108 protein-coding genes, 5 tRNA genes and 1 other RNA gene (1 of these 114 only partly in view) are annotated in these 111,186 nt (G+C 72.4%); 63 read left to right on the top strand and 51 right to left on the bottom strand.

What is annotated here, in order from left to right; genetic code table 11:
• Positions 1-628 (bottom strand): exodeoxyribonuclease V subunit gamma (locus ACE3QY_RS01865; RefSeq protein WP_374454305.1); only part of this gene is annotated, 628 nt, incomplete at its 3' end.
• A gap of 306 nt (positions 629-934) precedes the next feature.
• Between ACE3QY_RS01865 and ACE3QY_RS01870 the strand changes: the two genes are divergently transcribed.
• Positions 935-1,783: a DICT sensory domain-containing protein gene (locus ACE3QY_RS01870; RefSeq protein ID WP_374454306.1), complete on the top strand. Its 849-nt coding sequence runs from the start codon at positions 935-937 to the stop codon at positions 1,781-1,783.
• Between the two features lie 8 nt (positions 1,784-1,791).
• On the opposite strand, the gene ACE3QY_RS01875 is transcribed toward ACE3QY_RS01870, so the two are convergent.
• The 5 genes from ACE3QY_RS01875 to ACE3QY_RS01895 form a co-directional block, all read right to left on the bottom strand.
• The gene (locus ACE3QY_RS01875) at positions 1,792-2,478 is read right to left on the bottom strand and encodes a hypothetical protein (protein ID WP_374454307.1); all 687 of its coding nucleotides are present in this window, start codon (positions 2,476-2,478) and stop codon (positions 1,792-1,794) included.
• Complete coding sequence (locus ACE3QY_RS01880; RefSeq protein ID WP_374454308.1) at positions 2,475-3,704, bottom strand: NRAMP family divalent metal transporter; 1,230 nt, start codon at positions 3,702-3,704, stop codon at positions 2,475-2,477. Before ACE3QY_RS01880 ends, ACE3QY_RS01875 begins: the two co-directional genes overlap by 4 nt.
• Complete coding sequence (locus ACE3QY_RS01885) at positions 3,701-4,138, bottom strand: hypothetical protein (RefSeq protein WP_374454309.1); 438 nt, start codon at positions 4,136-4,138, stop codon at positions 3,701-3,703. The genes ACE3QY_RS01880 and ACE3QY_RS01885 overlap by 4 nt, the downstream gene beginning before the upstream one ends.
• Positions 4,139-4,234: 96 nt before the next feature.
• Positions 4,235-4,408 carry a CsbD family protein gene (locus ACE3QY_RS01890; RefSeq protein ID WP_374454310.1) on the bottom strand — a complete coding sequence of 58 codons (174 nt, stop codon included), beginning with the start codon at positions 4,406-4,408 and terminating at the stop codon, positions 4,235-4,237.
• A gap of 28 nt (positions 4,409-4,436) precedes the next feature.
• Entirely contained in the window at positions 4,437-4,712 is a 276-nt protein-coding gene (locus ACE3QY_RS01895; protein WP_374454311.1) for a Rho termination factor N-terminal domain-containing protein, read from the bottom strand.
• 86 nt (positions 4,713-4,798) lie between these two features.
• Between ACE3QY_RS01895 and ACE3QY_RS01900 the strand changes: the two genes are divergently transcribed.
• From ACE3QY_RS01900 to ACE3QY_RS01925, 6 genes are all read left to right on the top strand, one after another.
• Positions 4,799-5,272: a DUF6328 family protein gene (locus ACE3QY_RS01900; protein ID WP_374454312.1), complete on the top strand. Its 474-nt coding sequence runs from the start codon at positions 4,799-4,801 to the stop codon at positions 5,270-5,272.
• A gap of 26 nt (positions 5,273-5,298) precedes the next feature.
• Positions 5,299-6,495 (top strand): hypothetical protein, encoded by a 1,197-nt coding sequence (locus tag ACE3QY_RS01905; RefSeq protein ID WP_374454313.1) that lies wholly within the window; start codon positions 5,299-5,301, stop codon positions 6,493-6,495.
• Positions 6,496-6,698: 203 nt separating this feature from the next.
• Positions 6,699-7,796: a sugar ABC transporter substrate-binding protein gene (locus ACE3QY_RS01910; RefSeq protein ID WP_374454314.1), complete on the top strand. Its 1,098-nt coding sequence runs from the start codon at positions 6,699-6,701 to the stop codon at positions 7,794-7,796.
• Between the two features lie 115 nt (positions 7,797-7,911).
• Positions 7,912-8,688 (top strand): ATP-binding cassette domain-containing protein, encoded by a 777-nt coding sequence (locus tag ACE3QY_RS01915; protein ID WP_374454315.1) that lies wholly within the window; start codon positions 7,912-7,914, stop codon positions 8,686-8,688.
• 11 nt (positions 8,689-8,699) lie between these two features.
• A complete protein-coding gene (locus tag ACE3QY_RS01920) occupies positions 8,700-9,983 on the top strand; it encodes a sugar ABC transporter permease (RefSeq protein WP_374454316.1) in 1,284 nt (427 codons plus the stop codon).
• A gap of 10 nt (positions 9,984-9,993) precedes the next feature.
• Positions 9,994-11,223: an ROK family protein gene (locus ACE3QY_RS01925; RefSeq protein ID WP_374454317.1), complete on the top strand. Its 1,230-nt coding sequence runs from the start codon at positions 9,994-9,996 to the stop codon at positions 11,221-11,223.
• On the opposite strand, the gene ACE3QY_RS01930 is transcribed toward ACE3QY_RS01925, so the two are convergent.
• From ACE3QY_RS01930 to xylB, 3 genes are read right to left on the bottom strand one after another with little or no spacing between them, the layout of a single operon-like run.
• The gene (locus ACE3QY_RS01930; protein ID WP_374454318.1) at positions 11,206-12,402 is read right to left on the bottom strand and encodes an ROK family protein; all 1,197 of its coding nucleotides are present in this window, start codon (positions 12,400-12,402) and stop codon (positions 11,206-11,208) included. The two genes, ACE3QY_RS01925 and ACE3QY_RS01930, sit on opposite strands and share 18 nt — an antisense overlap.
• A gap of 20 nt (positions 12,403-12,422) precedes the next feature.
• Complete coding sequence (xylA, locus tag ACE3QY_RS01935; protein WP_374454319.1) at positions 12,423-13,589, bottom strand: xylose isomerase; 1,167 nt, start codon at positions 13,587-13,589, stop codon at positions 12,423-12,425.
• Positions 13,590-13,602: 13 nt separating this feature from the next.
• Entirely contained in the window at positions 13,603-14,991 is a 1,389-nt protein-coding gene (xylB, locus tag ACE3QY_RS01940) for a xylulokinase (RefSeq protein ID WP_374454320.1), read from the bottom strand.
• Positions 14,992-15,195: 204 nt separating this feature from the next.
• Here xylB and ACE3QY_RS01945 point away from each other — a divergent pair, with 204 nt between their 5' ends.
• Entirely contained in the window at positions 15,196-15,771 is a 576-nt protein-coding gene (locus tag ACE3QY_RS01945) for a TetR/AcrR family transcriptional regulator (RefSeq protein WP_374454321.1), read from the top strand.
• Positions 15,768-16,883 (top strand): SGNH/GDSL hydrolase family protein, encoded by a 1,116-nt coding sequence (locus ACE3QY_RS01950; protein WP_374454322.1) that lies wholly within the window; start codon positions 15,768-15,770, stop codon positions 16,881-16,883. Before ACE3QY_RS01945 ends, ACE3QY_RS01950 begins: the two co-directional genes overlap by 4 nt.
• A 12-nt stretch (positions 16,884-16,895) precedes the next feature.
• On the opposite strand, the gene ACE3QY_RS01955 is transcribed toward ACE3QY_RS01950, so the two are convergent.
• The 4 genes from ACE3QY_RS01955 to ACE3QY_RS01970 all read right to left on the bottom strand — a co-directional run bounded on the left by ACE3QY_RS01955 (position 16,896) and on the right by ACE3QY_RS01970 (position 21,908).
• Positions 16,896-17,864 (bottom strand): hypothetical protein, encoded by a 969-nt coding sequence (locus tag ACE3QY_RS01955; RefSeq protein WP_374454323.1) that lies wholly within the window; start codon positions 17,862-17,864, stop codon positions 16,896-16,898.
• Between the two features lie 5 nt (positions 17,865-17,869).
• A complete protein-coding gene (locus tag ACE3QY_RS01960) occupies positions 17,870-18,409 on the bottom strand; it encodes a hypothetical protein (protein WP_374454324.1) in 540 nt (179 codons plus the stop codon).
• A 696-nt stretch (positions 18,410-19,105) separates the two neighbouring features.
• Positions 19,106-20,407, bottom strand: coding sequence for an aspartate aminotransferase family protein (locus ACE3QY_RS01965; protein WP_374454325.1), 1,302 nt, complete (start codon positions 20,405-20,407; stop codon positions 19,106-19,108).
• Between the two features lie 91 nt (positions 20,408-20,498).
• Entirely contained in the window at positions 20,499-21,908 is a 1,410-nt protein-coding gene (locus ACE3QY_RS01970) for a wax ester/triacylglycerol synthase family O-acyltransferase (RefSeq protein ID WP_374454326.1), read from the bottom strand.
• A gap of 113 nt (positions 21,909-22,021) precedes the next feature.
• Between ACE3QY_RS01970 and speB the strand changes: the two genes are divergently transcribed.
• Positions 22,022-23,032, top strand: coding sequence for an agmatinase (speB, locus tag ACE3QY_RS01975; RefSeq protein WP_374454327.1), 1,011 nt, complete (start codon positions 22,022-22,024; stop codon positions 23,030-23,032).
• On the opposite strand, the gene ACE3QY_RS01980 is transcribed toward speB, so the two are convergent.
• Entirely contained in the window at positions 23,029-23,850 is an 822-nt protein-coding gene (locus tag ACE3QY_RS01980; RefSeq protein WP_374454912.1) for a nucleoside hydrolase, read from the bottom strand. The two genes, speB and ACE3QY_RS01980, sit on opposite strands and share 4 nt — an antisense overlap.
• Positions 23,851-23,941: 91 nt before the next feature.
• Between ACE3QY_RS01980 and ACE3QY_RS01985 the strand changes: the two genes are divergently transcribed.
• Positions 23,942-24,556: a ClpP family protease gene (locus ACE3QY_RS01985; protein ID WP_374454328.1), complete on the top strand. Its 615-nt coding sequence runs from the start codon at positions 23,942-23,944 to the stop codon at positions 24,554-24,556.
• Complete coding sequence (locus ACE3QY_RS01990) at positions 24,553-25,155, top strand: ClpP family protease (protein WP_374454329.1); 603 nt, start codon at positions 24,553-24,555, stop codon at positions 25,153-25,155. The genes ACE3QY_RS01985 and ACE3QY_RS01990 overlap by 4 nt, the downstream gene beginning before the upstream one ends.
• Before the next feature lies 1 nt (position 25,156).
• Here ACE3QY_RS01990 and ACE3QY_RS01995 read toward each other — a convergent pair whose 3' ends face one another.
• The gene (locus tag ACE3QY_RS01995; protein ID WP_374454330.1) at positions 25,157-25,456 is read right to left on the bottom strand and encodes a helix-turn-helix domain-containing protein; all 300 of its coding nucleotides are present in this window, start codon (positions 25,454-25,456) and stop codon (positions 25,157-25,159) included.
• Between the two features lie 61 nt (positions 25,457-25,517).
• Complete coding sequence (locus ACE3QY_RS02000; RefSeq protein ID WP_374454331.1) at positions 25,518-26,012, bottom strand: hemerythrin domain-containing protein; 495 nt, start codon at positions 26,010-26,012, stop codon at positions 25,518-25,520.
• 149 nt (positions 26,013-26,161) lie between these two features.
• Between ACE3QY_RS02000 and ACE3QY_RS02005 the strand changes: the two genes are divergently transcribed.
• From ACE3QY_RS02005 to ACE3QY_RS02015, 3 genes are read left to right on the top strand one after another with little or no spacing between them, the layout of a single operon-like run.
• Entirely contained in the window at positions 26,162-26,512 is a 351-nt protein-coding gene (locus tag ACE3QY_RS02005) for a hypothetical protein (RefSeq protein ID WP_310249315.1), read from the top strand.
• Positions 26,512-28,278 carry a M91 family zinc metallopeptidase gene (locus tag ACE3QY_RS02010; RefSeq protein ID WP_374454332.1) on the top strand — a complete coding sequence of 589 codons (1,767 nt, stop codon included), beginning with the start codon at positions 26,512-26,514 and terminating at the stop codon, positions 28,276-28,278. Before ACE3QY_RS02005 ends, ACE3QY_RS02010 begins: the two co-directional genes overlap by 1 nt.
• 21 nt (positions 28,279-28,299) lie before the next feature.
• Positions 28,300-28,938 (top strand): hypothetical protein, encoded by a 639-nt coding sequence (locus tag ACE3QY_RS02015; RefSeq protein WP_374454333.1) that lies wholly within the window; start codon positions 28,300-28,302, stop codon positions 28,936-28,938.
• 176 nt (positions 28,939-29,114) lie between these two features.
• Here ACE3QY_RS02015 and ACE3QY_RS02020 read toward each other — a convergent pair.
• A tRNA-Arg gene (locus ACE3QY_RS02020) sits at positions 29,115-29,187 on the bottom strand.
• Positions 29,188-29,389: 202 nt separating this feature from the next.
• Between ACE3QY_RS02020 and ACE3QY_RS02025 the strand changes: the two genes are divergently transcribed.
• From ACE3QY_RS02025 to ACE3QY_RS02050, 6 genes are all read left to right on the top strand, one after another.
• Positions 29,390-31,228, top strand: coding sequence for a phosphoenolpyruvate carboxykinase (GTP) (locus ACE3QY_RS02025; protein WP_374454334.1), 1,839 nt, complete (start codon positions 29,390-29,392; stop codon positions 31,226-31,228).
• Between the two features lie 38 nt (positions 31,229-31,266).
• Complete coding sequence (locus tag ACE3QY_RS02030) at positions 31,267-33,519, top strand: putative bifunctional diguanylate cyclase/phosphodiesterase (RefSeq protein WP_374454335.1); 2,253 nt, start codon at positions 31,267-31,269, stop codon at positions 33,517-33,519.
• Positions 33,520-33,567: 48 nt separating this feature from the next.
• On the top strand, positions 33,568-34,995 hold the full coding sequence (locus tag ACE3QY_RS02035) for a glycosyltransferase (RefSeq protein WP_374454336.1): 1,428 nt from the start codon (positions 33,568-33,570) through the stop codon (positions 34,993-34,995).
• Position 34,996: 1 nt separating this feature from the next.
• A complete protein-coding gene (locus ACE3QY_RS02040) occupies positions 34,997-35,284 on the top strand; it encodes a hypothetical protein (protein ID WP_374454337.1) in 288 nt (95 codons plus the stop codon).
• A gap of 127 nt (positions 35,285-35,411) precedes the next feature.
• On the top strand, positions 35,412-37,247 hold the full coding sequence (locus tag ACE3QY_RS02045) for a phosphoenolpyruvate carboxykinase (GTP) (RefSeq protein WP_374454338.1): 1,836 nt from the start codon (positions 35,412-35,414) through the stop codon (positions 37,245-37,247).
• A gap of 130 nt (positions 37,248-37,377) precedes the next feature.
• Entirely contained in the window at positions 37,378-38,388 is a 1,011-nt protein-coding gene (locus ACE3QY_RS02050; protein WP_374454339.1) for a TrmB family transcriptional regulator, read from the top strand.
• 161 nt (positions 38,389-38,549) lie between these two features.
• Here the strand turns inward: ACE3QY_RS02050 and ACE3QY_RS02055 are convergent, their stop codons facing one another.
• The 3 genes from ACE3QY_RS02055 to ACE3QY_RS02065 form a co-directional block, all read right to left on the bottom strand.
• On the bottom strand, positions 38,550-38,681 hold the full coding sequence (locus ACE3QY_RS02055; RefSeq protein ID WP_374454340.1) for a hypothetical protein: 132 nt from the start codon (positions 38,679-38,681) through the stop codon (positions 38,550-38,552).
• Between the two features lie 168 nt (positions 38,682-38,849).
• Positions 38,850-38,940 (bottom strand) — tRNA-Ser (locus ACE3QY_RS02060).
• Positions 38,941-39,003: 63 nt separating this feature from the next.
• Positions 39,004-39,465, bottom strand: a complete 462-nt coding sequence (locus ACE3QY_RS02065; RefSeq protein WP_374454341.1) for a hypothetical protein — start codon at positions 39,463-39,465, stop codon at positions 39,004-39,006.
• Between the two features lie 101 nt (positions 39,466-39,566).
• Here ACE3QY_RS02065 and ACE3QY_RS02070 point away from each other — a divergent pair.
• From ACE3QY_RS02070 to ACE3QY_RS02080, 3 genes are all read left to right on the top strand, one after another.
• Positions 39,567-39,651 (top strand) — tRNA-Ser (locus ACE3QY_RS02070).
• A gap of 28 nt (positions 39,652-39,679) precedes the next feature.
• A complete protein-coding gene (locus ACE3QY_RS02075) occupies positions 39,680-40,546 on the top strand; it encodes an AAA family ATPase (protein ID WP_374454342.1) in 867 nt (288 codons plus the stop codon).
• A 7-nt stretch (positions 40,547-40,553) separates the two neighbouring features.
• Positions 40,554-41,918 carry a VWA domain-containing protein gene (locus tag ACE3QY_RS02080; RefSeq protein ID WP_374454343.1) on the top strand — a complete coding sequence of 455 codons (1,365 nt, stop codon included), beginning with the start codon at positions 40,554-40,556 and terminating at the stop codon, positions 41,916-41,918.
• Here ACE3QY_RS02080 and ACE3QY_RS02085 read toward each other — a convergent pair.
• The 3 genes from ACE3QY_RS02085 to ACE3QY_RS02095 all read right to left on the bottom strand — a co-directional run bounded on the left by ACE3QY_RS02085 (position 41,915) and on the right by ACE3QY_RS02095 (position 44,670).
• Positions 41,915-43,243 (bottom strand): hypothetical protein, encoded by a 1,329-nt coding sequence (locus ACE3QY_RS02085; RefSeq protein WP_374454344.1) that lies wholly within the window; start codon positions 43,241-43,243, stop codon positions 41,915-41,917. The two genes, ACE3QY_RS02080 and ACE3QY_RS02085, sit on opposite strands and share 4 nt — an antisense overlap.
• 70 nt (positions 43,244-43,313) lie before the next feature.
• The gene (locus ACE3QY_RS02090; protein ID WP_374454345.1) at positions 43,314-44,249 is read right to left on the bottom strand and encodes a hypothetical protein; all 936 of its coding nucleotides are present in this window, start codon (positions 44,247-44,249) and stop codon (positions 43,314-43,316) included.
• A gap of 1 nt (position 44,250) precedes the next feature.
• Positions 44,251-44,670, bottom strand: coding sequence for a hypothetical protein (locus ACE3QY_RS02095; RefSeq protein ID WP_374454346.1), 420 nt, complete (start codon positions 44,668-44,670; stop codon positions 44,251-44,253).
• Positions 44,671-44,812: 142 nt separating this feature from the next.
• Between ACE3QY_RS02095 and ACE3QY_RS02100 the strand changes: the two genes are divergently transcribed.
• Positions 44,813-46,330 (top strand): potassium/proton antiporter, encoded by a 1,518-nt coding sequence (locus tag ACE3QY_RS02100; RefSeq protein ID WP_374454347.1) that lies wholly within the window; start codon positions 44,813-44,815, stop codon positions 46,328-46,330.
• 10 nt (positions 46,331-46,340) lie between these two features.
• Here the strand turns inward: ACE3QY_RS02100 and ACE3QY_RS02105 are convergent, their stop codons facing one another.
• Both ACE3QY_RS02105 and ACE3QY_RS02110 read right to left on the bottom strand, forming a co-directional pair.
• The gene (locus ACE3QY_RS02105) at positions 46,341-46,844 is read right to left on the bottom strand and encodes a LytR C-terminal domain-containing protein (RefSeq protein WP_374454348.1); all 504 of its coding nucleotides are present in this window, start codon (positions 46,842-46,844) and stop codon (positions 46,341-46,343) included.
• Positions 46,841-47,140, bottom strand: a complete 300-nt coding sequence (locus ACE3QY_RS02110; protein ID WP_374454349.1) for a type II toxin-antitoxin system VapB family antitoxin — start codon at positions 47,138-47,140, stop codon at positions 46,841-46,843. The genes ACE3QY_RS02105 and ACE3QY_RS02110 overlap by 4 nt, the downstream gene beginning before the upstream one ends.
• Before the next feature lie 57 nt (positions 47,141-47,197).
• On the opposite strand from ACE3QY_RS02110, the gene ACE3QY_RS02115 reads away from it, so the two are divergent.
• Positions 47,198-48,787 (top strand): helicase HerA-like domain-containing protein, encoded by a 1,590-nt coding sequence (locus tag ACE3QY_RS02115; protein WP_374454350.1) that lies wholly within the window; start codon positions 47,198-47,200, stop codon positions 48,785-48,787.
• Between the two features lie 70 nt (positions 48,788-48,857).
• Here the strand turns inward: ACE3QY_RS02115 and eccCa are convergent, their stop codons facing one another.
• Complete coding sequence (gene eccCa, locus ACE3QY_RS02120; RefSeq protein WP_374454351.1) at positions 48,858-52,859, bottom strand: type VII secretion protein EccCa; 4,002 nt, start codon at positions 52,857-52,859, stop codon at positions 48,858-48,860.
• 122 nt (positions 52,860-52,981) lie between these two features.
• On the opposite strand from eccCa, the gene ACE3QY_RS02125 reads away from it, so the two are divergent.
• The 8 genes from ACE3QY_RS02125 to ACE3QY_RS02160 all read left to right on the top strand — a co-directional run bounded on the left by ACE3QY_RS02125 (position 52,982) and on the right by ACE3QY_RS02160 (position 61,772).
• On the top strand, positions 52,982-54,361 hold the full coding sequence (locus ACE3QY_RS02125; protein WP_374454352.1) for a hypothetical protein: 1,380 nt from the start codon (positions 52,982-52,984) through the stop codon (positions 54,359-54,361).
• A 137-nt stretch (positions 54,362-54,498) separates the two neighbouring features.
• Entirely contained in the window at positions 54,499-54,810 is a 312-nt protein-coding gene (locus ACE3QY_RS02130; protein WP_374454353.1) for a WXG100 family type VII secretion target, read from the top strand.
• Positions 54,811-54,846: 36 nt separating this feature from the next.
• Positions 54,847-55,137, top strand: a complete 291-nt coding sequence (locus ACE3QY_RS02135) for a WXG100 family type VII secretion target (RefSeq protein WP_374454354.1) — start codon at positions 54,847-54,849, stop codon at positions 55,135-55,137.
• Positions 55,138-55,263: 126 nt separating this feature from the next.
• Entirely contained in the window at positions 55,264-56,646 is a 1,383-nt protein-coding gene (gene eccD / locus ACE3QY_RS02140; protein WP_374454355.1) for a type VII secretion integral membrane protein EccD, read from the top strand.
• 3 nt (positions 56,647-56,649) lie between these two features.
• Positions 56,650-58,065 carry a type VII secretion protein EccB gene (locus tag ACE3QY_RS02145; RefSeq protein ID WP_374454356.1) on the top strand — a complete coding sequence of 472 codons (1,416 nt, stop codon included), beginning with the start codon at positions 56,650-56,652 and terminating at the stop codon, positions 58,063-58,065.
• Positions 58,065-59,306 carry a S8 family serine peptidase gene (locus ACE3QY_RS02150; RefSeq protein ID WP_374454357.1) on the top strand — a complete coding sequence of 414 codons (1,242 nt, stop codon included), beginning with the start codon at positions 58,065-58,067 and terminating at the stop codon, positions 59,304-59,306. Before ACE3QY_RS02145 ends, ACE3QY_RS02150 begins: the two co-directional genes overlap by 1 nt.
• 64 nt (positions 59,307-59,370) lie before the next feature.
• Positions 59,371-60,438, top strand: coding sequence for a sugar phosphate nucleotidyltransferase (locus ACE3QY_RS02155; protein WP_374454358.1), 1,068 nt, complete (start codon positions 59,371-59,373; stop codon positions 60,436-60,438).
• 32 nt (positions 60,439-60,470) lie between these two features.
• Positions 60,471-61,772, top strand: coding sequence for a UDP-N-acetyl glucosamine 2-epimerase (locus tag ACE3QY_RS02160; RefSeq protein WP_374454359.1), 1,302 nt, complete (start codon positions 60,471-60,473; stop codon positions 61,770-61,772).
• A gap of 60 nt (positions 61,773-61,832) precedes the next feature.
• Here ACE3QY_RS02160 and ACE3QY_RS02165 read toward each other — a convergent pair.
• Positions 61,833-61,921, bottom strand: a tRNA-Ser gene (locus ACE3QY_RS02165).
• A gap of 107 nt (positions 61,922-62,028) precedes the next feature.
• On the opposite strand from ACE3QY_RS02165, the gene ffs reads away from it, so the two are divergent.
• From ffs to ACE3QY_RS02200, 7 genes are all read left to right on the top strand, one after another.
• An RNA gene (gene ffs, locus ACE3QY_RS02170) (signal recognition particle sRNA small type) lies at positions 62,029-62,118 on the top strand.
• 67 nt (positions 62,119-62,185) lie between these two features.
• The gene (locus ACE3QY_RS02175; protein WP_374454360.1) at positions 62,186-64,315 is read left to right on the top strand and encodes a DNA polymerase III subunit gamma and tau; all 2,130 of its coding nucleotides are present in this window, start codon (positions 62,186-62,188) and stop codon (positions 64,313-64,315) included.
• A gap of 54 nt (positions 64,316-64,369) precedes the next feature.
• Positions 64,370-64,753 (top strand): YbaB/EbfC family nucleoid-associated protein, encoded by a 384-nt coding sequence (locus tag ACE3QY_RS02180; protein WP_374454361.1) that lies wholly within the window; start codon positions 64,370-64,372, stop codon positions 64,751-64,753.
• Positions 64,754-64,762: 9 nt separating this feature from the next.
• Positions 64,763-65,359, top strand: coding sequence for a recombination mediator RecR (gene recR / locus ACE3QY_RS02185; RefSeq protein WP_374454362.1), 597 nt, complete (start codon positions 64,763-64,765; stop codon positions 65,357-65,359).
• The gene (locus ACE3QY_RS02190) at positions 65,356-65,937 is read left to right on the top strand and encodes a DUF5063 domain-containing protein (RefSeq protein WP_374454363.1); all 582 of its coding nucleotides are present in this window, start codon (positions 65,356-65,358) and stop codon (positions 65,935-65,937) included. The genes recR and ACE3QY_RS02190 overlap by 4 nt, the downstream gene beginning before the upstream one ends.
• A 71-nt stretch (positions 65,938-66,008) precedes the next feature.
• The gene (locus ACE3QY_RS02195; RefSeq protein WP_374454364.1) at positions 66,009-67,292 is read left to right on the top strand and encodes an aspartate kinase; all 1,284 of its coding nucleotides are present in this window, start codon (positions 66,009-66,011) and stop codon (positions 67,290-67,292) included.
• Entirely contained in the window at positions 67,289-68,347 is a 1,059-nt protein-coding gene (locus ACE3QY_RS02200) for an aspartate-semialdehyde dehydrogenase (protein ID WP_374454365.1), read from the top strand. Before ACE3QY_RS02195 ends, ACE3QY_RS02200 begins: the two co-directional genes overlap by 4 nt.
• A 35-nt stretch (positions 68,348-68,382) precedes the next feature.
• On the opposite strand, the gene ACE3QY_RS02205 is transcribed toward ACE3QY_RS02200, so the two are convergent.
• From ACE3QY_RS02205 to ACE3QY_RS02220, 4 genes are all read right to left on the bottom strand, one after another.
• The gene (locus ACE3QY_RS02205; RefSeq protein WP_374454366.1) at positions 68,383-69,069 is read right to left on the bottom strand and encodes a hypothetical protein; all 687 of its coding nucleotides are present in this window, start codon (positions 69,067-69,069) and stop codon (positions 68,383-68,385) included.
• An 85-nt stretch (positions 69,070-69,154) separates the two neighbouring features.
• Positions 69,155-69,228: transfer RNA gene (locus ACE3QY_RS02210), tRNA-Pro, on the bottom strand.
• 88 nt (positions 69,229-69,316) lie between these two features.
• A complete protein-coding gene (locus tag ACE3QY_RS02215) occupies positions 69,317-69,946 on the bottom strand; it encodes a dihydrofolate reductase family protein (RefSeq protein WP_374454367.1) in 630 nt (209 codons plus the stop codon).
• Positions 69,947-69,969: 23 nt separating this feature from the next.
• Positions 69,970-70,893: a metallophosphoesterase gene (locus tag ACE3QY_RS02220; RefSeq protein WP_374454368.1), complete on the bottom strand. Its 924-nt coding sequence runs from the start codon at positions 70,891-70,893 to the stop codon at positions 69,970-69,972.
• A gap of 26 nt (positions 70,894-70,919) precedes the next feature.
• Between ACE3QY_RS02220 and ACE3QY_RS02225 the strand changes: the two genes are divergently transcribed.
• On the top strand, positions 70,920-71,378 hold the full coding sequence (locus tag ACE3QY_RS02225) for a GatB/YqeY domain-containing protein (RefSeq protein ID WP_374454369.1): 459 nt from the start codon (positions 70,920-70,922) through the stop codon (positions 71,376-71,378).
• Positions 71,379-71,390: 12 nt separating this feature from the next.
• On the opposite strand, the gene ACE3QY_RS02230 is transcribed toward ACE3QY_RS02225, so the two are convergent.
• Positions 71,391-73,736: a transglycosylase domain-containing protein gene (locus ACE3QY_RS02230; RefSeq protein ID WP_374454370.1), complete on the bottom strand. Its 2,346-nt coding sequence runs from the start codon at positions 73,734-73,736 to the stop codon at positions 71,391-71,393.
• A 195-nt stretch (positions 73,737-73,931) separates the two neighbouring features.
• Here ACE3QY_RS02230 and ACE3QY_RS02235 point away from each other — a divergent pair, with 195 nt between their 5' ends.
• Positions 73,932-74,219 carry a WhiB family transcriptional regulator gene (locus tag ACE3QY_RS02235; protein WP_374454913.1) on the top strand — a complete coding sequence of 96 codons (288 nt, stop codon included), beginning with the start codon at positions 73,932-73,934 and terminating at the stop codon, positions 74,217-74,219.
• A 32-nt stretch (positions 74,220-74,251) separates the two neighbouring features.
• Here ACE3QY_RS02235 and ACE3QY_RS02240 read toward each other — a convergent pair whose 3' ends face one another.
• Together ACE3QY_RS02240 and ACE3QY_RS02245 are read right to left on the bottom strand one after the other, a co-directional pair.
• Positions 74,252-75,388, bottom strand: coding sequence for an ArsA family ATPase (locus ACE3QY_RS02240; RefSeq protein WP_374454371.1), 1,137 nt, complete (start codon positions 75,386-75,388; stop codon positions 74,252-74,254).
• Entirely contained in the window at positions 75,385-76,410 is a 1,026-nt protein-coding gene (locus ACE3QY_RS02245) for an ArsA family ATPase (RefSeq protein WP_374454372.1), read from the bottom strand. Before ACE3QY_RS02245 ends, ACE3QY_RS02240 begins: the two co-directional genes overlap by 4 nt.
• A 100-nt stretch (positions 76,411-76,510) precedes the next feature.
• Here ACE3QY_RS02245 and ACE3QY_RS02250 point away from each other — a divergent pair, with 100 nt between their 5' ends.
• Together ACE3QY_RS02250 and ACE3QY_RS02255 are read left to right on the top strand one after the other, a co-directional pair.
• On the top strand, positions 76,511-77,332 hold the full coding sequence (locus tag ACE3QY_RS02250) for a CoA transferase subunit A (protein ID WP_374454373.1): 822 nt from the start codon (positions 76,511-76,513) through the stop codon (positions 77,330-77,332).
• A 1-nt stretch (position 77,333) separates the two neighbouring features.
• Entirely contained in the window at positions 77,334-78,002 is a 669-nt protein-coding gene (locus ACE3QY_RS02255; protein ID WP_374454374.1) for a 3-oxoacid CoA-transferase subunit B, read from the top strand.
• Here the strand turns inward: ACE3QY_RS02255 and ACE3QY_RS02260 are convergent.
• Positions 77,956-78,864 (bottom strand): hypothetical protein, encoded by a 909-nt coding sequence (locus ACE3QY_RS02260; RefSeq protein ID WP_374454375.1) that lies wholly within the window; start codon positions 78,862-78,864, stop codon positions 77,956-77,958. The two genes, ACE3QY_RS02255 and ACE3QY_RS02260, sit on opposite strands and share 47 nt — an antisense overlap.
• A gap of 195 nt (positions 78,865-79,059) precedes the next feature.
• On the bottom strand, positions 79,060-79,443 hold the full coding sequence (locus ACE3QY_RS02265; protein WP_374454376.1) for a VOC family protein: 384 nt from the start codon (positions 79,441-79,443) through the stop codon (positions 79,060-79,062).
• Positions 79,444-79,635: 192 nt separating this feature from the next.
• Here ACE3QY_RS02265 and ACE3QY_RS02270 point away from each other — a divergent pair, with 192 nt between their 5' ends.
• From ACE3QY_RS02270 to ACE3QY_RS02295, 6 genes are all read left to right on the top strand, one after another.
• Positions 79,636-80,697 (top strand): LLM class flavin-dependent oxidoreductase, encoded by a 1,062-nt coding sequence (locus ACE3QY_RS02270; protein ID WP_374454377.1) that lies wholly within the window; start codon positions 79,636-79,638, stop codon positions 80,695-80,697.
• Between the two features lie 105 nt (positions 80,698-80,802).
• A complete protein-coding gene (locus tag ACE3QY_RS02275) occupies positions 80,803-81,870 on the top strand; it encodes an ABC transporter substrate-binding protein (RefSeq protein ID WP_374454378.1) in 1,068 nt (355 codons plus the stop codon).
• Entirely contained in the window at positions 81,867-82,703 is an 837-nt protein-coding gene (locus ACE3QY_RS02280; protein WP_374454379.1) for an ABC transporter permease, read from the top strand. Before ACE3QY_RS02275 ends, ACE3QY_RS02280 begins: the two co-directional genes overlap by 4 nt.
• Positions 82,679-83,464: an ABC transporter ATP-binding protein gene (locus tag ACE3QY_RS02285; protein ID WP_374454380.1), complete on the top strand. Its 786-nt coding sequence runs from the start codon at positions 82,679-82,681 to the stop codon at positions 83,462-83,464. The genes ACE3QY_RS02280 and ACE3QY_RS02285 overlap by 25 nt, the downstream gene beginning before the upstream one ends.
• Positions 83,461-84,813, top strand: coding sequence for an LLM class flavin-dependent oxidoreductase (locus ACE3QY_RS02290; RefSeq protein ID WP_374454381.1), 1,353 nt, complete (start codon positions 83,461-83,463; stop codon positions 84,811-84,813). Before ACE3QY_RS02285 ends, ACE3QY_RS02290 begins: the two co-directional genes overlap by 4 nt.
• Positions 84,810-85,859 carry an aldo/keto reductase gene (locus ACE3QY_RS02295; protein ID WP_374454382.1) on the top strand — a complete coding sequence of 350 codons (1,050 nt, stop codon included), beginning with the start codon at positions 84,810-84,812 and terminating at the stop codon, positions 85,857-85,859. The genes ACE3QY_RS02290 and ACE3QY_RS02295 overlap by 4 nt, the downstream gene beginning before the upstream one ends.
• On the opposite strand, the gene ACE3QY_RS02300 is transcribed toward ACE3QY_RS02295, so the two are convergent.
• Positions 85,845-87,215: an MFS transporter gene (locus ACE3QY_RS02300; RefSeq protein WP_374454383.1), complete on the bottom strand. Its 1,371-nt coding sequence runs from the start codon at positions 87,213-87,215 to the stop codon at positions 85,845-85,847. The genes ACE3QY_RS02295 and ACE3QY_RS02300 overlap by 15 nt on opposite strands.
• An 86-nt stretch (positions 87,216-87,301) precedes the next feature.
• Between ACE3QY_RS02300 and ACE3QY_RS02305 the strand changes: the two genes are divergently transcribed.
• A complete protein-coding gene (locus tag ACE3QY_RS02305) occupies positions 87,302-88,336 on the top strand; it encodes an LLM class flavin-dependent oxidoreductase (protein ID WP_374454384.1) in 1,035 nt (344 codons plus the stop codon).
• Here ACE3QY_RS02305 and ACE3QY_RS02310 read toward each other — a convergent pair.
• Genes ACE3QY_RS02310 through ACE3QY_RS02320 form a run of 3 tightly spaced genes read right to left on the bottom strand, consistent with a single transcriptional unit; the run spans position 88,333 to position 91,438 of the window.
• Complete coding sequence (locus tag ACE3QY_RS02310; RefSeq protein WP_374454385.1) at positions 88,333-88,728, bottom strand: low affinity iron permease family protein; 396 nt, start codon at positions 88,726-88,728, stop codon at positions 88,333-88,335. The genes ACE3QY_RS02305 and ACE3QY_RS02310 overlap by 4 nt on opposite strands.
• Before the next feature lie 26 nt (positions 88,729-88,754).
• Positions 88,755-89,405 (bottom strand): response regulator, encoded by a 651-nt coding sequence (locus ACE3QY_RS02315; RefSeq protein WP_374454386.1) that lies wholly within the window; start codon positions 89,403-89,405, stop codon positions 88,755-88,757.
• Positions 89,402-91,438, bottom strand: a complete 2,037-nt coding sequence (locus ACE3QY_RS02320; RefSeq protein ID WP_374454387.1) for a sensor histidine kinase — start codon at positions 91,436-91,438, stop codon at positions 89,402-89,404. The genes ACE3QY_RS02315 and ACE3QY_RS02320 overlap by 4 nt, the downstream gene beginning before the upstream one ends.
• A 182-nt stretch (positions 91,439-91,620) precedes the next feature.
• Between ACE3QY_RS02320 and ACE3QY_RS02325 the strand changes: the two genes are divergently transcribed.
• On the top strand, positions 91,621-92,241 hold the full coding sequence (locus ACE3QY_RS02325) for a hypothetical protein (RefSeq protein WP_374454388.1): 621 nt from the start codon (positions 91,621-91,623) through the stop codon (positions 92,239-92,241).
• Positions 92,242-92,308: 67 nt separating this feature from the next.
• On the opposite strand, the gene ACE3QY_RS02330 is transcribed toward ACE3QY_RS02325, so the two are convergent.
• From ACE3QY_RS02330 to ACE3QY_RS02345, 4 genes are all read right to left on the bottom strand, one after another.
• Entirely contained in the window at positions 92,309-94,723 is a 2,415-nt protein-coding gene (locus ACE3QY_RS02330; protein ID WP_374454389.1) for an ABC transporter permease, read from the bottom strand.
• Positions 94,723-95,469, bottom strand: a complete 747-nt coding sequence (locus tag ACE3QY_RS02335) for an ABC transporter ATP-binding protein (RefSeq protein WP_374454390.1) — start codon at positions 95,467-95,469, stop codon at positions 94,723-94,725. The genes ACE3QY_RS02330 and ACE3QY_RS02335 overlap by 1 nt, the downstream gene beginning before the upstream one ends.
• A 107-nt stretch (positions 95,470-95,576) precedes the next feature.
• Entirely contained in the window at positions 95,577-96,239 is a 663-nt protein-coding gene (locus ACE3QY_RS02340) for a response regulator (RefSeq protein WP_374454391.1), read from the bottom strand.
• The gene (locus tag ACE3QY_RS02345) at positions 96,236-97,384 is read right to left on the bottom strand and encodes a sensor histidine kinase (protein WP_374454392.1); all 1,149 of its coding nucleotides are present in this window, start codon (positions 97,382-97,384) and stop codon (positions 96,236-96,238) included. Before ACE3QY_RS02345 ends, ACE3QY_RS02340 begins: the two co-directional genes overlap by 4 nt.
• Before the next feature lie 81 nt (positions 97,385-97,465).
• On the opposite strand from ACE3QY_RS02345, the gene ACE3QY_RS02350 reads away from it, so the two are divergent.
• The 4 genes from ACE3QY_RS02350 to ACE3QY_RS02365 are packed head-to-tail and all read left to right on the top strand — an operon-like array spanning position 97,466 to position 99,750.
• Positions 97,466-97,624 (top strand): hypothetical protein, encoded by a 159-nt coding sequence (locus ACE3QY_RS02350; RefSeq protein WP_374454393.1) that lies wholly within the window; start codon positions 97,466-97,468, stop codon positions 97,622-97,624.
• Position 97,625: 1 nt separating this feature from the next.
• Positions 97,626-98,081: a RidA family protein gene (locus ACE3QY_RS02355; protein ID WP_374454394.1), complete on the top strand. Its 456-nt coding sequence runs from the start codon at positions 97,626-97,628 to the stop codon at positions 98,079-98,081.
• 2 nt (positions 98,082-98,083) lie between these two features.
• Positions 98,084-98,944, top strand: coding sequence for an NUDIX hydrolase (locus ACE3QY_RS02360; RefSeq protein WP_374454395.1), 861 nt, complete (start codon positions 98,084-98,086; stop codon positions 98,942-98,944).
• A complete protein-coding gene (locus ACE3QY_RS02365; protein WP_374454396.1) occupies positions 98,941-99,750 on the top strand; it encodes an MBL fold metallo-hydrolase in 810 nt (269 codons plus the stop codon). The genes ACE3QY_RS02360 and ACE3QY_RS02365 overlap by 4 nt, the downstream gene beginning before the upstream one ends.
• On the opposite strand, the gene ACE3QY_RS02370 is transcribed toward ACE3QY_RS02365, so the two are convergent.
• A complete protein-coding gene (locus ACE3QY_RS02370; RefSeq protein ID WP_374454397.1) occupies positions 99,737-102,250 on the bottom strand; it encodes a multicopper oxidase domain-containing protein in 2,514 nt (837 codons plus the stop codon). The genes ACE3QY_RS02365 and ACE3QY_RS02370 overlap by 14 nt on opposite strands.
• Positions 102,251-102,312: 62 nt before the next feature.
• Positions 102,313-102,603: a DUF2249 domain-containing protein gene (locus ACE3QY_RS02375; RefSeq protein ID WP_374454398.1), complete on the bottom strand. Its 291-nt coding sequence runs from the start codon at positions 102,601-102,603 to the stop codon at positions 102,313-102,315.
• A 108-nt stretch (positions 102,604-102,711) separates the two neighbouring features.
• Here ACE3QY_RS02375 and ACE3QY_RS02380 point away from each other — a divergent pair, with 108 nt between their 5' ends.
• On the top strand, positions 102,712-103,245 hold the full coding sequence (locus ACE3QY_RS02380) for a TIGR03086 family metal-binding protein (protein WP_374454399.1): 534 nt from the start codon (positions 102,712-102,714) through the stop codon (positions 103,243-103,245).
• A gap of 99 nt (positions 103,246-103,344) precedes the next feature.
• Here ACE3QY_RS02380 and ACE3QY_RS02385 read toward each other — a convergent pair whose 3' ends face one another.
• The 3 genes from ACE3QY_RS02385 to ACE3QY_RS02395 form a co-directional block, all read right to left on the bottom strand.
• Positions 103,345-104,508, bottom strand: a complete 1,164-nt coding sequence (locus tag ACE3QY_RS02385; protein ID WP_374454400.1) for a hypothetical protein — start codon at positions 104,506-104,508, stop codon at positions 103,345-103,347.
• The gene (locus ACE3QY_RS02390; protein ID WP_374454401.1) at positions 104,505-104,996 is read right to left on the bottom strand and encodes a SigE family RNA polymerase sigma factor; all 492 of its coding nucleotides are present in this window, start codon (positions 104,994-104,996) and stop codon (positions 104,505-104,507) included. Before ACE3QY_RS02390 ends, ACE3QY_RS02385 begins: the two co-directional genes overlap by 4 nt.
• An 82-nt stretch (positions 104,997-105,078) precedes the next feature.
• On the bottom strand, positions 105,079-105,756 hold the full coding sequence (locus ACE3QY_RS02395; protein WP_056909367.1) for a Crp/Fnr family transcriptional regulator: 678 nt from the start codon (positions 105,754-105,756) through the stop codon (positions 105,079-105,081).
• A 189-nt stretch (positions 105,757-105,945) separates the two neighbouring features.
• Between ACE3QY_RS02395 and nth the strand changes: the two genes are divergently transcribed.
• From nth to ACE3QY_RS02415, 4 genes are read left to right on the top strand one after another with little or no spacing between them, the layout of a single operon-like run.
• Positions 105,946-106,602, top strand: a complete 657-nt coding sequence (gene nth / locus ACE3QY_RS02400; protein WP_374454914.1) for an endonuclease III — start codon at positions 105,946-105,948, stop codon at positions 106,600-106,602.
• Positions 106,599-107,210: a TlpA family protein disulfide reductase gene (locus ACE3QY_RS02405; protein WP_374454402.1), complete on the top strand. Its 612-nt coding sequence runs from the start codon at positions 106,599-106,601 to the stop codon at positions 107,208-107,210. Before nth ends, ACE3QY_RS02405 begins: the two co-directional genes overlap by 4 nt.
• On the top strand, positions 107,207-107,932 hold the full coding sequence (locus ACE3QY_RS02410) for a CoA pyrophosphatase (protein ID WP_374454403.1): 726 nt from the start codon (positions 107,207-107,209) through the stop codon (positions 107,930-107,932). Before ACE3QY_RS02405 ends, ACE3QY_RS02410 begins: the two co-directional genes overlap by 4 nt.
• Before the next feature lie 4 nt (positions 107,933-107,936).
• Positions 107,937-109,112: a MarP family serine protease gene (locus tag ACE3QY_RS02415; RefSeq protein WP_374454404.1), complete on the top strand. Its 1,176-nt coding sequence runs from the start codon at positions 107,937-107,939 to the stop codon at positions 109,110-109,112.
• Here the strand turns inward: ACE3QY_RS02415 and ACE3QY_RS02420 are convergent.
• Complete coding sequence (locus tag ACE3QY_RS02420; protein ID WP_374454405.1) at positions 109,109-109,507, bottom strand: phage holin family protein; 399 nt, start codon at positions 109,505-109,507, stop codon at positions 109,109-109,111. The two genes, ACE3QY_RS02415 and ACE3QY_RS02420, sit on opposite strands and share 4 nt — an antisense overlap.
• Before the next feature lie 160 nt (positions 109,508-109,667).
• On the opposite strand from ACE3QY_RS02420, the gene nhaA reads away from it, so the two are divergent.
• Positions 109,668-111,062 (top strand): Na+/H+ antiporter NhaA, encoded by a 1,395-nt coding sequence (gene nhaA, locus ACE3QY_RS02425; RefSeq protein ID WP_374454406.1) that lies wholly within the window; start codon positions 109,668-109,670, stop codon positions 111,060-111,062.
• On the opposite strand, the gene acs is transcribed toward nhaA, so the two are convergent.
• Positions 111,025-111,186 carry the 3' portion of an acetate--CoA ligase gene (gene acs, locus ACE3QY_RS02430; RefSeq protein ID WP_374454915.1) on the bottom strand. Its footprint extends 1,767 nt past the window's final position, so 162 of the gene's 1,929 nt are visible here — the last part of the coding sequence; its start codon lies beyond the right edge, outside the window — the gene reads right to left on this strand; it ends in the stop codon at positions 111,025-111,027. The two genes, nhaA and acs, sit on opposite strands and share 38 nt — an antisense overlap.

Raw genomic sequence — 111,186 nt, forward strand, 5'->3', positions numbered from 1 at the left:
GCCCGACCCCGCCCTGCCGGCCCCGGAGGGGGGCGGGGGGGGGCCGCGCGGGGGGCCGTGTGCGGTCCCCCTCTTGGAGCGTCCGACGCCACTGCTCGGCCTGCCAGCGCAGGTCGGGGTCGAGCGGCTGCCCGGCGCCGTCGGTGTCCGCGCCCGACCGCCAGTCGCGGACGAGCTGCGGGCGCTGGACGGCGTACGAGGCGAACAGCCCGGCGAGGCGCCGGGCGACGGCGTAGCGGCGGGCGCTCCGCTCGTCGGTCGGGTCGCCGTGGCCGAGGTGGCGGCTGAGGTCCTCGAAGCCGGGCTCGTCGAGGCACTCGTCGACGACGGCCAGGAGGGGCCACGCCAGCCGGTCGGGGCTCCACGGGTCCTCCGCGTCGCGGTCGAGCAGCAGGGACACGAGCGAGTGGGGCGTCACGAAGTCGACGCCGGCGCACACGCCGTCACCACCGCGCGGACCGACGCCGAGGCGGTGCGAGAGCCGCTGGGTCAGCCAGCGCTCGACGCCGCGTGCCGGGACGACCACGACCTCGCGGGCGAAGGGGTCGGCGAGCGGGGTGACCAGCAGCTCGGACAGGCCGTCGGCGAGCGCGTCGGTCCGCTCGGCGGTGTGGAGGTGCAGGGTCACGGGCGCCACCCTATGAGCGGCCACCGACGATGCCGGCGAACCCCGATCACCGAAGGGCGGAAGGAGGCACCCTCCGGTGACCAGCAGGGGTCAGGAGCGGTGCTCGATCTCCTCGGCGCGGGCGGCGTCCATCCGCCAGATCACGATGCACCCGACGATGGCGACCACGATCGCCACGGAGCTGATGAGGATCACGCTGACCATGGGATCTCCTGGGGTGGTGGACCAATAGTTCTACAACCCTGTATAAGTTACTTCGACACAAATGGCAAGGGCTGTACGCGGCCAACCAGGAGGAGCAACCACGTGGGGGCAGGGGTGAGCGAGGGGTTCAGCATCGGCGTGCTCGCGTCCCGGACCGGGCTGACGCCCGCCGTGCTGCGGACGTGGGAGCACCGGTTCGGCTTCCCCGCGGGCGAGCGCTCGCCTGCGGGCCACCGCCGCTTCACCGAGGCCGACGTGCGCCGGGTCCGCGAGGTGCTGGAGGTCCGCGACACCGGCGTCCCGCTCCAGCTCGCCATCGACTCCGTCGCCCGCCGCGGCGACGGGGGGCCTGCCGAGTCGGTGCACGCCGTCCTCGTGCGCGAGTTCCCCGGGCTCCGGCCGCAGCGCCTTGGCCGGCCCGCCCTCGTCGCGGCGTCGTACGCCGTCGAGGACGAGTCGCTCGCGCGGGCCGACCGCCCGGTGGTCCTCGGCGCCTTCCAGAGCGGCTACCACTTCGGCCATGCCCGTCACCGGTGGGACGAGCTGGCCCGGACCGCGTCGTGGTGCGCCGTGGTCGCCGAGTTCGACGACGACCTGCCGGCCGACCCGGCCGGGCGGCCGGCGCGCTGTCAGCTCCCGGACGGCTCGCCCCTGCGGCGGGAGTGGGTCGTGGTGAGCATCAGCGCCGGCTTCGCCGCGGTGGTGTCCGCGTGGGAGGTGCCGAGCCGTCCCGGGGAGGAGCCCGCCTTCGAGGCGGTCATCAGCACCGACCGCCCCGTCGCGCTCGCCGCAGCCCGGGTCATCACGGCGACCGCCCGGTCGGCGGGAGCCCGCCCGCCGGCACACGTCCGGGAGCTGCTCGACGAGGTCACGCCCCGCGCAGCCTCCGCTGCCGGCGACGCCGACCGGGTGTGGTTACGGGCGCTGGCTCACCTCGACCTGCCGCGCTGAGGCGCAGCTCAGCCGTCCTCGCGGTCGCGGGACAGCGGCCGGCGCGGACCGTGCGCAGCCACCGCGCTCCCGGTCCAGTCGATCGCGCACTGGCCGGCGTCCACGACCCAGGACCCGCGGTGCAGGCGGCGTACGAGCGCGGCGATCGCCCACGGTCCCATGTCGCGCTTGCGGTCGTAGCCGAGCATCGATCCCGGTCCGCCGCGACCGACGACGAGCTCGGTGACGACGAGGCCGCGGTCGCCCTCCGGCCGTGCTCGTACGTCGATGACGCGTCCGTCGCGAGCGCCCTCGTAGGTCACCGGCGCCCCGAGCAGCCCCGTCAGCCTGGCCCGCCCGGGGTCGAGGGCCGGAGCGGGCGGGGCAGCACCGGCGCGGCGGGTGCGCAGCCGCACGCCGCTGTCGAGCCGGTCGACGAGGGCGAGGTCGATCCGGTCCGGGACGTGCTGACCGGGCCGCTGCGGGGCGGAGGCGACCCACAGCTCGTGGGCCCGCCGCGAGATCCGGGGGAGGAGCGCGTTGGCGCCGAGCAGCAGGCCCGAGACCACGAGGGCGCCGTCGTCGAAGCGGCTGAGCTCGACGTCGTCGACCTTGCCCACCAGGGCGCCCTCGGCGTCCGCCACCTGGCGGTCGAGGAGGTGCAGGGCGAGGTCGAGCTCGCCGCCGAGCCGCCCGCCGGGCATGGCCGTGCTCACTGTCCCATCCCCGTCACGACCATCAGCGGGATCGCGGCCACCGCCGCGACCACGATGAGCACGAGGTAGACCGTCCCGAGCGTGTTGGCGACCCGGCCGTTGACGTGCTCCCCGACGTAGTCGGGGTCGTTGGCGATGACGAGGATCGGGAAGTAGGTCAGGGGCAGCGCGACCGCGGAGAACACCACCGACGCCTCGGTCACCGCAATCGGGTCGATCCCGGAGAGCAGCACCGCCGCGGCCGCCAGGGTGCACAGCACCAGCACCACGTGGAAGGCGACCGCGGCCTGCGGCCGGACGTACTTGCCCCACTGCTCGCCGACGTACTGCGCGAGGGAGTAGCCGACCGAGAGGCCGGTCTCGCACGCGGCGCCGAAGGTCGCGGCCACGAAGCCGAGGACGGCGACCGCGACGCCGATCTTGCCCAGCGCCTCCGCCACCGGCAGGGCGGTCTCGCCGAGGGTGTCGACCATGATCCCGTGCGGCTGCAGCACGACCGCGGCGCAGCCGGCGATCGCGAGCGACAGCAGCCCGCCCAGCGGGAAGCCGATGAAGACGTTGGCGCGCATCGTGGCGAGGTCCTTCGAGGTCCACCGCTCCTCGACGCCGCCGGAGGAGAAGAAGAAGACCTCGTAGGGCGTCATCGCCGCGCCGAAGAGCGCGACGGCGTAGTAGGCCCAGGTCGTCCAGTCCTCGTCGGCCGGCTTGTCGGCGGTGAGGGCCTGGTGGGTCAGCGCGCCCCAGTCCGGACCGAGCTGCCAGAGCGCCACGGCGAACACGATGAGCGCGAGCCCGAGCAGGCCGAGCACGTTCTCGATGGCGCTGAACTTCGCCCGCCAGAGCAGCAGCCACACCGCGAGCGCGACGAACGGCACCACGAGGAGGTAGTTGACCGAGCTGACGAGCTGCAGTGACAGCGCGACCCCGCCGATCTCGGCGATGAAGGTCAGGAAGGTGACGCCCATCGAGCCGACCAGGTTGAGCAGCCCCACCCGGGGGCCGAGGCGCTCGCGGACGAGGTCGAAGGTCGCGCGACCGCTCACCGCCGCCACCCGGCCCGACATCTCCGCGAACAGGCAGATCCCGACGACGCCGATGACCACGGCCGGGGCGATCGACCAGCCGAACCGGGCGCCGACCTGGGCGTTGGTGACGAGGTCCCCGATGTCGACGAAGCCGCCGATGGCGGTGAGGATGCCGAGCGCGACGGCGAAGAGGCGCTTCACCGCAGGTCCTCCCGCGCCGCGTCGAGCTCGTCGGACAGGTCGAGCAGCCGGCCGCGCAGGTCGGCGTACGCCGCGTCGTCGCCGGCGGTCAGCGCGATGCGGGCCTGCCGCACCTGGTCTGACGCCTCCGTGAGCAGGTCGCCGAGCCGACGGTCCGTCCCGGCCTCACCGGCCGGCGGCTGCTGGGTGGTCAGGCTCTCCTCGGCCGTCGCCAGCGACTCCTCGGCCTCCACCGCGGCGATGCGGGCGGCCCGTCCGGGGAGGCGGTCGTGGGCCTGCAGGTCGAGCACCAGCGCCACCGACTCGACCTCGCTGACGGTGTCCTCGAGCGCCTGGTCGGCGGTGGTGCGCCAGTCGCCGGGCGACGGCTCGGTCGGTGCGCATCCTGCGAGCGCCAGGACTGCGGCGCTGCTCGCCACGACGACCCGCAGCATGGCGTCTCCTCCTCCGGTGCGATGGCGCGAGAAACGGCCGGTCCCGTCGTGCGTGACGACGGGCCCGGCCGTTGGTCCCCCGAACTGCTCTGGCGGTCAGCCCTTGAAGGCGTCCTTGACCTTCTCGCCGGCCTGCTTGAGGTTGGCGCCCATCTGGTCGCCCTTGCCCTCGGCCTCGAGCTGCTCGTCGTCGGTGGCCTTGCCCGTGGCCTCCTTGGCCTTGCCCTTGAGCTCGTCGCCCTTGTTGTCCATCTTGTCGTCCAGACCCATGTCGGTTCCCCTCTTCTCGGTGGATCGGTCAGTGGTTGCGCAGCGCGTCGATCAGCTCGTCCTTCGACATGGACGAGCGGCCCTCGATGTCGAGCTCGGCCGCGCGCTCGCGCAGCTCCTCGACGGTGCGGTCCTCGTAGTCCTGCGCCTCGCCGCCGCGGTGGCCCACCTTCGAGCGACCCTCTGCGGCGGACGCGTTGGCGATGCGGGCGGCCTTCTCCTTGCTCGCGCCGTCGTCGCGCAGCGCCTCGTAGACCTCGGCGTCCTTGACGGACGGTCCCGGGTCCTTCCGCTTCTCAGCCATGACGACCACCGTGCCACCGCGCCGTGCCGGGCGGTTCACCCGTGAGGGCGTGTGTGGCCCGAAGCGTCGCGCGTAGCGTCCGGAGGATGCCCGAGAGACACCCCGACGAGGCGCGCGAGGAGACCGAGGACGAGCGGGCCGACCGCAACTGGAACGAGCTGCTGCAGGAGCTCCGGGTCAGCCAGACCGGCGTGCAGCTGCTCGCCGGCTTCCTCGTCACGCTGCCGTTCCAGGAGCGGTTCGAGGACCTCGACGCCTTCCAGCGTGCCTGGTACGTCGGCCTGCTGGCGCTGGCGTTGAGCACCGTGGGCGTGATGCTGTCGCCGGTCGCGATCCACCGCCGGGTGTTCCAGGACGGCGCCAAGCCCGAGCTCGTCCGGGCCGGGCACCGGCTCACCATGGTCGCGCTGGCGCTGATCGGCGTGCTGCTCGGCGGCATCGCCTTCCTGGTGGTCGACATGGTCTACGACCGCGCGGCCGCAGCCGGCGGCGCGGTGGTGTCGGTCGTCGTCCTCGCCGGCCTCCTCGTGGTCCTGCCGTCCCGGGTCGCCCCGGAGTAGGACCCCGGTGCGGCAGACTCCGAGGGGTGGAGCTGCGACCGGTGGGGCTGCTGGTCCTCGTCGGCGTGCTCGCGCTGGCCGGCTGCACCGAGCCCCCGGACCCGCCTGAGGACTCCCCTGAGGACCCAAGGACCGTCGCGGTCGAGTGGACCGAGCAGTCGCTCCCTGCCCCCGCCGGCGCGCCCGGACGCTCGGTCGTGCGGGACGCGGTGCAGTGCGGCGACGGCTGGTGGGTCGTCGGCGCGGTGTTGCTCGACCACCCGAGCGAGACCCGCGACACCCGCCCCGCCGCGTGGTTCTCGCCCGACCGCACGACCTGGACCTCCGTCGGCGTCGACACCACGACGTACTGGGGACGACGCGCGATCCTCAACTCCGTGGCCTGCTCGCGCGACCGGGTCGCGGTGGTCGGCGCCCGGTCCGGCGGCGCGCACGGCAACCCGCGGGTCACGACCTTCCGCGAGGACGGCGACGGCCTCGTCGACGTGCCCGCCCTCTTCATCCAGTACGGCGGCGTGACCGCGACGAACGTCGGCCCCATCGCCGGTGGCTCGACGGGCTGGCTGATCACCGGCAACCGCACCTCGGGGCCGGGCGTGTGGTTCACCGACGACCCGCGGGAGTTCACCCGGGTCGAGCAGGAACCCGGCCTGACCGACGACGGCGACCTGGAGTCGCTGGCCCAGGGTGCCGGCTGGTCCGGCGAGGAGTGGGTGCTCGTCGGGGCCGGCGCGCGCACCGGCCGCCACCTCGACCAGGACCCGCTCGCGTGGACCTCGCCCGACGGCCTGACGTGGACGCCCGAGGAGATGCCGGCGGCGGACGGCGTGCAGGACGTGCACCGGGTCGTCGCGCTCGGCGACGGACGGGTCCTCGCGGTGGGGCGCAGCGAGGGCGGGTTCGCCGCCTGGGTGCGCGACGACGACGGCTGGAGCGACCCGATCCCGTTCGGTGCGATCGCGGACTCGTGGCGCGGCGCGCCCTACGTCGCGTCGCTGGCGCGCACGCGCCTCGGTGTCCTGGCCACCGTCAGCACCGGCGACCACTACCAGCTCTGGCAGACCGGGGAGGGTCGCGACTGGCGTCAGGTCGGCGTACCGCTGGAGCCGCAGACCGCCGGCGACCACTCGCTGGTGGCGGCGGCCGGCAAGGACCTGCTGCTGGTGGGCGACGCCGGGGACGGCGGCCACGTGTGGAGCGGTGCCCTCTCCCCGATCGGGTAGGCCCGACCAGACCAGTGGTCCAGTGCCGCGTGGGTCTTCCACGCGGGAGTGTCCGCCACTTCGGTAACAAACCGGTCACGGCTGCGATCCGGTATGGACGTGACCACCATCACTCCATATGTTGTCCCGAACAACATATGCGCGTAGGCGTGGCGATCAGCCGTGGCCCGACGTGCGATCGAAATCGCTAGGAGGCGGTTCGTGTGAAGCGGAAGCACAGTTTGGTCCTCGTCCCCCTGCTCGGCGCCGCCATGGCACTGACCGCGTGCGGCAGTGACGACAGCGGGTCCGGCGGGGACAGCGGCAGCGACAGCGGCAGCGGGGACACCGCCGGCAAGATCGGCGTGATCCTGCCCGACACCGAGTCCTCGGTGCGCTGGGAGAGCGCGGACCGCCCGGCCCTCGAGGCCGCCTTCGAGGAGGCCGGCGTGGAGTACGACATCCAGAACGCCGAGGGCGACGCGGAGAAGATGACGCAGATCGCCGACACGATGATCGGCAACGGCGTCACGGTCCTCGCGATCGTCAACCTCGACTCCGAGTCCGGTGCGGCCATCCAGGAGAAGGCCAAGTCGCAGGGCGTCGCGACCATCGACTACGACCGCCTCACCCTCGGTGGCTCGGCCGAGTACTACGTCTCCTTCGACAACACCGTCGTCGGCGAGCTGCAGGGCCAGGGCCTCGCGGACTGCCTCGGCGACAAGAAGGCCAACATCGTCTACCTCAACGGCTCGCCCACCGACAACAACGCGACGCTGTTCGCCGAGGGCGCGCACAGCGTGCTCGACGGGATGAGCAACTACACCGTCGTCGGCGAGCAGGCGGTCCCGGACTGGGACAACGAGGAGGCGGCCACGATCTTCCAGCAGCTCTACACCGCGGCTGACGGCAAGGTCGACGGCGTGCTCGCGGCCAACGACGGTCTCGGCGGTGCCGCGATCAGCATCCTCGAGGGCAACGGCCAGGCCGGCAAGGTCCCGGTCACCGGCCAGGACGCCACGGTCGAGGGCCTGCAGAACGTGCTCGCCGGCACCCAGTGCATGACGGTCTACAAGTCCGCCACGCAGGAGGCCGGTGCGCTGGCCGAGGCCGCGATCGCGCTGGTCAACAACGAGGAGGCCGAGACCACCGGCACCACGGTGGACTCGTCCGACGACAGCGAGGTCCCCTCGATCCTGCTCACCCCGCAGTCCATCACCAAGGACAACGTGGGTGACGTGATCGACGACGGTGGCCAGAAGGCCGAGGACGTGTGCGCCGGCAAGTTCGCCGACCTGTGCGCCGAGGCCGGCATCTCCTGATCCTGATCGGGGAAGCCTGACCCCACGGAACGCGACGCCCGGGCCGGAAGCACCCGGCCCGGGCGTCGTACCCGTCCTCTCGCACAACAAATTCTGCTGATCGGAAGTGGGACCCATGGTTCAACCGCTGCTCGAGCTGCGCGGCGTCAACAAGAGCTTCGGCGTGGTGCACGTCCTCCACGACGTGGACTTCGCCGTCTACCCCGGACAGGTCACCGCCCTCGTGGGCGACAACGGCGCCGGCAAGTCGACGCTCGTCAAGATCATCGCCGGCATCTACGGCCGCGACAGCGGTGACTTCTTCTTCGAGGGCAACAAGGTCGAGGTGCACGGCCCGCGCGACGTGGCCGCCCTCGGCGTCGAGATCGTCTACCAGGACCTCGCGCTCTGCGACAACCTCGACATCGTCCAGAACATGTTCCTCGGCCGCGAGGAGACCAAGGGCCTCGGCCTCGACGAGGTCACCATGGAGTCCCGCGCCCGCGAGACCCTCTCGTCCCTCTCGGTGCGCACCGTAAAGTCGGTGCGCCAGAGCGTCGCCAGCCTCTCCGGCGGCCAGCGCCAGACCGTGGCGATCGCCAAGGCCGTGCTCTGGAACTCCAAGGTCGTCCTCCTCGACGAGCCGACCGCCGCCCTCGGCGTCGCGCAGACACGCCAGGTGCTCGACCTCGTACGCCGGCTCGCCGACCACGGCCTCGGCGTCGTGCTGATCTCCCACAACATGGGCGACGTCTTCGAGGTGGCCGACCGGATCACCGCGCTCTACCTCGGCCGGGTGGCCGCCGACGTCCCCGCGAAGGACGTCTCCCACAGCCAGGTCGTCGAGCTGATCACCGCCGGACGCTCCGGGGACCTCGGGATCTCCGAGAACCTCGCGAACGCATCGGCCTGAAGGAGACTGACATGTCCGTCGACAACGACACCCAGTCCGCTCCCGCGGCCCAGCCGTCCAGCGGCTTCGACAACGACAACCGCCAGGCCGCCTCGATCGGCGACTCGGCGCGCGACTACCTCAACCGCCTGCGTGGCGGCGACATGGGCTCGCTGCCCGCCATCCTCGGCCTGATCTTCCTGTTCATCGTCTTCACCGCGCTGCACGACCGGTTCCTGACGACGTACAACATGGCCAACCTGGTCGTGCAGGCCGGCTCCATCTGCGTGATGGCGATGGGCATCGTCTTCGTCCTGCTGCTGGGCGAGATCGACCTGTCCGCCGGCGTGGCCGGTGGCGCCGCCGCCACGATCATCGCGCTGATGATGATCGACCACGACTGGCCGTGGTGGGCGGCGACCCTCGCCGGCATCGCGGTCGGCGCCCTCATCGGGTTGGCCATCGGCGCGTTGGTCTCCTACCTCGGCATCCCGTCCTTCGTCGTCACGCTCGCCTTCTTCCTCGCGCTGCAGGCCGTGCCGCTGAAGCTCATCGGTGCCGGCGGCTCGCTGCGCTTCAACGACGAGGTGCTGCGCGGGTTGTCGATCAAGAACGTCCCGGTCACCGCCGGCTGGATCGCCGCAGTGCTGATCGTGGCCGCCTTCGCCGCGGTGTCGCTCTGGAACTACCGCACGCTGTCGGCCAAGGGCCTGGTCCACAAGCCGCTCGGCCTGGTCGTCATCCAGATCGTCGTGCTCGGTGGGATCGTCCTCGGCGTCACGGCCCTGCTCAGCGCCAACCGCGCGCCCAACCCCAACCTGTTCAACATCAGCGGCATCCCGTGGGTGCTGCCGGTGGTCGTCGCCCTGCTGCTGTTCTGGACCTTCGTCCTGACCCGCACGCGGTTCGGCCGGCACCTCTACGCCGTCGGCGGCAACGCCGAGGCCGCCCGACGCGCCGGCATCAACGTGCAGCGCATCCGGATCGCGGCCTTCATGATCTGCTCCTCGATGGCGGCGATCAGCGGCCTGCTGCTGGCGTCGTACGTCGGCAAGGTCTCGCCCGGCTCGGGTGGCGGCAACGTGCTGCTCTACGCCGTCGGCGCCGCGGTCATCGGCGGCACCAGCCTCTTCGGTGGTCGCGGTCGGGCGATCGACGCGGTGATCGGCGGCCTGGTGATCGCGACGATCCCCAACGGCCTCGGCCTGCTCAACCAGGCGAGCTACATCAACTTCCTCGTCACCGGCGGCGTCCTGCTGCTGGCCGCGAGCGTGGATGCCATCTCGCGTCGTCGTCGTTCCTCGGCCGGCGTCTAGGGCGACGAGCATGAGCCCGCAGCGGCGCGCGGGCCTCGGGACCAACCAGGAGGCCGTCCGGCGCCACAACCTCGGCACGTTGCTGCGGCACGTGCACGGCGCCGGCCAGATCTCCCGCGCCGAGCTGACCAGCCTGATGGGGCTCAACCGCAGCACCATCGCGGGGCTGGTCGGCGAGCTGGAGTCGCTCGGGATCTCCGAGCGGGCCACGCCCGTGGGTGGGCCCCGGCAAGGAGCCGGGCGCCCGTCCGCCGGCGTGCGGATCGCGGCCGAGGGGCCCTTCGTGATCGCGGTCGACCTCGGGGTCGACCGGGCCGTGGTGGCCCGGGTCGGGCTGGGCGGCCGGGTGCTGGAGCGGGCCCAGGCGCCGGTGCACAGCGACGGCGAGGCCTGGCAGGTCGGTGCTGCGGTCGCGGCGCTGATCCGCCGGGTGGTCGAGGACGCGCCGCCCGCGGCGCCGCTGGTCGGCATCGGCATCAGCGTCCCCGGCCTGGTGCGCCGCAGCGACGGGTTGATCCGGCTGGCGCCCAACCTGGAGTGGCACGACGTCTCCTTCGGCGGCATCGTGCTCGCCGCGCTCGGGCTCGACATCCCGGTGTCGCTGGCCAACGACGCCGACCTCGGCGCGCTCGCCGAGCACATCCGCGGCGCCGGTGTGGGCGTGGACGACCTGATCTACGTCTCGGGCAACGTCGGTGTCGGTGCCGGCGTGATCACCGGCGGGGTGCGGCTCGAGGGCGCCGGGGGCTACGCCGGCGAGGTCGGCCACCTGCGCTTCAACCCCCAGGGGCGGCCGTGTCACTGCGGCAACCGCGGCTGCTGGGAGACCGAGGTCGGCGGCCACGCGATCGCCGAGGCGATCAGCTGCCCGCCCGACAAGGTCGCCCAGCTCGACGAGGTGCTGGAGGGCTACACCAGGCCGACGCCGGAGCTGCGGGCCACCGGCACTGCGCTCGGCCACGGCCTGGCGAGCATCGTCAACACCTTCAATCCGCGGCTCATCGTGCTCGGCGGCTACTTCCGCACGCTCTACCCGCTCGTGCGCGCCGAGGTGAACGCCGGCCTCGCCGACCGGGCGCTGCCCGCGCCGCTGGAGTCGGTCACCCTCGTCCTGCCGGGACTGGACTCCGACTCACCGCTGCTGGGTGCGGCCGAGATCGCCCTCGAGCCCCTCTTCGTCGACCCGGTCGCGGCGCTGGGGTCCGCGCTGGTCGACGTCGGCTCACGCCTCGCGGTCTGAGGTCCGGACCGCCGGCTCTCCGAGGTCGAGCTCGCCGGCGAAGACCGGGCCGAGCGACTGCTCGGCCGCGCCGAGCGCGGCCGCCTGGATGCCGAGCGTGCTCAGCCGCAGCTCCGGCCGCACCTGGGCCGCGGACGCCAACCGCTCGTCGAGCGTGCGGCGGGCCGGCTCGAGCACCAGGTCCCCCAGCGGCACGAAGTAGCCACCGAGCACCACGACGCCGGGGTCGAGCACGCTGCTGAGCATCGCGAGGCCCAGCCCGAGGTCGCGGCCGACCCGCTCGAGCCCTTCGCGGACGGCCGGGTCGTCGGCTGCGCGCGAGGCCACCGCCTCTGCGGTGAGCAGCGGGGTGTCCAGCTCGGGCATCCCGACCGCGGCCAGCATCGCGTGCAGGCCGACCGACGCCTCCCAGCACCCGCGGCGCCCGCAGCCGCACAGGGCGGCGGAGTCGCCGACCGGCATGTGGCCGACCTCGCCCGCGAAGCCGGAGGCGCCGCGCACGAGCTCGCCGTCCTGCACGATGCCCGCACCGATGCCGACGGTGCCGGTGAGGTAGAGCGCGTGGGCCACCCCGACCGCGGCGCCGTGGTGCGACTCGGCGTACGCCGCGCAGTTGGCGTCGTTGCTCACCTGCACGCCGCCCGGCACGAGCTCGCCGAGCGCGGCCGCCAGGCCGTCGCCCTCGATCGCGAGGTTGGGCGCCCACGCCACCGTCCGGTTGTCACCACGGACCAGTGCCGGCACGGCGAGCGTCGTGCCGACGACGGTCTGCCCCTCGCCGGCGTGCGCCGTGACGGCGTCGCGGGCGAGGTCGGTGAGGGCACCGTCGCCGGCCGGCCGGCTCTCGCTGAAGAGCGCCTGCCCGGCCAGGTCGAGCACCACGGCGGAGACGTAGTCGACGTTGAGCTCCAGGCCGAGCGACACGAAGCGGTCGGCGCGCAGCACGACCGGCCGGCCCGGGCGTCCGCGGACGCCCGGGCGCGAGCCTTTCTCGGTGACCGCGCCGGCTGCCTCGAGGTCGGCGACGATCACGCTGATCGTGGCCTTGGCCAGGCCGGTCTGCTTGGCCAGCTCCGCCCGGGTCGACGGACCCTCCTGACGGAGGGCCCGCAGGACGACGGCGGTGTTCTGCCGACGCAGGCCCTCGGTGCCGGTGGTCGGGCGCGCCTGGCTGGTCACGGGATCGGTCGGAGCTGTGGTCAGCGGACGCCGTAGAGGTGCTCGAGCGCCAGCTGGTCGAGGTGCTCGGTCGCTGCACCGAGGGCGGCGAGCGCCTCGGGGTCCGGCAGCTGCCACTCGAGGAGCTGCTGCCAGCCCTCGCCGTCGCCGAGCGTCGGCTGGGCCAGCTCCGGGAGCCGCGCCGCCTCGAGCGCGGCCTGCACCTCCGGGTCGGCGCGGAACGCCTTCACCTTCTCGCGGAGGATGAGGTAGTTGCGCATGTTCGCCGCGGCGCTGACCCACACGCCGTCCTCGTCCTCGATGCGGGCGGGCTTGTAGTCGAAGTGGACCGGGCCGTCGTACCCACCGGCGAGGAGGGTGTCGACCACCCAGAACGCGCCGCGGACGTTGCCGGCGCCGAAGCGGAGGTCCTGGTCGTACTTCGGTCCGTTCTGGCCGTTGAGGTCGATGTGGAAGAGCTTGCCCTGCCACAGCGCCTGCGCGTAGCCGGCGGCGGCGTTCATGCCGGCCATCTCCTCGTGCCCGATCTCGGGGTTCACGCCGACGAGCTCGGGGCGCTCGAGCTGGTTGATGAAGGCCAGCGCGTGCCCGATGGTCGGGAGCAGGATGTCGCCGCGCGGCTCGTTGGGCTTGGGCTCGATGGCGAAGCGGAGGTCATAGCCCTGGTCCACGACGTACTCGCCGAGGACGTCGAAGGCCTCCTTCATCCGGTCGAGCGCGATGCGGGTGTCCTGCGAGGCGCCGTACTCGGCACCCTCGCGGCCGCCCCACGCGACGTAGACCTTGGCACCGAGCTCGGCGGCCAGGTCGATGTTGCGCATCACCTTGCGGATCGCGAAGCGGCGGATGTCGCGGTTGTTGTTGGTGAAGCCGCCCGCCTTGAAGACCGGGTGGCTGAAGAGGTTCGTGGTCGCGGTGGTGACCACGAGGCCGGTGTCGGCGAGGCCCTTCCTGAAGCGGTCGATGATCTGGTCGCGGGTGGCGTCGTCGCTGCCGAACGGGATCACGTCGTCGTCGTGGAAGTTCACGCCGTAGGCGCCGAGCTCGGCGAGCTTCTCGAGGGAGTGGACGGTGTCCATCGGCGGCCTGGTCGCGCTGCCGAACGGGTCGACGCCCTGCCAGCCGACGGTCCAGAGACCGAAGGAGAACTTGTCCTCGGGGGTGGGGGTGGGGATGTCGGTGCTCATGGCGATGCCTTCCTTACGGGGTCCAGGTGTCGGTGCGGTCGCGGAGGCCCGCGTAGGCCTCGCGCACGTGGGGGGTGGGGTCGGCCTCGAGGACCGTCGTCTGCGGGGCCGGCCACTGCGGGGGCTCGCTCGTGCCGGCGAGGGCCCACGCCGCCTGCCGGGCCGCGCCCAAGGCGACGTACTCCGACGGGGGCGGCAGGGTGACGGGCGCGCCGAGGACCGCCGGGGCGAGCTCGCGCAGGGCCGCGCTGCGCGTCGCACCGCCGACCATGAGCAGGCGCCGGGGCTGCTCGCCGGTGGCCGCCACGAGCCGGTCGACGGCATCGGCGAGCGAGCAGAGCAGTGCCTCGTACGCCGCTCGCGCGAGGTCCGCACGGGTGGTGGCGGGGGTGAGCCCGGTCCAGGTGCCGACGGCGTCGGGGCGGTTGGGGCTGCGCTCGCCGCCGTAGTAGGGGGAGAGGGTGACGCCGCCGGCCCCGGGCGCAGACTGGAGGGCCAGCGCGGCCAGCTCGTCGTGGTCGACGCCGAGCCAGCGGGCCTGGAGGTCGAGGATGCCGGCGGCGTTCATCGTGGTGACCATCGGCAGGAAGCCGCCGCTGGCGTCGGCGAAGCCGGTCACCACGCCGGTGCCGTCTGCGACCGCCGTCGTGCTGACCGCCGAGGCGACGCCCGAGGTGCCGACCGAGACGAGGACGTCGCCGGGCTGGAGCGCCATGCCGAGGGCGGCACCCATGTTGTCGCCGGTGCCGCCGGCGAGCAGTGCGCCGGTCGCGGTCCGGCCGGCCGCGGTGCCGGGGGCGACGATGCGGGGGAGGTCCGCGTCGTGGCCGAGGGCCAGCTCGAGGAGGTCGTGGCGCCACGCGCCCTCGCGGGTCGCGAAGTAGCCCGTGCCGGAGGCGTCGCCCCGGTCGGTGAAGGGCTCGGTGCCGGGCTCCGCCAGGTGGTGCGAGACGTGGTCGTGGGGCAGCCGCACGCTCGCCACCCGCGCGGCCCGCTCGGGCTCGTGGTCGCGCAGCCAGCGCAGCTTGGCCGAGGTGAACGACGCGACCAGGACGCTGCCGACCGCGTCGGCGCAGGCCTGCGGGCCGCCCATCTCCTCGATCAGGTCGCGGGCCGCCCCGGCCGACCGGGTGTCGTTCCACAGCAGCGCGTCGCGGACCGGCGCGCCGCTGTCGTCGAGCGCCACCATGCCGTGCTGCTGGCCGCCGACCGAGACCGCGTCGGCGCGCTCGAGGAGGCCCTCGGTCACTGCGTCGACGGCGTCGAGCCAGGCCGTCGGGTCGACCTCGGTGCCGGGCGGGTGGGGTGCGGTGCGCTCGTCGACCACGGTCCCGTCGGCGGCATCCACCAGCAGCGCCTTGGTCGACTGGGTGGAGGAGTCGATGCCGAGCACGAGAGCCACGTCACAATTAAGTACGAGACTCGAACTAAAGTCAAGGTGGTCTGGTCGGCCAGCGACCCGTCATACGGAGGCGCACGCATGAGGTCGGGTCCGGATGACGGACCGGCGCCGCCACCCTGGGCTGGTCGAGCGGAACCCTCGCCGGATTGGGCCCGGCAAACCTAATGACTTAAGGTTCTACCCACATCGATCAAGGAGGTAGCCGTGCCTCGCGCCGGACTGACCAGCGACCGCGTGACGCGGGCCGCCGCCGACCTCGCCGACGAGGTCGGCCTGGACGCGGTCACGCTCACCGCGCTGGCGGCGTCCTTCGGCGTCGCGGTGCCGAGCCTCTACACGCATGTCCGCAACCCCGCCGACGTACGCACCCGCGTCGCGCTGCTCGCGCTGGAGGAGACCGCTGATCTCGCCGCCGAGGCGCTGGCCGGCGTGAGCGGCCGCGACGCGCTGGCCGCGCTGGGCCGGGTGTGGCGGACCTACGCCCGTCGCCACCCCGGCCGCTACGCCGCCACCCGGCTCCCGCTCGACTCCGACACGGCCCTCCGCAGCGCCGGTCCGCGCCACGCCGAGCTCACCCGGGCCGTGCTCCGGGGCTACCGGCTCGACGCCTCGGACGAGACTCACGCCGTGCGCCTGCTCGGCGCGACGTTCCACGGCTATGCCGCGCTCGACGCCGCCGGTGCGTTCGGCCACGGCACCGCTGTCCCGACCTCCGACGAGACCTGGGAGCGCGTGCTCGACGGCCTCGACACCCTCATCCGATCCTGGGAGACTTCATGACCGACCTTCGCGCGCTCGTCCGTGGCGCCCTCGAGCTCGAGCGCACCGACCGCGGCCTGCTGCCCCGCCGGCTGCCGGCCTGGGCGCGGGCGCAGACCGACGACCCGCAGCTCCACCTCGTCGAGGCCCAGCCCGCCGGCGTACGGCTGGCGCTGCGGACCACCGCGACCCGGCTCGAGCTCGACGTGCTGCCCACCAAGCGGGTGTACGCCGGTGCTCCCGCACGCCCGGACGGCACCTACGACGTGCTGGTCGACGGCGATCTCGTCGAGCGGCTGACCGCGCCCGGCGGCAACGTGCTGCTGGTCGACATGATGACCGGCGCCAACACCTTCGAGCCCGGTGATCCGACCACGCTCGTGATCGGGCTGCCGGCCGGCGAGAAGGACGTCGAGGTCTGGCTGCCCCACGACGAGCAGACCGAGGTCGTCGACCTGCGGGCCGACGCCCCGGTCGCGCCGCTCCCGGGCGCCAGGCTGCGCTGGGTGCACCACGGCAGCTCGATCAGCCACGGGTCCGTGGCGACGTACCCCACCGAGACCTGGCCCGTCGTCGCCGCCCGCCTGGCGGGCCTCGACCTGGTCAACCTCGGCCTGGGCGGGAGTGCGCTGCTCGACCCGTTCGTCGCGCGCACCATCCGGGACACCCCGGCCGACCTGATCAGCCTCAAGCTCGGCATCAACGTCGTCAACCAGGACCTGTTGCGCCGCCGTGCGCTGGGTCCGGCCGTGCACGGCTACCTCGACACCATCCGCGACGGCCACCCGGAGACGCCGATCCGCCTGGTCTCGCCGATCTTCTGCGGGATGCACGAGTCCGTGCCGGGGCCGACAGGCGTCGACATGTCGGGGATGGCCGATGGCCGGGTCGCGTTCGTCGCCGAGGGCGACCCCGCGGCGGTCGCGCGCGGCGCGGTCAGCCTCGAGGTCGTCCGCGAGGTGCTCGCCGAGGTCGTCGAGCGTCGCGACGACCCGCACCTGACGTACGTCGACGGGCTCGCGCTCTACGGCCCCGCCGACGCCGAGCGGCTGCCGCTGCCCGACAACCTCCACCCCGACTCCGCCACCCACCGCCTCATCGGCGAGCGGTTCGCCGCGCTGGGCGACTGGTAGGGAACGCGACCGTCAGCGCGAAGAGGATCCGGTGAATTCGAGTCGGATGGACTCCTCGTCGCGCAGCACGACCAACGGAGCGCTGGACGGCGACCAGTCCTCGGGCACCAAGAAGTAGCGGCCGCCGGTGCGCTGCAGCAGGTGGAGACCGGTGTAGCGGAACCGGAAGCCCGCATCCTCCCCGGGCAGTACCTCCGTCGTGACACCCGGAACGTCGATCTGGAGGTCGCGCTGGGAGTAGATGGCGACGAGGGGATAGCTGTTGCTGGACGCGAGGACCAGCTCGGCCTTCCCTCGGCCGACCACCTCGGCGAAGTTGGCCACCTCCCAGAAGAGAGCGGCCGTGACCAGGACGCCGACCAGCACGCCGCGCAGGTTTCCCACCCAGGGAGGCCGGGCGTCGTGCTCCTGGCCGTCCGCGTCGTCGGCGACAGCACGCACGCGTACGCCGTACTCGGTGAGGAGGAAGCCGACGGCGAGTGACAGGGGGATCACCAGCTCGCGCCATCGAGGTCCGAGCAGGCCGAGCACCAGGCCGATGCACGGAACTGCCCACCACGCTGTCCATGCCAGCACGTTCCCGGCACGTCGTACGCCGCGACGACGCGTCTCGTCGTCGAGCTGGCCGAGCAGGAGACCGTGGAGCACCACCCACAGCAGCAGCACGGCTGACCCGACGATCAGAGGGACGAAGAGGGCAGAGAGGCTGCGCAGGACGTAGTCGCGCGTCGACATCGCGAAGATGCTCTCGTCGACTCCCATGGCTCTGGACTGCTCGGCCGACAGCGCCCAGCCGAAGTAGAAGAGAAGAGCGGTCGCGACGGTGACCGGGGGGCCGACGACGGCCAGCGCACGCAGCGCACCACTGATCGGGACGCCGTCGGGGTCGGTGTCCGTCGCCTGGGCGGGATGCCTTCCGCCCGAGGACGCCAGCCGGCGGGCGGGAAACCCAGTGGCTGGGCTGACTCGTGGCCGGCGCATGGAGGCTACTCGTAGGTGAAGGTGCCCAGGTCGATCTGGGAACCGTCGTCGTACTTCAGGACGACCGGGACGGTGGGCGCGGTGCCGGGGGGTTGTTCAGGCGCTAGCTGTGACACGGACTCGCTGCGGTTGCTGGACAGCCCGAACGCCTCCGTCCCGAACCAGAGCTCGCCGCTGTAGTGCATCCACGGCGCGTTCGACCAGCTGAGGGTCACGACCGTCTCAGGGGTGCCCGAGCGCGGTGTCAGCGTGAAGTCGGTCGGCCTGCAGGCATAGCCCGGTGCGGACCCTCCCAGGACGATGTTGGGAAGGGAGTCGGGCGCCGGAGAGCTGCCCATGATCGACTGCATCGTCTCCCGCACGGCCGCAATCGTGCACCCGCTGCCGGCGAAGTCGCGGCCCCCGCCGAACCAGCCCTCGGTAGCTCGACGCCAGAGGTCGATGTCCGACTGGCGCAGAGCGGCGCACGCGAGTGCAGCGGACTCGTAGAAGGAGGCTTCGTTGCCCTGCATATTCTCGATGCGCGCCTCGTCGATCGCCCGCACACAATCACCTTGGAGTCGGGCGTAGACACGCATGGGAGCGACCGGGGTGTCTGGCGACGAGGGCCCGAAGGGGATCCACGACAGGCTGCGTGGTGCCGTTGTCGTGGGAGTGCTGGTCGGGCTGGACGACGACGTCGGTGTCCGTGTGGGTGTGCTGCTGGGCGACTTGGTCGGACTCTTGGTCGGACTCTTGGTCGGGCTCTCGGACGGGCTGGTGGTCGGGCTCTCGCTCGGACTCGCGGTCGGGTCCGTCGACGGCGGGGTGGTGGGCGACTTCGCCGGGTCGGGCGTGCTCGTGCCGGAGGGACGGGTCGTGCCTGAGGGCGACCCAGAAGGCGATGTCGGATCGGTGGTCGACGCAGATGGCGTCGTGGTCGAGCTGTGGCTTGCCGTGGGTTCGCTCGTCGACGGGTCAGTGGCCCGGGCCACGGGCTGGTCCGGGTCCGTCGGATCGCCGCATGTGGACGCGGCGAGCACGACCGAGGCGGCCAGTGCCGTGACCACGAAGTCCCTGGCCGTCCAGTCCCGACGCCGTCTCGTGATCCTGCTTCGCGAGCCTTCGATCTCCCCCATGACGTGCCCCTCCCGCTGCGGCGCAACCTCCCGACGTTGCGCCTCCGCACCCATCAGGATGCACCCGCAGCGGTGTCACCGCATCCGTAATTTCGCTGCCGTTCGCCGGTCCAACCGGCGGGCTCAGTCCTTCAGCGTGCCCGCGATCGCCTGCTCCAGCAGGTCGACACCGAGGTGGAGCTCGTCCTCGGCGATGGTCAGGGGCGGGGCCATCCGGATCACGCCGCCGAGCCCGGGCAGCTGCACGATGTTGATGTGCAGGCCGAGGTCGAGCGCAGCCGCGGTGACCGCACGGCCGAGCTCGTCGGCGGGGGTCTTCGACTCCTTGTCGGTGACCAGCTCGACGCCCTGCAGCAGGCCGCGACCGCGGACGTCGCCGACCACGTCGTAGCGGTCGCGGAGGTCGAGCAGCCGCTCGCCCAGCACCTTCCCCAGGATGCGGGCGCGATCCGCGAGCCCGTCGCGCTCGACGACGTCGAGCACGGTCAGGGCCACGGCCGCGGCGAGCGGGTCGGACGAGTGGGTGGTGAAGAAGAGGTGGCCGCGCTCGTGGCATCGCTCCTCGATCTCCGCGCTGGTGACCACGACCGCGACCGGGAGGCCGGCGCCGAGGGTCTTGGAGAGCGTGATGATGTCGGGCACGACGCCGTCGCGCTCCACGGCGTACATCGTGCCGGTGCGGCCGAGGCCGGTCTGCGCCTCGTCGACGACGAGCAGCATGCCGCGCTCGCGGCAGCGCTCGTGCAGTCGCGCGAGGTAGCCCTCCGGCAGCTCGAGGATGCCGCCGGAGGACAGGATCGGTTCGACCAGGCAGGCGGCGAGGCTGCCGGAGGACTGCCGGTCGAGGGTCGCGAAGCCGTAGTCGAGCTCGGTCTCCCAGTCGTGGCTGCCGTCGGGGTGGCGGAAGGGTGAGCGGTACGCGTCGGGCGCGGGCAGCGTGAGGTTGCCGACCGGCGGCGGCCCGTAGCCGTGGCGTCCGGCGGAGAAGGTCGCCCCGGCCGCCCCGGTGGTCATGCCGTGCCACGAGCGGTCGAGGGCGACCACCTCGTAGCGACCGGTCGACAGCTTGGCCATCTTGATCGCCGCCTCGTTGGCCTCGCCGCCGGTGCTCAGCAGCTGCATCCGGCTCAGCGGCGGGGGCAGGCTGGTCGCGAGCCGGCGGGCGAGCTCGACGACCGGACGGCTGAGCATCCCGGAGTAGAGGTGGTCGAGCGTCGCGATCGACTCCGTCACCGTCCGCACGACCTCGGGGTGGGAGTGGCCCAGCACGGCGCTCATCTGGCCGGAGGTGAAGTCGAGGATCGCGCGACCCTGCTCGTCGTACACGTAGGAGCCGGCGGCGCGGTCGATGATGCGCGGCGTGAACCCACCTCCGTAGCGGATGAGGTGCTGCTCGGCGTCGCGCCAGAAGGTGTCGTCGCTCATGGGGTCTCCCTGCCGTCGGTGCGTGTGCACACCTTCGCAAGAGGCGGGGTCCGCGTCGAGCGATCCGCTCGCACCGTTCTTGACGCCGACCTCACCGGCGGGCGGTCCGGGGAGCCGGGGGGCTGGTGGCCGACACCAGCTCCGCCATCGAGGTGGCGATGCCGTCGGCGAGCACCTGCAGGTCGGGTGCGGTGTCGTAGTCGCCGGTGATCCCGAAGGTGAGGGTGTCGCGGTAGGAGAAGATCGCCACCCCGATCCGGACGCGGTCGGCGATGGGGACGTACGGCAACATCTGCAACGCCTCACGGCCCAGGGCGTACAACGCGGTGCGTGGTCCGGGGACGTTGGTGGTCACCGTGGCGACGTGGCGCTGCGGGAGCCGCAGCCCCGCGCGGATGCCCCACGAGACCGGCGCGAAGGGCGCCAGCCCGGCAGCGGACGTGACGCTGCCGCCGGCCTCGGGCTCGTGGTGCTCCCGCAGGCCGCGGATCCGCTCGCGCACCGCGTGCAGTCGCTCGACAGGGTCGGCCAGGTCGACCGGCAGGTAGGGCAGCATCAGCGACACGCGGTTGTCGGGGATCGTCTCCGAGCCGGGCTCGCGCGTCGAGACGGGGACCAGGGAGCGAATGGTGTGCGCGTCGGGCTCCTCACCGCGTGACAGCAGCAGCTGCCGGAAGCCTCCGCTCACCACCGCCAGCGCGATGTCGTTCACGGTGACGTCGCAACGCTGCCGCACGGCCCGCACGTCCTCGAAGGAGACCTCCGTCCACGTGTACCGACGGCTCCCCTCCAGAGGACCCGTCAGGGATGTGGCCCGCACCGGGCGCAGGGCCGAGGCCATGGTGAGCAGCCCGCTCACCGTCTCGGACGTGGTGCGCGCGAGCCGTCGTGGCGCGGCGAGGGCGCCGACGACCGTGCGGGCAGTGGCCACCGGCGTCGCCGCCAGCTCCCAGGCCGCCCGCGCCGTCACGGCCACGGTCGACGGAGCGGCCGCGGGCGTCCAGGTATCGGGCTCGGCCGGCCGTGGTGTCGGTGTCGGGTCGAGCACCAACCGGTAGAGGTCGGTCCCGGACACACCGTCGACGAGGCTGTGGTGCAGCTTGGACAGCACCGCCCATCGCCCGCCCGGCAGGCCCTCGCAGAACCAGTACTCCCACAACGGTCGGTCACGATTCATCCGCCGCGACATCACCCGGCTCATCAGGCGCCCGATCTCCTCCGGTCCGCCCGGCGCCGGCAGGGCGGTGTTGCGGACGTGCCAGCGGAGGTCGAAGTCGGGGTCGTCGACCCACGCCGGCGCGGCCAGTCCGAACGGGGCGAGGCGCAGCTTCTGGCGGTAGCGCGGGACCAGGGGCAGGCGGCCGGCCACCATCTCGAGGAACTCCTCGAAGGCGGGCGCCGGACCCTCGAAGATGCACAGCGAGCCGATGGCGAGCGACGCCCGCGGGTCGACGTCCTCGGCTCCGAGGAAGGCTTCGGACAGGGGAGTCAGACGGTCCATGGCGTTCTCCTGGTGCGATCGGCGGCGCTCCTCCAGTCTCGGAGCGCCACCGCCCCGCGGGCCAGCGCCGTTCGACCACGGTCCACGGGCCGATCGACCCCTAGAGTCGGGCCATGGCTCGCTACGGCGCTCAGTTCGGCCCCGACTTCACCTTCCTGGGCGTGCCCCGGTGCGACCTCGACGACGCGTCGACGTACGCCGATGCGGACGTGGTCGTCGTCGGTGCGCCGTTCGACGGCGGCACGTCGCACCGGCCGGGCACCCGCTTCGGCCCGCAGGCCATCCGGATGACCGACTACCTGCCCCATGACGGCTCGCGGCCCTCGCTCGCGCTGCGCACCGACGCGCTGCAGGACCTCAAGGTCCTCGACGCCGGCGACGTCGAGCTGCCTCCGGGCGACATCGAGACCACCCTGGGCCGGCTCGAGGCCGCGGTGGAGAAGGTGGCGCGCGCCGGCGCCATCCCCGTCGTGCTCGGCGGCGACCACTCCATCGCCTACCCGGACGCCAAGGGCGTGGCCAACGTGCTCGGCCACGGGCGGGTGTCGATGATCCACTTCGACGCCCACGCCGACACCGGCGACATCGAGTTCGGCTCGCTGTGGGGCCACGGCCAGCCGATGCGGCGGCTGATCGAGTCGGGCGCGCTGCGCGGCGACCGGTTCCTCCAGGTCGGCCTGCGCGGCTACTGGCCCGGACCCGAGACGCTCGACTGGATGGCCGCCGAGAACATGCGGTCCTACGAGATGACCGAGATCGTCCACCGGGGTCTGTCCGAGTGCCTGACCGAGGCGTTCGGCATCGCCACCGACGAGTGCGAGGGCGTCTTCCTCTCCGTCGACATCGACGTGTGCGACCCCGGGCACGCGCCGGGGACCGGCACGCCGGAGCCCGGCGGCCTCTCCGCCCGCGAGCTCCTCGACTCCGTACGCCGGATCTGCCTCGAGCTGCCCGTCGTCGGGATCGACGTGGTCGAGGTCAGCCCGCCCTACGACCACGCCGACATCACCGCGGCGCTCGCCAACCGGGTCGTCCTCGAGGCCCTCTCCGCGATCGCCCGCAAGCGCCGCGATGAGCGCGACGGCACCACCTGGGACCCCGCCCGGCCGCTGCTCGACCGCTAGGCCCGGAGCAGCACCTGCACGTAGGTGCGGGCCACCGCCTCGGCGTCGACCGCCACCACGACGTCGACCCGCTGCCCGTCCGGGACCTCGGTGAGGTGTCCGCCCGCGAGGCCGACCAGGCGGGGCTCGACCGTGAAGAGCTCGGGGTGGGTGAGGAGGACCAGAGCGCCCGCGTCACCGATCAGGTGCGACCTCCGCACCGCCAGCAGGTCCCCTGCGAGCCGGGCGGCCGGCCGGTCCGAGGCGCGGAGCCGGTCGACGTCGGCCGGCGCCACCGAGACCTGCTCGAAGACGTCGACGACGTAGAGCGTCGTCGGCCGGCCCGAGGCCAGGACCCGGGCGGTGGCGGCCGGGTCGTGCCCGGCGTTCAGCTCGGGCGGTTCCTCGACCACCAGCTCGCCACCGACCAGGACGACGTCGGTGGACGAGGCCGCCAGGGTCGGCAGGTTCGTCATCGGCGCCAGTCCGACGAGCGTGAAGGGCCCGTCGACATCCAGTGCTGAGAGGTCGAGGACCGGGGAGTCGTCGGGCCAGGGCACCGCCACTCCGCCGAGCCCGTCGGTCCCGTGGTTCGTCGGGCCGGCCCGCGGGCCCGTCCCGGCAGTGGTCGTTGCCGCGCCGGTGGCGACGGGGACGTCGGCCGCGCCCGCGACGGCCAGCACCGCCCTCGAGTTCCGGGCGGCCACCTCCACCGGCACGTTGCCCGCGACGGTGCTCACCCCGCGCAGGTCGAGCAACGGGCTGGCGACGGCGTACAGCAGCGCGAGGGCGTCGTCGATCCCGGTGTCGACGTCCAGCACGACCCTCGTCGGGCGCATCACCCGCTCACCGTACGGCCTCTGCTCCCCGCGGATCCGCCACCAGCGGAGCACCCTGTGGTGCGGCTCCGACACGGGTCACGCTGGCGGCATGACCATGAACACCACATCGGAGCGCATCGAGGACGAGCTGGTCCGCCGCCTCATGCACCAACGCATCATCGTGCTGGGCGAGGAGCTGCGGGAGGGCAACGGCAACCGGCTGATGCACCAGCTGCTGCTCCTCTCCGCCGAGGACCCCCGCGCCGACATCAGCCTCTGGATCAACTCGCCCGGCGGCTCGGTCTCCTCGATGCTCGCGATCCACGACGTGATGCAGCTGATCCCGAACGACGTGAGCACGCTCGCGATGGGCATGGCCGCCAGTGCCGGCCAGTTCCTGCTCTCCGCCGGCACACCGGGCAAGAGGTACGCCCTCCCGCACGCACGCGTCCTGCTGCACCAGGGCTCGGCCGGCATCGGCGGCACGGCCGTCGACATCGAGATCCAGGCCGACGACCTGCGCCACACCCGCGACACCGTCCTCGGCCTCATCGCCGGTCACACGGGCCAGGACCGCGACACCGTCGAGCGGGACTCGCGGCGCGACCGGTGGTTCAGCGCCGAGCAGGCGCTCGACTACGGCTTCGTCGACGAGGTCATCACCAGCGTCGACCACGTCACGCCCGGGCGCGCGCGCTCCGTCGGGCTGGCAGGTGTGCGATGAGCACCTACACGATCCCGTACGTCGTCCAGCAGACGCCGCGGGGCGAGCGGACCCTCGACCTCTACTCCCGGCTGCTGTCCGAGCGGATCGTCTACCTCGGCACCGAGATCGACGACGGCGTCGCCAACGCGGTCATCGCGCAGCTCCTGCACCTCTCGTCGGAGAACCCCGAGCTCCCGATCAGCCTCTACATCAACTCACCCGGCGGCTCGATCGACGCGATGCTGGCGATCTACGACGCCATGCAGTTCGTCCGCCCCGACGTCGAGACCGTGTGCGTCGGCCAGGCGACGTGGACCGCGGCGGTCCTGCTGGCCGGCGGCGCGCCCGGCAAGCGGGCGATCCTGCCGCACGGCCGGGTGGTGCTCCACCAGCCGGCGACGCAGGGCCGCGGCACCGTCCCGGACCTCATCCTCGAGGCCGACGAGGTCGCGCGTGTCCGCCTGGTCCTCGAGGAGATCCTCGCGCAGCACACCGGACGTACGCCCGAGCAGATCCGCCAGGACACCGACCGCACGCTGGTGCTCCCCGGCACGGCCGCGGTCGACTACGGCATCGTCGACACGGTCTTCCGGGAGCAGGGACCGGCGATCGCCTGACTCAGGCGGCGAGGGCGAGCGCCTTGGGACGCGACGCGCGGGAGGCGAGCTCGCGCACGTCCAGCTCGAGTGCCCCGGCGATCGCCTGGAGCATCTCCGACGACGGGTCCTTGAGCCCCCGCTCGACCTCGGAGAGGTACTGCATCGAGACCCCGGCCCGATGCGCGACGTCGAGGAGCCGCTCACCGCGCTCCTTGCGCTCGCGGTGCAGCTCACGGCCGACGAGCTCGCGCCACAGCGGCTCGGGTGCCTCGACTGGATGGTCCGCTGCCCGCTCGGGGAACCTCACGATCTCGCCCATGCTCCGACGGTAGCCAGCCGGGCGCCGGCCGGCCTACGCGTTCCGCTCACAGCAGAACGAGTCAGAGGCCGAGCCCCAGCAGGCCGAGCGGCTCGGTCATCTCGGTCTCCTCGTAGGCGAAGTGCGACTCGAGGTCGTGGCGCAGCTCCGCGACGGCGTCGATGAGCTCGGGCACACGCGACGGATCAGAGTGCACCGAGACGGCGAGATCGTCGACCCGCTCGAGGTGCTCGTGGACGACGAGGTGCTCCTCGGCGAGCCGCGTCGCGACCGGTGCGTACGCCGTCAGGGTGGCCACGGCCGGGAACATGCTCTGGTCCTCGATCGTGTGGTGCATGGTCAGGAACCGGCAGACCTGGCGGCACAGGCCGGACACCTGCTGCGCGGACAGGTCCGGACCGAGGCGGTGCAGGCTCTCTCGTACGTCGGCCACGTCGCCCTCGCCGTCCCGGAGCGCCACGGCTGCCCGGGTGAGCTCTGCCAGCTGCCCGCGGAAGTGGTCGTGGACCATCCGGAGGTGGTCGCCGGCCATCCGCTGGCGCGGCGTCAGCTCCACGGACCCGGCGACGCGCGGACGCGTGAGTCGTCGATCGGCGGCACGGCGCCGAGCCTACGGCGGTGAGTCGAGGGCGGCGCGCGGGTTTGGCGTACCTCGCTCGCGGGCACCACAGCAGTCAGACACCCGAGCCGACGGACGGAGCAACCATGCAGGTCACACCGGAGGACTTGTGCGGCCTCGCCGACACCTGCCTGGCCGAGTCCCGCGAGCTCAACACCGGCTGGAGCGGCCAGGCGGCTGCGCTGCAGGTCGACTCGGGAGCGGCCGGCAACTCGTCCGGTGGGCCCGGCTTCGTCGCCGCGCACACCTCGACGCTGGACGCCGGGGACGTCGCCATCGGGCGGCTCGCGGCCGTGCTCGAGGCCGACATGGACGACCTCTACACCTGTGCGTTCGACATCTCCGCCCAGGACGAGGAGGCGGCCCGCGTCAGTCGCGCCACCGCTGCCGAGGTCACCGACAACCCGTTGCTCCGCGTGATCCTGGGGGTGAAGTGATGGGACAGGGGATCTGGGAGCTCGCCGAGCAGGCCGCCGACCTCGAGACGGCGGCCAACGGCTGGGACGACGTGGCCGGTGCGTTGACCGGCTCCGGCGACACCGTCAACGCCAAGGCCGGTGCGGTGATGGCGGCAGGCTGGGAGGGCAGGACGGCCGAGTCGTTCGACTCCCACCGACGCCAGCTGGTCGCCTCGCTGGACACGGCCGGCGACGTGGCGCGCGCCGTGGCGGAGGTCCTGCGTGACGGTGCGGGCGTGGTCCGCATCGCCCAGGCCCACCTGGACAACTCGTGGGCCTCGGTGTCCGGCATCCGCCACATCGGCTTCGGCAGCTGGGTGCAGTTCTTCCCCGAGGACGAGGCCGAGGAGGAGCGCATCCGGCGCGCCGAGGCCGACGCCCAGGACATCCGGTCCGACGTCGACGCGCAGCTGGCCCGGGGCTCGGCGTCGCTCCAGGCCCTCCGGGCGCAGTGGGACGACATCGCCTCCACCTGGGAGAGCGTCGCCGACGGCAGCGCCGACGGCTTCGACGTGCCCGAGGAGAGCAGCGAGCCCGGGATCATCCACAACGGTGACCAGACGATCGTCAACACCGGCGACGGCGACGACACCGTCACGGTGTGGACCAACCCCGACACGGGCGTGACCTTCGTGATCGTCAACGGCGTGCCCTACCGCGTGCCTCCGGGCCAGGAGGTCGTGGTCCGCACGGGCGACGGCAACGACACGATCACCGTCCAGAGCAGCGACGACGTACGCGTCACGGTGGCGGGCGGCGAGGACGACGACGTCGTGCGCGACCGCTCCGACGGCGACAACACCCACGTGGGTGGCGACGGACGCGACAGCATCGACGCCGGTGGGGGCGACAACTACGTCTCCGGCGGTGCCGACCGTGACTACCTCGACGGCCAGGGCGGCGACGACGACGTCTACGGCGGCCACGGCGACGACACGGCCTACGGCGGCGACGGTGACGACACGGTCTCCGGTGGCGAGGGCAAGGACTACCTCGAGGGCGCCGAGGGCGCCGACTCGGTCATCGGCGGCGACGGTGACGACACGGTCTCGGGTGGCCGCGGCGACGACACGCTCGTCGGCGGCGCCGGCAACGACGTCCACTACGCCGGTCGCGGCGACGACACGACCTACGGCGGCTCCGGGAGCGACACGTCGTACGCCGAGGACGGCGACACCGACGCCGACGACGTCGAGACGCAGACCACGGTCAACATCCAGCTCGACGACCTCTCCGACTTCATCAAGATCGAGGGGTCGCCCGAGTTCGTGGCCCGGGTGCGGGCCGACCTCGACCTGCTCGCCGCGTCGCCCACCGGGCAGCAGATGCTCGCGGCGCTCCAGGACGAGCACGACAACTCCGGCTTCCTCGGCATCAACCGTGACACGGTGACGATCCGGGAGCTCACCGAGGACAACAACTACGCCCACGGCGACGGGACGATCGAGTACAACCCGCACCGCCAGGGCGGCGGCGAGGGCCGCCCGCCCATCGCCGGGCTCTACCACGAGATGGCGCACATCTACGACTTCTTCAGCGAGAACTTCGACGACACCGACTACAACGGTGACGACGTGGTGGACCACGGGGTCAACCAGGGTGAGCGGACGGCCGTCGGGCTGACCGTCGACCACGACCACGACCCGAGCACGCCGGAGATCGTCGACCCCGACCACCCGGTGGAGCTCACCGAGAACGGGTTGCGTGATGAGATCGGCTGGGAAGACCGTGAGAGCTACAACTGAGCCACCGACCGAGGGAGCAGGATGAGGATGCGCGCCGGTGCGCTCGTGATCGGCCTGGCCGCGGCGCTCGCCGCGTGCAGCGCACCGACCGGCTCCACGGGGCCGGACGACGCGGGTGAGCCCAGTGGCCCCTCGACGGCGACCCCGACCGTCGAGGCGCCCGACGTCGACTTCACCGCCACCCTCACCCCGGGCGGCGACGAGCTGGTGGTCGAGTGGTCCCTGCGCAACCGGTCCGCCGACGAGGTGCTCGTCACCAACCGCGTGCCCGACAGCTACGGACGACTCTCCGACCGACCCGACACGGCCTACGTCGTGGCAGCGTCCGACGGCGGCACCGAGATCGCCAAGCGCGTCTTCCCCGTCTCGTCCGACGCCGGAGGCGACGGGCTCCCGTGGATCGGGGTGACGCCCCTTCCTCCCGGCGAGACCCTCGAGGAGACGCTGCGCGTGCCGCTGCCGTTGGCGGCGTACGCGCCGCCGACCGTCGACGCCGGCGAGGTGCCGGCCTCCGGCCCCGTCGTCTTCTGCGTCGGCGTCCTCGTCGGCCGGGACCCGAGCTGGGGCTTCCACGACGTCGACGGGGTCACGACGGTCAACCACGGCCGCTCAGGTGCCGGGCAGGTCACGTTCTGCTCGGACCCGGTCGAGGTGGGTTGACCGGCCGCTGCGCGGGCGGAATGCAGGAACGGCCCCGGCTCGATGCCGGGGCCGTTCGATCTGCGCGCCTGGTCCCGCTCGCTGGCGCTCGCGAGCAGGCGCTTGCTCGCCGTCAACGAGAAGAACCCCACCGGGGTGAAGCGTTCCGGTGGGGTTCTTCTCGCTGAGACTCGCTGCGCGCCTGTAGGGATTCGAACCCCAAACCTTCTGATCCGTAGTCAGATGCTCTATCCGTTGAGCTACAGGCGCATGTCGTTCGCACCAGTGGCGCGAGGACCTGACGAGGATAGCCGACACCACGTGGGCGGGTGAAATCAGGGAGCACCCGGGACCTTCGGGCGTCCCGGCGCACTCGGGACTTCCGGCCCGGTGGGAGCGCCCGAGGTGTGCCCTATGGTGCAGGCACCAGACCGTAGGAGGCGGGGGTCCCGCCGCACGAGGAGGCAGCGCGATGGCAGATCTCGAGGCAGTCCTGGACGAAGCCGGGCTGACGAACCCCCGGGTCCGTGAGTTCGTGAAGGAGTACGCCGAGCTCACCGGCGCCGAGCACGTCGAGGTGGTCAACGCCTCCGACGACGCCCGGCTCCTGGAGGAGGCCGTGGCAGCCGGGGAGCTGCAGCGGGCGGGCGAGGGTCGCTACTACTCGCGCAGCTACTACAAGGACACCGCCCGCTCGGAGGAGCGCACCATCGTCGCCACCAACGACGAGAAGGACCGCGGCGTCTACAACAACTGGCGCCCGGCCTCGGAGATGAAGCCGATGCTGCACGACCGGATGCGCGGCGCGTCCGAGGGCAAGACGATGTACGTCATCCCCTACCTGATGTCGCCCCCCGGCAACGAGCTCGCCCCATGGGCCGCCGGCGTCGAGCTCACCGACACCCGCACCGTCGTGCTCCACATGATCCGGATGTCGCGCGTGGGCGTGCAGTTCGTCAACGACCTCGAGGACCCGGACTCCTTCGTCCGCGCCGTCCACGTGACCGGCGACCTGGAGAACCTCGGGCAGGGCACCCCCGACGACCAGCGCTACTTCGTGACCGTCGCCGACGAGCGCACCATCTTGCACTTCGGGTCGTCGTACGGCGGCAACGCGCTGCTGGGCAAGATCGCCCACGGCCTGCGGCAGGGGGCGTACGACGGGTGGGCGAGCAGGAAGTTCCTCGCCGAGCAGTACATGCTCATCGGCATCCACGACAAGGAGACGGGGCAGACCTACCACGTCTGCGGCGGCTTCCCGAGCGCCTCCGGCAAGACCAACCTGGCGATGATGGCCGCCCCCGACGCGCTCGGCGAGCGCTACCACGTCTCCTTCTACGGCGACGACATCGCATGGCTGTGGGTCGACGAGGAGACCGGCCGGCTGATGGGGATGAACCCCGAGTACGGCGTCTTCGGCGTCGCCAAGGACACCAACGAGAAGACCAACCCCAACGCGCTCCACTCGATCAACGAGGGATCCCAGGCGATCTTCACCAACGTCGCCTACAACCCGACCACGGGTGAGGTGTGGTGGGAGGGCAAGACCCCCAAGCCGCCGACCGACGTGAAGGGATGGCTCGACTGGACCGGTGCACCGCTCGCGGACCGCAAGCCCGACGACAGCGCCAACTGGGCCCACCCCAACAGCCGCTTCACCACGACGCTGGCCAACGTGCCCAACATCGCCCCCGACTACGACAACGCCGCGGGCGTGCCGATCGACGCGATCATCTTCGGCGGCCGCACCCGCGACCGTGAGCCGCTGATCCGCGCGATCACCGACCTGGCCGAGGGCGTGTACGACGGCCTGACGCTGGGCGCCGAGGCAACCTTCGCCGCCGAGGGCGTCGAAGGCCAGCTGCGCTACGACCCGATGTCCAACCGGCCGTTCATGGCCTACGGCGAGGGCGACTACGCCCGCCACTACCTCGACGTGGTGGGAGCGGCGAAGGAGCAGCCGATCTTCGCGCACGTCAACTGGTTCCAGAAGGACCCGGAGGACGGCCACTTCCTGTGGCCCGGCTACCGCGACAACCTCCGCCCGCTGCTCTGGCTCCTCCAGCTCAAGAACGGCGAGGTCAGCGGCCGCCGCACGGCCGTGGGCATCCTGCCGACCGAGGAGGAGCTCGACCTCGACGGCGTGGACATCGCACCCGAGGACCTCGAGCGCATCCTCACCATCGACAAGGAGCGTTGGCAGCAGGAGATGGGCTTCCGCGACGAGCACCTCTCCCAGTTCGAGCGGATGCCCGAGGAGATCTGGGAGGCCCACCGCCGCGTCGCGGCCGACCTGGAGAACGAGCAGTAACGCACCGGCGTCGCACCCGACTGGTCTAGTCTGGTCGGGTGCGACGACCCGCCTCGGAGACCCGCGCTGCGGGGGCGTCGTACGCCGACCTGCGGCGGGGTTCGCCCCGCCTGGCGCTGCCGTTCGCGTTGGTGGCGCTCCTGGCCCTGGTGACCGTCGCCCTCCCGCCCTACGAGCGACCGTGGTGGGTGACGGTCCTGGCTGCGATCAGCCTGGTCCCCGTCGCCGTCGTCTTCTTCCTCGCCCAGCGGCGCTCCGAGCGGTCGTGGCTCGATCCCCTCGCCGCCTACCTGCTCTTCCCCTTCGCGGCCCTCGTCCACGACGCCGCGGGAGCCGGCACCGGCGGGTCGTCGTCGGGGATGACCGTCATCCTCGTGCTCCCGATCCTCTGGCTCGCGATCACCGGGACACCCCCGCAGCTGTGGGTGGCCAGCGCCTTGGCGATCCTCACCTTCGCCATCCCGATCGTCGTCGTCGGCGAGCCGAGCTACCCCTTCGGCGACTGGCGCCGCGCGGTGGTGTGGGCGGCGATCGCGCTGGTGCTCGCCCCCGTCCTGCAACGCATCGTCCGCGACCTCGAGCGGCAGACGCGCCGGGCCCGCGTGGCCAACGAGCGGGTCGAGCGCCTCTTCGACGACGCCCCCCACGGGGTCGCGCTCCTCGACCTCGAGGGACAGATCATCCGGGTCAACGTCTCCATGGCGGTCCTCGTGGGTCTCGACCCCCCGGAGATGGTGGGCCACCAGCTCAGCGCCTTCGAGACGCCCGGCGAGACCCAGATCGAGGACCACGTCAGCCGGGTCGTGGCGCGGCCCGGAGACACCTTCGAGACCGAGTGCAGCTTCCGCGACTCCGGTGGCAACGACGTCAGCGTGGCGCTCAGCAGCATCGTCGTCGGCGACCGCGGCATGGGCGAGGTCGTGATGGTCAACGTCGTCGACATCTCCGACCGCCGCCGCTACCTCGACCGGCTCTCCCACCTCGCCGACCACGACGTCCTCACCGGGCTGGCCAACCGGCGACGCTTCGAGACCGAGCTGCACCGCCACCTCGACCGCTGCGGCCGCATCGGGGCCACGGGCGCGCTCCTCCTGCTCGACCTCGACAACTTCAAGCAGGTCAACGACACGCTGGGCCACAACGCCGGCGACCAGCTGCTGATCACCATCGCCGGCCTGCTGCGGCGCTCGATCCGCAGCTCGGACCTGGTGGCCCGGCTCGGCGGCGACGAGTTCGCCGTCCTGCTCACCGACGGCGACCAGGCCGCCGCCGAGCGGGTCGCCCGACTCGTGGTCGACCGGATCCGTGACCACGCCGCCACGCTCGACGGCGTGGCCCGGCGCGTGACGGCGAGCGTCGGGGCCGTCACCTTCCGGGCCGCCTCCGAGCACGCCGCCGACATCCTGGCGCTGGCCGACATGACGATGTACGACGCCAAGGAGGCCGGCCGCAACCAGGTCGCCGTGCTCCCAGAGGGCGACGAGCGCGGCCCGCGCACCGCCGCCCGGCTGCACTGGCAGAGCCGGATCGAGGGAGCCCTGGAGAACGACCGCTTCGAGCTCCACCTCCAGCCGATCATGAACATCGCGACCGGGCGGATCAGCTCCGCCGAGGTGCTGCTGCGGCTGCGCGACGAGGACGAGCTGGTGCCGCCCTCGCGCTTCGTCTACATCGCCGAGCGCGTGGGCCTGATGCCCCAGGTGGACGCCTGGGTGGTCGACAAGAGCATGGAGATGCTGGCGCGGATCCGGGCGGAGCACGACCCGGAGTTCGAGCTCGAGGTCAACCTCTCGGGCCACTCCATCGGCAACCCCGAGATCGAGCAGGCGATCGTCACCTCGCTGGCCACCCACGGCGTCGACCCGGCGGCCCTCATCCTGGAGATCACCGAGACGGCGGCCGTGGCCGACGTCGCCATGGCGCGCGACTTCGCCGCCCGGATGACCGACCTCGGGTGCGCGTTCGCCCTCGACGACTTCGGTGCCGGCTTCGGCTCCTTCTACTACCTCAAGCACCTCTTCTTCGACTACGTCAAGATCGACGGGGAGTTCGTCGCCCACGTCCCGGACTCGCCGGTGGACCGCACGATCATGCGCTCGATCGTCGGCATCGCCCGCGACCTCGGCAAGCGGACGGTCGCCGAGTTCGTCTCGGAGCCGGAGATCCTCGAGGTGTGTCGTGAGGAGGGCGTCGACTTCGCGCAGGGCTACCTGATCGGCAAGCCTGTGCCCTACGACGAGTTCGTGCGCGAGTTCTTGCCATCCGTGGTCGAGGCGGCGCCGAAGGACTGAGCGGGCGAGGCGTGCTCGCCCACTGGTGGACAAGGAGACTCGGGACGGATGCAGTGGCTGCAACGCTCGGTGGGACTGGCCATCATCGGCTCGGCGGCGCTGGGGGCGACCGCTCTGTGGGTCGCCGTCGCCTCCGGTGACCCCGAGGCCGGCCGGGCACCGTCCGAGGGCGTGCTCTTCGGCATCTGGAAGGTCTTCTACGACACCGAGATGCCCGCGCCCCGGATCCTCCTGGCCGCGGTCGGCGTCGCCTTCCTGCTGGCCGCCGGTGTCGCCGGGATCGAGCGGCGGCTCCTCACGCGGGCCCGAAGGAGCGAGGACAGCGGCCGGATGCCGCTCGCGCCCAAGCTGGTGATGTCCGAGACCCGCGGCGTGTACGCCGGTCCGGTGACGATCACCGTGCTCATCCCGGCCCACAACGAGGAGGGCTGTATCGCCGAGACCCTCCGGTCACTTCTGTCGCAGTCGATGCCCCCGGCCCGCATCGTGGTCGTGGCCGACAACTGCACCGACGGCACCGTCCGGCTGGCCCGTGAGGCCGGGGTCGACGTCTTCGAGACGGTGGACAACACGCACAAGAAGGCCGGCGGCCTCAACCAGGCGCTGGCCGAGGTCCTCCCGGGCCAGGGCGACAACGACTGCGTGATGATCATGGACGCCGACACCACCCTCGACGACGGCTTCCTCGAGGGCGCGGCCAACCGGCTCACCTGGGACCGCGCGCTGATGGCCGTCGGCGGCCTGTTCTACGGCGAGGACGGCTTCGGGCTCATCGGTCAGTTCCAGCGCAACGAGTACACCCGCTACCAGCGTGACCTGCGGCGCCGGCGTGGCCGCGTCTTCGTGCTCACCGGCACCGCCTCGGTCTTCCGGCCGCGGGCGCTGCGCGCCGTGGCCGAGGAGCGCGGCAAGATCCTCCCCGGCGTGCCGGGCGACGTCTACGACACGGTCGCGCTGACCGAGGACAACGAGCTGACCATCGCGCTGAAGACCCTCGGCGCCCTGATGATCTCGCCGAGCGAGTGCACCGTGGTGACCGAGGTGATGCCCAACTGGCGCGGCCTCTGGGCCCAGCGGCTGCGCTGGCAGCGCGGCGCCCTGGAGAACCTCGGCGCGTACGGCCTTCGCCCGCAGACCTTCCGCTACTGGATGCAGCAGCTCGGCATCGGCTACGGCGTGATCGCGCTCGGGGCCTACCTCTCGCTGATCATCCTGATGGTCCTGGCCACCTCGAACTGGGTGTGGTTCCCGTTCTGGATCGGCATCGGCCTCGTCTTCACCCTCGAGCGGGTGGTGACGGTCTGGCGCGGCGGCTGGAAGGCCCGGCTCCTGGGGCTCTCACTCTTCCCGGAGCTCTTCTACGCGATGTTCCTCAACGTGGTCTACCTCAAGGGCATCTGGGACCTCTCGCTGGCCAAGCAGGCCGACTGGAAGCACGTCGTCCAGGGCGACTCCGGCGCCAAGGTGGGGAGCTGACATGTCCCTGGCACCCGCCGTCGTCCCGATGGGCGTCCTGCTCCCCGACAGCATCCTGAAGAACCAGTTCATCGCCGTGCTGGCGGCCTTCGTCGCGATCAACACGATCGTCTACGTCGCGCTCGCGGTGGCCAAGATCCTCCCGAAGTTCTACCTCCGCGACTGGCTCGCGTCCCGCAACCGGCGCGCCGAGACCCGCAGCATCCACCCGGACGCAGCCGTCGGCGGACCCGCCGGAGGCTCCCTGGGCGAGCGCCTGGCCCAGCCGCACCGGCGTACGCGGGAGTAGCGAGAGCCAGGTCACAGGTCTGTGATCGATCCAATATGTGCGTGCATTCACAAGGGCTAGCGTCCCCGCAAGTCGCCGACAACGAGGCCGCGCGAACCAGACGCTCCGCACGCTGAAGGAAACGCTCATGACCGCAACGATCGACACCCAGACGACACCTCCCACCACGCATCAGGGCATCCTGGCCTGGGTCACCGAGGTCGCCGAGCTCACCCAGCCCGACTCGATCCACTGGTGCTCAGGGTCCGACGAGGAGTGGGCGCAGCTGACCGCCTCCCTCGAGGCCACCGGCACCTTCACGCGCCTCGACCCCGAGGTCATGCCCAACTCGTTCCACGCGGCCTCCGACCCCACGGACGTCGCCCGCGTCGAGGACCGCACCTACATCTGCTCGGTCGACGAGCGCGACGCCGGACCCACCAACAACTGGATGGCGCCGGAGAAGATGAAGGAGCTCATGCGCGGGCTCTACGCCGGCTGCATGCGCGGACGCACGATGTACGTCATCCCGTTCGTGATGGGCCACGTCGACGCCGAGAAGCCGATGTTCGGCATCGAGCTCACCGACTCGGCGTACGTCACCGTCTCCATGCGCGTGATGGCCCGCATGGGCACCGAGGTCCTCACCCGCATCGAGGAGCTCGAGGCCGCCGGCGAGGACCCGCAGTGGGTGCCCGCCCTCCACTCCGTCGGCATGCCGCTCGAGCCGGGCCAGGCCGACGTCGCGTGGCCGTGCAACGACACCAAGTACATCGTCCAGTTCCCCGAGGAGCGGATGATCTGGAGCTTCGGCTCGGGCTACGGCGGCAACGCCCTGCTCGGCAAGAAGTGCTACGCGCTGCGCATCGCCTCGGTCATGGCGCGCGACGAGGGCTGGCTCGCCGAGCACATGCTCATCCTCAAGCTGACCTCCCCCCAGGGCGTCACCAAGTACGTCGCCGCGGCCTTCCCGAGCGCGTGCGGCAAGACCAACCTGGCGATGCTCAAGCCGACCATCCCGGGCTGGAAGGTCGAGGCCATCGGCGACGACATCGCGTGGATGCGCGTCGGCGAGGACGGCCGCCTGTGGGCCGTGAACCCCGAGTTCGGCTTCTTCGGCGTCGCGCCCGGCACCAACGAGCACACCAACCCGCACGCCATGGAGACCATCCGCAAGGGCAACTCGGTCTTCACCAACGTCGCCCTCACCGAGGACGGCAACGTGTGGTGGGAGGGCCTGGAGAACCCGCCGGCCCGCGCCACGAGCTGGAAGGGCGAGCCGTGGACGCCGGACAGCGACGAGCTGTCCAGCCACGCCAACAGCCGCTACTGCACCCCGATCAAGCAGTGCTCGATCCTCGCCGACGAGTACGACGACCCGCGCGGCGTGCCGATCGACGCGATCCTCTTCGGCGGCCGCCGCAAGACGACCATCCCGCTGGTGGCCGAGGCGCGCGACTGGAACCACGGCACCTTCATGGGCGCCACGCTGTCCTCCGAGACCACCGCCGCCGCCGTCGGCGCCGTCGGTGTGGTGCGCCGCGACCCGATGGCGATGCTGCCGTTCATCGGCTACAACGCCGGCGACTACTTCGGCCACTGGGTCAACGTCGGCAAGGACAACGACGCCGCCAAGCTGCCGAAGATCTTCTACGTCAACTGGTTCCGCCGCGGCGACGACGGTGACTTCCTGTGGCCGGGCTTCGGCGAGAACAGCCGCGTGCTGAAGTGGGTCATCGAGCGCATCGACGGTCAGGCCGCCGCGGTCGAGACCCCGATCGGCCACGTCCCGGCCCCGGGCTCGCTCGACGTCGACGGCCTGGGCCTCACCGAGGAGCAGCTCACGCAGGCCCTCGCGGTCGACGTCGAGGAGTGGAAGGCCGAGATCCCGCAGATCGAGGAGTGGTTCGAGAAGTTCGGCGACGACCTGCCGGCCGTCCTCTGGAGCGAGCTCGACACCCTCAAGGCGCGTCTCGGCGCCTGACCGGCCGCACAGCCGCCGCCGACCCGTCCCCGGACCACCCGGGGGCGGGTCGGGCCCATTTCGTCCGGGGGCCGTTGGGGGCGGTGTGGCACGATCCTCCCACCGGGATCGGGGAACTGGGAGGTGAGTCATGCCCTTGGGCCAGCACGAGCGCAACGTGTTCGAGGAACACGCCACGCCTCTCTACGAGGAGATCGTGACCTCCGGGGGTGTGAGCGCCGCCGACGAGCGCATCGTCAAGGGCGGCGACCTGCACGAGGCCTTCGGCATCCTCGTGGAGGTCGGGCTCGTGGTGAAGACCGAGGACGGCACCAGCTGGCACGCGGTGGACCCCGCAGCCGTGCAGGCGCAGGTGGTGGCCCCGCTGGGCCAGCAGGGTGCCGAGCTCATCGCGGAGTCGGCGCACTGGGCGCAGGCCTTCAGTGCGCTCTCGCAGGCGTGGCGTCGCTCGCCGAGCGCTGTCGGCGGCCCCTTCGCCGAGATCCGCGGCATCGCCACGATCGGCACCTTCCTCACCTCGCTGGTCGGCGACGCGCAGGAGGAGGTGCTCACCGCGCAGCCGCAGTACCGCCGCGGGATCAAGCAGCTCAACGAGTCCGTCGCCCACGAGATCGCCGCCCTCAAGCGCGGCGTCACGATCCGCACGCTCTACCAGCACGCGGCACGTCGCGGCGCCGACACCCGCAAGTACGTCGCCGCGGTGACCGCGGCCGGCGCCGAGGTGCGCACGCTGGACGAGTTCTTCAACCGCCTGATCGTGGTCGACCGGCGCACGGCCATCATCCCCAGCCACGAGGGCACGGACGCGGCCATGGTGATCAGCGACCGCTCGCTCGTCAGCTACCTGGTCGACATGTTCGAGCGCCACTGGGAGCGCGCCCGCCCGTTCACCAGCAGCGAGACCTCCCTCATGCGTGACATCGCCACCGAGCAGCGCGCCATGACGATCCGCATGCTCCTGGAGGGTCGCGCCGACCCGGCCGGCGCCAAGCGCCTCGGCGTCAGCCCGCGGACGTACGCCGGCTACGTCGCAGACCTGAAGAACGAGTTCGAGGTGGAGACGCGCTTCCAGCTCGGCTACGAGATGGGCAAGCGGGGCATCTCCGGCCGCGAGACCGACGAGACGGGCGCCGCGACCTAGCAGTCGAGCCCGGGAAAAGGTCGAGGGCAGCAACCGGAGGTTGCTGCCCTCGAGAGCTGAAGCTGGCCTGTGGGGGAGGCCTTCGGACCAGGACTCGTGGGGGGTTGAGAGGGTCCGTGCCTCAGCTCTTCACTGCGTGCCCATCATGGCACGCTGCGTCCTCAGTGAGGTGCCTTGGTCTTGCCCCACGTGATGTCGAGAGCACTGGCTGGCGCGGCGATGCCCGCTCCGGCGATTCCGAGCCCGAGCACGGCCACGAGGGCAGCGGCGGCGATGCGGCGTACAGGGGTCATGAATTCTTCACCTCGATGATCGTCACAGGGGATGACCTCCTCATTCTCCCCCAGGCAGTACTGACGCGTAACTCGGATCAGACTGCAGGTCTGTGCATTGCAGGTTCTTGCAGAAGTCGGCCCAGGATGCGTTTCGGCCCCCTTCCTGGCGGAAGGGGGCCGATGGCGCGGAGGCGGAGGGATTTGAACCCTCGATGGGGTTTTAGCCCCAAACCCGCTTAGCAGGCGGGCGCCATAGACCGGACTAGGCGACGCCTCCATGCCCGACCAGCGCCGGGCGCACAGAAGGTTACAAGGCCGACGCCGCTCGCGCCGAATCAGGTCACAACTTGCGGAGCCCGTGCCCCTGCTGGAGGTGCGCCTGGACGTCGCGGACGAACGCCTCGCGGTCCACGGCGAGCATCTCGACCGGGATCGTGGTGGTGCGGCCGTCGCGCAGTCGCAGCACGACGACGGGGGAGTCGGCGACGGTCGTGGTGACCGCGTCCTCGACGTCCTTCCAGCGGCCCGACGCCGCGCCGACGCCGCGGACCCACTGCACGCGGTAGCCCTCGGGGGTGAGCCGGGCGATCCACCCCTTCTCCCGCCACAGCCACCAGGCCCAGCCCAGGACGAGCGCGGTGAGGACCACGGGCACCAGCAGGAAGACCGTGTGCAGGTCGATCACCGCGATGGCGAGCGTGCACAGGAGGATCAGCACCGCGACCGCCACCAGCACCAGCCCCAGCAGGCGCGCGGCGACCGCTGGCGCGAGGCGGTAGACGGTGGCGTTCTCGTTCGTCACGCACCGATTTTCCCACGCAGCCCCCGCGCCCGCCGCGCCCGGGTCGCGCCCGTGCAGCGTTGGGTAGAGTCCCGCGGTGTGCGGCGCGCAGCGTCGGACGAGGAGGGGTGCCGGAGCGGCCGATCGGAACCGCCTTGAAAGCGGTCGTAGGGAGACCTACCGCGGGTTCGAATCCCGCCCCCTCTGCTCAATCTTCACGGATAGGCTCGCGGGCGTGACCTGGTTCTCCTCCGCCGACGACGCGACCGCCCGGCTGCGTGCGACCGGCTACCTGACCGACGACGCGACGGCGCTGACGGCGTACCTCGCGGGTGCGCTGGAGAAGCCGCTGCTGGTCGAGGGGCCGGCGGGTGTCGGCAAGACGGAGCTGGCCAAGGCGGTCGCCCGGGCGACGGGTGCGGAGCTGGTGCGGCTGCAGTGCTACGAGGGCCTCGACGAGGCGCGGGCGCTCTACGAGTGGAACTACAAGAAGCAGCTGCTGCGCATCCAGGCGTCCCAGAGCGACGCGAGCTGGAGCGAGACCCACGACGACATCTTCACCGAGGAGTTCCTGCTCACCCGGCCGCTGCTGAGCGCCATCCGTCGCGACGAGCCGACGGTGCTGCTCGTCGACGAGGTCGACAAGACCGACGTCGAGGTGGAGGGGCTGCTGCTGGAGGTGCTGAGCGACTTCCAGGTGACGATCCCCGAGCTCGGCACGGTGACCGCGACGCGGCGCCCGTTCGTGGTGCTGACGTCCAACGCCAGCCGCGAGCTGTCCGAGGCGGTCAAGCGCCGCTGCCTGTTCCTGCACCTCGACTACCCCGACGCCGACCGCGAGCGCGCGATCGTGACGAGCCAGGTCCCCGGCCTGGACGACAAGGTCGCTGCGCAGCTCGTCGACGTCGTCGTACGCCTGCGCGAGCTCGAGCTGAAGAAGGCGCCCTCGATCGCGGAGTCGGTCGACTGGGCGCGCACCCTCGTGGCCCTCCAGATCGGCGACCTCGACGAGGCCACCGTCGCGCGCACGCTCGGCGTCGTGCTCAAGCACGCCTCCGACCAGCAGCGGGCGATCAAGGAGCTGAAGCTGGCCGTGGGATGAGCGTCCGATGAGCCTGCTCGACACCCACATCGGCTTCGTGGAGGCACTGCGCTCCGCGGGCCTCTCGGTGTCGCTGGCGGAGGGCCTCGACGCGATCAGCGCACTGGAGAAGGTGCGGTGGCACGACCGCGAGACCGTGCGGGCGGCGTACGCCGCGACGCTCGTGAAGCGGCAGCCGCAGCGGGTCACCTTCGACGCGGTCTTCGACATCTACTACCCGCGGTTGATCGGAGGTGGCGTCGCCGGTGAGGACACCGTCCCGACGCAGGGCGTGCGCGACTCGGGGCTCGAGCTCGAGCGCTTCCGCGAGGCGCTGGCCGAGGCGCTCGCCGCCGGTGACCAGCAGGCATTGCAGGACCTTGCAGTCGAGGCGGTGGCGCGGTTCGGCGCGATGCCCGGGCGCGGGCCGGGGCTGTCGAGCTGGTCGGCGTACACCTCGCTCCAGCGCGTGTCCCCGTCCGAGCTGATGGACCGCCTCGTGCAGGGGCTGCTCGCCGAGGGCCTCGACGACCAGCAGGCGCAGCGCGCGGCCGGCCGCCGGATCGGCGACTTCACCCGGATGGTCGAGGGCGACGCGCGGCGCCGCATCGCGGAGGAGAAGGGGCCCGAGCACGTCGTAGACGTGACCGTGCGGCCCACCATCGACCGGCTCGACTTCACCGCCGCCCGGCGCAGCGACCTCGACGAGATGCGGCGCGAGATCTATCCCTTGGCCCGGCGCCTGGCGGCCAGGCTCACCAAGGAGCAGCACGCGCGGCGGCGCGGCCCCCTCGACGTACGCCGCACGGTGCGCGCGTCGATCGCCACGGGCGGGGTGCCGCTGACCACGATCCACAAGCCCAAGCGGCCGCACCGCACCGACCTCGTCGTGCTCTGCGACGTGAGCGGGTCGGTGGCCAACTTCGCGCAGTTCACCCTGCTCCTGGTGTACGCGCTGCGCGAGGCGTTCAGCGGCGTGCGGGCATTCACGTTCGTCGACGACGTGGTCGAGGTCAGCGACCGGTTCCAGCCCGGCGCGGACGTGGTCGAGGTGATGGAGGGCCTGGCGGCGAGCATCTCGCACGCCGCACTGTGGGGCCGGACCAACTACGGGCGGGCGCTGACCCGATTCGCCGAGGACCACGGCGACGCGATCGGTCCGAAGTCATCGCTGCTCGTCCTGGGCGACGCGCGGTCCAACTACAGCGACCTCGCCCTGCCCGTGCTCGCCGACCTGGCCGGCCGGGCCCGCCACGCCTGGTGGCTCAACCCCGAGCACCCGCGCCACTGGGGCACGGGCGACAGCGCCGCCGACAAGTACGGCGAGGTCGTGCCGATGACCGAGTGCCGCAACCTCGCCCAGCTGGGCGAGTTCGTGCATGGAATTGTCTAGCCGGCGAGGAAGCCGAGGTCCTGGAGGCGGGTGATCTCCGCCCGGACCTCCGGGTGCTCGGCGCTGTCGGCGGCGCGGGCGCCCTCGACGTACACGCTGGTGCCCTCGCCGTCGCGGCCGTCGAAGACGACCGTGAGCCGGTTGGGGATCGAGGCGTTGATCAGCGAGCCGAGCAGGGCGACGGGGTCGGAGCGGTCCTCCAGCGACAGGACGCGAGTCTCGCCGGGGATCCGCGGCACCTGCGCCGACGGTGCTCCTGCGGTGACGACCTGGTCGACGACGAAGCGCGTCGAGCTCGCGGTGGCGGCGATCTCGGCCGCGATGGCGCCGCCGGCGGCGGAACCGACGAGCATGACGCGGGCGTCGTCCTCGGTGACGGCCTTCTCGATGGCCCGGACGACCTTGCTCGCGGACGTCGTCGGGTCGGCGCCGACGAGCCTGAGCCGGCCGTTCTCGGGACCGAGGTTGCCGGGGAGGTAGGCGATGTATCGGCCGGCGCCGACGCGCTGGACGCTGATCCTGCGGTCCTCGGCGAGCAGGTTGGCCATCAGCTCCTCGAGCGAGCGGGGCGCATGTCCCTCACCGGTGTCGGCCTCGGCCTCGGGGTGCTCGACCTCGACGAACGATCCCGCGGAGTCGCGGAAGGCCGCCACGGCGTCGGTCGGGAACGGCTCGACGCCGATGGCACGCAGCCCGCCACGCGCGGCGTGCGCTCCCTGGTCGGTGGCCAGCACGCCGGCGGTGAGCAGCGAGCGCATGTGCAGGCCGTCGAGCAGCCCACCGCCCCCGGAGAGGTGGTCCATCAGCTCGGGGTTGTTCTCGGCGAGCTCGTTGAGGTAGGCCGTGACGCCGTCGCGGTCCATCGCGTCGGTCTCGATGAGGCCGGCGCTGACGATCGCGCCGCCGAGCGCCACCTCGGGCGCGAGGTAGCCGATGGCGCGCCCGGCGATCGAGCCGAGCGTCTTGTAGGCGGCCTGCTGGAGCTCGTCGATCCAGCGGTAGGTCAGCACGGTTGCTCGTACGACGAGCGCGTCGGCGTCGAGCTCGACCGAGCGGGTCAGCAGGCCGTTCTTGCCCGTGGTGGCGGCCCGGATGTCCTCCTCGGCCTGGCCCCAGGTGGCCCGGGACAGCTCGCCGGAGTCGGCGACGTCGTCGTCGGAGAGGATCTCCGACCCGAGGCGGGCGCGGGTGCGCATCTCGTTGCCGGAGGAGTCGAAGAGGTCGGCCAGCGCCAGCATCTGGTCGTACTTGTCCGCGGTGACCGACGCCGAGGAGGCCTCGGGGGTCTCGTCGCCGTGGGTGCGGGGGATCTCGAGGTCGCTCATGTCGGGGTCCCTGCGGCGTTGTCGGACGGAGGAGCGTAGCGGGGGAGGGCGAGAACGTCGTGGGGTGGCTTCATGTCGTGGTCACCTGGGCCAGTACGGGGGCGAGCTCGGTCGCCAGGTCGTCGGGGTCGACGCGGCCCACGGCGACGCGGGCGCCGTCGTCGTGGCGCGGGGTCAGCGAGTGCCAGCCGTCGCGCAGCAGCACCCACGACACCACGCCCACAGCGGTCGTGGCGCGCTCGGCCACCTCGGCGGCGAGGATGCGGAGGCGGCCCCGGCTCTCGGTGTGGACGGCGGAGACGGAGGCGGCGGCCTCGGCGGCGCCGAGCGGCTCCCCGTCGGCGAGCACGTCGCCGTCGGCCTGACCGATCAGCACGGGGACGAGGTCGGAGCGCCCGGAGCGCAAGGCCTCGCCGATCGCGTCGGCGAGCGCGTAGGGGACGTCGAGGTGGGCGGGCACGTGGGAGGTGCCGAGCGGCACGTCCTCGGGGACCGCGGTGACCCGCGCGAGCTCGACGGTCCACTGGTCGGCGGGGAACCACGCGAGCTCGAAGACGATGCCGTCGCACGTCGACAGGCTCGCGACTGCGCCGCCGCTGTGGCGGTGCCAGGCCTTCACCTGGGTGTCACCGGCGGCGACGTCGATGTCGAGGGCGAGCCGCGGCGTGGCGAGCAGCCCCACGGCCCCGACGATGCCGGGGTCGGCGCCCTCGTCGGTGAGCAGGCCTCGTCGACGCAGGGTGTCGTGCGGGTCGTGCAGCGTGCCGATCGCGTCGGTGTAGGCGGAGTCCTCCACTGAGCCGCGGCTCTGGCCGAGCCGACCGGAGAGCGAGCCGGCGCCGGTCGCGGGCGCGTCGCCGGTGGCGAGGTCGAACGGCAGGGGCGCCCCGCCCGCGAGCTCGGCGACGAGGCGCAGCTCGGGCAGGGTCAGGGCGAGGCGGCGGGCCATCCCGTCGAGGAAGCTCGCCGGGGGAGTGGGCGGGGTGGTCAGGTCGATGGTCACCATGTCAGAGCCCCGGCAGGTCGACGGTCAGCCAGTCCTTGTGACCGGCGGGGGGAGGGTCGAACGCCAGCAGCGGCGCGTCGGTCGCGTCGGGCTGGCCGTCCTCGGCCTCGCTCGCTCGCGTGCGGGCGTCCTCGACGAGGGTGGTGGCCTTGTGGGAGCGCACCTCGATGGCCTCCTTGAGGGAGTCGACCTCGGTGAGGTGCTTGGCCAGCGACTCGGCGGCGGTCTCGTGCTGGGCGGCGGCGGCCCGGAGGTGGCTCGCGCGCTCCTTGATCCGCTCGCGCATCGCGTCGGCGGCCTTGCCGTGCCACGGCACGGCCTCGGCCTGGGAGACGAGTCGTGCGGCGAGGGCCCGGATGTCGCCGCTCTGCTCGCGCAGCTGGGCGACGCGCTTGCGGCCCGCGGCGGTGTCGCCGTACATCGATCACTCCCTCTCGTCGGCGGACGCCTACCCGTGGCGAGGGCCGTCCAAACGTGCTCCGACGAACGATTCTGGCACTACGGCACCGATAGGATCGCGCCACGACCAGCCCCGTCTCCAAGCCCGATGGCACGAGGTGTGCATGACATTCGACGTCCACCAGCTCGACGCGTTCGTGCTGGTCGGCGCGGTCGTGACGTTGGCGGCGATCCTGGCGGTCCGGGTCTCGGCGGGAGCCGGCCTCCCTTCGCTGCTGATCTACCTCTTCATCGGAGTGCTGCTCGGCGAGGGTGGCCCGTTCGCGATCCCGTTCGACGACGCCCAGCTGGCCCACGCGCTCGGCTTCGGTGCGCTCGCGATCATCCTGGCCGAAGGTGGTCTGACGACCGACTGGCGGCAGATGAGGTCGAGCATCCGCCTCGGGATCTCGTTGGCCACCCTGGGGGTCGCAGTGTCGGTGGCCGTGGTGGCGGTCGGCACCCACTACCTCCTGGGCCTGCCGTGGGAGCTGGCTGTCCTGCTGGGTGCGGTGTGCTCGCCGACCGACGCGGCCGCGGTGTTCTCGGTGCTGCGCGTCGTGCCGCTGCCCAAGCGCCTGACCGGTGCCCTGGAGGCCGAGTCCGGACTCAACGACGCGCCGACGGTCGTCCTCGTCGGCATCATCTCGACTGGTGCCGTCGGCGAGGCCGGCCTGTTCGAGGTCGCCGGCACGATCGTCTTCGAGCTGGTGGCCGGCGGCCTCATCGGCGCCGCCTGCGGCTTCGCCGGCGCGTGGCTGATGCGGCGCGTCGCCCTGCCGTCCTCGGGCCTGTACCCGCTCGCGGTCATGTGCCTCGCCTTCCTGGCGTACGGCGCCGCGGCCGCGGTGCACGCGTCCGGCTTCGCCGCGATCTACGTCGCCGCGCTGATCCTCGGCAACAGCGAGCTCCCGCACCGTGTCGCCACCCGGTCCTTCGCCGAGGGCGTCGCGTGGCTGGCACAGATCGGGCTGTTCGTGATGCTCGGCCTGCTGCTCTCGCCGGGCCGCATCGACCTCGACACCGTGGTGGACGCGCTCGTGACCGGCCTGGTGCTGACGTTCGTGGCACGCCCCCTCTCGGTCCTCGTCAGCACCGTCGTGCAGCGCATGGGTGCCCGCGACATGGTCTTCATCTCCTGGGCCGGCCTGCGCGGCGCGGTGCCCATCGTCCTCGCCACCATCCCGCTCGCCGGGGGCGTCGAGGGCGCCGACCACCTCTTCGACATCGTCTTCGTGATGGTCGTGGTCTACACGCTGCTCACCGGACCGACCCTGCCGTGGGTGGCGCGGCTGCTCGGGGTGGCGCTGCGCTCCGAGCCGCGCGGCCTCGACGTGGAGGCCGCCCCGCTGGAGCGGGTCGCGGCCGACCTCCTCCAGGTGACGATCGCACCGAGGTCGAAGATGCACGGGGTCGAGGTGGGGGAGCTGCGGCTGCCGCAGGGCGCGTCGGTCTCGCTGGTGATCCGGGCGGGAGACGTGCTCGTGCCCGAGCGGCGTACGGTCCTGCGCGCGGGCGACGACCTCGTGGTGGTCACGCCGCGCAAGCTGCGTGAGGCCACCGAGACCCGGCTGCGCCAGGTGTCGGAGAACGGCCGCCTCGCCCAGTGGCTCGGGGACCCGTCGCGGCGCGAGCGCGACTGAACCGGCCGGCCTACTCCGAGCCGGTCGCCTTGCAGATGCTGGCGTCGGACTCGGCCACGACGGACTCGACCTGCTTCTTGCGCAGGGAGGTGAACTTCTCCCCGACCACGACGACGACACCGACCCCGAGGGGGTCGCCGGGCACGACCTCGGCTCCCTTGAACTGCCTCTGGACGAGCTGCACCGCGGGGTTGGTGGGGTCGAAGCTCCAGATCTGGGTGGTCGCGGCGGGCTGCGGCGAGTCGCCGACCTCGCCGGCGACGAAGCCGCGCTCCTCGAGCTGGGCGCTCGTCGCCCCCGCCAGGCCGCTGCGTCCGCTGCCGTTGAAGACGCTCACCACGACCTGGTCGCGGCGCACCTCGCTGCCGGCGGCGACCGGCGCGTTCTCGCAGATCGGCACCGGCTCGTCCTCGGGGAACGGCTCGGTGAAGGCCGACCAGCCCCAGAGACTGGCGGCGACGACGAGCAGGGCCAGGAAGCCGAGGGTCAGCGCGGAGCGCAGGGCCCCGCTCATGCGTCGCCGGCCTGGTGGACGCGCGCGTGCAGCACGCTGCGCTGCTGGAGGGCGGCGCGCAGCGCGCGGTGCAGGCCGTCCTCGAGGTAGAGGTCGCCGCGCCACTGCACGACGTGCGCGAAGAGGTCGCCGTAGAACGTGGAGTCCTCGTCGAGCAGGGCGTCGAGCTGCAGCGTGTCCTTGGTGGTCACCAGCTCGTCGAGCCGCACCTGGCGTGGGGGCAGGTCGGCCCACTCGCGCGAGGTCAGTCCGTGGTCGGGGTAGGGCCGGCCGACGCCCACCCGCTTGAAGATCACGCTGGGATCATAACGACGCCCTCGTCGGCACCCGCTCCGCTGACTAGGCTCGCCCGCATGACCGACTCCCCAGAGACGACCCCCGAGCCGGCAGCACCGGCGGACCCGATCTCCGCGGCGGTCGCGCCGGGCTACCAGTTCGAGGGTCCGGCCCTCGAGCTCGGCGGGCTGATGCTCGATGCCGACGACCTCAGCGACGTCCACATCAAGATCCCGCTCGGCATGCTCAACCGGCACGGCCTGGTCGCCGGTGCGACGGGCACCGGCAAGACCAAGACGCTGCAGCTGCTGGCCGAGCAGCTCAGCGCCAACGGCGTACCCGTCTTCGCGGCCGACATCAAGGGCGACCTGTCCGGCCTGAGCGTCCCCGGTGAGGCGAGCGACAAGCTGACCGCCCGCACCGCGAGCGTCGGCCAGCAGTGGACTGCGACCGGCTTCCCCACGGAGTTCTACGCGATCGGCGGCCAGGGCATCGGCGTGCCCGTCCGCGTGACGATGACGGCGTTCGGCCCGACCCTGCTCGCCAAGGTGCTCGGCCTCAACGAGACCCAGGAGTCCTCGCTCGGCCTGGTCTTCTACTACTGCGACAAGCAGGGGCTGCCGCTGCTCGACCTCGCCGACCTCCGCGCGGTGCTGCAGTACCTCACCGGCGACGAGGCCGGGAAGGCCGAGCTCAAGCAGATCGGCGGGCTCTCGCCGCAGACGGCCGGGGTGATCCTGCGCGAGCTGATCTCCTTCGAGGCCCAGGGTGCGGACGTGTTCTTCGGCGAGCCGGAGTTCGAGACCAAGGACTTCCTGCGCCTCACCGACGACGGGCGCGGGGTGATCAGCCTGCTCGAGCTGCCCAACCTGCAGGACCGCCCGGCGCTCTTCTCGACCTTCCTCATGTGGCTGCTCGCGGACCTCTTCCACGACCTGCCCGAGGAGGGCGACCTCGACAAGCCCAAGCTGGTGTTCTTCTTCGACGAGGCGCACCTGCTCTTCAACGACGCCTCCGACGCGTTCCTCGACCAGATCGCCCAGACCGTGCGGCTGATCCGCTCCAAGGGGGTCGGCGTCTTCTTCGTGACGCAGTCCCCGACCGACGTGCCCGACGAGGTGCTCGCGCAGCTCGGCTCGCGCGTCCAGCACCAGCTCCGCGCGCACACGCCCAACGACGCCAAGGCGCTCAAGGCGACCGTGAACACCTACCCCAACAGCGCGTACGACGACCTGGGCGAGGTCATCACGTCGCTGGGGATCGGCGAGGCCGTGGTCACCGTGATGAACGAGCGCGGTGCCCCGACCCCGGTGGCGTGGACGCGCCTCCGCGCGCCGGAGTCGCTGATGGACGCCGCCGAGACCTCGGCGATGGAGGCCACCGTCAAGGCCTCGCCGCTGACGACGAAGTACGCCGAGTCGATCGACCGCGAGTCCGCCCGCGAGCTGCTGGCCAAAAAGCTCGAGGAGGGCGCGCGGAAGGCGGCCGAGGACGCCCGGGTCAAGGAGATGGCCCGCGAGCAGAAGAACGAGCGCGTCACCAAGAAGGCGGAGAAGGAGGAGGACTCCATGGTCGAGACCGTGGTGAAGTCCTCCGCCTTCAAGGACTTCATGCGCACCGCCGCCCGCGAGATCGCCCGGGGGATGTTCAACAGCGGGAGAAGGTAAGGCGGTCGCTCGGATCGCCCCAAGCGCCTCAGCTCCGGCGCCGAGCACGCGCGAGCGGAGCGAGCGCCATCTACATCGTGGGGTCCATCCAGGCCAGCTGGGCGGTCTGGGTGCCGCCGTCGCGGGTGACGACGCGGGCGCGGCCGGCGGGGGCGGGCTGGGGGCGGAGGTTGCCGATGAGCACGCCCTCGTCGCGCGGGCCGGAGAGCATCACGCCGGGCATGGCGAGGTCGCGCAGCGACTGGATGACCGGCTCGTAGAGCGCGCGCGATGCACCACCCGTACGCCGTGCGACCACGATGTGGAGGCCGACGTCACGCGCCTGCGCCATCAGCGGCTGCAGCGAGGAGACGGGCGAGGACTGCTGCGTGGCGACGAGGTCGTAGTCGTCGACCACCACGAAGACCTCGGCGCCCGTCCACCACGACCGGCTGCGGAGCTGGTCGGGGGTGACGTCGGGCCCGGGGATGCGTCCCTCGAGGTAGGTCGCGATGTCCTTCAGTGTCGGGGTGGCCTGCGTCGCGGAGGTGAGGTAGTTGAGCAGGTACTCGTCGGGCACCTCGCCGAGCAGCGAGCGCCGGTAGTCGACGAGGACGATCTGCGCCTCCTTCGGGGTGCGGGTGCGCATGATCTCGTGGACGTACGCCCGCAGCAACGCGCTCTTGCCCGACTGCCCGTCGCCGAAGACGAGCATGTGCGGCTCGGCGTCGACGTCGAGGCCGATCGGGGCGAGCTCCTTCTCGTTGATGCCGAGCAGGATCCGCTTCTCCGGCAGCTGCCGTCGGACGGCGTCCTCGCGGATCGCATCGAGGGTGACCAGCTCCGGGAGCAGGCGGAGCTTGGGTCCCTGCGGGCCCTTCCACGCCGCGGCCATCCGGTCGATGAGGTCGTCGACGCCGTCGCCGAGGGTGTCGGGGTTGCCGTCGCCGTCGATGCGCGGCAGCGCACCGAGGAAGTGCAGCTTGGACGGCACCAGGCCGCGACCGGGCCGGCCGACCGGCACCAGCGCGGCGACCTTGCGGTCGACCTCGGAGTCGAGCGGGTCGCCGAGGCGCAGCTCGAGCTTGGACCCGAAGACGTCGCGCATCGCCGCGCGGAAGTCGGCCCACCGGGTCGACGCGGTGACGATGTGGAGGCCGAAGGTCAGGCCGCGCGCGGCGAGCTGCTGGATCTCCATCTCGAGGTCGTCGAACTCCGCGCGCAGCGTGCTCCAGCCGTCGATGACCAGGAACACGTCGCCCCAGCCGTCGTCGGCGCGGCCCTGGGCGCGACGCGAGCGGTAGGTCTCGATCGAGTCGATGCCGTTCTCGCGGAAGTAGGCCTCCCGGCGGTCGACGATGCCCTCGACCTCCGCCATCACGCGGCGTACCACGTCGGGCTCGGAGCGCGTCGCGACACCCGAGACGTGCGGCAGCCGGGTCATCGGGGCGAACGCGCCGCCACCGAAGTCGAGGACGAAGAACTGCGACTCCAGCGGAGTCGTCACCAGCGCCATGCTGGTCACGATGCTGCGCAGGAGCGTGCTCTTGCCCGAGCGCGGGCCACCGACGACGGCCACGTGGCCGGCCGCGCCGGTGAGGTTCAGCGTCATCGTGTCGCGGCGCTGCTCGCGCGGCCGGTCGACGGTGCCGAGCGGGATGACCAGGCCGGGCACGTTGCGCCACTGCGGCGAGGTGAGACCGAGGTCGGGGCTCTCGACCAGGTCGGGCATGAGCTCGTCGAGCGTGTCCGGCACGTCGAGCGGCGGCAGCCAGACCTGGTGCGCCTCCGGGCCCTTGCCGATCATCCGCTGCACGGCGATGTCGAGCAGCGACGGCTGCTCGCCCTGCTGCTGGGGCTGCGGCGTGGCGACCTCGGCGTTCTCCTCGGTGAGCGTGTCGAGCGCCTGCACCTCGGAGATGGTGAACGGCAGGATCCCGCGGATCGCCCCGCCCTCGTCGCGGGTGACGCGGGTGCGGCTCGACGGGGGCCCGGAGACGTACGCCGCCTTGAAGCGCAGCAGCGTGGACTGGTCGGGCTTGAGGTAGCCCAGGCCGGGGACGGCGGGCAGCTCGTAGGCGTCCGGCACGCCGAGCACCGCGCGCGACTCACCGGCGGAGAAGGTGCGGAGGCCGACCCGGTAGGAGAGGTGCGACTCCAGGCCGCGCAGGCGTCCCTCCTCCAGGCGCTGCGAGGCGAGCAGCAGGTGCAGGCCGAGCGAGCGGCCGAGGCGGCCGATGGCGACGAACAGGTCGATGAACTCGGGCTTGGCCGAGAGCATCTCGGAGAACTCGTCGACGACGATGAACAGCGACGGCATCGGCTCGAGCGGCTCGCCGTTGGCGCGGGCCTTCTCGTAGTCGCGGACCGAGGCGTAGTTGCCGGCGTCGCGCAGCAGCTCCTGGCGGCGGGTCATCTCGCCGGACAGGGCGTCCTGCATGCGGTCGACGAGGGTGAGCTCGTTGGCGAGGTTGGTGATCACGGCCGAGACGTGCGGCATGCCGGCCATCCCGGCGAACGTCGCACCACCCTTGAAGTCGACCAGCACGAGGTTGAGCTGCTCGGAGGAGTGCGTCATCACCAGGCCGAGCACGAGGGTCCGCAGGAACTCCGACTTGCCCGAGCCGGTCGCGCCGATCACCAGGCCGTGCGGGCCCATGCCCTGCTGGGCGGACTCCTTGATGTCGAGGTGGATCAGGCCGCCGGAGTCGCCGATGCCGATCGGCACGCGCAGCCGGTCGCGCGCCGGTCGTGGACGCCAGGCGGTCGCCGGGTCGTAGGCGAAGATGTCGCCGAGGCCCAGCAGGTCCATGTGGTCGGGCGTGGTCGAGGTGATGTCGACCGTGCCGCCGGCCGACGACGCCTCCGCGCTCGCCGTCTTCAGCGGCGCGATGCGACGGGCGTACGCCTCCGCGGTGGCGATGTCGCACTGGTCGGCGAGCGCCTTCACGGGCTCGCCGCGCAGCCGCAGGGCACGGACGGGGCGCTTGCCGAGCTCGTCGGGGCCGTCGACGAACTCCAGCCGCAGGCGGGTCGAGTCCTCGAGCTCGTCCCAGCGGGCGGGCAGGTCGAGCAGCGTCACGCCGTGGAGGCCGTCGGGCGGCACGATGTGGTTGCCGGGCGGCAGGTGGCCGCCGTCGATGACGAGCAGGATGTGCGGCGTCGCGGCTCGCTCGTCGGCGCCGAAGCGGGGACGGTCGCTGAGGTCGGGCGGCAGCAGGTTGCCCAGGTCGTCGAGCGAGGTGGCGACCATCCGCATCGGGCCGACGGCGTCGGCCTCGCGGACGCTCTGTGCGTGGGGCAGCCACTTCACCCAGTCCCAGTGCGTGAGGTTCTGCTCCGAGCTCAGCACCGCCACGATCAGCTGGTCGGGGTTCTGGAAGGCCGTGGCCGAGCAGATCATCGCCCGCGCGGTGGAGCGGACCTCCTCGGCGTCGCCGCACAGCTCGATCCGGTCGAAGGCGCGCAGGTCGATCGACGCCGGCAGGTTGGGCTGGAGCCGGTGCACGACGAGCAGCCGGTGCAGCGCCGACGCCGCGGCCGGGTCGACCTGGTCGACCGGCGCGCTCTCCGGCGGCACCAGCTCGAGCGACAGCGGCTGCGAGCACAGGCCGTAGCGCACGTGCAGGAAGTTGTCGTCGGTGCCGGTGTGCTCCCACAACCGGGTGCGGTCCTCGGCGAGCGCGGGGAGTGCGGCGGGCTCGGGGTGGTGCCAGTTGAGCGCGCGACGCTGCTGGTCGGCGGCCTCGCGGGCGACCTTGCGGATGTTGCCGAGGTAGCGGAGGTACTCGGTGCGCGAGCCGGTGACCTGCTGCGCGCGCTGCTTCCGCTGCCGGTCGATCTGCACCACGATGAAGCCGAGCGTGGCGAAGAGGAACATGCCGGCCGCGAGGAAGCTGCGGCCCTTGTTCGCGCCGCCCATCGTGGCCACGAGCACGATCGAGCCGAGGCTGCCGAGCATCGGGATGGCGTTCATCAGCACGCCGCCGGCGCCCTCGCCCTCCTGGAGCTCCGGGGGTGGCTGGAGGACGATCTGCCCGCCCGGCATCTCGGGTTCGTCGAGCCTCTGCCCGCCCCGCAGTGTCGTGCTCACGCATCCCCCGTTGCCTCGCCCGATGAAGTCGCGACGATGATAGGTGCGCCTCCCGCGCAGCCGCACCTGCGACTACCCTCCAGCGGAGAAGCGCCCGCCCGATGCACGCGAAGGGGGAATCCGTGTCGGACGTCGCGATGCCCAGCCCCGCTGGCGCGACCATCGCCGTGAGCGTGCACGGCCCCGCCGGCGTGCTCGACCTCGTCGTGCCCACCGGCGCCACGTCGGTCGACGTCGCCCGGGAGTACGCCAAGCAGGCCGCGGAGGCGGGCGAGGCCGCCGCCATCCCACTGCTGCAGACCGCGCTCGGTGAGCGGCTCAACGCGGCCGTCTCCCTCGGTGAGGCCGGGATCCAGGCCGGCGACGTGCTGGTCGCGACCGCCGGCGTGCACCGACCCCGCAAGCAGACCCTGCGCGAGGCGGCCAAGAACGCCCCCGAGAGCCCCGCCCTCGCCTCGATGATCGCCACGATCGCCGCGCTCGCCGCCGTGCTCGCCGGGTGGTACGCCGGTCGCGCCGGGGAGGACGTGGTCCGCACCGTCACCGTCGGGGTGCTGCTCGCCTGCTCGCTCGTCGGGGTCCTCCCCATCGGCCGGCACACCCGACAGCGGGCCGCCGCCGCCCCGGCGTTCGCGGCTGCCGCCGCGTTCGCCGCCCTCTACGAGCCGGGCGTGCACCTGCTCCCGGCGATCCTCGGCGCCGCCGCGATCGCGGCAGCGGTCGTCGCGGGCATCGGTCGCGCGCTGTCCGTGGGCACCGACGAGGTGAGCACCGTGTGGATCGTCAGCGGCCTCACCGTCTTCGCCTGCTGCGCGCTCACCGCGCTGCTGGGCTGGGACGCCCGCATCACCTGGACGCTGCTGGTCTTCCTCTCGATGATGGCGGCCCGCTTCGCTCCGTCGCTCGCCGTCGACGTGCCCGACGAGGCGCTGCTCGACCTCGACCGCCTCGCGGTGACGGCCTGGTCGGCGCGCGACAGCCACCGCGGCGGTCGGCGTGGCCGGATCGTGGTGGCGGCCGATGCGATGGAGCGGCTCGTCCACCGCGCCTCCCGGCTCGTCACCGGGGCCGCCGTCGCGATCCTGGTGACGGTGGTCGTCGCCAGCCCGCTGCTGCTGCACGCCGCGCACATCGACCTCGACCGGATCGGGGCGCGCTGCCTGGTCCTCTTCGCCGGCTGCTCGCTGCTCCTCGCGGCCCGGTCCTACCGCCACGCGGCAGCGCGGGTCCTGCTCCGGCTCGCCGGGCTGGGCGCGCTCGCGGCCCTCGCCGTGCACCTCGTGGTCGGCCCGGGTGCGGGCCACCTCGACACCTTCTTCTACGTCGCCGTCGGCCTCGGGGTCGTCGCGCTGGCCGCGGCCGTCGCCACCGGGCGGGGCTGGCGCTCGGTGTGGTGGTCCCGCCGCGCCGAGGTCGCGGAGTCCTTCTGCGGAAGCTTCGCCTTCGCCGCGGCGGTCGTCGCAGCGGGTGTCTTCCGCAGGCTGTGGGAAATGACGTCGTGAGGTTTAGCCCCGAATCGCTCGGGTAGATGCCTCGTCAGCACGGGGGGTCGGGACGTCTCCCCGAGCACCGGATCACCACCCAGCACCAACACACCAAGTAACTCGGTCGGTTCGGCCGCCGAGGGAGAAGGATCGACATGAGCGACATGTACGGCCAGACAGAGAAGGCCCTCTCCAAGGGCGCTGACTTCGTCGACCAGGCCCGCGGCGACGTCAAGAACAAGTGCGGCGTCCTGTCCGGCAACATCCAGACGATGATGGGTGGATGGGGCGGCCAGGGTGCCACCGCGTTCAACAACCTGATGATCGCCTGGGACCAGAAGCAGGAGACCATCCTCAAGGCCCTCGACCAGCTCTCCGCGTCGATGAAGGAGACCGAGCGCGACAACGTCTCCACCGACGAGAGCCAGTCCGCCGCCCACGTCAACCTGCAGGGCCGTCTCGGCTGACCGGCCGACACAGACTTCGAGATCTAGGAGATCGCCATGACTTTCGACGGAATCAAGGTCCAGCACGGCCACCTCGACGCCGGTGCCGCCGACGTGATGAAGGCCGCCAAGGACATCGAGGCCCGCCTCGACCAGCTCGAGAACGAGCTCAACCCCCTCAAGTCGGACTGGAACGGTAACGCCAAGATGGCCTACGACCAGGCCAAGGCCAAGTGGGACCAGGCGATGACCGAGATGACCCTGCTGCTCCAGCAGGCCAGCCAGGGCGTCGACTCGTCCAACGCCGAGTACCGGGCTGCCGACGCTCGCGGTGCCAACCGCTTCTGAGCGCCGCGCCGGCTCTTCGAGGCCGGTCGTCCCTCCGGGACGGCCGGCCTCGGCCATGTCCGGGGGAGTCCGTCATCTAGGCTGCCCCCCGTCCACGCACGTCCAGGACTTTCAGGGGGAACGCCAATGAGTCAGGGGTCCTCGGTCGCCTCGGGCCTGGTCCGCGTGACCATCGCCTCGGGGTCGCGTCGCGTCGACCTGGTGCTGCCGGGCTCGATCCCGGTCGCCGAGCTGGTGCCCGAGCTCGCCCGCTCCGTGGGCCTGCTCGACGCCTCGACGGTCTACGGCGGCTACCGCCTGGTGACCCAGGAGGGTCGGGTCTTGGCCAACGACGCCGGGCTCACCATGCAGGGCATCGAGGACGGCGGCCTGCTCACCGTCACCGCGGGTGTCGACGACCCCGCCCCCCGCGTGTACGACGACGTGGTCGAGGCGATGGCCGACGTCGTGGAGAACGAGCTGAAGCCGTGGGAGCCCGCGGCCGGGCGGCGTACGGCACTGGGCGCGGGCAGCATCCTGCTCGGCCTGGGCGCGCTCGCGCTGCTGCTCCAGGGCGAGAGCGTCCTGGGCGGGGTGGCCGCCGCGGTGATCGCGGGCCTGCTGGTCGTCGGCGGCATCGTGCTCGCCCGGGCCCAGCGCGAGCCCGAGGCGGGGGTGGCCGTCTCGTTGCTCGCTGCGCTCTACGCCGCGGTCGCCGGCCTGCTGCTCGCCCCGGGCGACCTCCCCGAGTGGGGCTGGCCGCTCGACGACGCCTTCTTCACCGACCCCCTCCTCTTCGCCGGCCTCGGCGTGCTCGCCGCCGGCCTCGTCGCCGTGGTCGGCCTGCAGGACGGCCGCCCGCTGGTGATCCCGGCGATCGTCGTCGGTGCGGTCCTGGTGGCCAGCTCGGTGCTGATCCGCGTGGCCTCGCTCGAGCCGGGCGTCGTCTTCACCGTGCTGATGACCCTGGTGGTGCTGGCCGGCAGCATCTTCCCGTGGATGGCGCTCGGCGTCACCGGCACGAAGGTCGACCAGCTCTACTCCCTGCACGACATCACCGCCGACCCCGAGGACATCGACCCCGACGAGGTGGCCGACGACGCCCGGGTCGGCCACGAGATCCTGCTGGCCGTGTCGGCGACCGTCGGCACCCTGCTCGTCCTCTTCGCCCCGTTCGCGGTGGACCGGGGTGTCTTCGGCACGGTCCTCGCCGCGGTCTGCTGCCTCGCGGTCATGTTCCGCACCCGCCAGTACCGCACCGGTGCCGAGGTGCTGGCCGGCCTGACCTCCGGCATCCTCGGCCTGGTCTCCGTGGCCGTCTCGATGCTCCTGATCCACGACGGCTGGCGGGCCGGCGCGGCGATCGGCCTGGCCGGCGTCGGCGCCGTGCTCCTCGCGCTGACCCTCGTGCCTGCCTCGGCCTCCGTCCGGCGCGGCCGGATGGGCGACATCGTCGAGACGGTCACCCTGATCGCGCTGCTGCCGCTGATGGTGCTCGCGGCGGGCTTCGTCTCCGCGGTGGCGGGCTGATCGATGGCCACCAAGAAGGACCTCGTCGAGGCCCACGCGTTCAGCCGGCGCCGCCTGGTGACGGCGTTCGTGTCGGGCGCGCCCGGTGGCCGCGAGGTCGAGCCGGTGCGTCCGGGCCGCGTGCTGATCGGCGGCATCGCCCTGTCGGTGCTGCTGCTCGCGGGCGCGGCCATCGCCGGCTTCCTCCTCGGGCGGCCCCCCGCCCAGTGGCTGGAGACCGGCAGCTTCGTGATCTCCAAGGACACCGGTGAGCAGTACGTCGTGCTCCGCGGCGGGGACGACCCGCTGCTCCAGCGGGTGCCCAACTACGTCTCGGCCCAGCTGCTCCTCGGCAAGCCCGACCTGACCCCCTTCACCGTCCGCGACAAGTACATCCGGACCGTCCAGCTCGGCGAGGACCTCGGCATCGAGGGCGCGCCCGCCGGGCTGCCGTCCGCCGACGAGCTGGTCGACGACGGCTGGACTGCGTGCACGGGCAGCGACGTCGGCATCAAGCTGGCGGTCCAGAAGCGACCGAGCGTCGAGGACCTCGTCGGGTCGGCGTTCCTGGTCTCCAGCGGCGGGGAGCAGTGGCTGATCGCGACGGCACCGCCGGTGGGCAGCCAGCAGGGCAGCGCCTTCCGCCTCCCGATGCCGGCCGACGCGACCGCGGCCTCGACGCTCGGCAACAAGCTCGGCTTCGGCGCCACGCCCGTCGAGGTCGACGAGGAGTGGCTCAACCTCTTCCAGCTCGGCGCACCGCTCGAGGCCGACTCCTACGGCATCGACGACGAGGGGCAGCCGGTGCCCTACGCCGACACCCGTGCCGACCTGTCCCGCTTCCGGGTGGGCGACCTGCTGCAGTCGAGCGCCGGCACCTACTACCTGCTCGGCGACGAGAAGCCGCAGCGGCTCAGCGACTTCGCCGGGCTGGTCTATGACGTCGTAGGCACCCCGGTCACCCAGGTCGACGACGACCTGTTCGCCGACTTCGGCGACCCGACCTATCCCGCCGAGTGGCCGTCCGCCGTCCCGGCCGCGCTTCCCGGTGGGGCGATGTGCGCCGTGCTGCACCCCGCTGCCGACGGCGACGCCGCGGTGAGCCTGGCGACCAACCCGACGGGCGCCGCCGACCCGTCCGAGACCGACCCCGGGCGGCACGACGTCGACGTCGAGCCGAGCGCCGGCGCCTACGTCATGTCGGGCTCGGGTGAGGCGGCCGACGAGGGCACCCGCTACGTCGTCGACACCAAGGGCGAGAAGTACCTTCTGGTCGGCCCGCAGGTGCCCGGCTACATCGGCTACGCCGACGTCGAGCCGCCGCTGGTGCCGAGCGCCTGGCTGGAGTTCTTCCAGTCAGGAGTGCCGCTGTCCACCAACGCCGCACGCCGGGTGCCGGCGGACGCGCCACCGCCCGAGTCGGAAGCGGACGCCGGGTGATGTCCCACCGGCAGGGCTCGCCCCGGGTCCGTACGACGCTCGCGGCGGGTCTCCTCGCGGCCGCCGTCGTCCCGGTGTGGGCGGGTCCGGCCGCGGCCGACCACGACGCCCCCTGCTCGGTGGGCGAGGTCCCCGGGTCGGAGCAGCTGGCCGACACCCACGAGAAGGACAACGCCGCCTTCGACCGGATGCACGTCGAGCAGGCGCAGGAGCTCGCGACCGGCAAGGGGGTGAAGGTCGCGGTCATCGACAGCGGCGTGTGGTCGGTCGAGGGCATCGACCGGGTCGGCCTCGCCGCCGTCGCCGGCGCGGCCCCCAACGAGCTGCTCTCCGGCCACGGCACGATCGTCGCCGGCCTGATCGCCGGTCCGCACGGCGTCGCGCCCGACGCGCAGATCTACGACGTGAAGGTCTTCGACGCCGACGGCGCCGACACCTCGCAGGGTCAGAAGCCGCTCACCTCGGCCGGGATCGTCGCCGGCATCCAGGCCGTCATCGACGCCTATCCACGCGAGAGGTTCGACGTCGTCAACATCTCGCTCGCCGTGACCAGCCCCGACCCGGCGCTGGAGGCCGCGGTCGCCCGGCTGGTGGAGCTCCCCCTCGTGGTCGTCGCGGCGGCGGGCAACCGCGAGGAGGGCGAGGACGACGGGTTCGAGGGCACGCCCGGCAGCGACGCCGACGTCTTCCCCGCCGACTACCCGGGCGTCGTCGCGGTGAGCGCCACCCCGCCGGGCAACGACGACCCCAGCGCCGCCGTCGTACCCAACATGGACACCGACGTGGCGGCACCCACCCTGGGCGCGATCTCCGCCAACGCGACCGGCCAGGTCTGCGTGGTGGGCGAGGTCGCCACGTCGTGGGCCGCCGCCGAGGTCAGCGGGCTGTTCGCGCTGCTGCGCGAGCGCTTCCCGCGCGAGACCCCGCAGCAGCTGGTCGCCCGGCTGCAGGCCACCACGGAGGGTGCGGGCGCGGGTCCCGACGGCCAGGTCGACAACCCCTGGACCGGCGCGGGCGTGGTGCAGGCGCACGACGCCCTCACCCGCCAGGTGGAGGTCGGCCGCAAGGGCAAGGTCGAGACCACCGTCGCCGAGACCCACGCCGACTCGCAGGCGCCACCCCCGCCCGAGCAGGTCGACCTGTTCGGCACGCCGCGCGCGATGCTCCTGTGGTCGGGACTGGTCGCGGGGTCGCTGCTCGCGCTGGCGTTCATGCTCCGCCCGCTCCTGCGGCGTTCGTGACGTCCGATCCGCGCCTTGCGACGTTGGCCCCTCGACCGCGAAGCGGACATGATGGAATCGACCCATGACTGACACCTCGGACGAGCCGGTCGCCGTCATCCTGGCCGGCGGCCAGGGGTCACGACTGTGGCCGATCAGCCGGGACCGTCGTCCCAAGCAGTTCCAGCCGGTGGTGGGCGGTCGTCCGCTGCTGACCGGCACGATCGAGCGGCTCACCGAGATCGTCGACCCGTCGCGGATCCACGTCTCGACCCGCGCCCGCTTCGCCGACGCCGCCCGCGCGACGCTGGGCCCGGTCCCGGCGGAGAACCTGATCCTCGAGGAGGACCCGGCGGGGCCGGCGACCGCCTTCGCGCTGGGCATCGCCACGCTCGCCCACAAGTACGGCAACGCGCCGGCGCTGATCGCGCCGTCCGACCACCTCATCACCGAGGACGAGGCGTTCAACCAGGCCTCCCGCGACATGCTCGCCCAGCTCGCCACCAGCCCGGAGTCGATGGTGGTGCTCGGTGCCGAGCCCACCGGCTTCGACGGCAGCCTCGGCTACATCCACACCAAGGGCGAGGGCGGACCCGTCGAGGTGATCACCAGCTTCTTCGAGAAGCCCGACCCGGCGACCATCGACGAGCTCGGCGACGACGGATCCCTCTACTGGAACACCGCCTGCTACGGCGTACGCGTCCAGCAGGCGTGCGACGCCTACCGGGCCGCGATGCCGATCGTCTTCGACGCGATCCAGCGCTTCACCGCCGACCGTCCCGACGTGAGCGGCTACCGCGGTGCCGCGATCGGCGGCCACGAGCTCTACCCGCTCCTCGCCGCGGGGATGGAGTGCCTGGTCGTCCCGCGCCACCTCGGCTGGAGCGACATCGGCACCTGGAAGCGGCTCGAGCAGGTCCTCGCCGAGGACGACCAGGGCGCCATCGGCCCCGCCCTCCAGCTCGAGAGCGACGACGTGCTGGTCGCCAGCATGGACGGGCGGCCGGTCGTGACGCTCGGTGCCACCGGCCTGGTGGTGGTCGCCCACGAGGACGCGGTCTACGTCCTGGACAAGAAGAAGGCGCTGGACCCCGGCACCCTCGCGCACCTCCGCTCGCTGCTCGCGGCGAGCACGCGAGAAGATCTCCTCTGAACCCCCGAACCACCTGCACATCGAAGGAACCCATGTCCCACGAGAACAGCCAGCACATCGTCGTCGTCGGGACCAAGCCCGACATCATCAAGCAGGCGCCGATCTACCACGAGCTCCGCGACCGGGGTCACGACGTGGTGCTGTGCCACACCGGCCAGCACTACGACCACAACCTCTCGCAGTCGATGCTCGACGAGTTCGGCGTGCGCGAGGACATCAACCTCGAGGTGCGCGGCGGCGTCAACGACCTGGTCTCCGGCATCACGGCCAAGCTCGCGCTCTACCTGCGCGGCTTCGCCGAGCGCGGCGGCTTCCCGATCACCTACGTCCACGGTGACACCACCACCGCGATGGCGGGCTCGCTGGCGACCTTCGGCGAGCGGCAGGCGCTGGTTCACGTCGAGGCCGGCCTGCGCACGCTGTCGCCGAAGCCCGAGGTGCTCCGCGGCTGGATCGAGCAGGGCGCCGACCTGGACTGGGCGTCGTTCCGCGAGCAGTCCATCGACCGCGGCAGCTGGTCCAAGGGCAGCCGCGAGCCCTCGCCGGAGCAGTTCAACACCCGCGTCGCCGACGCCGGCTCCGACTTCCACGCCGCCCCGGTCGAGCTCAACCGCGAGTTCCTGATCGACGAGGGCTTCGCGCCCGCGGCCATCGACGTCGTCGGCAACTCGGTCGTCGACGCGCTTGAGCAGGCGATCGCCGGCAGCGACAAGAACCAGGTGCTCGAGAAGTTCCCGCAGATGGGCGACGGGTCCTTCCTGCGCTTCTGCGTCCACCGCCGCGAGAACACCACCAACCGCGACCGCTTCAACCTGCTGATGGACGCCATGGAGGCGCTGCTCGAGCAGGGCCACCACATCCTGTTCATCCGCCTGCTCGGCACCGAGTCGGCCATCGACAACTTCGGGCGCCGCCAGTGGCTGGAGGACCTCGAGGCCCGCTACGGCGACGCGCTGATCTCGACGCCGGTGTGGGACAGCTACCTCGACGTCGTCGCGGCGATGTCGATGTGCGCGGTCATCGTGACCGACTCGGGCAGCATCGTGGAGGAGGCCAACGTCCTCGAGGTGCCGTGCGTGACGCTGCGCTTCGGCTCCGACCGGTCGGAGACCTTCCTGGCCGGGAGCAACTTCCTCGCCCCGCCGGTCGACAAGGCCCTGATGACCGCGGTCATCCACAACGTCTACGAGCACCGCAAGGAGCTCGCGTGGGACCGGGTCTATCCCGAGAAGGCGTCCGCGATGCTCGTCGATGCCGTCGAGCGCCGCCTCGACGAGGGCAGCTTGCTGATCTCCGAGGAGTGGCGCTACGGGCTCAAGGCCCAGCTGCGCTGACCGGCGTACGCACTCCGGACACGACGAAGGCCCGCACCAGCAGGTGCGGGCCAACGCGCGTGGCGGAGGTAGGGGGATTCGAACCCCCGAGGGCTGTTAACCCAACCCGCTTTCCAAGCGAGCGCCATAGGCCACTAGGCGATACCTCCGCGGAGGAGAGTACCTGTCGGCTCCGTGGCCGGTGAAATCGCCCGGACGGGGTCGGTGCGGGGCCCGGTTTTGGGCCGCCGATCACGGCTCACCTAGACTCCTCCGCAACCCCCCACGCGGCGTCACCTCGCCCAATCCCCCAGGGCCGGAAGGCAGCAAGGGTCAGTGAGCTCTGACGGGTGCGTGGGGGGCCTCTGCATCTCCGGGTCCCCCGGTGGTCCCGGCCGGTGTGCAGTGTGGGTGGCCCCGGTTAGGGTTCACGCGTGGAGTCACCGCTCGCGCTCTATCGCCGCTACCGGCCCGAGACGTTCGCCGAGGTCATCGGCCAGGATCACGTCACGGAGCCGCTGCGGGCTGCGCTCGCGGCCAACCGCGTCAACCACGCGTACCTCTTCTCCGGCCCGCGCGGCTGCGGCAAGACGACCTCGGCCCGGATCCTGGCCCGCGCGCTCAACTGCGCGCAGGCGCCGACCTCCGACCCGTGCGGCGAGTGCGACAGCTGTCGCGACCTCGCCCGCGGCGGGCCTGGCTCGATCGACGTCATCGAGATCGACGCGGCCTCCCACGGAGGCGTCGACGACGCACGTGACCTGCGGGAGAAGGCGTTCTTCGCCCCGGTGCGCGACCGCTACAAGGTCTACATCATCGACGAGGCCCACATGGTCACCACGCAGGGCTTCAACGCCCTGCTCAAGCTGGTCGAGGAGCCGCCGCCCCACCTGCGGTTCATCTTCGCCACGACCGAGCCCGACAAGGTGCTGCCGACGATCCGCTCGCGCACCCACCACTACCCGTTCCGCCTGATCCCGCCGCGCCTGCTCAGCGACTACCTCTCCCAGCTCGCCGCCGAGGAGGGCGTCGCGATCGAGTCGGCCGCGCTGCCGCTCGTCGTGCGCGCGGGCGCGGGGTCGGCCCGCGACACGCTCTCGGTCCTCGACCAGCTGCTCGGTGGCGCCGGCGCCGAGGGCGTCACCCACAAGCTGGCCACCGACCTGCTCGGCTTCACGCCCGACTCGCTCCTCGACGAGGTGGTCGAGGCGTTCGCCTCGGGTGACGGTGGCGCCGTCTTCTCCGTCGTGGACAAGGTCGTCGAGACCGGCCAGGACCCCCGCCGCTTCACCGAGGACCTCCTCCGCCGCCTGCGCGACCTCGTGATCGTCACCGCGGTCCCCGATGCCCCGGCCACCGGCCTGATCGACGTCTCCGAGGACGCCGGCGAGCGGCTCGTCGCCCAGGCCGCCCGCTTCGGCGCCATCGAGCTGAGCCGGGCCGCCGACATCGTCGCCGCGGGCCTGACCGAGATGCGCGGTGCGACCGCGCCGCGGCTGCTGCTCGAGCTGCTCTGCGCCCGGGTCCTGCTGCCCGGCGCCGACCACACCTCCGACGGCGTGATGGCCCGGCTCGAGCGGCTCGAGCGCCGGCTCGACGTCACGGGCATGCCGACCGGTGCCGCGGCCGCACGCGCTGCGGCCGCGCCGCTTGCTGCCCCGCCTGCCGTTGCGCCCGCCGCTGCTCCCGCGCAAGCGGCGGCCCCGGCGGCCGAGTCCCCCGGGCCGGCTGCACCTCCGGCCGCACAGGAGGCGCCTGCCCGCGCCGACGAGCCCGCCCCGCCGCCACCCGTGCCGTCGGGCGAGCCCGCGCGCGCGGACGGCCCGCCGCCCCCGCCGCCGATGCCCACGGCCGCCCCCGCCCCGGTCGCCGAGCCCGCCCCGGTCGCCGCGGAGGCACCGGTGGCCTCCGAGCAGCCCGTCGCCGAGCAGCCTGCCGGCCCACGAGGCGGCCTCAGCCTCGTCGACGTACGCCGCCTGTGGCCCGACATCCTCGAGCAGACCAAGAACCGTCGCCGGCTGGCGTGGATGGTGCTGTCCCAGCACGCCCACGTCGTCGACGTCGACGGCACCCGCCTGACGGTCGGCTTCGCCAACTCCGGGGCCCGCGACTCCTTCGTCAACGGTGGCTGCGACGAGATCCTGCGCCAGGCCGCGATCGACGTCGTCGGGATGGACTGGCGCGTCGAGTCGATCGTGGATCCGAGCGGAGCGGCCGCGGCGCAGCCGGTGGTCCAGAAGTCCGCGACGGAGTCGCCAGACGCCCCGCCCCCGGCCCAGGACGCCCCCGAGGCGCCCCCGGCCTGGGTCACCGGTGACGCCGCGCAGCAGCCGGCCCCGCCGCCGGCGGAGCCGCCGCCCCCTGTGTCGGCCGCGCCCGCCCGCGAGGCACTGGAGGCGGCCCGCGCCGGTGGTGGCACCCCTGAGTCGTCCGAGCCGGCGCGCTCGGCCGACGACGACGTCGACCCCGACGACCCCGACGCCGAGTCGGCGGCCCTCGACACCGAGTCCCTCCTCAGCCAGACGCTCGGCGCCCGGCTGATCGAGGAGATCAAGCACGACTGACCCCCGCCGGTCCGCCCGGCTCCCTCCACCCCACCTCTCACGCGGGAGACCCCGATGACCCAGAACCCCTTCGACGCCCTCGGTGGCGGCGGCTTCGACATGAACGCCCTGCTCCAGCAGGCCCAGCAGATGCAGCAGCAGCTCGAGGAGGCGCAGGCCAACCTCGCCAAGCAGACCGTCGAGGGCACCGTCGCCGGCGGCGCGGTGACCGTCACCGCCAACGGCGTGGGCGAGCTCGTCGGCGTCTCGATCAAGGCCGGGGAGTTCGACGGCAGCGACCCCGACGACCTCTCCGACCTGTCCGACCTGATCGTCGCCGCCTACCGCGACGCCCGCGCCAAGTCCGAGGCGCTCGCCGGCGACCAGCTCGGCCCGCTGACCGACGGCCTCGGCGGTGGCGGGGCGGGCGGCGGGCTCGGCTTCCCCGGCCTGGGCTGAGGGGCTTCGTTGTACGAAGGAGTCGTCCAGGACCTGATCGACGAGCTGGGCCGCCTGCCCGGCGTCGGTCCCAAGAGCGCCCAGCGCATCGCGTTCCACCTGCTGCAGGCCGAGCCCGCCGACGTACGCCGTCTCGCCGACGTGCTGATCGAGGTCAAGGCCAAGGTGAAGTTCTGCTCGACCTGCTTCAACGTCAGCGAGGACGAGCAGTGCCGGATCTGCCGTGACGAGCGGCGCGACCCGACCGTGCTCTGCGTGGTCGAGGAGTACAAGGACGTCGTCGCGATCGAGCGCACCCGCGAGTTCCGCGGGCGCTACCACGTCCTCGGCGGCGCGATCTCGCCGATCGACGGCATCGGTCCCGACCAGCTCCACGTCAAGGAGCTCATGCCGCGCCTGGCCGACGGAGCGGTCACCGAGGTCATCCTCGCCACCGACCCCAACCTCGAGGGCGAGGCCACTGCGACGTACCTCACCCGTCTGCTCTCGCCGATGGGGTTGCGCGTGACCCGCCTGGCGAGTGGACTGCCGGTGGGCGGAGACCTGGAGTACGCCGACGAGGTGACGCTCGGACGAGCGTTCGCCGGAAGGAGATCAGCCGAATGACCGACGTCGACGAGACGAGGTTCGGCGAGCAGATCGCCGACTCCGTGGAGAGCTTCCTGCTCGCCCTGCGCGCGATCGCACGCGAGGGCAACGGTGCCCAAGCGGTCTCGCTGCTGTTGCTCGAGATCAGCCAGGTGCTCCTGGCCGGCGCCCGGCTGGGCGCCCAGAACGACTTCACCCCGCGCGAGGAGTACCAGCCCGACGTGGGGCCGGAGGCCGACATCGACGAGCTGCGGCTGCGCCTGGCCGAGATGCTCGGCGGCGTCGACGCCTACACCTTCGTCTTCGACCCCTACGTCCCCGAGGTGGTCGAGAGCCGGCTCTCCGACGACATGGCCTCGATCGCCATCGACCTCGAGAACGGCCTGCGCCACTTCCGCGCCGGCGACGTCGACGAGGCGCTGTGGTGGTGGCAGTTCTCCTACGTCAACAACTGGGGCAACCTCGCCGGCGCCGCGCTCAACGCGCTGCTGACCGTCGTCGCGCACGACCGCTTCGACACCGACTTCGAGGCCGACGCGGAGGCCCTGGCCGTCGCGGATGAGATGCTCGAGAGCGCACCGGGCACCCAGCCGTAGAATCGACTGCGTCCGCCGTCGACGGCGCCGGTGGGCCCCGTAGCAGCCAACCGATCTCCGAGGGACCAACCGTGGGCATTGTCGTGCAGAAGTACGGCGGCTCCTCGCTCGCCGACGCCGACGCCATCAAGCGCGTCGCGCGGCGCATCGTGGACATCAAGAAGTCCGGGCACGACGTGGTCGTCGCCGTGTCCGCCATGGGCGACACCACCGACGACCTGTACGACCTGGCCAACGGCGTCTCGCCGCTCCCGCCCGCCCGCGAGATGGACATGCTCCTGACCGCCGGTGAGCGGATCTCGATGGCGCTCGTCGCGATGGCGATCAACGACCTCGGCTACACGGCGCGGTCCTTCACCGGGTCGCAGGCCGGCGTGATCACCGACTCGGTGCACGGCAAGGCCAAGATCATCGACATCACGCCCGGCCGCATCACCCAGGCCATCGGCGAGGGCCACATCGTCATCGTCGCGGGCTTCCAGGGTGTCTCCGCCGACACCAAGGAGATCACCACCCTGGGGCGCGGCGGCACCGACACGACCGCCGTCGCGCTGGCCGCGGCGCTGGAGGCCGACGTCTGCGAGATCTACACCGACGTCGACGGCGTCTTCACCGCCGACCCGCGCATCGTCCCGAGCGCCCAGAAGCTGAGCAAGGTCTCCTACGAGGAGATGCTCGAGCTCGCCGCCTGCGGCGCCAAGATCCTGCACCTGCGCTGCGTGGAGTACGGCCGCCGCTACGGCATCCCGATCCACGTCCGTTCGTCGTTCAGCCAGCTTCAAGGCACGTGGGTCGTCGACGACCCGCGCGCCGAAGGTCCCGAGGGAGACACCATGGAACAGCCGATCATCGCCGGGGTCGCCCACGACCGCAGCGAGGCCAAGATCACCGTCGTCGGCGTGCCCGACAAGGTGGGTGAGGCGGCCCGCATCTTCGAGGCGCTGGCCGACGCCCAGATCAACCTCGACATGATCGTGCAGAACATCTCGGCCGCGGCCACGAGCCTCACCGACATCTCCTTCACGCTCCCGCGCACCGACGGCCAGACGGCGATGACCGCGCTGGCGCGGATCCAGGGCGAGGTCGGCTACGACAAGCTGCTCTACGACGACAAGATCGGCAAGGTCTCGCTGATCGGCGCCGGCATGCGCTCGCACCCGGGCATCACCTCGAAGTTCTTCGGCGCCCTGGCCTCGGCCGGCGTCAACATCGGGATGATCTCCACCTCCGAGATCCGGATCTCGGTCGTCGTCGACGAGAACGCCGTGGACGACGCCGTGCGCGCCACCCACTCGGCGTTCGACCTCGACGCCGACGAGGTCGAGGCCGTGGTCTACGGAGGCACCGGACGATGAGCGGTCAGATCACGCCCGTGAACATCGGGATCGTCGGTGCCACCGGGCAGGTCGGCGTCGCGATGCGGCAGATCCTGCTCGAGCGCGGTTTCCCGGCCGACCAGGTCCGCTTCTTCGCCTCCTCGCGCTCCGCGGGCACGGTGCTGCCGTTCGGTGACCGCGAGATCACCGTCGAGGACGCCGAGACCGCCGACCCGACCGGGCTCGACATCGCGCTGTTCTCCGCCGGTGCCACCACCTCGCGGGCGCTCGTGCCGAAGTTCGTCGAGGCCGGCGTGATCGTCGTCGACAACTCCTCGGCCTACCGCAAGGACCCCGACATCCCGCTCGTCGTCTCCGAGGTCAACCCCGACGCGATGGCCGCGGTGATCGAGGCCGGGCGCGGCATCATCGCCAACCCCAACTGCACGACGATGGCGGCGATGCCGGTCCTCAAGCCGCTCCACGACGCGGCCGGGCTGACCCGCCTCATCGTGTCGACCTACCAGGCCGTCTCCGGCTCCGGCGTCGCCGGCGTCGACGAGCTCGCCCACGGCGTGGCCGAGGCGGGCGACAAGGCGCGCGAGCTGGCGTACGACGGCTCCGCGATCGCGTTCCCGGAGCCGGTCAAGTACGTCGAGCCGATCGCCTACAACGTGCTTCCGATGGCCGGCTCCGTCGTCGACGACGGGCTCAACGAGACCGATGAGGAGCAGAAGCTCCGCAACGAGTCGCGCAAGATCCTCGGCATCCCCGACCTGCTCGTCTCCGGCATCTGCGTGCGCGTCCCGGTCTTCACCGGCCACTCGCTCGCCGTCAACGCCGAGTTCGAGCGGCCGATGACGCCCGCGCAGGCGCGCGAGATCCTCGGCTCCGCCGAGGGCGTGGAGCTCGACGAGGTGCCGACCCCCCTCAAGGCGGCCGGCAAGGACCCGTCGTACGTCGGCCGGCTGCGCCAGGACCCGGGCGTGCCCGACGACCGCGGGCTCGCGCTGTTCATCAGCAACGACAACCTCCGCAAGGGCGCGGCCCTCAACACCGTGCAGATCGCGGAGCTGATCGCCGCCGCGCGCTGATCTCCAGCCTCTTCAGCGAGAGCCTGACAACCCCGTCAGCGCACGTCGTGCGGCTCGGGGACCTCGGCGTCCTCGCCGACGACCGATGTGGTGACCCACCACGAGAGGCCGTAGCCGACCACGGCAACGACGGGCACGACGACGGCCGCCCACGGCTCGTCGAGGCTCTCGAGCAGGAAGAGCATCACGAGCACGGCCAGGACGCCCACGGCCAGGATGCTCGTCGAGCCGGCGTCGGCGACCCCGAAGAACTTCAGCAGCTGGGCGCCGACCCAAGCGAGGAGCACGAGGCCCGCGAGCAGGATGGGCAGGCCGGCAGCGCCCCCGCACGCCGTGGTGCCGCGTACGGCGTCGCAGCCGGCGCCGGCGAGCCACGCGAACCCCACCGCCAGCACACCGACGAGGAGGCCGGTGAGCAGGGCTGCTGGAAGGCCGGTGACCGGGGGAGCGGTGCGCGCCCGGCGCCGCCCGACCTCCTCCGCCTCCGGCTCGTCGGTCGGCTCGGGCTCCGGGATCACCGGGGTGGGCTCGGGCTCCGGGATCACCGGGGTGGGCTCGGGCTCGGGGATCACCGGGGTGGGCTCGGGCTCAGCGGGCTCGGGCACCACCGGCTCCGGGCTGGCCTCCGGCTCGGGCGCGACGTCCTCCGGTGCCCGCTTGCGGCGCCGCAGCGAGAAGGAGGGCATCTCCAGCGAGGGTCCGTCGTCCGGCGTGTCGGCCATGACGGCAGGGTGCCACATCGCCAGAGCCTGGCGGGTACGACGAAGGGCCGGACCACTCCCGTGGATCCGGCCCTCACGTCATCTGTCGGGCTGACAGGATTTGAACCTGCGGCCTCCTCGTCCCGAACGAGGCGCGCTACCAAGCTGCGCCACAGCCCGCCGCCCGCGGCGGAGAATCCGTCCGGGCAACGCGGGCGAGCATACCGGAGCGGTCAGGCCGCCCCGAAATCGCCCCGGCACCGTGGACTCAGGCCCGCGGCCTGCGCGAGAACGTCAGGTGGACGACGCCGGTCGGGGAGGACGTCGACTCGACGTGGAAGCCCTCCTCCATGCCCTCGAGCCCGTCCCACAGGCAGGTGCCGTGGCCGAGCACGATCGGCACCACCACGAGGTGGAGGTGGTCCACGAGCCCGGCGGCGACGAAGTCGCGCACCGTGGTCGCACCCCCGCCGATGCGGACGTCGAGGTCACCTGCCGCCTCCTGCGCGATGGCCAGTGCCTGCTCCGGGCTGGTGCTGAGGAAGTGGAACGTCGTGCCGCCCTCCATCTCCAGCGGCTCGCGCGGGCGGTGGGTGAGGACGTACGTCGGGGTGTGGAACGGCGGGTCCTCGCCCCACCAGCCGCGCCACTCGGGGTCGTCCTGCCAGCCGGGCGGGCCGAACTTGTTGGCGCCCATGATCTCCGCGCCGAAGCCGACGTCCCACCGCGCGGCGAACACCGCGTCGACGCCCGTCGGTGCGCCGTCGGCCCAGGTGGCGAACATCCACTCGTGCAGCCTCTGCCCGGCGTGCCCGAAGGGCGACTCGAGCGACTGGGGCGCGCCGGCGGCGAAGCCGTCGAGGGAGACGGAGAAGTTGGTGACCCGGACGAGCGGCACGAAGACCTCGATTCAGCGGGGTGTCAGATGGAGGGGACGAGCGTCAGCAGCGTCGCCTCGGGCCGACAGGCCACCCGGAAGCGGACGTAGGGGTTCGTGCCCAGCCCGGCGGAGACGTGCAGCCAGGCCGAGCCGTCGTCGCCCGGCGCGGACGCCGCCGGGTGGCGGTGCAGGCCGCGGGCACGCTCGGGCTCGAGGTCGCAGTTGGTGGTCAGCGCCCGCCCGCCCGGCAGGCACACCTGCCCGCCGTGCGTGTGGCCGGCGATGATCGCGTCGTAGCCGTCGGCGGCGAACTGGTCGAGGACCCGGAGGTACGGCGCGTGGCTGACCGCGAGCCGCAGGTCGGCCGCCGGGTCGGCCGGGCCGGCGACGCGGTCGAGGTCGTCGTACCCGAGGTGCGGGTCGTCGACGCCGGCGAACGCGATGGAGGTGCCGCCCACCGTGACCGACCCGAGGCCGTTGGTCAGGTCGACCCACCCGGCCTCGTCGAAGCGGTCCTTGAGCTCGGGCCACGGCAGCTGCGGCACGGAGGTGTTGCGCTTGCCGGTGTCGGGAAGCAGGTAGGCGAACGGGTTGCGGAAGCCGGGAGCGTAGTAGTCGTTCGAGCCGAGGACGTAGACACCCGGCACGTCGAGCAGCCCGCCCAGCGCGTCGGCGACGACGGGTACAGACCGCATGTGGGCGAGGTTGTCACCGGTGTTGACGACCAGGTCGGGCTCGAGCGCGGCGAGGCCGCGCAGCCACTCCTGCTTGGCGCGCTGGTCGGGCGCCATGTGGATGTCGCTGAGGTGCAGCACCTTCAGCGGCGCGTGGCCGACGGGCAGCAGCGGCACGGTCACGCGGCGCAGGGTGTACTGGCGGGCCTCCCACGCGGCGTACGACGCCAACCCGGCGCCGGCGACCGCGCCGAGCGCCACGGTGCGGCGCAGGAGCGGGACGAAAGGCATTCGCCAAGGCTGCCACAATGGGCCGCATGAGTGCTCTGAAGGACCGTCTCCGCGCCGACCTCACCACCGCCATCAAGGCGCGTGACGAGCTGCGCTCCTCGACGCTGCGGATGGTGCTGACCGCCATCACCAACGCCGAGGTCGCCGGCAAGGAGGCCCGCGAGCTCTCCGACGACGACATCATCGGCGTGCTGTCCACCGAGGCCAAGCGCCGCCGCGAGGCCGCCGTCGCCTTCGAGGAGGGCGGCCGCGCCGAGATGGCGGCCAAGGAGGCCGCCGAGGGCGTGGTCATCGCCGAGTACCTCCCCGCCCAGCTGAGCGAGGCGGAGATCGCCGACCTCGTCTCGGCCGCCATCGCCCAGACCGGCGCCGCCGAGGAGGGCATGCGCGCCATGGGCAAGGTGATGGGCGTGGTGACGCCCCAGGTCAAGGGTCGTGCCGACGGCGGTGCCGTCGCCGCGGAGGTACGCCGCCAGCTCGGCTGAGCCGGCCGAGGGTCAGCCGCGGCCCCTGCCGCCGCGGCCCTTCCCCTTGCCCTTGCCGCCGTTCTTGGGGGGCGGGACGTAGCCGGTCGAGGTGTAGAGGGTGACCGTGTCGCCGCTGCTCAGCGACGCGCCGCCCGAGGGCGAGGTGTAGGCGACGAGCCCGGCGCCGACCTCGGAGTTCACCTGACCACCGTCGGCGACGGTGAAGCCGGCCGCCTCCAGCTGCTGGGTGGCCGCCTCGACCGACTGACCCGCGACGTCGGGCACGGGGACCAGCACGCCCGCGATCTCGTCGCCGGGCGGGGTCTGGAAGTCCTCGTAGGGAAGCTTCGCCGAGACGGCCGACATCGCGTCGCCCCAGATCGGGCCGGCCACGGTCGAGCCGAACGCGCTGCTGATGTAGCTGCCACCCACGGACTGGCCGTTGAGGGTGACCCACTCGCCGAACTCGTTGGCCCCCGCGACCATGGCCGCGGTCGCGAGCTTGGGGGTGTAGCCGACGAACCACACGGCCATGTTGCTGTTGTTGGTGCCGGTCTTGCCGGCCGACGGCTTGTCGATCGCGAGACCGGCGCCGAAGCCGTCACCCTCCATGACGCCGCGGAGGATCGAGTTCACGGCGTCGGCGGTGGCGCCCGGCATGACCTGCTCGCACTGGCTGCTGAACTCCTTGAGCGGCTGGCCCGAGGAGTCGAGAACCTGGGTGACCGGACGCGGGTCGCAGTGCAGGCCGCGTGCGGCGAAGGTGGCGTACGCCTGGGCCATGGTGAGCGGGTCGGCGTCGGAGACACCGAGGATCCACGAGGGCACCTGCTGGGCCTTGGGCACCTTGACGCCCATGTCGGCGGCGAGCTGGAGCGGCTCGCACATGCCGGTCCGGGTCTCCAGCTGGGCGAAGAACGTGTTCACCGAGTTCTGGGTGCCGGAGTAGAGGTCGTAGGTGCCCGCTCCGGTGGAGTTCTCCGGGTCCCAGCCCTTCTGGTCACCGGCGTAGGGGCCGTCGCAGGTCTCGAAGTCCCAGTCGTCGAAGTGCATCGTCTGCGGCGAGGGGATGCTCGTGCTCAGCGGGATGCCCTGGTTGATGGCCGCGGCGAGGACGAAGAGCTTGAAGGTCGAGCCGGCCTGGAAGCCGTTGGCGTCGCCGTAGGCCTTGGGAACGGTGTAGTTGAGGTAGGTCTCGCCGCCCTTCTTGTCCTTGCCCATCGGGCGTGACTGGGCCAGCGCGCGTACGTCACCGGTGCCGGGCTCGATCATCGCCAGGCCGCCGATGGCCTGGTCGGTCTGGTAGACGTGCGACTTGACCGACTCGTCGGCGGCCTTCTGCATGTCGAGGTCGATCGTGGTGTTGATCGTCAGGCCCCCGTTGTTGAGCGTGCGGCGGCGCTCCTTGGGCGTGTCGCCCAGCACCGGGTCCTTGAGCAGCCAGTTGACGACGTAGTCGCAGAAGAACGGTGCGCGCGACTGCTGGCAGCCGTTGGGCGCGGTCTCGATCTTCAGGGTCTTGGCGATCGGCTTCTTCTTCAGCCGCTCGGCCTTCTTCTCGGTCAGCACGCCGAGCTGGGCGAGCCGGTCGAGCACCACGTTGCGGCGGCTCTCGGCGCGCTCGGGGTTGTCGATCGGGTCGTAGCCGACCGGGTTCTTCACCAGGCCGGCCAGCGTGGCCGACTCCAGCAGGTTGAGGTCCTTGGCGTTCTTGGAGAAGAAGTGCCGCGCGGCCGACTGGACGCCGAAGGCGCCGTCGCCGAAGTAGGCGATGTTCAGGTAGCGCTCGAGGATCCAGTCCTTGGTGTGGTTCTTCTCGAAGGCGATGGCGTAGCGGAGCTCGCGGATCTTGCGCGCGTAGGTCTCCTCGGTCGCCGCCGCCTTCTCCTCCTCGGTCTCCGCCTGGTAGAGCAGCGTCTGCTTCACCATCTGCTGGGTGATCGACGAGCCACCCTGCACGGCGCCGCCGTTGGCCTGGTTGGTGATGAACGCGCGGAGCGTGCCCTTGAGGTCCAGGGCGCCGTGGTCGTAGAAGCGGTAGTCCTCGATCGCGACGATCGCCTTCACCATGGGCCGGGAGATCGACTTGAGCGGGACGTTGATCCGGTTCTGGTCGTAGAGGGAGGCGATGAGGTTGCCGTTGACGTCGTAGATGCGCGTCTTCTGCGAGAGGTCCTTGGCCTCGAGCGACTCGGGGAGGTTGACCATCCCCTTGCTGACGTCCTTCGCGGCCACGCCGACCAGGCCCGCGAACGGGATGGCGAGGCACGCGGTGAGGACACCCATCACGACCGCGACAGCGCCCATCACCGCGAGGTGGGAGGCGATGCGACCGGCGTCGGGGCGTCCGTGGGGGCGCTCGGGGCGGGAAGACATGCCCCCCAGAGTACGTGGGCGGGGCCATACCACCTGAATTCCAGGCGCGCAGACACCTAGTCACATTGGACTATGCGATTTGAGCCACCTGGCCCTGACGCCGCCCTGGGCGATTCGTTTACTTTTCAGGTCGAGTCAGGGATGGCCGCTATGGGGGCGGCCGGCCGGCTCGCACAAAGATCGTGGGGAATGACAATGTGGGTCGAGGACTGGGCAGCACGCGCCGCATGCAAGGGCGACACGCCTGACGCTCTCTTCGTGCGAGGCGCGGAGCAGAACAAGGCGAAGCAGGTCTGCGCCGGGTGCCCCGTGCGCACCGAGTGCCTGGCCGAGGCGCTGGACAACCAGATCGAATGGGGTGTCTGGGGCGGGATGACCGAGCGCGAGCGCCGTGCGCTGCTCCGCCGCCGTCCGGGCTCCTCGTGGCGCACCATCCTCGAGACCGCCCGCACCAAGGTCGAGTCGCCCACCGTCAACGCCTGAGCACCGATCGCTCGACTCCCCTGTTGGAGCGATCAGTGCGGCTCGGCGAGGCTCTCGCCGATCTGGCGTAGCCCGTCGAGGTCGTGGACGTCGCCGGCCATCGCCGGCACGACCGCGGTCGGCACGCTGGGGTGCGAGGCGGCGAACCGCTCGCGCAGGTGCTCCTCGCGCTCGATGATCCGGACGCGGTCGGCGTGCAGCCGCAGCAGGCCGGCGGTGAGTGACGAGGAGTCGCTCGACTGCAACCGGTCGGCGGCGGTGATCGCCTCCTCGGCCGAGAGCTCGGTGCGTGCCGACGGGCTGACCCGGTTGACGACCAGGCCGGCCAGCGGCATGTCGTCGTCGGTGAGCCGGTCCACGAAGTACGCCGCCTCGCGCAGCGCGTCGGGCTCGGGAGCGGCGATGACGAGGAACGCCGTGCCGTCGGCCTGGAGCAGCGCGAACGTCTGGTCGGCGCGCTGGCGGAAGCCGCCGAAGAGGGTGTCGAAGGCCGCGACGAAGGTCTGCATGTCGCGCAGCACCTGGGCCCCGAGGACCTTGGTCAGCGCGTTGGTGACCACCGAGAGGCCGGCGGTCATCAGCTTGGCCGGGCCGCGGGCCGGCGCGAGCAGCAGCCGGATGAAGCGCCCGTCGAGGAAGCTGGAGAGCCGCTCCGGCGCGTCGAGGAAGTCCAGCGCCGACCGCGAAGGCGGCGTGTCGACCACGATCAGGTCGTAGCTGTCGTCCTGGCGGGCCTGCCGGTGCAGCTGGCCCAGCTTCTCCATCGCCATGTACTCCTGGGTGCCGGCGAAGGAGCTCGACAGCGCGACGTAGAACGGGTTGTCCAGGATCTGCTTGGCCTTCTCCGGGCTGGCCTGGCTCTCGACCACCTCGTCGAAGGTGCGCTTCATGTCGAGCATCATCGCGTCGAGCGAGCCGCCCGAGGCGGGGTCGACGTCGGGCACCGGTCGCGGGGTGTTGTCGAGCTGCTCGATGCCCATCGACTGCGCCAGCCGCCGGGCCGGGTCGATGGTGAGGACCACGACCTTGCGGCCGCGCTCGGCGGCGCGCAGCGCGAGCGCGGCGGACGTGGTGGTCTTGCCGACGCCGCCCGAGCCGCAGCACACGATGATCTCGGTGTGCGGGTCGTCGAGCAGCGCGTCGACGTCGAGCAGGGGAGCGGTCGTCACGCCATGCCCTGCTTCCTGAGCAGCTGGGCGAGCTCGAGGAGCGCACCCAGGTCGATGCCGCCGGCCAGCCGGGGCAGCTCGTAGGTCGGCAAGCCCTCCTCGACGACGAGCGCGCGCTGCTCGTCCTCGAGCTGCCGGCGTACGGCGTGGTCGCGGGCCTCGTCGACCAGCGACGTCACCAGGTCGGGGTCGACGTCGACCTTGGCGCGGGCCAGGTCGGAGGCGACGGCCGTGGGGTCGACGCGGTCCTCGCGCACCTGGGCGAGGGCGCTCGCGCTGAGGTCCTGCGGACGGACCAGGTTGACCACGATCCCGCCGACCGGCAGCCCGGCGGCGTGCAGCTCGGCGATGCCGTCGTGGGTCTCCTGGACCGGCATCTCCTCGAGGATCGTCACGAGGTGGACGGCCGTGCGGTCCGAGCGCAGCAGCTCCATGACCTTGTCGGCCTGGCTCTTGATCGGCCCGACCTTGGCCAGGCCGGCGAGCTCGGAGTTGACCCCGAGGAACTGGCAGATCCGGCCGGTGGGGGGCGCGTCGAGCACCACGGCGTCGTACGTGATCTGGTCCTTGTGCCGGCCGCCGCGCGGGCGCTGCACGGCCTCGTAGACCTTGCCGGTGAGCAGCACGTCGCGCACGCCGGGCGCGATGGTGGTCGCGAAGTCGATGACGCCGAAGCGGTCCAGCGCCTTCCCGGCGCGACCGAGCTTGTAGTACATCGCGAGGTACTCCAGCAGGGCCGACTCCGGGTCGATGTGCAGCGCGTGGACCTGGCCGGCGCGGCCGTCCTCGTCGGGGGCACCCTTGGTGATGCGGCGCTCCTGGTAGGGGAGCGGGTCGGTGTCGAACATCCGGGCGATGCCCTGGCGCCCCTCGACCTCGCACAGCAGGACGTTGCGACCGGTCGTCGCCAGCCCCATCGCCAGCGCCGCCGCGACGGTCGACTTCCCGGTCCCGCCCTTGCCGGTGACCACGTGCAGCCGCACGCGGGGCCAGTCGACCGGCCGATCGGTAGGAGCGGTCACACCGCGAGGATAGCGAGGGCCGCCAGCCACACCTCGACGTACGAACTGTGGCTCCGGCCCACACAGTGGCGTCGCTCACACGGCCGCTAGGGTGCCGGGCATGGACAAAGTGGTCACCTCGGCGGCTGAAGCGGTCGCCGACATCCCGGACGGCGCGACCATCGCCGTCGGCGGTTTCGGACTGTGCGGCATCCCCTCGGTCCTCATCGAGGCGATCCTCGAGGCGGGCACCACCGACCTCGAAGCGGTCTCCAACAACTGCGGCGTCGACGAGTGGGGGCTGGGCCGCCTGCTCTTCCAGAAGCGGCTGCGGCGGATGATCTCCTCCTACGTCGGGGAGAACAAGGAGTTCGCCCGGCAGTACCTCTCGGGCGAGCTCGAGGTCGAGCTGACCCCGCAGGGCACGCTGGCCGAGCGGATGCGCGCCGGTGGTTCGGGGATCCCCGGCTTCTACACCGCCACGGGCGTCGGCACGCAGGTCGCCGAGGGCGGCCTGCCCTGGAAGTACGACGCCGAGGGCAACGTCATCGTGTCCTCGCCGCCGAAGGAGACCAAGGTCTTCTCCACCGCCGAAGGCGACAAGGAGTACGTCCTCGAGGAGGCCATCGTGGCCGACTTCGGGCTGGTGCGGGCCTGGAAGGGCGACCGCCACGGCAACCTCGTGTTCCGCCAGTCGGCGCGCAACTTCAACCCGCTCGCCGCGATGTGCGGCCGGGTCACCATCGCCGAGGTGGAGCACCTCGTCGAGCCGGGCGAGCTCGACCCGGCCGAGGTCCACACCCCGGGCGTCTACGTGCAGCGGGTCGTGGAGCTCACCCCCGAGCAGGCGGCGGACAAGAAGATCGAGAAGGTCACGACGAGGCCGCGTCCGACGGACGCCGCGCCCGCGGACGACGCCGCGACCCACGGACTGGGAGGCTGACATGGCATGGAGTCGTGAGGAGATGGCCGCGCGTGCGGCGAGCGAGCTCAAGGACGGGTCCTACGTCAACCTCGGCATCGGGCTGCCGACGCTGGTGCCGAATTACGTCGCCGACGACGTCGAGCTGGTGCTGCAGTCGGAGAACGGCATCCTCGGCGTCGGGGCGTACCCCTTCGAGGGCGAGGAGGACCCCGACCTGATCAACGCGGGCAAGGAGACGGTGACGCTGCGCAAGGGCGCGTCGTTCTTCGACTCCGCCCAGTCGTTCGGGATGATCCGCGGCGGCAAGATCGACGCCGCGATCCTCGGCGCCATGCAGGTCTCCGCCGTGGGTGACATCGCGAACTGGATGATCCCCGGCAAGATGGTCAAGGGCATGGGCGGCGCGATGGACCTGGTCCACGGCGCCAAGCGGGTGATCGTGCTGATGGAGCACGTCGCCAAGGACGGGTCGCTGAAGATCCTCGACGAGTGCGACCTGCCCTACACGGGCAAGCGTGTGGTGCAGCGGATCATCACCGACCTCGCGGTGATCGACGTGATCGACCCCGCGACCGGCGAGGTCGCCCCGTCGGGCACCCTCGGTGACCGGGCGCTCAGGCTCGTCGAGGTCGCCCCCGGCGTCACCGAGGACGAGGTCCGGGAGAAGACCCAGCCCGAGCTCGTCTGAACCACTCCTCGAGCTCCTCGAGCGTCTCGGGGTCGAGGGCGCCCTCCGGGTCCGCCACGATCTCGCGCTGGAGGTGCTCGCGCGCCGCGTCGTACAGCGGTGGGGTGAGGGCGTACGGCAGGTTGCGGACGTACCAGCGCCGGAAGACGTGCGCGCCCAGCGCCTGCAAGAGCTGAGCGATGATCCCCGGGCGGCCGCGACGGACCCAGAAGCCGACGGCCTGGCCGAGCACCCAGGCGACACCCAGCGCCAGGCCCATGACGAACAGCGTCGAGGCGATCTCGTCGCCGGCGAAGTTGTCGGTGAGAGTGAAGAAGTTCCCGTAGTAGACCGGGATCAGCACGTCCACCTGCTGCTTGAACGGCTCGACCTGGTCGGCCACCTCGGCGAGCTGCCGGATCGAGTCGAGGTCGGGTCGCGCGTCGTAGGCGTTGCCGATGTGCCCGATCGCCTCGCGGACGTTGGCGAAGGTGCCGCTGATCCCGTCGAACGCGAGCACGTCGCGCGCGGCGCCCACCTCGTCGTACGTCGTCTCGATGCTGCTGAGCGTCCGCATGCTCTCGTCGGCCGTGCGCTGGAGCTCCGCCTGGGGGAGCGTGTGCTCGTTGAGGTAGGTGACGGCGGCCTGGATCTCCTCGCGATGGTCGATGACGTACTTCGCCTCGTGGTACTTGTCCGCCAGGTTGGGCACGGCCCGGACGGCGTCGCCGACCTTGCCCCCCACCGTCTCGGCATCGCTCAGCGCGACGCTGAGTGCCGCGCCCGCGCCGTACGCCTTGACCAGCGCCTCGAGCGCCGAGCCGAGCACGAGCCGGCCGAGCTCGAGCCTCCTCCGGACGGTGGCGAGGTCTGGGCGCGGCATGGGGTCCCCTCGTTCGGTGAGCTCGGTGGACCAGTGTGCGTCGAGGCACGGGGTTGAGGAACCGCTCCGCGCCGGGGGTTCACCCGCAGGGGTGGCAGGACGCTCCTGTCGACGTCATGACGTCATGGGTTCTGGCGGTTCGAACCGATGATTCTCATGACGTCCCGCGAGATCCCCCCACGTACGGGGGTCCGCTCAGCCGCCGGCGGCGTTCGACCAGGCGGGCAGCTGCTGGAGGGTCCAGCGGTTGCCGTCGGGGTCGACGAGCTGGATGAAGCGACCCCAGGGCTGGTCGTCGATCCCGCTCACGTCGATGCCGCGGGCGACCAGGTCGGCGTGGGTCGCGTCGGCGTCGGCGACGACCGCCTGGAGGTTGTCGAGGGACCCCGGAGCCATCTCGGTGAGCCCGCGGCCGATCGCAATCGAGCAGGCGGAGCCCGGTGGCGTCAGCTGCACGAAGCGGATCTCCTCGCTCACGGTCTGGTCGTGATCGGCGTGGAAGCCGACCTTCTCGTAGAACGCCTTGGCCCGGTCGACGTCCGTCACGGGCACCATCACCAGCTCGAGCTTCATGTCCATGGCTCGACGGTAGATCCGGATGAGGTCACCGGGTGTCCGCAATGCGCAGGTAGTCCAGTGGCAGATGGTCGCTCCAGAGCCCGATCGACGACCGTTCGCCACTGGACTACATGGCGGGCGGGTCCGGGGTCGCTGTCTCCCGATGTGCTATGTCTAGTAACTCACTAGACATCATGCGGAAAGGCATCGCCCATGGAGTTCCTCTGGTACATCCCCAACCAGGTCGAGCCCGGCCACCGGTTGGACGACACGGTCGAGGGGCACAACAGCCTCGGCCGGCTGACGGCGCTCGCGCGGCTCACCGAGGAGCACGGGTGGGGCGGCGCGCTGGTCGGCACCGGCTGGAAGCGCCCGGACACGTTCACCGTCTCCACCGCCCTCGCGGCGGGCACGACGACGTTCAACCCGCTGATCGCCATCCGGCCGGGCTACTGGCGGCCCTCGCACTTCGCCTCGGCGGCGGCGACGCTCGACCAGCTCAGCGGCGGCCGGGTCAAGGTCAACATCGTGTCCGGCCCCGACCACCAGGCGCAGTACGGCGATGACGAGGGCGACCAGGCGCAGCGCTACGCCCGGACGCGGGAGTTCATGCGGCTGGTGCGGCGCTACTGGACCGAGGACGACATCACCTTCGACGGCGAGCACTACCGCGCCGAGGGTGCCACGCTCGCGCACAAGCCGGTCGCCCGCCCCGGCCGGCCGCACCCGCAGCTCTACTTCGGCGGTGCGTCCGAGGCGGCCCAGCGCACGGCCGCGGCCGAGGCCGACGTGCAGCTCTTCTGGGGCGAGCCGCTCGACGGCGTGGCCGCCCGCATCGACCACCTCAGGCAGCTGAGCGCCGAGCTCGACCGCGACCTCCCGCCGCTGGAGTTCGGCCTGCGCATCACGACCCTGGTGCGCGACACCACCGAGGAGGCGTGGGCCGACGCCGAGGCCCGTGTCGCCGAGATGGCCGCCGGCCGGGACGAGTGGTTCGTCGACCCGGCCCGCCGCGTCGCCGTCGGCCAGCAGCGCCTGCTCGACCTGGCCGAGCAGGGCGACGTCCTCGACGACTGCCTCTACACCGCACCCGGCAAGTACGGCGGCGGCGGCGCCGGCACGACCTGGCTGGTCGGCTCGCCCGACGACGTGGCCAAGGCCCTGCGCCGCTACGCCGACCTCGGGATCACCCACTTCGTCCTGAGCGACACGCCGTACGAGCGCGAGATCGTCCGCGTCGGCGACTCGCTGCTGCCCCTGCTCCGCACGGCCTGACGGCATCACGCTGCGGGTGCAAGGGAACTCGTCGCACCCAAAAGTGTTGTTTGTCGACCTAGTTACATTACTTTGAACGTTCCACCCCGAGAAGGAGTTGTTCCGATGGCACGAGGGCCCCGCCCCCACAAGCACCGCCCCCGCCTAGTCCGCGCGGCACTGCTGGCCACGATCGGCCTGGTCGCGATGACCGGATGCGGCGCCGACGATGCCGGACCCAGGCTCGAGCTGACCGCCGCCCTGCCCGACACGCCCGCCGACGGCACGACGCTCCGCGTCGGGGACCCCGCCACCCAGGTGGCGCTGGAGACCTCCGGGCTGATCGACGAGCTCGACATCGACGTCGAGTGGGCCAACATCAGCGGCGGCCCCAAGACACTGGAGGCGTTCCGCGCCGACGCGATCGACATCGGGTCGGTCGCCGACATCCCGCCGCTCTTCGCGCACTGGACCGGCACCGACGTCCGCATCGTCGCCGCCCGCGAGACCGTCGACCCCGAGGACCACCCGACGTACGAGCTCGGCGTCGCGCCCGGCGTCGACGTCACCACGATCGAGGACCTCGAGGGCAAGAAGATCGCCTACAGCCCCGGGCAGGCCCAGGGCGCGCTGGTGCTCAACGTGCTCCGCGAGGCCGGCTTGACCCAGGACGACGTCGAGTTCGTGGAGATGCAGAGCGTCGACGACGCCTTCTCCGTCGCGCTCGCCGGCAAGCAGGTCGACGTCGCGCCGCTCGGTCAGAGCCTGGCCAAGACCTACCTCGCGAAGTACGAGCGTGACGGTGCGACCACCATCAAGCCCGGCGTGCGCGACGACGCCTGGACGCTCTACGCCCCCACCACCGTGCTCGAGGACGCCGACAAGGCCGCCGCGATCAAGGAGTACGTCGGCGTGTGGGCCGAGGCGCAGCAGTGGATCTCCGAGCACCCCGACGAGTTCGCCCGGGCCTACTACGTCGACCACGAGGGCCTGACCCCTGAGGACGCGGCGTACGTCGTCAAGGCGCTCGGGCAGTTCACCGTGCCGACCAGCTGGGACGAGTTCATCGCCCGCCACCAGGAGACGGTCGACACCCTCGTCGAGGCGCAGGACCAGGAGCCGCTCGACGTGGAGACCATCTACGACCGCCGCTTCGAGAAGGCCATCGCCGCGGCTGTGAAGGGATCATCATGACGACGCTGACCGCACCGGCCCGTCGGGTGACGACGGCCGAGGACGTCCGCCCGGTACGCCGGCGGCTCGGCCCCGGCGCACCGATCCGCTTCGGCGGCCTGATCGGCATCGGCGTGCTGCTCCTCGTGTGGATCGTCGGCTCGGCCACCGGGCTGATCGACGAGCGCAACCTGAGCGCACCGTGGACCGTCGTCACGACGGCCGAGACGCTGGTCGAGAACGGTCGCCTGCAGGAGAGCCTGCTCACCTCGGGTGTCCGCGCCGCCCTCGGGCTCGGCCTCGGCGTCGCCGTCGGCACGGTCCTGGCGCTCATCTCGGGCCTCTCCCGGATCGGCGAGACCCTCATCGACGGCCCGGTCCAGGTGAAGCGCTCGATCCCGACCCTCGCGCTGATCCCGCTGCTGCTGCTGTGGTTCGGCATCGGGGAGCCGTTCAAGATCCTCACCATCGCCCTCGCGGTGTTCGTGCCGATCTACATCCACACCCACAACGGCCTGCGCACCATCGAGGGCCGGTACGCCGAGCTGGCGGAGACCCTGGGCGTGACCCGCGGCGAGTTCATCCGCCACGTGGTGCTGCCCGGCGCGATGCCCGGCTTCCTGCTGGGCATGCGCTTCGCGGTGACCTCCTCGCTGCTCGCGCTGGTCGTCGTGGAGGTCATCAACTCCACGAGCGGCATCGGCCACATGATCACGCTGGCCTCGAACTACGGGCAGACGGACGTGATCGTCGTCGGCCTGGTCGTCTACGCGCTGCTCGGTGTCTCCGCCGACGCGGCGGTCCGGCTCATCGAGAGGAAGGCACTGTCATGGCGTCGTACGCTGGCGAGCTGACCGCGGCGGTCCAGGTCACCGACCTGCACCGCAGCTTCAACGAGGCGGGCGGCGTGCTCAACGGCCTCGACCTCGAGATCGCGCCCGGGGAGTTCGTGGCTCTCCTCGGTCGCAGCGGGTCGGGCAAGAGCACCCTGCTCCGGGCCCTGGCGGGGCTGGACCGCGGCGTCGCGGGCACCGGTCGGATCACCGTGCCCGACAAGGTCTCCGTGGTCTTCCAGGACTCCCGGCTGCTGCCGTGGAAGCGCCTGCTCGACAACGTGACCTTCGGGCTGCGGTCCTCCGACGCCGCCGAGCGCGGCTCGCAGGCGCTCGCCGAGGTCGGCCTCGGCGGTCGCGAGAAGGCGTGGCCGCACGAGCTGTCCGGAGGTGAGCAGCAGCGCGCCTCGCTGGCCCGCTCGCTCGTCCGCGACCCGCAGCTGCTGCTGGCGGACGAGCCGTTCGGCGCCCTCGACGCGCTGACCCGGATCCGGATGCACACCCTGCTGCGCAAGCTCTGCGAGGTGCACCAGCCGGCGGTGCTGCTGGTGACGCACGACGTCGACGAGGCGATCGTGCTGGCCGATCGTGTGATCGTGCTCGACGACGGTGTCGTACGCCATGACGCGCACATCGACCTCGGCACCCGCCGCTCGCAGGCCGACCCGGCGTTCGCCCGGCTGCGCAGCCGGCTGCTCTCCGAGCTCGGCGTCGAGGACGACCACGACGAGGTGCCCGGGCGCCACAGCGGCGCGCGCCTCGACGAGCGGGCCGCCTCGTGACGGGCGAGCCGACGCGGCAGCTGCGGCTGAACGCGTTCCTGATGAGCACCGGCCACCACGAGGCGTCGTGGCGGCTCGAGGAGAGCGACCCGAGGAGCAACACCGACGTCGCCCACTTCGTCCGCCTCGCGCAGACCGCCGAGCGCGGGCTGATGGACTCGGTGTTCTTCGCCGACTCCCCGGCCCTCTTCGGCGAGGTGGGCCGGCGGCCGGCCGGGACCCTCGAGCCGACGGTGCTGCTCACCGCGATGGGGGCCGCGACGTCGCACATCGGGCTGATCGCGACCGCGTCGACGTCGTACAACGATCCGTTCAACCTGGCCCGCCGCTTCGCCTCGCTCGACCACGTCAGCGGCGGCCGGGCCGGCTGGAACATCGTCACCACCGCCACGCTGGAGGCAGCCCGCAACTTCGGGCTCGACGAGCTGCCGGCGCACGCCGACCGCTACCGCCGGGCGCGCGAGTTCGTCGAGGTCGCCACCAGGCTGTGGGACAGCTGGGAGGACGACGCGGTCCTGGCCGACAAGGAGGCGGGGCGCTGGGGCGACACCGACAAGGTGCACCCGATCGAGCACGTGGGCCAGCACTTCCGGGTCCACGGCGCGCTCAACCTGCCCCGCTCGCCGCAGGGACGCCCCGTGCTGGTGCAGGCCGGGTCGTCGGAGGACGGCCGGGACTTCGCCGCGCAGTACGCCGAGGCGATCTTCACCGCTCAGCAGACCCTCGAGGACGCCCAGGAGTTCTACGCCGACATCAAGGCGCGGGCTGCGACGTTCGGCCGTGACCCGCAGCGGCTGCTGGTGCTGCCGGGCATCGTGCCGGCCATCGGGTCCACCGAGGCCGAGGCCCGCGCTCTGGAGGCGGAGCTCGACCGGCTGATCCTCCCCGAGTACGCCCGGCGCCAGCTCGCCCGCACCCTGCGAGTGGCGCCCGAGCGGCTGCAGCTCGACGAGCAGCTGCCCGACGACCTGCCGGCCGAGGACCAGATCGAGGGCGCGAAGTCGCGCTACACGCTGATCGTCACCCTCGCCCGCCGCGAGGGGCTGACGGTGCGCGAGCTGATCGGCCGCCTCGGTGGCGGGCGCGGCCACCGCACCTTCTCCGGCACGCCCGAGCAGGTCGCCGACGCCATCGAGCACTGGTTCACCAGCGGTGCGGCCGACGGCTTCAACGTGATGCCGCCCGCCCTGCCGTCCGGCCTCGAGGCGTTCGTCGACCACGTCGTACCGATCCTGCAGCGCCGCGGGTTGTTCCGCACGGAGTACACAGGAAGCACGCTCCGCGAGCACTACGGCCTCGACCGCCCCGCCAGCCAGTACGCCACCTCATTGGAGGAGAAGACCGCATGAGTCACTTCGAGCACTACCGCCCCCTCGGCCGCACCGGCGTCCAGGTCAGCCCGCTGACCCTCGGCGCGATGATGTTCGGCGCCTGGGGCAACCCCGACCACGACGAGTCGATCGCGATCATCCACCGCGCCCTCGACGCCGGCATCAACGTCATCGACACCGCCGACGTCTACGCCCGCGGCGAGTCCGAGGAGATCGTCGGCAAGGCGCTGCAGGCCCGCTCGGGCAGCCGCGACGACGTGTTCCTCGCGACCAAGTTCCACGGCAGCATGCACGACGAGGACCCCAACCAGGCCGGCAACTCCCGCCGCTGGATCATCCGCGAGGTCGAGGCCTCGCTGCGCCGGCTGCAGGTCGACCACATCGACCTCTACCAGGTCCACCGCCCGCGTCCCGAGGTCGACATCGACGAGACACTCGGCGCGTTGACCGACCTCGTGCGCCAGGGCAAGATCCGCTACATCGGCACCTCGACGTTCCTGCCCTCGCAGGTCGTCGAGGCGCAGTGGGTGGCGGAGAAGCGCCAGCGCGAGCGCCCGGCCACCGAGCAGCCGCCGTACTCGATCCTCGCCCGCGAGGTGGAGCGCGACATCCTGCCGACCGCGCAGAAGTACGGCCTCGGCGTGCTGCCGTGGAGCCCGCTCGCCGGGGGCTGGCTGTCGGGCCGCTACCGCCGCGGCGAGGAGCCTGCCGTGACGTCGAGCCGGCTGCAGCGCCAGCCCGCGCGGCACGACCCGAACAGCCCCGACAACAAGGTCAAGCTCGAGGCGGTCCACCAGCTGCAGGAGCTCGCCGACGAGGCCGGCCTCTCGCTGATCCACCTCGCGCTCGGCTTCGTGCTCGCCCACCCGGCGGTGTCGTCGGCCATCATCGGCCCGCGCACGCTGGAGCAGCTCGAGTCGCAGCTCGGCGTCGAGAAGGTGATCCTGCCGCCCGACGTGCTCGACCGGATCGACGAGATCGTGCCGCCCGGCACGACGCTCAACGAGGCCGACCGCGGCTACGCGCCGCCGGCCCTGGTGGAGGCGCGCCTACGCCGCCGCTGAGGTGCGCGAGGCGGCCAGCACGCCGACGACCGCGATGGCGACCGCGAGCAGGTAGACCACCGGGAACGGGTCGGCGCCGGCGCGCTCCGCAGCGGCGTACGCGATGCCGCTCACCGACAGCGCGAGCGCGGCGCCCAGCGAGTCGGCGACGGTGAGCGCGGAGGAGTTGAAGCCGCGGTCCTCGTCGGTCGCCGAGGCCAGCATGGACACGCCGGTGCGGGGGTAGGCGAAGCCCATGCCGATGCTGGCGAAGACGTACGCCGCGATCGGGGCCGCGGCGGGCACGGCCGTGTCGTTGCTGCGCAGCCAGACGACGAGCGCGATCGCCGCGACCCCGACGAGCACCACCGTCGTGCCGAGCCGGAACGCCGTGCCGTGCGAGACGCGCTCGCCGAGGCGGGACGACGCCTGGCTGGACGAGGCCCACACCACGCCGACCAGCGTGAGCGCGATGCCGGCCTGCCCCGGCGAGAGGTCCCACCGCTCCTGCAGGACGTAGACGATGTAGGCCTCGGCGCAGAAGAACGACGCCGCCAGCAGCCCCCGGGTCGCGATGACCGACGGCAAGCCGCGCCCGCCGGTCAGCGTCCCGGCCGGGAGCAGCGGTCGAAGCCCGACGACGACGAGCGCGAAGGCGACGGCCGCGGCGACCAGGGTCAGCCCGGTCCCGGAGCCGAGGAGCTCGAGGACGAGCACCGCGGCCGCGGCCAGCACGGCCCACCCCAGGCGCGTCCACGTGGCGGCGCCCGGCTGCACGGGCACCGGCTGCCTGCGCGCCGTCGGGGTGACCAGCGCGGCCGCGACCGCGACCAGGACGACGATGCCGAGGAACACCCAGCGCCAGCCGAGCGTGGCCGCGACGAGTGCTGCTACGCCGGGGCCGAAGAGGGCGGGCAGCACCCATGCTGCGGCGAAGGCCGCGAAGATCGCGGCCTGGAGCCGCGCGGGGTAGACGAGTCCCACGAGCACGTACGCCACGACGGTCAGCAACCCGCCGCCCAGCCCCTGCACGATGCGACCCAGGACGAAGACCTCCATCGCCGAGGCCGTCCCGCAGACGAGGAGCCCGGCCGAGAACGTCACGAGGGAGGCGACCAGCGGCTGCAACGGCCCGCGCCGGTCGGCCCACATGCCGGCAGCGACCATGCCGACCACCCCGCTCGCGAACGGTGCGGCGAAGGACAGCGCGTAGTAGTCGAAGCCGTCGAGGCTCCGGGCCACCGTGGGCATGACGGTGGTGACGGCCATCGACTCGAAGGCGGCGAAGGCGATGAGGGAGAAGAGCCCGATCGTGGTGGCGGCGTAGGCCGGGGACAGGATCCGCTCGCGCGGCTCGCGGGTCGTGCTGGTGGTCACCGGGCGACGGTAGGACCTCAGGTGCACGTGAGGTCAAACGAGTAGTCCTTCGGAATAACCCGCCGCTCGCAGGCGCTGGGCAGACAGTGACCGCCCTCTCCGTGCTCGACCTCGTGCCCGTCCGCAGCGACCAGACCACCGGCGACGCGATCGCCGCCTCGCGGGCCCTCGCCCGGGTCGCCGACGAGCTCGGCTACCGCCGCTACTGGGTCGCCGAGCACCACAACATGCCGGCCGTCGCGGCGACGAACCCGCCGGTCCTGATCGCGATGCTCGCCGCGGCGACGTCCCGGATCAGGGTGGGCTCGGGCGGCGTCATGCTGCCCAACCACGCGCCGCTGGTCGTAGCCGAGCAGTTCGCCCTGCTCGAGGCGGCCTTCCCGGGCCGGATCGACCTCGGCATCGGGCGCGCGCCCGGCACCGACCCGCTCACGCGCTACGTCCTGCGCGGCGGCAGCGCCGAGTCGGCGGACGAGGCCGTCACCAAGTTCCCCGACTACGTCGAGGACATCCGCACGCTGATGACCAGCGACGGCGTCGAGCTGCAGATCGGCCCGCGGCGCCAGCCGTTGCGGGCGACCCCCTCGGCCCGCTCGGTCGCCGACATCTGGCTGCTCGGCTCCTCGGACTACTCCGCCCGGCTGGCGGCCGAGAAGGGCCTGCCCTACGTCTTCGCGCACCACTTCTCGGGCGAGGGGACCGGCGTCGCGCTGGACCTCTACCGGTCGTCGTACCGGCCCTCACCGGAGTACCCGGAGCCGCGCACCTTCCTCACCGTCAACGCCGTCGTCGCGGAGACCGAGGAGGAGGCGCGCCGCCAGGCGCTGCCCAACGTCCAGCAGATGATCGCCCTGCGGACCGGCGCCCCGCTGCACCCGCAGCGCCTCGTCGAGGAGGCCGAGGCGGTCGAGATGACGCCGGACCAGACCTCTTTCGGCACCGCCATGTCCGGGCGCTGGGTGGTCGGCGACGCCGAGCAGGCGCGCAAGCAGCTCCAGGACCTGGCGGCGACGTACGACGTCGACGAGGTGATGGTCCACCCCGTCGCCGGCGCCCACGCGGGCACCGACGTCCAGGCCTCGCCGAACCGGGAGACGACGCTGCGCCTGCTCGCGGACTAGTGGCGTTCCTCCAGGCCGACGGCCTTGCGGAGCTTGTCGACCGCCTCCTGGAGGTCGGGGTCGTCCGCGGCGCGTGAGTCCATCAGCGCGGCGAGGGCCTCGGCCAGGACGTTGAGCTTCTCCTGGGCGGCCTCCTCGGAGCGGCGACCGGCGTTCTCGAGGAGCACGAGCAGGAGCAGCGACAGGATCGCGGACCCGGTGTGCAGCGCCAGCTCCCACTTGGTCGTGGTCTTCCAGAGCGGGTAGCTCACCGCCCAGGCGACGAGGGCCACCAGGATCACGGCGAAGAACGGCGCCCGGCTGACCCTCTCGTTGACCGCGTCGACGAACCGCTCGAAGGGCCCGCGGTCCTCGGCACGCTCTCGTGACTCGCTGGCATCGTTGTGCTCCATGACGGGAGGCTAGTGCCCCGGGGACGTCAGTCGTCGCGCCCCAGGCCCGCGTCGCGCGCCCGGATGATCACCTCGGCGCGGTCCGTGGCCTGCAGCTTGGCCAGGATGCTGGTGATGTTGTTGCGGATCGTCTTCGGCGACAGGAACAGCTGCTGGGCGATCTGGCCGTTGTTGCGGCCGGCCGCGATGAGGTCGAGCACCTCGGTCTCGCGCTCGGTGAGCTCGGGGAAGGGCCGCTCCGGCCGGGAGGCCGGTGCGAGCACCTCGGCGATCCGGGCGGCCAACGACGCGCCGAAGACGACCCCGCCGCCGTGCACGGTGGACACGGCCCGGACGATCTCGTCCTGCTCGGCGCCCTTGCGGAGGTAGCCCCGCGCGCCGGCCCTCAGTGCCGAGAGCACGGTCCCGTCGTCCTCGCCCATCGTCAGCACGAGCACGCCGGTGCCCGGGTGCGCGGCGACGACCGCGCGGGTGGCGTCGATGCCGTTCATCACCGGCATCTGCACGTCCATGATCACCACGTCGGGCCGGTGCTGCTCGGCCAGCGCGACCGCCTCGGCGCCGTCCGCGGCGCGGGCCACGACCTCGATGCCCGGCATCGGGTCGAGCAGCGAGGCCAGGCCGTCGCGGTAGACCGGGTGGTCGTCGGCGATCAGCAACCGGATCGGCTCGGTCACGGGGTGCTCCTCTCGGGCGCGGTCCCGCGACCGTACGGCAGGACGGCGTGGACGGTGGTGCCACCGGTGTCCGGGCAGACCACCTCGCAGCGACCGCCGAGCTCCTCGGCGCGCTCGCGCAGCGACAGCAGGCCGACCCCGGCCGTGACATCGGCACCGATGCCCCGGCCGTCGTCGGCGACGGTCACGTCCAGTCCCGACGCGCCCGCCTCGAGGCGTACGTCGACCCGCTCGGCGCCGGCGTGCTTCACCACGTTGGTGAGGGCCTCGGCGACGATGCGGTAGGCCGCCACCTCGACCGCGGCCGGCAACCCGGTGGTGCCCACGGCGGACACCGTCACGTCGACCTCGGAGCGCACTCGGTCGGCCTGCTGACGGACGGCCGCCTCGAGGCCGAGGTCGTCGAGGGCCGGCGGGCGCAGGTCGTGCACCAGGCGGCGTACGTCGTCGAGCGCGTCGCTGACCTCCGTGCGGGCCAGGCCCACGAGCTCGCGGGCGCGCTCGGGGTCGGTGTCGACGGCGTTGCCGGCGGCCTGGAGCCTGAGCGCCACGCCCCCGAGCGCCGGGCCGAGCCCGTCGTGGAGGTCGCGGCGGATCCGGCGGCGGTCGTCCTCGCGGCCGAGCACCAGGCGCTCGCGGCTCTCCTGCAGCTCGGTGGCCAGCAGCCGGGCGCGGATCGCGACCGCGGCCTGGCGGACCAGGTCGACCAGGAGGCCCTGGTCGCGGTGGGACAGCATCGAGCGGAAGCCCTGCACGGGAAGGGCCAGCCGACCCACCCGCTCGCCCTGGTAGGCGATGTCGATCTCCTGCACCTCCGCGGGCGCCCGTCCGTGCGACGCGGACAGCAGGCCGCCGCCCGGGGTGACCACCTCGACCCGGACGTGTCCGACCTTGAAGGTCTCGGCGACCGCGCCGGCCAGCGCCGGCAGCTGCTCGTCGATGGTGCCGGTCGTCTCGAGCCGTGCGGCGAGACCGGTCACCGCGCCGTACCGGTCGGCCCGCCGGCCCAGCAGGAGGCGGCGTACGAGCCCGCCGAGCCAGGTGCGCAGCGGCCCGTAGACGACGACCGCGAGCACCAGCACGACCACGGTCGCGCCGCGCTCGTCGAGCCGGTCGCCCAGGAGTGCGGTGCCGGCGGCCAGGAACAGCACGTCGACGGCCACCACGGCGGCTGCGATCGCGGCCGTGGTCAGGGTCCACGCGACCAGGGCGTCGACGTCGCCGAGCCCCGGGCGCAGCAGCCCGATCGTCACCGACACGGCGAGGGCCGCGACGGCGAGGTCGAGGAGGATCGTGGTGACGAGGCCGCCGACCGAGATCGTGGCGCCCGCCGCGACCATCAGCACGCAGATGATGCCGGCCCACAGGAGCCAGCGGAGCTGGGTGCGCTCGGGCGCCGCGGCGCTGCGGTGGCGCACCCACACGAGGGCCAGCGCGCCGACGATCGATCCGAGGGTCAGCACCTGACCGCCGCGGAGCATCGCCTCGGCCGTGGCGTCCGACCACGGGACGCGGACCAGCTCGGTGGAGCCGACCGGTTCACCCGCGGCGAACACGACCGAGTCGGGCGCCAGCAGCAGCATGACCGGCAGGGCCACGGCGGCGCCGAGGACGGCCCACGCCGCCCGCCGCGCCCGGCCGGGCACGAGCGTGCCGGTGGGGTAGAGCAGCAGGAGCGCCACCAGCCCGGAGAGCAGGAAGGCCCCGACGCGGGCGACGAACCAGAAGGCGAAGTCGGTGCCGGGCAGGTCGTGGGCGAGGCTGTAGGCCACCCAGCCGTACAGCGCGCCGTCGAGCGTCCAGGCCACCGCCACGACGCCGAGCAGCCGGCCGACCGTGTCACCCGGACGCGCCGCCAGGACGACGACGGAGGCGACGGCGAGGAGCAGGCCCGGCAGCGCGGTGGACGTGGCCGCCTCGGTGGTCGCGGTGGCCCGCTCGGCGTCGGTGGTGGCGAGGTCGAGCCACAGCGAGGTCGCGACCGCGGTGAGCGATGCCAGCGCCACGACGACGGGCTCGAGGAGTCTGCTCACGCGAGCAGTATCACTGCGCGGGCGTCCCGCCGTCCCGGGACCGAGGTCCCTGTCTCGGGGGACACCGCCGCGGGACGGACGGGGGACCGCTCTCCCTGACGCGCGGGGCGCCGGGACCGCGAACGTTCTGGGTGTGCCGCAGATCGCGGCCCGACACCCACGCAACGACAGGAGTCACGACCGTGACGATCCAGCACTCACCCGCTCCCGCCCGCTCCGACGTCGCGACAGCGGCCCCGGAGGGGACGAGCTCCCGCCACCCGTACGCCGTCCACGGCGCGGTCCTCACCGCCGGTGCCCTCGCCTGGGCCGCGACGATGGCCGTGGTCGGCATCGACCCCGTGGGCCACGCCGACGAGCTGGCCTACTCGATCGCGTCCGGCCTGTTCCAGGTCGGGCTGCTGTTCCTGGTGCGCACGCTCTGGCGGACCCGGGCCCTCGGTGGGGGCCGGGTCGCGCGCTTCGTGCTGCGGGCGGAGGCCGTCGCCATCGGCCTCGCCATCGGCTCCACGGCGAGCGACGGGCTCGGCCTGACCGACTTCGACAAGGTCCAGTACGTCGTGCTCGACGCCTTCTGGCCGCTGTCGATGCTCGGCATGTTCCTCATCGGCATCCGGATCGCGATCGCCGGCCGCTGGAAGGGTCTCTCGCGCGTCTGGCCGATGGTGGCCGAGAGCTGGGCCGTCGTCGTGATCCCGACCCTGGGCATCTTCGGCGACACCGCCGCCCACGTCGTGGCGGTCGTCCACCTCGTCGTGGGCTACGCCGTCCTGGGCCTGCTCGTCAGCCGGAAGACCGACTGACCGGGCACCCACCGGACCGACGCCCCGGACCTCTGCCCTGCGGAGGTCCGGCGCGTCTGCTCCGTCCTCAGTCGAGCGCGAGCCCGGCGGCCGGGGTGACCCGTGCTGCCTTGCGAGCGGGTACGACGCAGGCGCCGAGGCCCGCGAGCGCCGCGACCACCGCCACGCCGGCCACCTGCAGCACCGGCACCGTCAGCCCTACCTCGTCGACCACGGTGCCGATCAGCACCTCGACGCCGACCCAGGCGAAGACCAGGCCGAGCGCGGTGCCGAGCACCGTCGCGACGCCCGACAGCAGCAGGCCCTCGGCCGCCATCGCCCGGCGCAGCTGCGTCCGGGTCAGACCCATCGCCCGGAGCAGGGCGTTCTCCCGGCCGCGCTCCAGCACGGACAGCCCGAGGGTGTTGGCGATGCCGACGAGCGCGATGACGATCGCGATCCCGAGCAGGCCGACCACGGCCCCGGTCATCACGTCGACCTGGAGATTCACCCACGCCCGGTTGTTGTAGCCGCCGACGAGGCCCGCGCCCGACGCCCCGGCCAGCGCGGCCAGGTCGCCGCGCAGGTCCTCGGCGTCGGCGCCGTCGGCGGCCCGCACCCACACGGCCGTCGGCTGCGGCGAGCCGTCGAGCTCCGTCAGCGTCGCGCCGGACACCAGACCCGCCCGGCCCCAGCCGGACGAGGGTTCGACGACCATCGCGTGATCGCGACCACCCACGGTCACGGTCACCTCGCGGTCGTCCCACACCCGGTCGCGGAGCGCGCGCGGGAGCTCCTCGACGACGTCGTACGGCAGCACCAGCACGTCGTCCGCAGGAGCCAGGTCGTCGGGTCCGCGCACGACACCGGCCCGGCCGTCGACGCCGACCAGCGGCACCTCGACCCGGCCGATGCTGGCGGCGGTCCCGTCGAGCGTGACCGCGTCGGCGACGCCGTCGACCGCGCCGACGCGCTCGGCCAGGTCCGCCGCCAGCGGGGTGTCGACCGCGGTGATCGTCGCGTCCAGGGGGTACTCCTCGTCCATCTCCCGGTCGAGCTCCGTGCGCGTCGAGGCCAGCCCCGTGAGCACGGCGGTGGTGAGGGTGACGCCGACGAGCAGCGACGCGGCGGTGGTCGCCGTACGCCGTGGGTTGCGCACCGCGTTGCCGGTCGCGAGCTGCCGCACCGGACCCCGGCCGGCGACCCGGCCGACCAGCCTGATGAGGGCGGGCACGAGGACCGGGCCGAGCAGCAGCACGCCGATGAAGGCCGCGCCGCCGCCGACGAGCATGACCGGCACGGTGTGCGAGACGACCGAGACGACGAGCAGGAAGCTGCCGCCGGCCAGGAACAGCCCGGCCAGCGCCAGCCGCCAGCGACCGGCCGCGGACCGTACGTCGACCCCCGTGTCGGGCCGCAGCGCCGCCAGCGGTGCGACCTTCGTCGCGTTCCGGGTCGGGAGCCAGGCCGCGAGCATGGTCACGACCAGGCCGATGACGAAGGCGCCACCCGTCCACATCGGGTCGAGCGAGGCGCTGCCCATGTCGGCGTACCAGTGCCGGACGAGCGCGACCAGGGCGTAGCCCAGCACGGCGCCCACGGCGATGCCGAGGGCCGAGGCGGCGACGCCGAGCGCCAGCGCCTCGAGGCGCACGGCCCGGCGCAGCTGGCGGCGGGTGACGCCGACGCAGCGCAGCAGCGCGAAGTCGCGCATCCGCTGGGCGAAGAGGATCGCGAAGGTGTTGGCGATGACCATGACGCCGACGAAGAGGGCGATGAAGACGAAGACCAGCGCCATGATCGCGAGCACGTCGACCCCTCGGGAGATCTCGGCCTGGCGGTCGGCGACCCAGTCCGCGGCACGCTCGACGGTGGCACCCGGGGCGACCTGGGTGGCGAGCTCGGGGCTGCCGCCCCACGCCACGGCGTCGACCCACAGCGTGCCGCGGAACCGGTCGAGCACCTCCCACGGCACGTAGAGCGCGGCCCCCATCGCGGCCGGGCTGTCGACCAGTCCGACGACCTCGACGTCGGTGGCCGCCCCGCCGGTGCCGATCCGGAGCACGTCGCCGATCGCGACGTCGTTGCTCTTCGCGGCGTTGACGTCCGCCACCGCCTCGCCCGGTGCAGTCGGGAAGCGGCCGTCCTCGAGGTCCTGCCACTGCTGGACGGGGTCGAGCGAGACCTCGGAGACGTCCGCCGAGGGCGCGAGCTGGACGCCGTCGCGGGTGACCGGCTCCATCGCGTAGCCCAGCGTGAGCGCAGGGAACCCCTCCTCGGCGGCGGTGTCCATGAGGCGGGCGGCGACCTTCGCGTCGTCGACCGTGACCACGTGGTCGACGTGCGCGACGGGCGCGCCGACGTCGGCGGTCAGGCCCTCGCGGGTCGCGCCGGTGAGCATGCCGGTGACCACGACGAACGCGACTCCGATCACCACCGCGAGCGCGGCGGCGACGTACCTGCGCGTGTGGTGGCGCAGCGAGGCGAGCAGCACGCCGCGCATCAGGCGTTCCGCCCGCGGAGCGCGGCGACGAGCTCGTCCTGGCCCGGGTCGGTGAGGTGCGCGCTGACGGCGCCGTCGTGGATCACCACCACGTCGTCGGCGTACGACGCCGCGTCGAGCTCGTGGGTCACCATCACCACGGTCATGCCGAGCTCGCGGACCGACCGGCGCAGGTGGCCGAGCACCTCGGCGCTTGCCTCGCTGTCGAGGTTGCCGGTCGGCTCGTCGGCGAACACGATGTCGGGCTGCGTGACCAGCGCGCGGGCGATGGCGACGCGCTGCTGCTGGCCACCGGAGAGCTCGCTGGGCAGGTGGCCGAGGCGGTCGGCGAGGCCGAGGACGCCGACGACCTGGTCGTAGCGCTCGCGGTCGACGGGACGGCCCGCGAGCTCGAGCGGGAGCAGGATGTTCTGCCCGGCGGTCAGCATCGGGAGCAGGTTGAAGGCCTGGAAGACGAAGCCGATGTGCTCGCGGCGGAAGAGGGTGAGCGCGGTGTCGTCGAGCCCGGCGAGGTCGCGACCGGCGACGGTCACCGTGCCGGCGGTGGCCACGTCGAGGCCGGCGAGGCAGTGCATGAGCGTGGACTTGCCGGAGCCGCTCGGGCCCATGATCGCGGTGAACCGCCCGGCGGGCAGGTCGAGGTCGATGCCCCGCAGCGCGTGGACGGCGCTGTCGCCGTCGCCGTAGGTGCGGGTCAGGCCGCGGGCGCTGGCGGCTGTCGTCTGGTCGGTGAGTGTCGTCGTCATGGGGACAACGCTCACCGTCCGCGGCCCTGCGATCGTCGGCCTCCGGGACGGACCGCAGGTCGGTCCGCGGGCGGACCCGGCGGGCCGGCGTACGACCTGGGGAGGACTCAGGGGGTGACGAGGCCGGACTCGTAGCCGAGGACGACCAGCTGGACGCGGTCGCGGGAGCCGGTCTTGGCGAGGATCCGGCCGACGTGCGTCTTGACCGTGGTCTCCGCGACCACGAGGTCGGTGGCGATCTCGGTGTTGGTGAGGCCGCGGGCGATGAGGGTCAGCACCTCGACCTCCCGCTCGGTGAGCAGCGCGAGCCGGTCGTCCGCGGCCGCGGGCACGGCCGGGTCGGGCAGCGCGGCGAAGTGGTCGAGCAGCCGGCGGGTGGTGCTCGGCGCGACGACCGCGTCGCCGGCCTGGACGGCCCGGATCGCGCCGAGCAGGTCGGGCGGTGCGGCGTCCTTGAGCAGGAAGGCCGACGCGCCGGCGCGGATCGCGGCGAAGGCGTACTCGTCGAGGTCGAAGGTGGTCAGCACGATGACCCGCGGTGGGGTGGGCCCGGCGAGCAGGCGGCGGGTGGTCTCGACGCCGTCGAGCCGCGGCATCCGGACGTCCATCAGCACGACGTCGGCGGCGGTGACCGCGAGCTGCGACAGCGCCTCGCCGCCGTCGCCGGCCTCGCCGACGACGACCATGTCGTCCTGGCTGTCGACCAGCATCCGGAAGCCGGCCCGCACCATCTGCTGGTCGTCGACGAGGAAGACGCGGATGGGGCTCACAGCGGCAGCCTCGCAGACACCGCGAAGCCGCCACCGGTGGCCGGTCCGGCCTCCAGCGTGCCACCGTGCACGGCGGCTCGCTCCCGCATCCCGACCAGGCCCAGGCCGTGGCCGTCGGAGGGCGCGGCCGCCCCGCGCCCGTCGTCGCGCACGTCCACCTCGACCTCGCGGTCGACCGCGACGCGCACCTGGACGGTGGCGGCCGGACCGGCGTGCTTGCGCACGTTGGTCAGCGCCTCCTGCACGATGCGGTACGCCGCCAGCCCGACGCCGTCCGGCACGTCGACCGGCGCCGCGGGGAGGTCGGCCTCGACCCGGGTGCCCGCCGCGCGTGCCTCGTCCACCAGGTGGCGTACGTCGTCGAGCCCGGGCTGCGGCGCGACCCCGGTGTCGCCGTCGCGGAGCAGCCCCAGCAGCCGGCGCATCTCGGTGAGCGCCTCGCGTCCGGTCGAGGCGATCGTCTCGAGGGTGCCGACCGCGACGTCGGGGTCCTTGGCCGCGGCGTAGCGGGCGCCGTCGGCCTGGATCACGATCACCGACAGGCCGTGGGCGACGACGTCGTGCATCTCCCGGGCGATCCGCGACCGCTCGTCGCGGGCGGCGAGCTCGACCTCGCGCTCGGCCATCCGCTCGGCCTGCTCGGCGCGCGCGACCAGCGAGGCGACGTACTTCTCGCGCTCCTGCGCGGCGAAGCCCAGCGCCCAGGCCGCGGTGACGATGGCGCTGATCGTGACGGCGTAGGGCGTCAGGTTGCCGGCGGTGAGCTCGCCCGCGCCGAAGCCGAGCATCCAGCGCACGGCCGCGACCAGCGCGCCGGCGTAGCCGACGAGCAGCCCGACGATGCCCTGCCAGCGCGGCGACCAGCGGGCGAGGGAGTAGAGCGCGACCGGGAACGCCAGCTGCCCGACGGTGGGCTCGTCCACGACGACGGCCTGCGCGGCGCTGAGCGCGGCGACGGCCAGGAAGACCGGCCACGCGTGGCGGCGACGCCACAGCAGCGGCAGCAGCTCGAGGACCGAGAACACCGTCGAGGGGAGCTGCCCCGCCACCACGTGGCCCATGACGAGCAGCAGCAGGCCGGCGACCAGCAGGCGGTCGAACCACCGCCGTCCGCGGGGGCCGAGTCGCCAGGGGTGCCGGTCCATGGTGCGGACGATAGACGGCCGCGTGCGGTCGCGCGTCCGCCCACGGGAGGACCCCCGTCCGCCCCGAGTAGGGTGCGACGCATGACCAAGTGGGAATACCAGGTGGCGCCGATTCCGCTCCACAACGAAGCGCTCATGCTCAACAACTTCGGCCAGGACGGGTGGGAGCTGGTCACCATCCAGACCAACGCCCAGGGTGGTCTGATCGCCTTCCTCAAGCGTCCCGCGCAGGGGGCCTGACATGGGTGCCGAGGCGCGCCTGGCCGAGCTGGGCATCACCGTCCCCGAGGTCTCCCCGCCGGTCGCGGCCTACCAGCCGACGGCCCGCTCCGGCAACCTGGTCTTCACCGCCGGCCAGCTGCCGGCCCGCGACGGCGAGATGATCGCCGTCGGCAAGGTCGGCGGCGAGGTCACCGATGAGCAGGGCTACGAGTGCGCCCGCCAGTGCGCCCTCAACGCGCTCGCCGCGGTCAAGGCCGAGATCGGCTCCCTCGACGACGTGAAGCGGGTCGTGAAGGCCGTCGTCTTCGTCGCCTCGACCCCCGACTTCACCGGCCAGCCCAAGGTCGCCAACGGCGCCTCCGAGCTGCTCGGCGAGGTGTTCGGCGACGCCGGCAAGCACGCCCGCTCCGCCGTCGGCGTCTCGGTGCTGCCGCTCGACGTGCCCGTCGAGGTCGAGATCATCGTCGAGGTCTGAGCGTGGAGCGACTCCCGCTCCCCGACGCGCTCGTCGCCCAGGCCCGGTCGTACGCCGAGGGCGGCGCCACGCCGGCCGAGCCGCGCGACGCGGCGACGGTCGTGCTGCTGCGCCCGGGTGCCACCGGCTCGGAGGTCTACCTGCTGCGCCGGCAGACGTCGATGGCGTTCGCCGGCGGGATGTGCGTGTTCCCCGGCGGCGGCGTGGACCCGCGCGACTTCGATGACGAGCTGGTGGACCGAAGCCTGTGGGCCGGACCCTCGCCCGCGGAGTGGGCGTCGCGGCTCGGCTGCGCCGAGCCCGAGGCGCGCGCGCTGGTGTGCGCCGCGGTCCGCGAGACCTTCGAGGAGTCGTCCGTGCTGCTGGCCGGGCCGAGCGCCGACGAGGTCGTCGCCGACACCACCGGCGACGACTGGGAGGCCGACCGGGTCGCGCTGGAGACGCGCGAGATCTCGCTGACCGAGTTCCTCGAGAAGCGCGCCCTCGTGCTGCGCACCGACCTGCTGGGCGCCTGGGCGGGCTGGCTGACGCCGGTCTTCGAGCCGCGGCGCTACCGCACGTGGTTCTTCGTCGCACGGCTGCCGGAGGGCCAGGTCACCCGCGACGTCTCCTCCGAGTCGTCCTCGGTCGCCTGGCTCGGTGCGCAGGAGGCCGTCGAGCAGGTCGAGCAGCAGCAGATCTTCATGCTGCCCCCGACCTGGCTGACCTGCCTCGACGTCGCGCAGCACGCCGACCCCGACGCCGTGCTCGCCGAGGCACAGGGCCGGACCGTGGAGATGTTCATGCCCGAGGTGGTGGCCGACGGCGACGAGTTCATCCTCTCCACGCCACCGCACTACGCCGCCCTGATGGCCGCGCGATGAGCTGGTCCGGTGGATCCTTCGGCTCGACCGGGCAGTGCGTGCTGGCGCCCAACGCCGACGTCATGACCCTCGACGGCACCAACACCTGGGTGCTGCGCGACCCCGACTCGTCGCGGTCCGTCGTCGTCGACCCGGGGCCGTCGATCGCCGCGCACCTCGACGCGATCGACACCGCTGCCGGCGACGTGGCCGTGGTGCTGCTGACCCACCACCACGCCGACCACAGCGAGGCCGCCCGGGAGTACGCCGAGCGGCACGGGTGCGGCGTACGTGCCCTGGACCCGGCGTACCGGCTGGGCTCCGAGGGCCTCGGCGAGGGCGACGTGGTGGCCGTGGGCGGCCTCGAGGTGCACGTCGTGGCGACGCCCGGCCACACGTCCGACTCGCTGTCCTTCGTGGTGCCGCAGGACCGCGCGGTGCTCACCGGCGACACCGTGCTGGGACGCGGCACCACCGTCGTGGCGCACCCCGACGGCCAGCTCGGTGCCTACCTCGCCTCCCTCCAGCGGCTCCACGCGCTGTGCGGCGAGCAGGGGATCACCAGCGTCTGGCCCGGCCACGGGCCGGTGATCGACGACGCGCTCGGCGCCCTCGACTTCTACCTCGCGCACCGTCAGCAGCGGCTCGAGCAGGTGCGGCAGGCGCTGCGCGACCTGCATGCGATCGAGCGCGAGGGCGGCTCGTTCCCGCACGAGACGCTGCCGCGCGCGATCGTCGAGATCGTGTACGCCGACGTCGACCCGGTGCTGTGGGGCGCGGCCGAGCTCTCGGTGCGCGCCCAGCTGGCCTACCTCACCGAGGGCTGACCTCGACCAGGCCGTGCTGACCGCGCTCGGCGTCGACCATCACGTGGTTGACGAAGGGGTAGCGCCCCGGCTCGTCGAAGGTCAGCTCGGCGAAGCCACCCTGCGCCGGGAGGAGGGGCAGCACCTGGGCGCCCCCGCGGGTGCCGCGACGGAGCGTCCACGCACCCTCGCTCCACGTGCTGTCGAGCTGCTCGCCGACGACGTGGAAGGCGATCGGCCGGTTTGGCCCGGCGTCGAGGACCCACACCCGCACGCTCTCCCCGACCCGGGCGCGCAGCGGCGCCGTGTCGTACTGGAAGGCGCGCCCGTTGAACGCCACGAGGTCGGGCCGTTCGGCGGCGACGGCGGTGTCGTCCACCTCGTCGGCGCCCTCTCGGGAGGTGTCGTCGCCGAGGAACGTCTCCGAGCCGACCATCACCCATTCGTGGTCGACCGGCGCGAGGCCCGGCGGGTCGATGACGACCGCGCCGCTGAGCCCGGCCGCGATGTGGCTGCTCATCGGCATCGTCGAGCAGTGGTACATCCAGATCCCGGCCCGCCGAGCCGTGAACCGGTAGACCAGCGTCCCGCCGGGTGGGATCGCGCGCATCACCCCGTCCGGCGCGCGCTCGCCGGCGTGGAAGTCGATGGAGTGCGTCATCGAGGCGGCGTTGTGCACGGTCACCACGAACCGGTCGCCGACGCGCCCGCGCAACACCGGCCCCGGCGCCCGGCCGTTGAAGGTCCACCGCTCCTGCCAGACTCCCGGCGCGACCTCGAGAACGGTCTCGTCGATGGTCATGTGGACGCGGTGCACGCTGCCCTGCGACGGCGGGAGCAAGGCGTCGTACGCCGGTGAGGTGGCCGCGGCGTCGTGGTCGGATCCGTGCGCCATGTGGGTGTGCTCGCTGGCGGGAGCCGTCTCCGCGGAGCCGGCGCGGATGGTGAGCACCATGCCCATCCGCCGGTGGCCGACGACCGAGCACCATCCCTCGGTGGACGTGCCGACCACGCCGGCGTCGAGGGTCGCGCTGTCGCCGGGCGCGAGCCGCGGGGTGTGCGTGCCGTCGGGCAGCACGAGGTCATGAGTGTCCTCGTCGTCGGTGTTCACCAGCTCCACCACGAGCCGGTTCCCGGCCGGGACGTCGATCGTCGCGGGGTGGAAGGCCATGTCGCGGGCCTCGACGCGGACCGTGGTCGTCTCCCCGGTCGGGGTCACTCCCGCCGCGAGGTCGGAGGAGGCCGCGGGCACGGCGAGCACCCCGGCCACCGCGACCACCAGGGCGAGCGCGCTCGTCGCCGCGCCGAGCTGGCCGAGCGACCAGGGGGCGCGCTCGGGCGTCTCGACAGGTTCGCCGGCGACCAACGCCCGCCGGGCAGCCACGGCGGCACGGATGCCGCGCAGCATCAGTGGGACGAAGGCGGCGAAGGCCACCAGCACGAGCGACGACGCGACGACCCGGACCGCGGAGGGCACGGGCAGCAGGCACACGAGCAGGCCGCCGTTGACGAGCGTGAGGCGCGCGACGGCGCCCTTCTCCAGCCAGCGCTGCCCGGCGCGAACGACACTCGGCCCCCCGCCAAGCACACTCGGTACGAGGTGGCTCAGCGCGCCGCTGAGGAGCTGCAGGCCGAAGCCGGCGGCGACGACCGCTGAGATCCGGCCGGAGAGGTCGCCGAGGTCGCCGACCCCGCGGGTCGCGACCGTGATCGCGGCGGCGACGAGGCCCCCGGTCAGCCAGAGCAGCGCCAGGCCGACCGAGGCCGGGCCGAGCTCGCGCGGCGGACGGCGCAGCACGGGCGCCACGAGGGCCCGACCCCACCAGCCCAGCGCAGCCAACCACAGGGCGAGCCCGGCGGCGGTGCCGATCGACAGGCCGGCGAGCGCCGTGGCATCGATGACGAGCAGCGCGGTCACGAAGGCCGGGAGGGACTGGCGGGCCAGCCGCTCGGCCCGGTCGTCCATCCGGGTCCGGAGCATCGTCGGCCAGAGCGTGACCAGGGTGCCGGTCACGGTGAGACCGAGCCAGCCGAGTGCCATGGTCGCGACGTGGGCCGCGAGCAGCCGGCCGTGCCACGGGTCGGCCGGCTGCCGGGCGAGGAGTACGCCGAAGGTCGCGCCGATCGGCAGGCACGCCGCGGCGGCGACGTAGAACCGGACGGTCACACGGAAGCGGCCGGGCAGCGCACGGCGCAGGCGCCGTACGAGCTGGACGGCGTGCCACGTGACCGCCGTGCTCACGGTGACCGCACCGGCGAGGGTCAGCGGCCACCAGGTGCTGGGAACGCCGACCACGACCATCGTCGTGCCGGCGAGCAGGAGCAGCAGCCGCCGCGACTGGACCCGGCGGTCGTCGATCGTCGGCGGCGACTTGAGGATCGTCGCGGCGAAATGCGTGCTCCACACCATCGCAGAGTGCGTAAGCGCGCCCAGCAGGACGAGGTGGGTGAGCAGCCACACGGCGTCGGGAACCCACGGATGCGTCACTGCGACGAGCACCGCCAGGACCAGCCACAGCACCCCCGGACGGTCGCGCAGCCCCCATGAGCCGCGCGCCTGTTGCGGTCGTCCGGACGGTGCCGTCAGGCTGCGCGGGTCAGGAGCAGGCGCCACGCCTCGGGTCCTTCGGCGAGGTAGGTGACCTCGATCGCGCCGTTCTCCTCGCGATCGATCTCGGCGAGCAGCGGCAGCGGGTTGTGCGGCGCGACCAGCACCATCGACGAACCCGGGCGGACCCGGGACAGCGCTCCCAGGATGGCTCCGTGGCGCAGCGCGTGGGGGATCACGCGCGCATCCAGCTCGGGGTGGGCCGCGTCGTGCTCGCCGCACGCGCAGGCATGGTCCTTCTCGATCAGGGGCAGGTCAGGAGTCATGGTGGCATGGTCACCCGGTGCCGAACGGTGGAAATAGAGGCGAAGGTCCCGGCTGCGTCCGCAGCCGACCCCCTTGCGTGCCGGTCCGGTTGGCGCTGGAGTGGTGGCATGGCATCTCCTCACCAGGCCGTCGTGGTCCTCTCCCGCGCGATCGACCAGGCGGGCGACGTGCTCGCCTCGATCCACCCCGACGAGTGGGACCAGCCGACGCCGTGCGGCGACTGGTCCGTGCGCCAGCTCGCCAGGCACCTCGCGGTCGCACCCGAGCACTTCCTCCAGCAGGCCCGCGGTGAGGAGGTCGACTGGGTCGCCGAGCCCGACGTGGCCGACGGCCAGTGGGCGGGCTACTTCCGCAACCACGGCGACGACCTCCTGCATCACTGGCACGACCAGCCCGACGACCAGGCCGCGCAGGCCGACTGGCAGAGCGCCGAGCTCGGCGTCCACACGTGGGACCTGGTCCGCGCGCTCGGCCGCCCGCAGCGCCTCGACGACGAGGTCGCCGAGCGCGGCCTCGCCTTCATGCAGCAGGGCCTGACGTCCGACAACCGGGGCGACGCCTTCGGCCCCGAGGTGGAGGTCGGCGCCGACGCGTCGGCGTACGACCGGCTCGCCGCCTTCGCCGGCCGCGACCCGCGCTAGCCGTCCGGCGGTAGTCCAGTGACAGATGGCTGTCGCGCCCGGGTAGTCCAGTGGCAGATGGCTGTCTGACAGGGTGATCGACAGCCATCTCTCACTGGACTACCCCAGCATGCGGCGCCAGAGCCAGCGCAGCGCCATCAGTACGGCGATCGCGGCGGCGACGCCGAGGCCGATGAGCCACGAGATGTCGCGCTCGTCCGCCGGAGCGTCCGCGCTGAAGTCGTGCGTGAGCTCCTGGTCGGGGTCGCCGGTGAGGTCGGGGATCAGGTCGACGGCGAAGCTGGTCGCCTCGGGTGGGAGGCGCGGGAGGAACTCGCGGTAGGTCCACGCGGACTCCGGCTGGTCGGGCGAGGTGAACACGGCCAGACGGGGCCGCTCGACGACGTCGCTCGGCGGTGGGTCGATGATCGCGACCACGTGGTCCTCGTCGGCCCAGCCGATCGGGGTCACCACGGCGCCGTCGGGGTGGAGGTCGGCCGGCAGGGCGCGGTCGACCGGGATGCCTGTCATCCGGCCGCTGCCACGCTCGGGGACCTGCTCGAAGGGCGCCGCGGCGACCTCGCCGTCGGAGGGCAGGGCGACGATGTCGCGGCTCGGTGACGGGATACCGCGTGCGCCGTAGCGACCGTGGAAGTCGTACTCCTCGGACGAGCCGGGCACGTCGATCAACGCCGCGCGCGGCGCGCCATCGTCGCTTCGCCCCTGCCACAGCAGGTGGGCGGAGTCGGGCCACCAGGAGAGCGCGGTGACCTTCCCGCCGGCGCCCTGGTTGAACGCCCACTCGGTCACCTCGCCGGTCCGCAGGTCGGCGAGGGAGATCCGATCCGGGTCGATGCTGCCGCGTGACCACCACGCGACCCGGTAGCCGTCCGGTGAGAGGGCGACGATGTCGGCGACGACGCCGAACCGGTGGTACGTCCCGTCCTCGGCGTCGACCAGCAGGAGGCCGTTGGCGAGCGCGACCGAGGCCCGGCCGATGGCGTAGTCCGTCTCGAACTCGGCCCCGAAGTCGGCCTCGCGCAGGTCGACCCGGCTCGGGAGCGCGCCGCGCGGCGTCTCGGCGGGCTGCGGCGCGTCGCGGTCCGGCGCGAAGGCGACAGCGCCGACCCCCACGACGAGCGCGACGACGGCGACCGCGGCAGCGACGCGCCCGGCACGGGCCCGACGACGCGCGCGGCGGCCGCGGTCCCACGCGGACGGGTCGGGGGAGAAGGTCTGGGTGCGGGCGAGGGCGTCGAGCTCCTCGCGCAGGTCGGTGCTCATGTGTCGGCTCCCACCAGGTCGGCGAGCTCGGGGGCGAGGTCGCGCAGCCGGCGCAGGGCGTCGCGCGACATGGACTTCACCGCACCGCTGGAGATGCCCAGCGCGGAAGCCGTCTGGACCTCGGTCAGGTCCTCGAAGTAGCGCAGCACCAGCACGGTCCGCTGGCGCGGGGTGAGCCGGCGCAGGGCCTGCTCCAGGGTGAGCCGCAGCGTCGGGTCGCTCGCCGCCACCGGGGCGTCGTACGACTCCAGCGGGGTCTCGGCGAAGCGCCGGCGCCGCCACCAGGAGATGTTCTGGTGGTACATCGTGCGCCGGACGTAGGCCTCGGGCGAGGTCTCGATCCGCTCCCAGTGCTTGGCGGCCTGCACGAGCGCCGCCTGCACCAGGTCCTCGGCGAGGTGGTGGTCACCCGTCAGGAGGTACGCCGTGCGCGCGAGCGCCGGCCCGCGCGCGTGGACGAACTCGTCGAACCCGGATCGATCGGTCATCGAGTCCCTCCCCCGAAACAACGCTGTACCACGTCAGACGCACGGAGGCGCCCCGGCGGGGGTCAGGTGGCGCGAGAAAGTCTCAGCGGGCGCGGCGGGAGAGGCGCTCGAGGTCCATGATCACCACGGAGCGGGGCTCCAGGCGCAGCCAGCCGCGGGAGGCGAAGTCGGCGAGCGCCTTGTTGACCGTCTCGCGGGAGGCGCCGACCAGCTGGGCGAGCTCCTCCTGGGTGAGGTCGTGGTGGACGTGGACGCCGTCGTCGGCGGTGCGGCCGAAGCGGTCGGCCAGGTCGAGCAGCGCCTTGGCGACACGGCCCGGGACGTCGGAGAAGACCAGGTCGGCCACCACGTCGTTGGACTTGCGCAGCCGGGACGCGAGCTGGGAGAGCAGGCCGCGGGCGACCTGCGGGCGGCCCTCGAGCCAGCGGAGCAGGTCGTCGTGCGACAGGGAGGCGAAGGTGGCGTCGGTGACCGCGGTGACGGTGGCCGAGCGCGGGCCCGGGTCGAAGAGGGAGAGCTCACCGAACATCTGGCCGGGACCCATGATCGCGAGGAGGTTCTCCCGGCCGTCGGCGGCGGACCGGCCGAGCTTCACCTTGCCCTCGGTCACGATGTAGAGCTTGTCGCCGGAGTCGCCCTCGTGGAAGAGGACGTCGCCGCGGCGCAGGGTGGTCTCGGCCATCGATCCGCCCAGGGCGGTCGCCGCCTCGTCGTCCAGCGAGCTGAACAGCGGTGCCTGACGAAGCACGTCGGTGTCCACGTCAATCCTCCAGATAGGTGCGTCCCGTGCCATGCCCTCGGGATCGGGCACGATCCTAGCCGTGGTCTGCCTCACAAGCGGCAATGTCCTCACCCGTGAGTTGTCGGAGCCGGACCGTAGGCTGAGCGGGTGGCCGTGCAGACCGAGATCCCCAAGCCCGACACGACCCTCGTCCGGCGGGCGCGCCGGATGGACCGGATCCTCGCCGAGACCTACCCCGACGCCGCGGCCGAACTCGACTTCACCAACCCGTTCGAGTGCCTGGTCGTGACCGTGATCTCCGCGCAGACGACCGACCGCCGGGTCAACGCCGCCAGCCCGGCGCTCTTCGCCGCCTATCCCACGCCCGAGGCGATGGCCGCGGCGCCGCGCGAGCACATGGAGCAGCTGCTCGGCCCGCTCGGCTTCTTCCGGCAGAAGACCGACTCCCTGCTCAAGCTGAGCCAGGCCCTCGTCGACACCTTCGACGGCGAGGTGCCCGCCCGCCTCGAGGACCTGGTGACGCTCCCCGGCGTCGGCCGCAAGACCGCCAACGTCGTGCTGGGCAACGCCTTCGGCAAACCCGGCATCACCGTCGACACCCACTTCGGCCGCTTGGTCCGCCGCTTCGGCTGGACCGAGGAGACCGACCCGGTCAAGGTCGAGCACGCCGTCGGCGCGCTCTTCCCCAAGCGCGACTGGACGATGCTGTCCCACCACGTCATCTGGCACGGTCGCCGCCGCTGCCACGCCAAGAAGCCGGCCTGCGGCGCCTGCCCGCTCGCGAAGCTCTGCCCCTCCTACGGCACCGGCCCGACCGACCCGATCGAGGCGGAGAAGCTGGTCACCACCCAGGGGCCCGCATGAGGCGGGCCCTCGCTGCACTGCTCCTCGCCGGCACGCTGAGCGCCTGCGCGCCGGGCGGCGGCAATCCCATCGACGTACGCCCCCCGGACGTGGACGTCGACACCCCGGCACTGCGTGAGGTCAAGGCCCGCATCGGCATGGAGGACTGCGCCCCCGGCGACGGGGAGCCGGTGGAGGGCGGCCTGCCCGAGGTGACGCTGCCGTGCCTGGGCGGCGGGCCCGACGTCGAGCTCTCCGCGCTCCGCGGGCCGATGGTGATCAACCTCTGGCAGGCCGGCTGCGTGCCGTGCCGCGAGGAGATGCCCGCGCTGGAGTCCTTCCACCAGCAGCACGCCGACCGGGTGCGGGTGCTCGGCATCGACTTCAACGACGTCCACCCGGGCCGGGCCCTGGAGCTCGCCGAGGACACGGGCGCGACCTACCCCTCGATCGCCGACCCGGGCGGCGAGCTGATGACCGAGCGCGCCTTCGCCCTCGCCCGCCGCGGGATCCCCGTGTTCCTCTTCCTCGACGCCGACGGGTTGGTCGCCGGCCAGGCCGCGGGCGGCGTCGACTCCGCCGCCGAGGTCGAGGACCTCGTCGCCGAGCACCTCGGGATCACTCTGTGAGCACCCTGCCGGGCTGGCTCGCGCCCGTCGTCGAGGCCGCCGAGTCGATCACGGTCCACGAGCTGACCCGCTTCATGCCCCCGAAGGACGCCGAGGCCAGGCGCGGCGCGGTGCTGATGGTCTTCGCCGACCGCGCGGACGACCCGTCCGCGCCCGACGACCTCGCGCACCGCGGCGAGCTGCTGCTCACCGAGCGGGCGCACCACATGCGCTCCCACCCCGGCCAGGTGTCCTTCCCCGGCGGCTCGCTCGACGAGGGCGAGACCCCGACGGAGGCCGCGCTGCGCGAGGCCTACGAGGAGATCGGTCTCGAGCCCGCCGAGGTCGAGGTGTTCGGCGAGCTGCCCGAGCTGTGGCTGCCGCCGAGCAACTTCGCGGTGACGCCGGTCCTCGGCTACTGGAAGGACCCCGGCGAGGTCAGGATCGCCAGCCCCGACGAGGTGCACGAGATCCACCACGTCGCGATCGCCGAGCTGCTCGACCCCGAGCACCGCGTCAACGTGCGCCACCCCAGCGGCTGGGTGGGCCCGGGCTTCCTGATCGGCCCCGACAAGGACGTCATCCTGTGGGGCTTCACCGCCGGCATCGTCGCCCGGCTCTTCGACTACCTCGGCTGGGCGCAGGACTGGGACCGGGCGCGGGTGCGTGACCTCCCGGACCACATGCTGCAAGGTGTGCCCAGGGGAACCGACCTGGCACCCAACACCAAGCTCGAGGAGTAGCACCATGAACGTCCTCGACTGGTGCCTGCTGGCGCTGGTGGGCATCTATGCCCTCTCCGGCTACTGGCAGGGCTTCATCACCGGGGCGTTCGCCACCGCGGGCCTGCTGATCGGCGGCCTCCTCGGCATCTGGGCCGCGCCGACCGCCCTCGGCGACGCCGCGCCCTCGCTGTGGGTCTCGCTCGGCGCGCTCTTCATCGTGATCGTCTCCGCCTCGGTCGGGCAGGCGCTCTTCCAGTACGCCGGTTCCCGGATCCGCGACCGCATCACCTGGCAGCCGATCCGCGCCGTCGACGCGATCGGCGGGTCCGCGTTGAGCGCGGTCGCGGTGCTGCTCGTCGCCTGGGCGCTCGGCGTCGCGGTGTCCGGCACCCGGATCGGCGCGATCACGCCGCTGGTGCGCGACTCCACCGTGCTCGCGAAGGTCGACCAGACGCTCCCGGCCGATGCCGGCAAGGTGCTCCAGACCTTCAACAACGTCGTCGGCACGACGTTCTTCCCGCGCTACCTCGAGCCGTTCGCGCCGGAGCGCATCGTCGCGGTGGAGCCCGGCGACAAGCGGATGCTCACCGACCCCGACGTGGTCGCCGCGCAGTCCAGCGTGGTCAAGGTGCGCGGCGCCAACGGCTGCGGCAGCGGCGTCGAGGGCACGGCCTTCTTCTTCGCACCGGGCCGGCTGATGACCAACGCCCACGTCGTCGCCGGCGTCACCCGGCCCGAGGTGGAGGTCGGCGGCTCGTCGGTCGTCGCCTCGGTCGTGCTCTACGACCCCGACCTCGACATCGCGGTGCTCTCGACCCCCGACCCCGGCGTCCCGCACCTGGCCTTCGACACCGAGGCCCAGCCCGACGACAACGTCGCCGTCGTCGGCTACCCCGAGGACGGACCGTACGACGTCCAGGCCGGCCGGATCCGCTCCCAGCAGCGGCTGCGCTCGCCCGACATCTACGGGGAGGGCACCGTGATCCGGCAGGTCTACTCGCTGCGCGGCCTGATCCGTCCCGGCAACTCGGGCGGTCCGATCCTCACCTCGGGCGGCGACGTCGCCGGCATGGTCTTCGCGGCCTCGGTCAGCGACCGCGACACCGGCTACGCGCTGACCGCGGCCCAGGTCGCCGAGTCCGCCGCCCAAGGCCTCACGAACCAGTCACCGGTCGACACCGGCACCTGCGTGCGCTAGGGGCGGCCCTTGAGGGCCTGCGGGATCTGCTTGCCCTGCTCGATCGCGCGCTCGGGCGCCTTGACCTGCTTGACCTGCTTGATGCCGATGAAGGCGAGCAGCGCGGCGATCAGGACGTAGAGCGCGAAGACGATGAGGAAGGCCCAGTGCAGGCCGAGGCCGGCCCAGTGGATGAAGTAGGCGATCGAGACCGAGAGCATGATGATCGCGAGCAGGCCGAGGAAGGCGGCTCCGGCAAAGAGCCCGATGCCGACACCGCCGTGCTTGATGCTGACGGTCAGCTCGCTCTTGGCGAGCTGGATCTCCTTGGAGATGAGCGAGGAGATGTCGCGCTGCGCGTCCATGACGAGCTTGCCGAGCGTCGGATCAGTGTCCTTGACCGGTTCGTTTGCCATGCGCAGCAGTCCTTTGTCGTACGTCGTCGGCTGACGGCTGCGACCCTACCAACGCGACCCTCTACACTTGGCCCTCAGGTGAGCCGGGAAGTCTGGTCGGCCCGCGGCGCGCAGCCGCGGTGATCGTTACCCCGACCACCCCGGAAGGATGCGTCCCCGCATGGCCTCACGCTCCGGCAACCCCCACGACGACCCGAGCACCTCCGACGACCTCTGGGAGAACGGGCCGGTCTACCTCGCCAGCAACAAGCCGCTGGCCCGTCTGGTGGCGCGCCCGGTGCGCGAGTTCCTGCGCGTGGAGTCGGCCGGCTCGGTGCTGCTGCTCGCCGCCGCCGCGCTCGCGCTGGTGTGGGCCAACAGCCCGTGGGCGTCGGCGTACGACTCGTTCTGGCACACGCACCTGGTGCTCGACGTAGGCCCGCTGCACCTCGACGAGTCGCTGCAGCACTGGGTCAACGACGCCCTGATGGTGATCTTCTTCTTCGTGGTCGGCCTGGAGATCAAGTACGAGCTGGTCAACGGCGACCTGCGCGACCCCAGGACCGCCGCCCTGCCGATCGTCGCCGCGGTCGGCGGGATGCTCGTCCCCGCCGGCCTCTACCTGGCGCTCAACCCGCCGGGCAGCGACGGCGGCTCCGGCTGGGGCATCCCGATGGCCACCGACATAGCCTTCGCCGTCGGCGTGCTGGGCATCCTCGGACGCCGGATTCCCTCCGCGGCGCGGCTCTTCCTGCTGACCCTGGCGATCGTCGACGACATCGGCGCGATCCTGGTGATCGCGGTGTTCTACACCGACGACCTGTCACTGGGCTGGCTCGCGCTCGCCCTCGCGCTGCTGGCCGCGATGGTCGTGGCGCGGATGCTGCGGATCTGGACGATCGTCGTCTACGCCGTCCTCGGTGTCGGCGTGTGGTTCGCGCTGCTGGAGTCGGGGGTGCACGCGACCCTGGCGGGCGTCGCGATCGGCCTGCTCGCCCCGGCGGGCCCGCTGCTGCGCGAGGAGGTCGCGCGCGAGCACGCCCGGCAGGCGCTGCGCGACAACGTCCTCGACCCCGACGAGCTGGCCCGGCTGCGGTTCCTGCTCAAGGAGTCGGTCTCGGTGGTGGAGCGCCTGCAGAGCTCCCTGCACCCGGTCTCGGCGTACGTCGTGCTGCCGGTCTTCGCGCTCGCCAACGCCGGGGTCGAGCTCGGCGGCGTCGGCGACGTGCTCACCGAGCCGGTGGGGCTCGGCATCGTGCTGGGCCTGGTGCTCGGCAAGCCCGTGGGCATCCTCGTGGCCTCGGCGATCGCCGTACGCCTGGGGCTCGGGCGGCTGCCCGAGGACACCACGTGGCCGATGCTGCTCGGCCTCGGCGCTGTCGGCGGCATCGGCTTCACCGTGTCGATCTTCATCGCCGGGCTGTCCTTCCCCGGCTCGGACCTGCTGACGGAGGAGGCCAAGGTGGCGATCCTCCTGGCCTCCCTGATCGCCGCGGTCGTCGGCGTCGTACTCCTCCTCGCCGTCACCCGGGCGCGGGTCAGTCCTCCGCCGGGGCCGAGGTCTCCTTCGACTTGATCAGGTCCATGACCGTGGAGTCGGCGAGGGTGGTCACGTCGCCGACCTCGCGGTGCTCGGCGACGTCCTTGAGCAGGCGGCGCATGATCTTGCCGGAGCGGGTCTTGGGCAGCTCGGGCACCAC

Origin of the sequence: Nocardioides sp. (genome assembly GCF_041913365.1) — a bacterium.
Taxonomy (GTDB): Bacteria; Actinomycetota; Actinomycetes; order Propionibacteriales; family Nocardioidaceae; genus Nocardioides.

Excerpts from the sequence above, each read along its gene's own strand:
- ACE3QY_RS01885 (WP_374454309.1), bottom strand. The coding sequence starts at position 4,138 with ATGCTGCGGGTCGTCGTGGCGAGCAGCGCCGCAGTCCTGGCGCTCGCA.
- ACE3QY_RS01890 (WP_374454310.1), bottom strand. The coding sequence starts at position 4,408 with ATGGGTCTGGACGACAAGATGGACAACAAGGGCGACGAGCTCAAGGGC.
- ACE3QY_RS01895 (WP_374454311.1), bottom strand. The coding sequence starts at position 4,712 with ATGGCTGAGAAGCGGAAGGACCCGGGACCGTCCGTCAAGGACGCCGAG.
- ACE3QY_RS01900 (WP_374454312.1), top strand. The coding sequence starts at position 4,799 with ATGCCCGAGAGACACCCCGACGAGGCGCGCGAGGAGACCGAGGACGAG.
- ACE3QY_RS01915 (WP_374454315.1), top strand. The coding sequence starts at position 7,912 with ATGGTTCAACCGCTGCTCGAGCTGCGCGGCGTCAACAAGAGCTTCGGC.
- ACE3QY_RS01920 (WP_374454316.1), top strand. The coding sequence starts at position 8,700 with ATGTCCGTCGACAACGACACCCAGTCCGCTCCCGCGGCCCAGCCGTCC.
- ACE3QY_RS01925 (WP_374454317.1), top strand. The coding sequence starts at position 9,994 with ATGAGCCCGCAGCGGCGCGCGGGCCTCGGGACCAACCAGGAGGCCGTC.
- xylA (WP_374454319.1), bottom strand. The coding sequence starts at position 13,589 with ATGAGCACCGACATCCCCACCCCCACCCCCGAGGACAAGTTCTCCTTC.
- ACE3QY_RS01950 (WP_374454322.1), top strand. The coding sequence starts at position 15,768 with ATGACCGACCTTCGCGCGCTCGTCCGTGGCGCCCTCGAGCTCGAGCGC.
- ACE3QY_RS01955 (WP_374454323.1), bottom strand. The coding sequence starts at position 17,864 with ATGCGCCGGCCACGAGTCAGCCCAGCCACTGGGTTTCCCGCCCGCCGG.
- ACE3QY_RS01965 (WP_374454325.1), bottom strand. The coding sequence starts at position 20,407 with ATGAGCGACGACACCTTCTGGCGCGACGCCGAGCAGCACCTCATCCGC.
- ACE3QY_RS01970 (WP_374454326.1), bottom strand. The coding sequence starts at position 21,908 with ATGGACCGTCTGACTCCCCTGTCCGAAGCCTTCCTCGGAGCCGAGGAC.
- speB (WP_374454327.1), top strand. The coding sequence starts at position 22,022 with ATGGCTCGCTACGGCGCTCAGTTCGGCCCCGACTTCACCTTCCTGGGC.
- ACE3QY_RS01980 (WP_374454912.1), bottom strand. The coding sequence starts at position 23,850 with ATGCGCCCGACGAGGGTCGTGCTGGACGTCGACACCGGGATCGACGAC.
- ACE3QY_RS01985 (WP_374454328.1), top strand. The coding sequence starts at position 23,942 with ATGACCATGAACACCACATCGGAGCGCATCGAGGACGAGCTGGTCCGC.
- ACE3QY_RS01990 (WP_374454329.1), top strand. The coding sequence starts at position 24,553 with ATGAGCACCTACACGATCCCGTACGTCGTCCAGCAGACGCCGCGGGGC.
- ACE3QY_RS01995 (WP_374454330.1), bottom strand. The coding sequence starts at position 25,456 with ATGGGCGAGATCGTGAGGTTCCCCGAGCGGGCAGCGGACCATCCAGTC.
- ACE3QY_RS02005 (WP_310249315.1), top strand. The coding sequence starts at position 26,162 with ATGCAGGTCACACCGGAGGACTTGTGCGGCCTCGCCGACACCTGCCTG.
- ACE3QY_RS02010 (WP_374454332.1), top strand. The coding sequence starts at position 26,512 with ATGGGACAGGGGATCTGGGAGCTCGCCGAGCAGGCCGCCGACCTCGAG.
- ACE3QY_RS02015 (WP_374454333.1), top strand. The coding sequence starts at position 28,300 with ATGAGGATGCGCGCCGGTGCGCTCGTGATCGGCCTGGCCGCGGCGCTC.
- ACE3QY_RS02025 (WP_374454334.1), top strand. The coding sequence starts at position 29,390 with ATGGCAGATCTCGAGGCAGTCCTGGACGAAGCCGGGCTGACGAACCCC.
- ACE3QY_RS02035 (WP_374454336.1), top strand. The coding sequence starts at position 33,568 with ATGCAGTGGCTGCAACGCTCGGTGGGACTGGCCATCATCGGCTCGGCG.
- ACE3QY_RS02040 (WP_374454337.1), top strand. The coding sequence starts at position 34,997 with ATGTCCCTGGCACCCGCCGTCGTCCCGATGGGCGTCCTGCTCCCCGAC.
- ACE3QY_RS02045 (WP_374454338.1), top strand. The coding sequence starts at position 35,412 with ATGACCGCAACGATCGACACCCAGACGACACCTCCCACCACGCATCAG.
- ACE3QY_RS02050 (WP_374454339.1), top strand. The coding sequence starts at position 37,378 with ATGCCCTTGGGCCAGCACGAGCGCAACGTGTTCGAGGAACACGCCACG.
- ACE3QY_RS02055 (WP_374454340.1), bottom strand. The coding sequence starts at position 38,681 with ATGACCCCTGTACGCCGCATCGCCGCCGCTGCCCTCGTGGCCGTGCTC.
- ACE3QY_RS02080 (WP_374454343.1), top strand. The coding sequence starts at position 40,554 with ATGAGCCTGCTCGACACCCACATCGGCTTCGTGGAGGCACTGCGCTCC.
- ACE3QY_RS02085 (WP_374454344.1), bottom strand. The coding sequence starts at position 43,243 with ATGAGCGACCTCGAGATCCCCCGCACCCACGGCGACGAGACCCCCGAG.
- ACE3QY_RS02090 (WP_374454345.1), bottom strand. The coding sequence starts at position 44,249 with ATGGTGACCATCGACCTGACCACCCCGCCCACTCCCCCGGCGAGCTTC.
- ACE3QY_RS02095 (WP_374454346.1), bottom strand. The coding sequence starts at position 44,670 with ATGTACGGCGACACCGCCGCGGGCCGCAAGCGCGTCGCCCAGCTGCGC.
- ACE3QY_RS02100 (WP_374454347.1), top strand. The coding sequence starts at position 44,813 with ATGACATTCGACGTCCACCAGCTCGACGCGTTCGTGCTGGTCGGCGCG.
- ACE3QY_RS02105 (WP_374454348.1), bottom strand. The coding sequence starts at position 46,844 with ATGAGCGGGGCCCTGCGCTCCGCGCTGACCCTCGGCTTCCTGGCCCTG.
- ACE3QY_RS02115 (WP_374454350.1), top strand. The coding sequence starts at position 47,198 with ATGACCGACTCCCCAGAGACGACCCCCGAGCCGGCAGCACCGGCGGAC.
- ACE3QY_RS02130 (WP_374454353.1), top strand. The coding sequence starts at position 54,499 with ATGAGCGACATGTACGGCCAGACAGAGAAGGCCCTCTCCAAGGGCGCT.
- ACE3QY_RS02135 (WP_374454354.1), top strand. The coding sequence starts at position 54,847 with ATGACTTTCGACGGAATCAAGGTCCAGCACGGCCACCTCGACGCCGGT.
- eccD (WP_374454355.1), top strand. The coding sequence starts at position 55,264 with ATGAGTCAGGGGTCCTCGGTCGCCTCGGGCCTGGTCCGCGTGACCATC.
- ACE3QY_RS02145 (WP_374454356.1), top strand. The coding sequence starts at position 56,650 with ATGGCCACCAAGAAGGACCTCGTCGAGGCCCACGCGTTCAGCCGGCGC.
- ACE3QY_RS02150 (WP_374454357.1), top strand. The coding sequence starts at position 58,065 with ATGTCCCACCGGCAGGGCTCGCCCCGGGTCCGTACGACGCTCGCGGCG.
- ACE3QY_RS02155 (WP_374454358.1), top strand. The coding sequence starts at position 59,371 with ATGACTGACACCTCGGACGAGCCGGTCGCCGTCATCCTGGCCGGCGGC.
- ACE3QY_RS02160 (WP_374454359.1), top strand. The coding sequence starts at position 60,471 with ATGTCCCACGAGAACAGCCAGCACATCGTCGTCGTCGGGACCAAGCCC.
- ACE3QY_RS02180 (WP_374454361.1), top strand. The coding sequence starts at position 64,370 with ATGACCCAGAACCCCTTCGACGCCCTCGGTGGCGGCGGCTTCGACATG.
- ACE3QY_RS02190 (WP_374454363.1), top strand. The coding sequence starts at position 65,356 with ATGACCGACGTCGACGAGACGAGGTTCGGCGAGCAGATCGCCGACTCC.
- ACE3QY_RS02200 (WP_374454365.1), top strand. The coding sequence starts at position 67,289 with ATGAGCGGTCAGATCACGCCCGTGAACATCGGGATCGTCGGTGCCACC.
- ACE3QY_RS02205 (WP_374454366.1), bottom strand. The coding sequence starts at position 69,069 with ATGGCCGACACGCCGGACGACGGACCCTCGCTGGAGATGCCCTCCTTC.
- ACE3QY_RS02220 (WP_374454368.1), bottom strand. The coding sequence starts at position 70,893 with ATGCCTTTCGTCCCGCTCCTGCGCCGCACCGTGGCGCTCGGCGCGGTC.
- ACE3QY_RS02225 (WP_374454369.1), top strand. The coding sequence starts at position 70,920 with ATGAGTGCTCTGAAGGACCGTCTCCGCGCCGACCTCACCACCGCCATC.
- ACE3QY_RS02230 (WP_374454370.1), bottom strand. The coding sequence starts at position 73,736 with ATGTCTTCCCGCCCCGAGCGCCCCCACGGACGCCCCGACGCCGGTCGC.
- ACE3QY_RS02235 (WP_374454913.1), top strand. The coding sequence starts at position 73,932 with ATGTGGGTCGAGGACTGGGCAGCACGCGCCGCATGCAAGGGCGACACG.
- ACE3QY_RS02250 (WP_374454373.1), top strand. The coding sequence starts at position 76,511 with ATGGACAAAGTGGTCACCTCGGCGGCTGAAGCGGTCGCCGACATCCCG.
- ACE3QY_RS02255 (WP_374454374.1), top strand. The coding sequence starts at position 77,334 with ATGGCATGGAGTCGTGAGGAGATGGCCGCGCGTGCGGCGAGCGAGCTC.
- ACE3QY_RS02260 (WP_374454375.1), bottom strand. The coding sequence starts at position 78,864 with ATGCCGCGCCCAGACCTCGCCACCGTCCGGAGGAGGCTCGAGCTCGGC.
- ACE3QY_RS02265 (WP_374454376.1), bottom strand. The coding sequence starts at position 79,443 with ATGGACATGAAGCTCGAGCTGGTGATGGTGCCCGTGACGGACGTCGAC.
- ACE3QY_RS02270 (WP_374454377.1), top strand. The coding sequence starts at position 79,636 with ATGGAGTTCCTCTGGTACATCCCCAACCAGGTCGAGCCCGGCCACCGG.
- ACE3QY_RS02275 (WP_374454378.1), top strand. The coding sequence starts at position 80,803 with ATGGCACGAGGGCCCCGCCCCCACAAGCACCGCCCCCGCCTAGTCCGC.
- ACE3QY_RS02280 (WP_374454379.1), top strand. The coding sequence starts at position 81,867 with ATGACGACGCTGACCGCACCGGCCCGTCGGGTGACGACGGCCGAGGAC.
- ACE3QY_RS02285 (WP_374454380.1), top strand. The coding sequence starts at position 82,679 with ATGGCGTCGTACGCTGGCGAGCTGACCGCGGCGGTCCAGGTCACCGAC.
- ACE3QY_RS02295 (WP_374454382.1), top strand. The coding sequence starts at position 84,810 with ATGAGTCACTTCGAGCACTACCGCCCCCTCGGCCGCACCGGCGTCCAG.
- ACE3QY_RS02310 (WP_374454385.1), bottom strand. The coding sequence starts at position 88,728 with ATGGAGCACAACGATGCCAGCGAGTCACGAGAGCGTGCCGAGGACCGC.
- ACE3QY_RS02330 (WP_374454389.1), bottom strand. The coding sequence starts at position 94,723 with ATGCGCGGCGTGCTGCTCGCCTCGCTGCGCCACCACACGCGCAGGTAC.
- ACE3QY_RS02335 (WP_374454390.1), bottom strand. The coding sequence starts at position 95,469 with ATGACGACGACACTCACCGACCAGACGACAGCCGCCAGCGCCCGCGGC.
- ACE3QY_RS02345 (WP_374454392.1), bottom strand. The coding sequence starts at position 97,384 with ATGGACCGGCACCCCTGGCGACTCGGCCCCCGCGGACGGCGGTGGTTC.
- ACE3QY_RS02350 (WP_374454393.1), top strand. The coding sequence starts at position 97,466 with ATGACCAAGTGGGAATACCAGGTGGCGCCGATTCCGCTCCACAACGAA.
- ACE3QY_RS02355 (WP_374454394.1), top strand. The coding sequence starts at position 97,626 with ATGGGTGCCGAGGCGCGCCTGGCCGAGCTGGGCATCACCGTCCCCGAG.
- ACE3QY_RS02365 (WP_374454396.1), top strand. The coding sequence starts at position 98,941 with ATGAGCTGGTCCGGTGGATCCTTCGGCTCGACCGGGCAGTGCGTGCTG.
- ACE3QY_RS02375 (WP_374454398.1), bottom strand. The coding sequence starts at position 102,603 with ATGACTCCTGACCTGCCCCTGATCGAGAAGGACCATGCCTGCGCGTGC.
- ACE3QY_RS02380 (WP_374454399.1), top strand. The coding sequence starts at position 102,712 with ATGGCATCTCCTCACCAGGCCGTCGTGGTCCTCTCCCGCGCGATCGAC.
- ACE3QY_RS02385 (WP_374454400.1), bottom strand. The coding sequence starts at position 104,508 with ATGAGCACCGACCTGCGCGAGGAGCTCGACGCCCTCGCCCGCACCCAG.
- ACE3QY_RS02390 (WP_374454401.1), bottom strand. The coding sequence starts at position 104,996 with ATGACCGATCGATCCGGGTTCGACGAGTTCGTCCACGCGCGCGGGCCG.
- nth (WP_374454914.1), top strand. The coding sequence starts at position 105,946 with ATGGACCGGATCCTCGCCGAGACCTACCCCGACGCCGCGGCCGAACTC.
- ACE3QY_RS02405 (WP_374454402.1), top strand. The coding sequence starts at position 106,599 with ATGAGGCGGGCCCTCGCTGCACTGCTCCTCGCCGGCACGCTGAGCGCC.
- ACE3QY_RS02415 (WP_374454404.1), top strand. The coding sequence starts at position 107,937 with ATGAACGTCCTCGACTGGTGCCTGCTGGCGCTGGTGGGCATCTATGCC.
- ACE3QY_RS02420 (WP_374454405.1), bottom strand. The coding sequence starts at position 109,507 with ATGGCAAACGAACCGGTCAAGGACACTGATCCGACGCTCGGCAAGCTC.
- nhaA (WP_374454406.1), top strand. The coding sequence starts at position 109,668 with ATGGCCTCACGCTCCGGCAACCCCCACGACGACCCGAGCACCTCCGAC.